Annotated in this window: 96 protein-coding genes, 6 pseudogenes and 1 riboswitch (1 of these 103 running past the window's edge); of the genes and pseudogenes, 56 read left to right on the forward strand and 46 right to left on the reverse strand. The window is 58.4% G+C overall.

Annotated features, from left to right (window positions below; genetic code table 11):
• A pseudogene (locus tag IMX17_RS25480) lies at nucleotides 1–73 on the forward strand (transketolase); the annotation flags it as partial.
• A 50-nt stretch (nucleotides 74–123) separates the two neighbouring features.
• Here the strand turns inward: IMX17_RS25480 and nudK are convergent.
• Nucleotides 124–699 (reverse strand): GDP-mannose pyrophosphatase NudK, encoded by a 576-nt coding sequence (nudK, locus tag IMX17_RS20775; protein WP_033643990.1) that lies wholly within the window; start codon nucleotides 697–699, stop codon nucleotides 124–126.
• Nucleotides 700–1,086: 387 nt separating this feature from the next.
• Between nudK and narQ the strand changes: the two genes are divergently transcribed.
• Nucleotides 1,087–2,763 (forward strand): nitrate/nitrite two-component system sensor histidine kinase NarQ, encoded by a 1,677-nt coding sequence (gene narQ / locus IMX17_RS20780; protein ID WP_046897421.1) that lies wholly within the window; start codon nucleotides 1,087–1,089, stop codon nucleotides 2,761–2,763.
• A 161-nt stretch (nucleotides 2,764–2,924) separates the two neighbouring features.
• Nucleotides 2,925–3,557 (forward strand): response regulator, encoded by a 633-nt coding sequence (locus tag IMX17_RS20785; protein ID WP_074055480.1) that lies wholly within the window; start codon nucleotides 2,925–2,927, stop codon nucleotides 3,555–3,557.
• Between the two features lie 31 nt (nucleotides 3,558–3,588).
• Here the strand turns inward: IMX17_RS20785 and IMX17_RS20790 are convergent, their stop codons facing one another.
• Nucleotides 3,589–3,867 carry a helix-turn-helix domain-containing protein gene (locus IMX17_RS20790; RefSeq protein ID WP_004941750.1) on the reverse strand — a complete coding sequence of 93 codons (279 nt, stop codon included), beginning with the start codon at nucleotides 3,865–3,867 and terminating at the stop codon, nucleotides 3,589–3,591.
• Nucleotides 3,868–4,159: 292 nt separating this feature from the next.
• Here IMX17_RS20790 and acrD point away from each other — a divergent pair, with 292 nt between their 5' ends.
• On the forward strand, nucleotides 4,160–7,294 hold the full coding sequence (acrD, locus tag IMX17_RS20795) for a multidrug efflux RND transporter permease AcrD (protein ID WP_033643993.1): 3,135 nt from the start codon (nucleotides 4,160–4,162) through the stop codon (nucleotides 7,292–7,294).
• 124 nt (nucleotides 7,295–7,418) lie between these two features.
• Here acrD and ypfM read toward each other — a convergent pair whose 3' ends face one another.
• The gene (gene ypfM, locus IMX17_RS20800; protein ID WP_100396732.1) at nucleotides 7,419–7,478 is read right to left on the reverse strand and encodes a protein YpfM; all 60 of its coding nucleotides are present in this window, start codon (nucleotides 7,476–7,478) and stop codon (nucleotides 7,419–7,421) included.
• 216 nt (nucleotides 7,479–7,694) lie between these two features.
• On the opposite strand from ypfM, the gene IMX17_RS20805 reads away from it, so the two are divergent.
• The 7 genes from IMX17_RS20805 to IMX17_RS20835 all read left to right on the forward strand — a co-directional run bounded on the left by IMX17_RS20805 (nucleotide 7,695) and on the right by IMX17_RS20835 (nucleotide 12,505).
• Entirely contained in the window at nucleotides 7,695–8,174 is a 480-nt protein-coding gene (locus tag IMX17_RS20805; RefSeq protein ID WP_046897419.1) for a tetratricopeptide repeat protein, read from the forward strand.
• A gap of 9 nt (nucleotides 8,175–8,183) precedes the next feature.
• Complete coding sequence (locus IMX17_RS20810) at nucleotides 8,184–8,615, forward strand: GNAT family N-acetyltransferase (RefSeq protein WP_046897418.1); 432 nt, start codon at nucleotides 8,184–8,186, stop codon at nucleotides 8,613–8,615.
• A gap of 727 nt (nucleotides 8,616–9,342) precedes the next feature.
• Complete coding sequence (locus IMX17_RS20815) at nucleotides 9,343–9,894, forward strand: LuxR C-terminal-related transcriptional regulator (RefSeq protein WP_046897417.1); 552 nt, start codon at nucleotides 9,343–9,345, stop codon at nucleotides 9,892–9,894.
• Between the two features lie 241 nt (nucleotides 9,895–10,135).
• Entirely contained in the window at nucleotides 10,136–10,522 is a 387-nt protein-coding gene (locus IMX17_RS20820; protein WP_193550181.1) for an ArsC family reductase, read from the forward strand.
• Nucleotides 10,519–11,646 carry a succinyl-diaminopimelate desuccinylase gene (gene dapE, locus IMX17_RS20825; protein ID WP_033651525.1) on the forward strand — a complete coding sequence of 376 codons (1,128 nt, stop codon included), beginning with the start codon at nucleotides 10,519–10,521 and terminating at the stop codon, nucleotides 11,644–11,646. The genes IMX17_RS20820 and dapE overlap by 4 nt, the downstream gene beginning before the upstream one ends.
• Nucleotides 11,643–12,317, forward strand: coding sequence for a M15 family metallopeptidase (locus tag IMX17_RS20830; RefSeq protein ID WP_046897416.1), 675 nt, complete (start codon nucleotides 11,643–11,645; stop codon nucleotides 12,315–12,317). The genes dapE and IMX17_RS20830 overlap by 4 nt, the downstream gene beginning before the upstream one ends.
• A gap of 2 nt (nucleotides 12,318–12,319) precedes the next feature.
• On the forward strand, nucleotides 12,320–12,505 hold the full coding sequence (locus tag IMX17_RS20835) for a YpfN family protein (protein ID WP_004941720.1): 186 nt from the start codon (nucleotides 12,320–12,322) through the stop codon (nucleotides 12,503–12,505).
• 30 nt (nucleotides 12,506–12,535) lie between these two features.
• On the opposite strand, the gene ypfH is transcribed toward IMX17_RS20835, so the two are convergent.
• The 6 genes from ypfH to dapA all read right to left on the reverse strand — a co-directional run bounded on the left by ypfH (nucleotide 12,536) and on the right by dapA (nucleotide 19,328).
• Nucleotides 12,536–13,225: an esterase gene (ypfH, locus tag IMX17_RS20840; RefSeq protein ID WP_046897415.1), complete on the reverse strand. Its 690-nt coding sequence runs from the start codon at nucleotides 13,223–13,225 to the stop codon at nucleotides 12,536–12,538.
• A 120-nt stretch (nucleotides 13,226–13,345) separates the two neighbouring features.
• Nucleotides 13,346–15,358, reverse strand: a complete 2,013-nt coding sequence (locus IMX17_RS20845) for a tRNA(Met) cytidine acetyltransferase TmcA (protein WP_193550182.1) — start codon at nucleotides 15,356–15,358, stop codon at nucleotides 13,346–13,348.
• Between the two features lie 56 nt (nucleotides 15,359–15,414).
• The gene (locus IMX17_RS20850; protein WP_033632407.1) at nucleotides 15,415–16,284 is read right to left on the reverse strand and encodes a neutral zinc metallopeptidase; all 870 of its coding nucleotides are present in this window, start codon (nucleotides 16,282–16,284) and stop codon (nucleotides 15,415–15,417) included.
• Between the two features lie 209 nt (nucleotides 16,285–16,493).
• Complete coding sequence (gene purC, locus IMX17_RS20855; RefSeq protein ID WP_033644003.1) at nucleotides 16,494–17,207, reverse strand: phosphoribosylaminoimidazolesuccinocarboxamide synthase; 714 nt, start codon at nucleotides 17,205–17,207, stop codon at nucleotides 16,494–16,496.
• 170 nt (nucleotides 17,208–17,377) lie between these two features.
• Nucleotides 17,378–18,430 (reverse strand): outer membrane protein assembly factor BamC, encoded by a 1,053-nt coding sequence (gene bamC, locus IMX17_RS20860; protein ID WP_033644004.1) that lies wholly within the window; start codon nucleotides 18,428–18,430, stop codon nucleotides 17,378–17,380.
• Nucleotides 18,431–18,446: 16 nt separating this feature from the next.
• A complete protein-coding gene (gene dapA / locus IMX17_RS20865; RefSeq protein ID WP_033644005.1) occupies nucleotides 18,447–19,328 on the reverse strand; it encodes a 4-hydroxy-tetrahydrodipicolinate synthase in 882 nt (293 codons plus the stop codon).
• A 110-nt stretch (nucleotides 19,329–19,438) separates the two neighbouring features.
• Between dapA and IMX17_RS20870 the strand changes: the two genes are divergently transcribed.
• Nucleotides 19,439–20,044, forward strand: coding sequence for a glycine cleavage system transcriptional repressor (locus IMX17_RS20870; protein ID WP_369795937.1), 606 nt, complete (start codon nucleotides 19,439–19,441; stop codon nucleotides 20,042–20,044).
• A gap of 2 nt (nucleotides 20,045–20,046) precedes the next feature.
• On the forward strand, nucleotides 20,047–20,511 hold the full coding sequence (gene bcp / locus IMX17_RS20875) for a thioredoxin-dependent thiol peroxidase (RefSeq protein WP_033635500.1): 465 nt from the start codon (nucleotides 20,047–20,049) through the stop codon (nucleotides 20,509–20,511).
• A 43-nt stretch (nucleotides 20,512–20,554) separates the two neighbouring features.
• Here bcp and IMX17_RS20880 read toward each other — a convergent pair whose 3' ends face one another.
• Nucleotides 20,555–21,631, reverse strand: coding sequence for an AI-2E family transporter (locus IMX17_RS20880; protein WP_033644006.1), 1,077 nt, complete (start codon nucleotides 21,629–21,631; stop codon nucleotides 20,555–20,557).
• 779 nt (nucleotides 21,632–22,410) lie between these two features.
• On the opposite strand from IMX17_RS20880, the gene IMX17_RS20885 reads away from it, so the two are divergent.
• A complete protein-coding gene (locus tag IMX17_RS20885) occupies nucleotides 22,411–22,701 on the forward strand; it encodes a hypothetical protein (RefSeq protein WP_227414659.1) in 291 nt (96 codons plus the stop codon).
• A gap of 30 nt (nucleotides 22,702–22,731) precedes the next feature.
• A complete protein-coding gene (locus IMX17_RS20890; protein ID WP_046897411.1) occupies nucleotides 22,732–23,184 on the forward strand; it encodes a GNAT family N-acetyltransferase in 453 nt (150 codons plus the stop codon).
• A 2-nt stretch (nucleotides 23,185–23,186) separates the two neighbouring features.
• On the opposite strand, the gene IMX17_RS20895 is transcribed toward IMX17_RS20890, so the two are convergent.
• On the reverse strand, nucleotides 23,187–23,804 hold the full coding sequence (locus IMX17_RS20895) for a LysE family translocator (protein WP_033651530.1): 618 nt from the start codon (nucleotides 23,802–23,804) through the stop codon (nucleotides 23,187–23,189).
• A 194-nt stretch (nucleotides 23,805–23,998) separates the two neighbouring features.
• Between IMX17_RS20895 and IMX17_RS20900 the strand changes: the two genes are divergently transcribed.
• The gene (locus tag IMX17_RS20900; protein WP_004941672.1) at nucleotides 23,999–24,460 is read left to right on the forward strand and encodes an Lrp/AsnC family transcriptional regulator; all 462 of its coding nucleotides are present in this window, start codon (nucleotides 23,999–24,001) and stop codon (nucleotides 24,458–24,460) included.
• Between the two features lie 33 nt (nucleotides 24,461–24,493).
• Here IMX17_RS20900 and IMX17_RS20905 read toward each other — a convergent pair whose 3' ends face one another.
• Nucleotides 24,494–25,702 (reverse strand): NAD(P)/FAD-dependent oxidoreductase, encoded by a 1,209-nt coding sequence (locus IMX17_RS20905; protein WP_182265507.1) that lies wholly within the window; start codon nucleotides 25,700–25,702, stop codon nucleotides 24,494–24,496.
• Between the two features lie 160 nt (nucleotides 25,703–25,862).
• Nucleotides 25,863–26,402 (reverse strand): Rrf2 family transcriptional regulator, encoded by a 540-nt coding sequence (locus IMX17_RS20910; protein WP_033644016.1) that lies wholly within the window; start codon nucleotides 26,400–26,402, stop codon nucleotides 25,863–25,865.
• 340 nt (nucleotides 26,403–26,742) lie between these two features.
• On the opposite strand from IMX17_RS20910, the gene IMX17_RS20915 reads away from it, so the two are divergent.
• The 4 genes from IMX17_RS20915 to IMX17_RS20930 all read left to right on the forward strand — a co-directional run bounded on the left by IMX17_RS20915 (nucleotide 26,743) and on the right by IMX17_RS20930 (nucleotide 29,570).
• Nucleotides 26,743–28,212 carry a M48 family metallopeptidase gene (locus tag IMX17_RS20915; RefSeq protein WP_033651532.1) on the forward strand — a complete coding sequence of 490 codons (1,470 nt, stop codon included), beginning with the start codon at nucleotides 26,743–26,745 and terminating at the stop codon, nucleotides 28,210–28,212.
• 20 nt (nucleotides 28,213–28,232) lie between these two features.
• The gene (gene arsC, locus IMX17_RS20920) at nucleotides 28,233–28,586 is read left to right on the forward strand and encodes an arsenate reductase (glutaredoxin) (RefSeq protein ID WP_033644018.1); all 354 of its coding nucleotides are present in this window, start codon (nucleotides 28,233–28,235) and stop codon (nucleotides 28,584–28,586) included.
• 200 nt (nucleotides 28,587–28,786) lie between these two features.
• Nucleotides 28,787–29,017, forward strand: a complete 231-nt coding sequence (locus tag IMX17_RS20925; protein WP_033644019.1) for a hypothetical protein — start codon at nucleotides 28,787–28,789, stop codon at nucleotides 29,015–29,017.
• Nucleotides 29,018–29,030: 13 nt separating this feature from the next.
• Nucleotides 29,031–29,570, forward strand: coding sequence for an AlpA family transcriptional regulator (locus tag IMX17_RS20930; RefSeq protein WP_046897409.1), 540 nt, complete (start codon nucleotides 29,031–29,033; stop codon nucleotides 29,568–29,570).
• A 13-nt stretch (nucleotides 29,571–29,583) separates the two neighbouring features.
• Here the strand turns inward: IMX17_RS20930 and hda are convergent, their stop codons facing one another.
• A complete protein-coding gene (gene hda / locus IMX17_RS20935; RefSeq protein ID WP_025159568.1) occupies nucleotides 29,584–30,285 on the reverse strand; it encodes a DnaA inactivator Hda in 702 nt (233 codons plus the stop codon).
• 272 nt (nucleotides 30,286–30,557) lie between these two features.
• Between hda and IMX17_RS20940 the strand changes: the two genes are divergently transcribed.
• A complete protein-coding gene (locus IMX17_RS20940) occupies nucleotides 30,558–31,073 on the forward strand; it encodes a hypothetical protein (RefSeq protein WP_016926729.1) in 516 nt (171 codons plus the stop codon).
• 33 nt (nucleotides 31,074–31,106) lie between these two features.
• Nucleotides 31,107–31,355, forward strand: a complete 249-nt coding sequence (locus IMX17_RS20945; RefSeq protein ID WP_016926728.1) for a GlsB/YeaQ/YmgE family stress response membrane protein — start codon at nucleotides 31,107–31,109, stop codon at nucleotides 31,353–31,355.
• Between the two features lie 47 nt (nucleotides 31,356–31,402).
• On the opposite strand, the gene uraA is transcribed toward IMX17_RS20945, so the two are convergent.
• On the reverse strand, nucleotides 31,403–32,692 hold the full coding sequence (uraA, locus tag IMX17_RS20950) for a uracil permease (protein WP_004941645.1): 1,290 nt from the start codon (nucleotides 32,690–32,692) through the stop codon (nucleotides 31,403–31,405).
• Between the two features lie 76 nt (nucleotides 32,693–32,768).
• On the reverse strand, nucleotides 32,769–33,395 hold the full coding sequence (gene upp, locus IMX17_RS20955) for a uracil phosphoribosyltransferase (RefSeq protein ID WP_004941642.1): 627 nt from the start codon (nucleotides 33,393–33,395) through the stop codon (nucleotides 32,769–32,771).
• A gap of 255 nt (nucleotides 33,396–33,650) precedes the next feature.
• Between upp and purM the strand changes: the two genes are divergently transcribed.
• The 4 genes from purM (at nucleotide 33,651) to IMX17_RS20975 (ending at nucleotide 36,408) form a co-directional block, all read left to right on the forward strand.
• Entirely contained in the window at nucleotides 33,651–34,688 is a 1,038-nt protein-coding gene (purM, locus tag IMX17_RS20960; RefSeq protein ID WP_033632401.1) for a phosphoribosylformylglycinamidine cyclo-ligase, read from the forward strand.
• Nucleotides 34,688–35,326 (forward strand): phosphoribosylglycinamide formyltransferase, encoded by a 639-nt coding sequence (gene purN / locus IMX17_RS20965; RefSeq protein WP_033644022.1) that lies wholly within the window; start codon nucleotides 34,688–34,690, stop codon nucleotides 35,324–35,326. The genes purM and purN overlap by 1 nt, the downstream gene beginning before the upstream one ends.
• Nucleotides 35,327–35,439: 113 nt before the next feature.
• Entirely contained in the window at nucleotides 35,440–35,991 is a 552-nt protein-coding gene (speG, locus tag IMX17_RS20970; protein WP_033644040.1) for a spermidine N1-acetyltransferase, read from the forward strand.
• A gap of 201 nt (nucleotides 35,992–36,192) precedes the next feature.
• Nucleotides 36,193–36,408: a hypothetical protein gene (locus IMX17_RS20975; protein ID WP_193550183.1), complete on the forward strand. Its 216-nt coding sequence runs from the start codon at nucleotides 36,193–36,195 to the stop codon at nucleotides 36,406–36,408.
• Nucleotides 36,409–36,526: 118 nt separating this feature from the next.
• On the opposite strand, the gene IMX17_RS20980 is transcribed toward IMX17_RS20975, so the two are convergent.
• From IMX17_RS20980 to IMX17_RS21015, 7 genes and pseudogenes are all read right to left on the reverse strand, one after another.
• Nucleotides 36,527–36,793, reverse strand: a complete 267-nt coding sequence (locus IMX17_RS20980) for a hypothetical protein (protein WP_227414660.1) — start codon at nucleotides 36,791–36,793, stop codon at nucleotides 36,527–36,529.
• A gap of 997 nt (nucleotides 36,794–37,790) precedes the next feature.
• A pseudogene (locus tag IMX17_RS25485) lies at nucleotides 37,791–38,148 on the reverse strand (DUF637 domain-containing protein); the annotation flags it as partial.
• A gap of 64 nt (nucleotides 38,149–38,212) precedes the next feature.
• Nucleotides 38,213–38,530, reverse strand: a complete 318-nt coding sequence (locus IMX17_RS20995; RefSeq protein WP_046899185.1) for a hypothetical protein — start codon at nucleotides 38,528–38,530, stop codon at nucleotides 38,213–38,215.
• A pseudogene (locus tag IMX17_RS25490) lies at nucleotides 38,527–39,888 on the reverse strand (DUF637 domain-containing protein); the annotation flags it as partial. The gene IMX17_RS20995 and the pseudogene IMX17_RS25490, both read right to left, overlap by 4 nt.
• A 143-nt stretch (nucleotides 39,889–40,031) precedes the next feature.
• Nucleotides 40,032–40,397 carry an Imm2 family immunity protein gene (gene imm2, locus IMX17_RS21005; protein WP_193550184.1) on the reverse strand — a complete coding sequence of 122 codons (366 nt, stop codon included), beginning with the start codon at nucleotides 40,395–40,397 and terminating at the stop codon, nucleotides 40,032–40,034.
• 11 nt (nucleotides 40,398–40,408) lie between these two features.
• Entirely contained in the window at nucleotides 40,409–46,318 is a 5,910-nt protein-coding gene (locus IMX17_RS21010; RefSeq protein ID WP_193550185.1) for a DUF637 domain-containing protein, read from the reverse strand.
• Nucleotides 46,319–46,379: 61 nt separating this feature from the next.
• Nucleotides 46,380–48,047, reverse strand: a complete 1,668-nt coding sequence (locus tag IMX17_RS21015) for a ShlB/FhaC/HecB family hemolysin secretion/activation protein (RefSeq protein ID WP_193550186.1) — start codon at nucleotides 48,045–48,047, stop codon at nucleotides 46,380–46,382.
• Nucleotides 48,048–48,416: 369 nt separating this feature from the next.
• Here IMX17_RS21015 and IMX17_RS21020 point away from each other — a divergent pair, with 369 nt between their 5' ends.
• Nucleotides 48,417–49,871: an SIR2 family protein gene (locus IMX17_RS21020; RefSeq protein WP_193550187.1), complete on the forward strand. Its 1,455-nt coding sequence runs from the start codon at nucleotides 48,417–48,419 to the stop codon at nucleotides 49,869–49,871.
• Nucleotides 49,868–50,359, forward strand: coding sequence for a TIR domain-containing protein (locus IMX17_RS21025; protein ID WP_193550188.1), 492 nt, complete (start codon nucleotides 49,868–49,870; stop codon nucleotides 50,357–50,359). The genes IMX17_RS21020 and IMX17_RS21025 overlap by 4 nt, the downstream gene beginning before the upstream one ends.
• Before the next feature lie 64 nt (nucleotides 50,360–50,423).
• Here the strand turns inward: IMX17_RS21025 and pstB are convergent, their stop codons facing one another.
• Genes pstB through IMX17_RS21040 form a run of 3 tightly spaced genes read right to left on the reverse strand, consistent with a single transcriptional unit; the run spans nucleotide 50,424 to nucleotide 55,082 of the window.
• Nucleotides 50,424–51,236 carry a phosphate ABC transporter ATP-binding protein PstB gene (gene pstB, locus IMX17_RS21030; RefSeq protein ID WP_004941613.1) on the reverse strand — a complete coding sequence of 271 codons (813 nt, stop codon included), beginning with the start codon at nucleotides 51,234–51,236 and terminating at the stop codon, nucleotides 50,424–50,426.
• Nucleotides 51,237–51,264: 28 nt separating this feature from the next.
• Complete coding sequence (pstA, locus tag IMX17_RS21035; RefSeq protein ID WP_193550189.1) at nucleotides 51,265–52,914, reverse strand: phosphate ABC transporter permease PstA; 1,650 nt, start codon at nucleotides 52,912–52,914, stop codon at nucleotides 51,265–51,267.
• Nucleotides 52,911–55,082, reverse strand: coding sequence for an ABC transporter permease subunit (locus IMX17_RS21040; protein ID WP_193550190.1), 2,172 nt, complete (start codon nucleotides 55,080–55,082; stop codon nucleotides 52,911–52,913). The genes pstA and IMX17_RS21040 overlap by 4 nt, the downstream gene beginning before the upstream one ends.
• Before the next feature lie 396 nt (nucleotides 55,083–55,478).
• Here IMX17_RS21040 and ppk1 point away from each other — a divergent pair, with 396 nt between their 5' ends.
• The 6 genes from ppk1 to IMX17_RS21070 all read left to right on the forward strand — a co-directional run bounded on the left by ppk1 (nucleotide 55,479) and on the right by IMX17_RS21070 (nucleotide 65,067).
• Entirely contained in the window at nucleotides 55,479–57,542 is a 2,064-nt protein-coding gene (gene ppk1, locus IMX17_RS21045) for a polyphosphate kinase 1 (RefSeq protein ID WP_033644044.1), read from the forward strand.
• Nucleotides 57,543–57,552: 10 nt separating this feature from the next.
• On the forward strand, nucleotides 57,553–59,103 hold the full coding sequence (ppx, locus tag IMX17_RS21050) for an exopolyphosphatase (protein WP_033632396.1): 1,551 nt from the start codon (nucleotides 57,553–57,555) through the stop codon (nucleotides 59,101–59,103).
• Between the two features lie 181 nt (nucleotides 59,104–59,284).
• On the forward strand, nucleotides 59,285–59,467 hold the full coding sequence (locus IMX17_RS21055) for a YfgG family protein (RefSeq protein WP_004941600.1): 183 nt from the start codon (nucleotides 59,285–59,287) through the stop codon (nucleotides 59,465–59,467).
• A 103-nt stretch (nucleotides 59,468–59,570) separates the two neighbouring features.
• Entirely contained in the window at nucleotides 59,571–61,004 is a 1,434-nt protein-coding gene (gene mgtE, locus IMX17_RS21060; RefSeq protein WP_015378729.1) for a magnesium transporter, read from the forward strand.
• A 185-nt stretch (nucleotides 61,005–61,189) separates the two neighbouring features.
• Nucleotides 61,190–64,519, forward strand: a complete 3,330-nt coding sequence (locus tag IMX17_RS21065) for a diguanylate cyclase (protein WP_046899193.1) — start codon at nucleotides 61,190–61,192, stop codon at nucleotides 64,517–64,519.
• A gap of 194 nt (nucleotides 64,520–64,713) precedes the next feature.
• Nucleotides 64,714–65,067 (forward strand): DNA-binding protein, encoded by a 354-nt coding sequence (locus IMX17_RS21070; RefSeq protein WP_193550191.1) that lies wholly within the window; start codon nucleotides 64,714–64,716, stop codon nucleotides 65,065–65,067.
• Nucleotides 65,068–65,075: 8 nt separating this feature from the next.
• On the opposite strand, the gene alkA is transcribed toward IMX17_RS21070, so the two are convergent.
• Entirely contained in the window at nucleotides 65,076–66,566 is a 1,491-nt protein-coding gene (alkA, locus tag IMX17_RS21075) for a DNA-3-methyladenine glycosylase 2 (RefSeq protein ID WP_193550192.1), read from the reverse strand.
• Nucleotides 66,567–66,730: 164 nt separating this feature from the next.
• On the opposite strand from alkA, the gene yegD reads away from it, so the two are divergent.
• Nucleotides 66,731–68,083, forward strand: coding sequence for a molecular chaperone (gene yegD, locus IMX17_RS21080; protein WP_182265516.1), 1,353 nt, complete (start codon nucleotides 66,731–66,733; stop codon nucleotides 68,081–68,083).
• 51 nt (nucleotides 68,084–68,134) lie between these two features.
• The gene (locus IMX17_RS21085) at nucleotides 68,135–68,701 is read left to right on the forward strand and encodes a GNAT family N-acetyltransferase (protein WP_033651544.1); all 567 of its coding nucleotides are present in this window, start codon (nucleotides 68,135–68,137) and stop codon (nucleotides 68,699–68,701) included.
• On the opposite strand, the gene IMX17_RS21090 is transcribed toward IMX17_RS21085, so the two are convergent.
• Entirely contained in the window at nucleotides 68,698–69,315 is a 618-nt protein-coding gene (locus tag IMX17_RS21090; protein ID WP_182265517.1) for a pyridoxamine 5'-phosphate oxidase family protein, read from the reverse strand. The genes IMX17_RS21085 and IMX17_RS21090 overlap by 4 nt on opposite strands.
• Before the next feature lie 61 nt (nucleotides 69,316–69,376).
• Nucleotides 69,377–70,330: an aldo/keto reductase gene (locus IMX17_RS21095; protein ID WP_033644056.1), complete on the reverse strand. Its 954-nt coding sequence runs from the start codon at nucleotides 70,328–70,330 to the stop codon at nucleotides 69,377–69,379.
• 269 nt (nucleotides 70,331–70,599) lie between these two features.
• Between IMX17_RS21095 and IMX17_RS21100 the strand changes: the two genes are divergently transcribed.
• From IMX17_RS21100 to baeR, 6 genes and pseudogenes are all read left to right on the forward strand, one after another.
• Complete coding sequence (locus tag IMX17_RS21100) at nucleotides 70,600–71,853, forward strand: MdtA/MuxA family multidrug efflux RND transporter periplasmic adaptor subunit (RefSeq protein ID WP_193550193.1); 1,254 nt, start codon at nucleotides 70,600–70,602, stop codon at nucleotides 71,851–71,853.
• A complete protein-coding gene (locus IMX17_RS21105) occupies nucleotides 71,853–74,972 on the forward strand; it encodes an MdtB/MuxB family multidrug efflux RND transporter permease subunit (protein ID WP_182265520.1) in 3,120 nt (1,039 codons plus the stop codon). The genes IMX17_RS21100 and IMX17_RS21105 overlap by 1 nt, the downstream gene beginning before the upstream one ends.
• Nucleotides 74,969–78,049, forward strand: a pseudogene (gene mdtC, locus IMX17_RS21110) (multidrug efflux RND transporter permease subunit MdtC). The gene IMX17_RS21105 and the pseudogene mdtC overlap by 4 nt, the downstream one beginning before the upstream one ends.
• Nucleotides 78,050–78,059: 10 nt before the next feature.
• A complete protein-coding gene (gene mdtD / locus IMX17_RS21115) occupies nucleotides 78,060–79,490 on the forward strand; it encodes a multidrug transporter subunit MdtD (protein ID WP_046897726.1) in 1,431 nt (476 codons plus the stop codon).
• A complete protein-coding gene (gene baeS, locus IMX17_RS21120; protein WP_046897727.1) occupies nucleotides 79,487–80,869 on the forward strand; it encodes a two-component system sensor histidine kinase BaeS in 1,383 nt (460 codons plus the stop codon). The genes mdtD and baeS overlap by 4 nt, the downstream gene beginning before the upstream one ends.
• Nucleotides 80,869–81,585: a two-component system response regulator BaeR gene (gene baeR, locus IMX17_RS21125; RefSeq protein ID WP_046897728.1), complete on the forward strand. Its 717-nt coding sequence runs from the start codon at nucleotides 80,869–80,871 to the stop codon at nucleotides 81,583–81,585. The genes baeS and baeR overlap by 1 nt, the downstream gene beginning before the upstream one ends.
• Nucleotides 81,586–81,592: 7 nt before the next feature.
• On the opposite strand, the gene IMX17_RS21130 is transcribed toward baeR, so the two are convergent.
• Complete coding sequence (locus tag IMX17_RS21130) at nucleotides 81,593–81,982, reverse strand: type II toxin-antitoxin system VapC family toxin (RefSeq protein ID WP_046897729.1); 390 nt, start codon at nucleotides 81,980–81,982, stop codon at nucleotides 81,593–81,595.
• A 3-nt stretch (nucleotides 81,983–81,985) separates the two neighbouring features.
• Complete coding sequence (locus tag IMX17_RS21135) at nucleotides 81,986–82,249, reverse strand: antitoxin (protein ID WP_019452401.1); 264 nt, start codon at nucleotides 82,247–82,249, stop codon at nucleotides 81,986–81,988.
• A 337-nt stretch (nucleotides 82,250–82,586) separates the two neighbouring features.
• On the opposite strand from IMX17_RS21135, the gene IMX17_RS21140 reads away from it, so the two are divergent.
• Both IMX17_RS21140 and yegQ read left to right on the forward strand, forming a co-directional pair.
• Nucleotides 82,587–82,925: a YegP family protein gene (locus IMX17_RS21140; protein ID WP_033644064.1), complete on the forward strand. Its 339-nt coding sequence runs from the start codon at nucleotides 82,587–82,589 to the stop codon at nucleotides 82,923–82,925.
• A gap of 178 nt (nucleotides 82,926–83,103) precedes the next feature.
• The gene (yegQ, locus tag IMX17_RS21145; RefSeq protein ID WP_046897730.1) at nucleotides 83,104–84,456 is read left to right on the forward strand and encodes a tRNA 5-hydroxyuridine modification protein YegQ; all 1,353 of its coding nucleotides are present in this window, start codon (nucleotides 83,104–83,106) and stop codon (nucleotides 84,454–84,456) included.
• A 216-nt stretch (nucleotides 84,457–84,672) separates the two neighbouring features.
• Here yegQ and IMX17_RS21150 read toward each other — a convergent pair whose 3' ends face one another.
• On the reverse strand, nucleotides 84,673–84,894 hold the full coding sequence (locus IMX17_RS21150; RefSeq protein ID WP_152665227.1) for a hypothetical protein: 222 nt from the start codon (nucleotides 84,892–84,894) through the stop codon (nucleotides 84,673–84,675).
• 29 nt (nucleotides 84,895–84,923) lie between these two features.
• Between IMX17_RS21150 and yegS the strand changes: the two genes are divergently transcribed.
• The 3 genes from yegS to gutQ all read left to right on the forward strand — a co-directional run bounded on the left by yegS (nucleotide 84,924) and on the right by gutQ (nucleotide 88,291).
• Nucleotides 84,924–85,829, forward strand: a complete 906-nt coding sequence (gene yegS / locus IMX17_RS21155) for a lipid kinase YegS (protein WP_046897731.1) — start codon at nucleotides 84,924–84,926, stop codon at nucleotides 85,827–85,829.
• A 260-nt stretch (nucleotides 85,830–86,089) separates the two neighbouring features.
• Nucleotides 86,090–87,139 (forward strand): class I fructose-bisphosphate aldolase, encoded by a 1,050-nt coding sequence (fbaB, locus tag IMX17_RS21160; protein WP_015378749.1) that lies wholly within the window; start codon nucleotides 86,090–86,092, stop codon nucleotides 87,137–87,139.
• Between the two features lie 180 nt (nucleotides 87,140–87,319).
• A complete protein-coding gene (gene gutQ, locus IMX17_RS21165; protein WP_193550194.1) occupies nucleotides 87,320–88,291 on the forward strand; it encodes an arabinose-5-phosphate isomerase GutQ in 972 nt (323 codons plus the stop codon).
• A gap of 39 nt (nucleotides 88,292–88,330) precedes the next feature.
• On the opposite strand, the gene IMX17_RS21170 is transcribed toward gutQ, so the two are convergent.
• The 3 genes from IMX17_RS21170 to thiM all read right to left on the reverse strand — a co-directional run bounded on the left by IMX17_RS21170 (nucleotide 88,331) and on the right by thiM (nucleotide 90,464).
• Nucleotides 88,331–88,789: an inhibitor of vertebrate lysozyme family protein gene (locus IMX17_RS21170; RefSeq protein ID WP_046897733.1), complete on the reverse strand. Its 459-nt coding sequence runs from the start codon at nucleotides 88,787–88,789 to the stop codon at nucleotides 88,331–88,333.
• Nucleotides 88,790–88,872: 83 nt separating this feature from the next.
• Nucleotides 88,873–89,673: a bifunctional hydroxymethylpyrimidine kinase/phosphomethylpyrimidine kinase gene (gene thiD, locus IMX17_RS21175; RefSeq protein ID WP_193550195.1), complete on the reverse strand. Its 801-nt coding sequence runs from the start codon at nucleotides 89,671–89,673 to the stop codon at nucleotides 88,873–88,875.
• Nucleotides 89,673–90,464 carry a hydroxyethylthiazole kinase gene (gene thiM, locus IMX17_RS21180; RefSeq protein WP_094141506.1) on the reverse strand — a complete coding sequence of 264 codons (792 nt, stop codon included), beginning with the start codon at nucleotides 90,462–90,464 and terminating at the stop codon, nucleotides 89,673–89,675. Before thiM ends, thiD begins: the two co-directional genes overlap by 1 nt.
• Nucleotides 90,465–90,499: 35 nt before the next feature.
• Nucleotides 90,500–90,596, reverse strand: a riboswitch (TPP riboswitch).
• A gap of 142 nt (nucleotides 90,597–90,738) precedes the next feature.
• Between thiM and IMX17_RS21185 the strand changes: the two genes are divergently transcribed.
• Nucleotides 90,739–91,164 (forward strand): GNAT family N-acetyltransferase, encoded by a 426-nt coding sequence (locus IMX17_RS21185; protein WP_099816852.1) that lies wholly within the window; start codon nucleotides 90,739–90,741, stop codon nucleotides 91,162–91,164.
• On the opposite strand, the gene IMX17_RS21190 is transcribed toward IMX17_RS21185, so the two are convergent.
• Nucleotides 91,161–92,384, reverse strand: a complete 1,224-nt coding sequence (locus IMX17_RS21190; protein ID WP_182265525.1) for an MFS transporter — start codon at nucleotides 92,382–92,384, stop codon at nucleotides 91,161–91,163. The two genes, IMX17_RS21185 and IMX17_RS21190, sit on opposite strands and share 4 nt — an antisense overlap.
• A gap of 95 nt (nucleotides 92,385–92,479) precedes the next feature.
• On the opposite strand from IMX17_RS21190, the pseudogene IMX17_RS25495 reads away from it, so the two are divergent.
• The 3 genes and pseudogenes from IMX17_RS25495 to rluF all read left to right on the forward strand — a co-directional run.
• Nucleotides 92,480–92,917 (forward strand): annotated as a pseudogene (locus IMX17_RS25495) (winged helix-turn-helix transcriptional regulator); the annotation flags it as partial.
• Nucleotides 92,915–93,760 (forward strand): aminoglycoside adenylyltransferase family protein, encoded by an 846-nt coding sequence (locus tag IMX17_RS21195; RefSeq protein WP_046897866.1) that lies wholly within the window; start codon nucleotides 92,915–92,917, stop codon nucleotides 93,758–93,760. The pseudogene IMX17_RS25495 and the gene IMX17_RS21195, both read left to right, overlap by 3 nt.
• 138 nt (nucleotides 93,761–93,898) lie before the next feature.
• Nucleotides 93,899–94,768 carry a 23S rRNA pseudouridine(2604) synthase RluF gene (gene rluF, locus IMX17_RS21200; RefSeq protein ID WP_046897737.1) on the forward strand — a complete coding sequence of 290 codons (870 nt, stop codon included), beginning with the start codon at nucleotides 93,899–93,901 and terminating at the stop codon, nucleotides 94,766–94,768.
• A gap of 138 nt (nucleotides 94,769–94,906) precedes the next feature.
• Here rluF and IMX17_RS21205 read toward each other — a convergent pair whose 3' ends face one another.
• The gene (locus IMX17_RS21205) at nucleotides 94,907–97,969 is read right to left on the reverse strand and encodes an autotransporter domain-containing protein (protein ID WP_193550196.1); all 3,063 of its coding nucleotides are present in this window, start codon (nucleotides 97,967–97,969) and stop codon (nucleotides 94,907–94,909) included.
• A gap of 195 nt (nucleotides 97,970–98,164) precedes the next feature.
• Nucleotides 98,165–98,479: a hypothetical protein gene (locus tag IMX17_RS21210; protein ID WP_046897739.1), complete on the reverse strand. Its 315-nt coding sequence runs from the start codon at nucleotides 98,477–98,479 to the stop codon at nucleotides 98,165–98,167.
• A 175-nt stretch (nucleotides 98,480–98,654) separates the two neighbouring features.
• On the opposite strand from IMX17_RS21210, the gene IMX17_RS21215 reads away from it, so the two are divergent.
• The 3 genes from IMX17_RS21215 to IMX17_RS21225 all read left to right on the forward strand — a co-directional run bounded on the left by IMX17_RS21215 (nucleotide 98,655) and on the right by IMX17_RS21225 (nucleotide 103,308).
• Complete coding sequence (locus tag IMX17_RS21215) at nucleotides 98,655–99,287, forward strand: response regulator transcription factor (protein WP_046897740.1); 633 nt, start codon at nucleotides 98,655–98,657, stop codon at nucleotides 99,285–99,287.
• The gene (locus tag IMX17_RS21220; RefSeq protein WP_193550197.1) at nucleotides 99,284–101,065 is read left to right on the forward strand and encodes a hybrid sensor histidine kinase/response regulator; all 1,782 of its coding nucleotides are present in this window, start codon (nucleotides 99,284–99,286) and stop codon (nucleotides 101,063–101,065) included. Before IMX17_RS21215 ends, IMX17_RS21220 begins: the two co-directional genes overlap by 4 nt.
• Before the next feature lie 260 nt (nucleotides 101,066–101,325).
• Nucleotides 101,326–103,308, forward strand: a complete 1,983-nt coding sequence (locus IMX17_RS21225; protein WP_193550198.1) for a hypothetical protein — start codon at nucleotides 101,326–101,328, stop codon at nucleotides 103,306–103,308.
• 85 nt (nucleotides 103,309–103,393) lie between these two features.
• Here the strand turns inward: IMX17_RS21225 and IMX17_RS21230 are convergent.
• Nucleotides 103,394–103,626, reverse strand: a pseudogene (locus IMX17_RS21230) (type II toxin-antitoxin system Phd/YefM family antitoxin).
• A 134-nt stretch (nucleotides 103,627–103,760) separates the two neighbouring features.
• On the opposite strand from IMX17_RS21230, the gene IMX17_RS21235 reads away from it, so the two are divergent.
• Nucleotides 103,761–103,991, forward strand: a complete 231-nt coding sequence (locus IMX17_RS21235; RefSeq protein ID WP_193550199.1) for a hypothetical protein — start codon at nucleotides 103,761–103,763, stop codon at nucleotides 103,989–103,991.
• 109 nt (nucleotides 103,992–104,100) lie between these two features.
• Here the strand turns inward: IMX17_RS21235 and IMX17_RS21240 are convergent, their stop codons facing one another.
• From IMX17_RS21240 to IMX17_RS21250, 3 genes are all read right to left on the reverse strand, one after another.
• Nucleotides 104,101–104,295, reverse strand: coding sequence for a hypothetical protein (locus IMX17_RS21240; protein ID WP_127897174.1), 195 nt, complete (start codon nucleotides 104,293–104,295; stop codon nucleotides 104,101–104,103).
• Between the two features lie 159 nt (nucleotides 104,296–104,454).
• The gene (locus tag IMX17_RS21245; protein WP_342160202.1) at nucleotides 104,455–106,569 is read right to left on the reverse strand and encodes a peptidase domain-containing ABC transporter; all 2,115 of its coding nucleotides are present in this window, start codon (nucleotides 106,567–106,569) and stop codon (nucleotides 104,455–104,457) included.
• Entirely contained in the window at nucleotides 106,562–107,839 is a 1,278-nt protein-coding gene (locus IMX17_RS21250) for an HlyD family secretion protein (RefSeq protein WP_033644082.1), read from the reverse strand. Before IMX17_RS21250 ends, IMX17_RS21245 begins: the two co-directional genes overlap by 8 nt.
• A 320-nt stretch (nucleotides 107,840–108,159) precedes the next feature.
• Here IMX17_RS21250 and IMX17_RS21255 point away from each other — a divergent pair, with 320 nt between their 5' ends.
• Nucleotides 108,160–108,477, forward strand: a complete 318-nt coding sequence (locus IMX17_RS21255) for a hypothetical protein (RefSeq protein ID WP_193550200.1) — start codon at nucleotides 108,160–108,162, stop codon at nucleotides 108,475–108,477.
• A gap of 77 nt (nucleotides 108,478–108,554) precedes the next feature.
• On the opposite strand, the gene IMX17_RS21260 is transcribed toward IMX17_RS21255, so the two are convergent.
• The 4 genes from IMX17_RS21260 to guaB form a co-directional block, all read right to left on the reverse strand.
• Complete coding sequence (locus IMX17_RS21260) at nucleotides 108,555–110,180, reverse strand: cholesterol oxidase substrate-binding domain-containing protein (protein WP_033644084.1); 1,626 nt, start codon at nucleotides 110,178–110,180, stop codon at nucleotides 108,555–108,557.
• Between the two features lie 128 nt (nucleotides 110,181–110,308).
• Complete coding sequence (locus tag IMX17_RS21265; RefSeq protein ID WP_033644341.1) at nucleotides 110,309–111,112, reverse strand: helix-turn-helix domain-containing protein; 804 nt, start codon at nucleotides 111,110–111,112, stop codon at nucleotides 110,309–110,311.
• A gap of 1,089 nt (nucleotides 111,113–112,201) precedes the next feature.
• Complete coding sequence (guaA, locus tag IMX17_RS21270) at nucleotides 112,202–113,779, reverse strand: glutamine-hydrolyzing GMP synthase (RefSeq protein ID WP_021504498.1); 1,578 nt, start codon at nucleotides 113,777–113,779, stop codon at nucleotides 112,202–112,204.
• Between the two features lie 103 nt (nucleotides 113,780–113,882).
• Nucleotides 113,883–115,343, reverse strand: partial view of an IMP dehydrogenase gene (gene guaB / locus IMX17_RS21275; RefSeq protein WP_004941460.1) — the 3' portion only. It continues 3 nt past the right edge of the window; 1,461 of the gene's 1,464 nt are visible here — the last part of the coding sequence; the start codon falls outside the window, past its right edge; the stop codon is at nucleotides 113,883–113,885.

Genomic DNA, 115,343 nt, shown 5'->3' on the forward strand with positions numbered 1-115,343 from the left:
GGAGCAGCTGTTCGCCGAGTTCGGCTTCACCGTGGACAACGTGGTGGCCAAGGCGCAGGCGCTGCTGAAGTAAGCCGCCGGGCGCAAGCCGATAAAAAAGCCGGTCATCATGACCGGCTTTTTTTATTCCATCACCCGATGAATCTGCAAATACTGCAGTAGCATGATGGTTTTGCCGTCTTTAATCCGGCCATCGGCGATCATCGCCACCGCGTCGCGAAACGGCAGTTCGATCACCTCAATATCTTCATCTTCAATGCCGCCGCCGGCCGCGCGCCGCTCATCGTCATGGTATTCGGCGATAAAGAAGTGCACGATTTCGGTCACGCCACCCGGCGACATGTAGGCTTCGAAGATTTTCTTCACCTCGCTGACCTGAAAACCGGTCTCCTCCACCGCTTCGCGGCGCGCGCACTGCTCCGGAGAGTCGGCGTCCAGCAAGCCGGCGCAGGCCTCGAGCAGCATGCCGCTCTCGTTGCCATTGACGTAGGTCGGCATGCGGAACTGGTTGGTCAGCACCACCGTGCCCTTGGCGCGGTTATACAGCAAAATGGTGGCGCCGTTGCCGCGATCGTAGACCTCGCGCACCTGTTGCACCGAACCGCCGTTTTTGCGTTTCAGATCGAACGTGTACTTGTGCAGCACATACCAGTTGTCCGACAGCAGCTCTTTCTTCACATTCTCAATTTTCGACGACATAACCCTTTTCCCTTGCGTGACAACGTGAAGATCATACCGCGATTAGGCCGCGCCGCGGCAGACGATTTGCAACAAAAATCACACCGCGCCCCGTCGGACAAGCCGGGACTTAGCATTGCTTAAAATAATGAAAAATAAGTCGCGCTCAGGCACATAAGATTGCATAAAACCCAGTGCGATTCGCCCCCCAAAGACAAATCGTCAGAGGAAACCGGCCCGCCGCTGAAAATCGACGGGCGTTTCGCTATTCATTTGATTACACAACCACAATTGTTCCCGTTTTGTTGACAACTTGATACAAATCGCGGTGCATTTTAGTTGCAAAAGTTATAGTTTTGCTTTCGAATGAAACTGGCGACGCGCCCTACCTGAGAGAAGGATCCTTGATTGCTTGTTAAACGTTCCGTGACCGGCAGCCTGGCCAAAGCGCTGTTCGGCATCGTGATACTGTCGGTGCTCGCCACCGGGTTGGCGTTGACCACCGTCGCCGGCAGCCAGAGCGATGCCGAAGCGATCAATATCGCCGGTTCGCTGCGCATGCAAAGCTACCGGTTGGCCTTCGATCTCGACCAGCAGAGCCCAGAACTGGAGCTGCACCTGCAGCAATACCGGCAGTCATTGCAGGCGCCGGCGCTGCAAAAACTGGCGCGCTTCTACGTACCGGCCGAGGTGCGCAACCATTACCTGGCGCTGCAACAGGCGTGGCAAACGATGGAGCGGCAGATCCGCAACGGGCAAGCGATCGCCTATCGGGCGGAGGTCGCCGGCCACGTCAATCGCGTTGACCATTTCGTGTCCGCCCTGCAGCGCTATTCCGAATTGAAACTGACCCTGGTGGCCGCCGTCAGCGTGCTGGGTTACGCCGCCATCATCGGTCTGGTGCTGTTTTGCATTCGTTTTATGCGTCGCCAGGTGGTCACCCCGCTGCAGCATCTGGTCGACGCCAGCCAGCGCGTGCAACAAGGGGATTTTCGCCACCCGCAGTTGGACGTGACGTTGCCGAACGAGCTCGGCGTGCTATCGCAAACCTTCAGCGCCATGTCGGACGAACTGGCCCGGCTCTATCAGTCGCTGGAGCTGAAGGTACAGGAAAAAACCCAACGTCTGCAGCAGGCCAATGAAACGCTTGAGGTGCTGTATCGCTGCTCGCAGGCGCTGAGCGTGCGCCAGCTCGATCAGCAGGCGTTCGAAAATGTGCTGCGCATCGTGCGCCAAAGCGAACGGCTGCGCTGCATCCAGCTGAACGTAGCGGACGGCCAGGGCCAGTGGCGGCTGAGCGAAGGGGAAGCGGCGCCGACGCAGGCCTGGAACGCACTGCCGATCACCCAGGGCGACAAGCCGCTGGGCGAGTTGCGCTGGCAGCCCGAGGCACACCCGCCGCATCCTCACCTGATGCAGAGCCTGGCCAATATGTTGGGCCGCGGCGTCTACTTCAACCGGGCGCAAAAGCAGCACCAATATCTGCTGTTGATGGAAGAGCGTGCGACCATCGCCCGCGAGCTGCACGATTCGCTGGCGCAGACGCTGTCGTTCCTGCGCATCCAACTGACGCTGCTGCGACGCAGCGCCGCCGATCCGGCGGCGCAGACCATTATCGACGATTTCGATCGCACGCTGGCCGATGCCTATCGCCAGTTGAGAGAGCTGCTGGCCACCTTCCGTCTCAACATTCAGGAGGCGGATCTGAACGCCGCGCTGGAGCAGCTGTTGCAGCCATTAAAAGCGCTAACCCCCGCGCGGATTCAGTTACACTGTCGGCTGTCTTCGCAGGCGCTCAACGCCCAGCAGCAGGTGCACGCACTGCAGATCGTGCGCGAGGCGGTGCTCAATGCCGTCAAGCACGCCGGGGCGGACGAGATTACGGTGTGTTGCGAGGTCAACGCCGCAGGCGACAACGTTTTCAGCATTACCGACGACGGTTGCGGCATCGCCAGTCTGGAGGAACCGGAAGGGCATTATGGTTTGACCATCATGAGCGAACGCGCGGCGCGATTGGGAGGAACGCTGCACATTCAGCGCAGAAGCGGCGGCGGCACGGCGGTTTGCCTGACATTCTCGCCCTGACCTTGCGGCTGTTCATTCTGCGTTACGGTTGCCGCCGGGCGGAAGGCCGTCCGGGGAGGTTTACGGCGCTGATTGCCGCTATTTTTGAAGAGACAGTCCCACTGTGAAGCACGCCGCAGGGCGCGTTTGAGTGGCTTTACTTGCTACAGGGAGCATATTTCATGGTGATGAAGCAATACCGAGTCATGATCGTTGACGATCATCCGTTGATGCGGCGCGGCATCAAACAACTGCTGGGACTGGATGCGCGATTTAGCGTGGTGGCGGAGGCCGGCAACGGCAGCGAGGCGGTTGCGCTGGCGCTGCAGCACGCCCCGGACGTGATCTTGTTGGATCTGAACATGAAGGGCATGTCCGGGCTGGACACGCTGCGGGCCCTGCGCGACGAAGGCGTGGACGCGCGCATCATCGTGCTGACGGTCTCCGACGCGCGCAGCGATCTGTATGCGCTGATCGACGCCGGCGCCGACGGCTACCTGCTGAAAGACAGCGAGCCGGAACTGCTGCTGGAGCACATCGGCGCCGCCGCCGAGGGGCAGAACGTGATCAGCGACGCCATGGCCGACTATTTGCTGGCGCGCGGCGAGCAGCGCGATCCCTTTGCCGCCTTGACCGAACGTGAGCTGGATGTCTTGCAAGAGGTGGCGCGCGGCCTGTCCAACAAACAGGTAGCGGCGCAGCTGCATATCTCTGAAGAAACCGTGAAGGTGCACATCCGCAACATACTGCGCAAATTGGACGTGCGTTCTCGCGTGGCGGCGACGGTGATGTACCTGGAGCATAAAAGCCAATGAACGTCAGCCCCGGCCGCTGCGCCGGGGCAGCTTACTCGATGGCGCTGAGCAGCGCCTGATGGTGCTGGTGCACCCAGCTCTTGTTGAACGGCCCCCAGCTTTCCAGCTGATAGAAACCGTCGTTGTTGCGCACGCCCTGCTGCACGAACTGCAGCTCGACGCCCATGCCGGGCAGCGCCTTCAGCACATCCTGCAACGTGCGGCGCGGCCAACCGGTCAGCGCCATCAACCGCGGCACATTGGGCCGCTCACTGTGGCTGATCAGCCAGCACAAATAAAGCCGACGGGCAAATACCGGGTTAATTCCCATGCCAAGCTCCTGCTGTAAGGTGAGTCCTGTTTATTTCCGGTTCCGTGCGCGCGAAAAAGGCGCGCAAGGCCTTCGACAGTCATAAAAATGTCTTAATCGCGTCTCGTTGTCGGCAAACAAGCGCCAACGCCGTTTTACGCTACCGTTATTTACACTATCTCCTTTTTTTCTCCACGCTTTCCTCGGCTTTCCCGAGTACAGTGCAATAGCGCCGGGATCCCTCCCTGCCGCTGAAATGCATAATTCTGATGCGTTTTAAAGATAGAACAAGTCATAACGAGGTTCGCGCTGCATGGCCAATTTTTTTATTGATCGCCCGATTTTCGCCTGGGTGCTGGCAATTATTCTTTGCCTGACCGGGGCGTTGGCGATTTTTTCTTTACCGGTAGAACAATACCCGAATTTGGCGCCGCCGAACGTGCGCATCAGCGCAACTTATCCAGGCGCTTCGGCGCAAACGCTGGAAAACACCGTCACGCAGATCATTGAACAGAATATGACCGGCCTCGACAACATGATGTATATGTCGTCGCAAAGCACCAATACCGGCCAGGCGACCGTCACGCTGACGTTCGAAGCCGGCACCGACCCCAACGAAGCGATGCAGCAGGTGCAAAACCAGCTGCAGGCGGCGATCAAACGTCTGCCGCAGGCGGTGCAGAATCAGGGGGTCACGGTCTCGAAATCCGGCGATACCACGCTGATGATGGTGGCGTTCGTCTCCACCGACAACAGCATGGACAAGCAGGACATCGCCGATTACATCGTCTCCAACCTGCAGGATCCGCTCAGCCGCATCAACGGCGTCGGCAGCATGGACGTCTACGGCTCGCAGTACGCCATGCGCATCTGGCTCGATCCCAACAAGCTCAACAGCTATCAGCTCACGACCCAGGACGTGGTCAAAGCCATTCAGTCGCAGAACGCCCAGGTGGCGGTCGGCCAGTTGGGCGGCACGCCGTCGGTCGATAAACAGGCGCTGAACGCCACCATCAACGCCCAGTCGCAGCTCCAGACGCCGGAACAGTTCCGCCAGATCACCCTGCGGGTCAATCAGGACGGTTCGCTGGTGACGCTGGGCAACGTCGCCACCGTTGAGTTGGGCGGCGAGAACTACAACTACCTCAGCCGCTACAACGGCATGCAGGCCGCCGGCATGAACATCAAGCTGGCTTCCGGCGCCAACGAACTGCAGACCGACCAGTTGGTGAAGGACAAAATCGCCGAGCTGTCGCAATACTTCCCGCACGGACTGGAAGCCAAAGTGGCCTATGAAACCACCCCGTTCGTCAAAGCCTCGATCAAGGACGTGGTGAAAACGCTGCTGGAGGCCATCCTGCTGGTGTTCCTGGTCATGTACCTGTTCCTGCAGAACTTCCGCGCTACCCTGATCCCCACCATCGCCGTGCCGGTGGTGCTAATGGGCACTTTCGCCATCCTCTCCGCCTGCGGCTTCAGCATCAACACCCTCACCATGTTCGCCATGGTGCTGGCGATCGGCCTGCTGGTGGACGACGCTATCGTGGTAGTGGAGAACGTCGAGCGTGTGATGAGCGAGGAAGGCTTGCCGCCGCGAGAGGCCACGCGCAAATCCATGGGGCAGATCCAGAGTGCGCTGGTCGGTATCGCTCTTGTGCTGTCGGCGGTGTTCGTGCCGATGGCGTTCTTCGGCGGCACCACCGGCGCCATCTATCGCCAGTTCTCCATCACCATCGTCTCCGCCATGGTGCTGTCGGTGCTGGTGGCGATGATCCTGACTCCGGCCCTGTGCGCGACGCTGCTTAAACCGATCGCCAAGGGGCATCATCATGGCAAGCGCGGCTTCTTCGGCTGGTTCAACCGCATGTTCAACCGCAATGCCGATCGCTATGAGCGCGGCGTGGGGCGCATCCTGCACGCCAGCGGCCGCTATATGGTGATTTATCTGCTGCTGCTCGGCGGCATGGCGCTGCTGTTCATCAAGCTGCCGACCTCGTTCCTGCCGCAGGAAGACCGCGGCATCTTCACCGTACAGGTGCAGCTGCCGGCGGGATCGACCCTGCAGCAAACGTCCAAAGTGGTGGAGAAGGTTGAGCAGTACTTCCTCACCGAAGAGAAACAGGACGTGTTGTCGGTGTTCGCCATCATTGGCTCCGGGCCGGGGGGCAACGGCCAAAACGTGGCGCGCCTGTTTGTCCGGCTGAAAGACTGGGACCTGCGCGCCTCGGGCGCCAACAGCTCATTCGACATCATCGATCGCGCGACTCAGGCATTCAGCAAGATTAACGAAGCCCGGGTAATCGCCAGCAGTCCGCCGGCGATCACCGGCCTCGGCAACTCCTCCGGCTTCGATATGGAGTTGGAAGACCACGCTGGCCTCGGCCACGCCAAGCTGATGGCGGCGCGCGATCAATTGCTGCAGCTCGCCGGGCAAAATCCGCTGTTGTCGCGCGTGCGCCACAACGGCCTGGACGACAGCCCGCAGTTGCAAATCGATATCGATCAACGCAAGGCTCAGGCGTTGGGCGTGTCGATCGACGACATCAACAGCACGCTCTCTACCGCCTGGGGCTCGACCTACGTCAATGACTTCGTCGATCGCGGTCGGGTGAAAAAAGTCTACGTGCAGGCTGCGGCGCCGTTCCGCATGCTGCCGGATGACATCAACAAATGGTATGTGCGCAACAGCACGGGCGGCATGGTGCCGTTCTCGGCCTTCGCCAGCTCGCACTGGGAGTATGGTTCGCCACGGCTGGAACGCTATAACGGCAGCTCGGCGCTGGAGATCGTCGGCGAAGCGGCCAACGGCGTCAGCACCGGCACCGCCATGGCGGAAATGGAGAAACTGGTCAGCCAGCTGCCGACCGGCTTCGGTCTGGAATGGACGGCGATGTCCTATCAGGAACGGCTGTCCGGCTCGCAGGCGCCGGCGCTGTACGCCATCTCGCTGCTGGTGGTGTTCCTGTGTCTGGCGGCGTTGTACGAGAGCTGGTCAATTCCGTTCTCGGTGATGCTGGTGGTGCCGCTGGGGGTGATCGGCGCGGTCGCCGCCACCTGGCTGCGCGGCCTGGAGAACGACGTTTATTTCCAGGTCGGCCTGCTGACCATCATTGGGCTGTCGGCGAAAAACGCCATTCTGATCGTCGAGTTCGCCAATGAGCTGAACCAGAAAGGGCAGGATCTGATGTCGGCGACGCTCGACGCGTCGCGCATGCGCCTGCGGCCGATCCTGATGACCTCGCTGGCGTTCATCTTCGGCGTACTGCCGATGGCCACCAGCAGCGGCGCAGGTTCCGGCAGCCAGCATGCGGTCGGCACCGGGGTGATGGGCGGCATGATCTCCGCCACCCTGCTGGCGATCTTCTTCGTGCCGCTGTTCTTCGTGCTGGTTCGCCGCCGCTTCCCCGGTAAAGCGCATCCTGCCGCCACACCGCCCGCCGAAGAGTGATCGGCGACGCATAAAAAAAGCAGCGTCGGATGACCGATGCTGCTTTTTCGAACGAATATTTCGTTCCCACGGTGTTTCAGTTATTTTCCAATGACTCAACCTTGCCATCGGCTTCATCGCTGTGTCAGTTGCCCAACATCTCATCAATGAAGTCTTTCCAGTTTCCTAATTCACGATCAACCATAATACTTTACAACCTCAATTATTTGACGAAGCGGATTCTACGCCTGTTTTTTGACCATGTGAAGGGAAACGGGAACGATGCCGGGCCCGGAAACCGGGGTTAGCGCACATTTTCGTATTTATCTGATCAATGTTCAGTGCGGCTATTCCCTTGTGATATCAATTTCTCCACGATAGCGTGTAAAAGGTATAACAATAAGCCAATGGAGCGCCGATCATGTCCACCTCTTTGTCCGTCTCACAGTTGAAAGCGCAAGGTCATTATCAGGAAGCCACTGCGCTGGCGTTACGGCAACTGGCGGCAGAGCCGGAAGCGGCGATGCTGCATTTTCAGCTGGCCTGCCTGTACGACGTTCAGGGTTTGGAGCGACAGGCGATTCCCTGCTACCTCGCGGCGTTGGGCCGCGATTTACCGCCCGCCCAGCGCCGTGAAGCCTGGCTGGGCCTCGGCAGCACTTACCGCGCCCTCGGGAAATACCCGGCTTCGCTGCGCGCTTTCGACGATGGCCTGGCTGAGTTCCCGCAGGCCAACGAGCTGATGCTGTTTCGCGCCATGACGCTGTACAACCTGGGTGAAGGTAAACGGGCCGTGGCCGATCTGTTGTTGTTGCTGGCGGAAACCTCGTCAGACCCCGACATCCGCGGCTATCAGCGCGCCATTCGGCACTATGCCGCCGATCTCAATCATATTGATTAGAGGAAAACGATGGAAATCATCACCGATATGAACCGCCGCGCCATCGACTGGCGGCGGCTGTGTGAATTGCTGCAGGCCGCCGGGCTAGGCGAACGCGATCCGCATACGCTGCAACGCGTTTACCAACACAGCCAGTTTTGCTATTGGGGGTTTATCGGCGATGAGCTGATCGCCACCGCGCATGCCATCAGTGATTTGACCTCGGTCGCTTACCTGGCCGACGTGGCGATCGATCCGCGCTTTCAGGGGCAGGGATTGGGGCGCCGATTGATGGACCGAGTAATGCAAGATCTGGCGCCGCTCGGCAAGATTTTCATCTATTCGGTGCCGGAAAAACTGTCTTTCTATAAAAAGTACGGTTTTCATGATTTGACCACCGGCATGGTGTTCGCAGAGGGGGATGCTCTGCGGCGTTTGCAACAGGGGGGCTACGTGCGTTAATCGCGCACAACGTTCGGCTGATAAAAATACGGCGGCAAATTCCCCGCAGAATTGCTGCCGCTGTCAGGATCTTTCACCACGGCCGACGATTGCCGTAGCCGACATATTCATCGTTAACGCGATCCAATCCGTCTGCAAGACAAGACGCTATTTCCGAGGTGACCTTATCGAAAATTTCGATCCGGCCTTCTTTCATGCCGTTCCCCCGTATAAATCATCCCCACTTGCACAACGCTCGCAGCTTAAAACATCGCATTTTTTTGATTAAGATTTATCTTTGCCATTAATTTGGCGCGCGCCATGAGATTGTCCCAGCACACTCTTTGAACTGCATTAAAAATAAGCGACGCCCCTCGCTAAAAAACAAGAAAAATCTTAATTATTAATTTATTAACATCCGCTCTTCCACAAGAAATGATCGGTATTAACGATCGAATATTTTATTTTGATAGCCACATTCTATGTTAATTCCTTTTAATAACCGGAGTATTAATAGAGGATTTCTATTCTATCCCTCTTTCTTCACTGGGCAGCTCGATTAAAAACCAAATTTACTCTTTATAAATCATGCTAGTATATGGGGCTTTCCTGCTTGTCCACCGCAGGATAGCGTTCTTACCCTGCGGCGCCCAATAAGTTCAATGTGAAATTATTTAGATTGTTTCTTTTTTTATGTTTTAAGATATCAATCCTCACCGGGAAATAGAAATTAAGGGATTATAATAAAATGAAAATCGATATTTTCAGCGAGTGTGCCTATACCACTATCGGCATCCGGCAGCTCATCAATCAAATCTGGGCGGAGAAACGCGCGCCGGCCGGCTTTAGCCGCAAAAGGGTCTGCTTTATCGATGTCACGATCGCCAATTTTGAAGCGCGCTACCGCGATGAATATGCCAACCCCAATACCTACAAAATAGTCATTATCACCGACTGCCTGCATGACATGGTGATTGTCGACAGCAAGACAATTATATTATCAAACCTTATATCATTGAGCCGCTTCAGCCACCTGATCGGCGACTTATATAAGCGCTACAGCCACTATACCGAGCCGCCGCAACTCTCTCAGCGCGAATCGCATTTTCTCTCGGAATGGTCGACGGGAAAATCGCTGGCCGACATCAGCAATGCCATGAATATCAGAAATAAAACCGCCAATCATTACAAGTCGCGAATAATGAAAAAACTCGGCGCCAGCCGGATAAAACCGCTCTTGCATATTACCCGCGTACGGTGTTTGACCGATCGTTTAAACATAAGGATCAATAAAGAGTAGCCCTCTCACCCTCAGATCCGTCCATACGGCAGAGCCTTTCGCCGGCGCCTTTCAATAGCGTCGTCGGCGAAGGCAGCCGTGTAACCACGTCGCCGGCCTCATCAATCGCACTACGGGCGCATCGTTGCTGGATCTCGTCGCCGCTTTACTGGCATTATCTCTGCTATCGCCGGGCGGCGAGAGGGCCGCTGGCCGCCCCCGCCGCTCAGTATCGACTCGACGAGACAGGTAGCTTTACGCCATGGCAAACAAACCGCAACAGACAACGCTGACGATGTACGGCATCAAAAACTGCGACACCATCAAAAAAGCCCGCCGCTGGCTGGAAGATCAGGGCGTGGCCTATCATTTTCACGACTATCGCGCCGACGGCCTGGACGAACAACGGCTGCGCGGTTTCGTCGCGCAACTGGGATGGGAGCCGCTGCTCAATACCCGCGGCACCACCTGGCGCAAGCTGGATGAAGCGCAGCGCAACGCCTGTGATAACGCCGACGCCGCCATCGCGCTGATGCTGGCGCAGCCGGCGATCATCAAACGCCCGTTGCTGGACGCCGGCAACGGGCGCGCCCTGCTCGGTTTCAACGCCGACGCTTACCAGCAATTTATCGCCGAGGTCACCGTATGACTTGCCCGGTTATCGAACTGGCTCAGCAGCTGATCAAACGCCCTTCCCTCAGCCCAAATGATGAAGGCTGCCAGCAGCTGATGATCGATCGCCTGCAGGCGATCGGTTTCACCGTCGAAGCAATGGACTTCGAAGACACTCAAAACTTCTGGGCCTGGCGCGGCGAAGGGCAAACCCTGGCGTTTGCCGGGCACACCGACGTGGTGCCGACCGGCGATGAAAAACGCTGGGACAACCCGCCGTTTGAACCGGCGATCCGCGACGGCATGCTGTACGGCCGCGGCGCGGCGGACATGAAAGGGTCATTGGCCGCGATGGTGGTGGCGGCGGAACGCTTTGTCGCCGCCAACCCGAATCACCGGGGCCGCCTCGCTTTTCTGATCACTTCAGATGAAGAGGCCAGCGCCACTCACGGCACGGTTAAAGTGGTTGAAGCGCTGATGGCGCGCAACGAACGGCTGGATTACTGCCTGGTCGGCGAGCCGTCCAGCACCGAGCGCGTCGGCGACGTGGTGAAAAATGGCCGTCGCGGCTCGATCACCGCCAACCTGCATATCCATGGCGTACAAGGGCACGTCGCCTACCCGCATCTGGCGGACAATCCGGTGCACCGCGCCATGCCGGCGCTGAATGAACTGGTGGCGATCGAATGGGATCGCGGCAACGAGTTCTTCCCGCCGACCAGCATGCAGATCGCCAACGTGCAGGCCGGCACCGGCAGCAATAACGTGATCCCAGGCGATTTCTACGTGCAGTTCAACTTCCGTTTCAGCACCGAACTGACCGACGCGATGATCAAGCAGCGCGTGGAAGAGCTGCTGGAACGCCATCAGCTGAATTACAGCATCGAGTGGCGTCTGTCCGGCCAGCCGTTCCTCACCTCGCGCGGCGCGCTGGTGGATGCGGTGGTCAACGCCGTCGAGCACTATTCTGAATTGACGCCGCAGCTGTTGACCACCGGCGGCACCTCCGACGGCCGCTTCATCGCGCAGATGGGCGCGCAGGTGGTGGAGCTGGGGCCGGTCAACGCCACCATCCACAAGGTCAATGAATGCGTCAACGCCGCGGATCTGCAGCTGCTGAGCCGCATGTATCAACGCATCATGGAGCAATTGATCGCATGATCAACGCAGAAATGCTCACCGGCCGCTCGACCGAGCACCTGGCGCCGCTGAGCGGCAACCATCGGCTGCAGCCGGAAGCCGTCAACGCGTTCCTGGCGATGCAGCAGGCGGCGCGTGCGGCGGGATTCGATCTCCAGCCCGCCAGCACCTTCCGCGATTTTGACCGGCAGTTGGCTATCTGGAATGGCAAATTCTGCGGCCAGCGGCCAGTATTAGATAAGGACAGTCAACCGATCGACGTCTCGCCGCTGTCCGCCGCCGAGCGCTGTGAGGCGATCCTGCGCTGGTCGGCTCTGCCGGGCGCCAGCCGCCACCACTGGGGCAGCGATCTGGACGTGTACGATCCGTCGCTATTGCCGGAAGGGCAAAAGCTGCAGCTGGAACCGTGGGAATATGAGGAAGGCGGCTACTTTGCGCCCCTTAACCAGTGGCTGACGGCGCATATGGCCGAATTCGGTTTCTACCGCCCCTTCACCGAAGACTGCGGCGGCGTGGCGGTGGAGCCGTGGCATCTGAGCTACCGGCCGCTGGCGCAAGAAGCCGAACACTTGCTGACGCCGGCGCTGTTGCTGGCGGCCTGGCAAGACAAGGAGGTCGCCGGTGCCGAATGGCTCGAACGCCATCTGCCATCGATTTTTTCGCGTTTTATACGCAGTAAAGGAAAGGAGTAGCTATGCAATGGTTAGCTGATTACTGGTGGATTATCCTGCTGGTTCTGGTGGGTATGGTCGTCAGCGGCATCAAGGAACTGCGCCGCGTTGACGTCAAAAGCTATCTGGCCAACAAGCCGGAGATACCGCCGCATCGCGACAACAACGCCCAGTGGGATGACGAAGACGACTGGCCGAAGAAAAAGTGATATCAGGGCGCTCATCGGCGCCCTGAGTTTTTAACGGAAGGCGATCAGCTCGCCGCGCTTGCCGGACAAGGCTTCGTCCCAGTAGCGCTGCGGCACATAGTAATGCAACCTTTCCAGCGCGGCGTTCATCATGCCCTGGTTGATCGCATGCCCAACGTCCTGTTCCACGTCCAGCGTGAAATCGGCGCCGTTGGTCCGCAACGCCTCCGCCGCCGCGTGAGCGTGCTGCACCGCGATCACCGCGTCCTCTTCGCCGTGGATCAAATGCACCACGCTGTCGCCGAACGCCTGCTCAGGCAACTGGGCGAAACGCCCGCTGAACGCCACCACCCGCCCGGCGAGGCGGGTTTCCGCCTTCAACGCCTCCAGTGCCATGATCGCTCCCTGCGAGAACCCCACCAGGGCTGTGCCGGCATAGCCAACGCCGCTCAGCTGCTGCCAATGGCGCACCACGGCCACAAACTGCGGCATTACGTCTGCGATGCGGGCCACGCGGTTCTCTTCGGTCACGTCCTGCACCGAAAACCACTGGCGGCCGGCGCCGTTGCCAAACGCTGCGGGGCCACCGATGCTGACCACCTGCGCCTGGGGAAACTCTTTGGCGAAATAGCGGCCGATCTCCCCCATCGCCACCGGGTTGTCGCCGACACCGTGAAACAGCAAGATCAGCTGCGCCGCCGGGGTCGCCGGGCTTTGGACAACGAAATGCTCATGTTTCATCGATGACTCCTTAATAGTAACCAAACCTGACGCAGCGACAGTTGTCGCCGCACCGCTGACAGCCACTATACGCCGCTGAGAAATCGGGAAAATCGGGTTTTATTGAGCAAGTTCTTCAATTTATTGCAATGACTGCGCCCAGTCGCGCCAGTAGCGGCAGTGCTGCGCATTCAGCTGTTCCAGCGCCTGCGCCGTTTCGTGCCGCCAGTGGCGCAGCAAGGCTTTCTGGCCGCTGACGCCCGCCCGCTCTGCGCACTCCGCGGGAGAGTGCCGCCGCTGCAGATGGCCGCGCAGTGCGGGCAGCGGCAGACTGCTGGCCAACAGCAACCGCTGCAACGCCCCCAGACTGGCCTCCAGCGGCCGATGCGCGAAAGCGAACCCGGCCAGCTCGCGCCAGTCCTCTTCGCCGAGCGACGTATCGCCATCGTCGCCCGGGATCGCCAGCGTAAGCTCGATACGCTGCCGCAGCCAGGGCCAGTCGCGCGCCAGATGCTTGTGCGCCGCGTGCCGCAGCGCCTCTCCTTGCTCGCTCAGGGGCAAGATCGCCATCGCGGTATAGCAGCCGCTGCTGGCCTCCGGTTTGCTGCCGATGCGCACCAGCTCGAAACCGCAGGATTGCCAAAAGCGCCACAGCGGCTCGGTATAGCCGAAGCTGACCGACAGGAAGTCCAGCCCCTGCGCCTGGCGGCGTTGCCGCTCGATCAACTGGCGCGCGATACCCCGCCGCCGCAATGCCGGCAGCGTTGCAATGCGGGTAATGCGCCGAGACCGCAGCGTCGGCGCCCACCATTGGCCACCATGCGCCGCCAACGACTGCGCCACCAGATTGCCGCGTGGCCGACGGCGGCCGGCCCACACGTCGTGCGCCAACTCGGCGCTCAATCCGCCCTCTTCCACCAGCCACACGGCGCCGACCACCTCCAAACCGGCCTGCGCCAGCCCGAAATGCATGCCGGGCGCATCCATCAGCCGGCGTAAATCCAGCGGTGAGGTGCGGTAATGCGCGCTGCTCAGCAGGGCGTAGAAACGCGCCAGCCGCTGCGGATCGGCGCACAGCTCGCGTTGTTCCGCCTGGCTGTAATCGATCGCCTGGCCATCCGCCGGCCAGGCGGGCAGCTCGTTGAACAACAGCGCATTGTCCGTTATCCGTTCCAGCGCATCCCCCTGCGCCCAACGCATCGGCTGCTGCAGGCTCAGCGCCTGATAGGCCGGCAGCCCGGCGCAAAACTTCAGCAGAAAACCGCGGCCGGTGCCTTCATAGCCCTGCACCGTGGTGGTCAGCAACACGCGCGGGAAATAGCCGATCAACTGCTGCAACAGCGGCGCGGGGATCGCCGCCGCCTCATCCACCAGCAGCCACCCCACGGCGCTGACGTCACCTTCCCGGCACTGCGCCAACAAGGCATCGGGCGCCCAAAACTGCGCGCGCCCCTGCGCCCATTCTCCGGCCACCGCCGTGGCGGCGCGGCTCGGCCCGGTGATCCAGCAGATCAGCGGCGACTGCGCCACCAGCATGCCCGCCAGCGTCGATTTGCCGCGGCCGCGGGCGGCGGTCAGCACCCACACGCCGGACTCGGCCTGCAGCAGCGCCGTCAAGATCGCCTGTTGTTCCTCGGTCGGCCGGCCATCGGGCGGCTGCCACCCTTCACGCGCCGGCAGCGCGGCCAGCGTCAGGGGCTCATCCTGCCGCCAGACAGTCACTTCGCTGTCGTCGGTCAGATGCTGCTGCAGATGGCGGATGAAATGCGGGGTGGTGATCGGCTGCGGACAATCGCTCCAGCGCAGGCTGTCGCCGTCCGGCAGCTGAGGCCATTGCCGCCAGGGCGGCGTCAACAGCAGCAGCCAGCTGCCGGCGCGCAGTGCGCCGCACAGCGCCGCCAACGCCTCTACGTCCAGCGAGTGACCGGCATCAAACACCGCGTGCAGCCGCTCCTGCCCCAACAATTGACGCACTGCGCCGCTCGCCAACGTCGCCTGGCCGGGCGGCGGATTTCCCCCTACCCACGGCCAATCGCCCGGCAGCGTCGCCGCCAGCCGCTGCGCCTGTTCGCGGCACCACTCGGGTTCGCCGCTGAGCACCAGCAGGCGCCGGATGCCCTGCCGCCGCATGAGTTGTTGCGCTGCCTGTAGCATAAGGCTGTATCTCAATTCGAAAAAAATGCCGGAGTCAGGCTCCGGCACTTAAGGTGTTAACGGGATGCGAAGGTGTTGCAGGTATTGGGATCGCCGCTGTCGAAGCCCTGTTTAAACCAGGTGTAGCGCTGCTGTGAAGTGCCGTGGGTAAAGCTGTCCGGCACGACGCGCCCCTGGCTCTGTTGCTGCAACCTATCGTCGCCAATCGCCTGTGCGGCATTCAGCGCCGCCTGCAGGTCGCCCTCTTCCAGCATCTGCTGCTTCTCGGCATATTTGCCCCATACGCCGGCAAAGCAGTCCGCCTGCAGCTCCATTTTCACCGACAGGCGGTTCACTTCCGCCTGGCTGGCGCCCTGCTGCATCTGGCGTACCTTCGGCTCGATGCCCAGCAAGTTCTGCACATGGTGGCCGACTTCGTGCGCCACCACATAGGCCTGAGCGAAATCACCGCCGGCGCCCAGCTTGGTCTTCATGTCCTGATAGAAAGACAGATCGATATACACCGTTCTGTCGCCCGGGCAGTAGAACGGCCCCATCGCCGCCTGACCGGTGCCGCAGCTGGTGCGCGTTACGCCGCGATACATCACCAGCTTCGGCGGTTGGTAGGTTTTGCCCATGCGCTGGAAAATCTCTTTCCAGTTATCTTCGGTCGAGGCCAGCACCACCGAAGTGAATTTGGCCAGCTCATCGTCTTTCGGACTGATGTTGGCGCTCTGTTGTTGACCCTGAGGAGCGACATTACCGCCGTTCAACAGCGGCGACAGATCGATGCCGTAATAACCGGCCACCAGCACCACCACCAGAATGACGATGCCGCCCTTGCCACCCACCGGCACGCGGAAACCGCCGCCGCCGCCGCCCAAACCTGAAGACTGCCCGCGACGATCCTCAACATTGTCACTTTCCCGACGCCCTTGCCAACGCATAAATACACTCCAGATATTTCCCCTGCTCGTTGAAGATGCCGCGCGTTGGTAAGCGCAAAGGCAGCTTCAAGCCTGAGTGGGATAGGTTTTAGTCATCTCGCATCCATCATTATAAATGGTCTGCCGCGGAGGAAATGTAGAAATTTTCTGGAAAAATGCAGAACAGCGGGACGATCCGGCCGGATCGCCCCGAATGGCGGAGCCAACGCTTAGTCGAGCTTCACGCCGATGCGGCGCGCCACTTCTTCATAGGCTTCGATCAGGCCGCCCAGGCTTTGACGGAAGCGGTCTTTGTCCATCTTGTCCAGGGTGTTTTTGTCCCACAGACGGCTGCCGTCCGGCGAGAATTCATCGCCCAGCACCACTTCGCCGTTGAACAGGCCGAATTCCAGCTTGAAATCGACCAGGATCAGGCCGGCGTCGTCGAACAGCTTGGTCAATACTTCGTTGGCGCGGTAGCTCAGCTCACGCATGCGCGCCAGATGCTCTTTGCTCACCCAGCCGAAGGTTTCGCAGTAGGATTCGTTGACCATCGGATCGTGCATGGCGTCGTTTTTCAGGAACAGATCGAACAGCGGCGGGTTCAGCACCAGACCTTCTTCGATGCCCAGGCGCTTCACCAGCGAACCGGCGGCGCGGTTGCGGATCACGCATTCCACCGGCACCATATCCAGCTTCTTCACCAGCACTTCGTTGTCGGACAGCAGACGCTCCATCTGGGTCGGGATGCCGGCTTCTTCCAGTTTGCTCATGATGAAATGGTTGAACTTGTTGTTCACCATGCCTTTGCGATCGAACTGCTCAATGCGCTGACCATCCAGTGCTGACGTATCGTTGCGGAACTCCAACACCAACAGATCGGGATTCTCGGTGGTGTAAACGGTTTTTGCCTTTCCGCGATACAGCTCAGCTAGCTTTTGCATCTTACTTACTCCAGTGATGTATCCCCGTTGTCTCCCGAGCGCGGCCCGAAATTAGGGGGTATAGAATTGACCTAATGAATTCTTTGGCGTGCCGGGCACTATTGTGCCAAACCTGCGACGCAAACGATACCGTATAGACAAAACAAAAAGGGGCCGAAGCCCCTTTTTGGTTATTTAACGCTGGTTTTACTGAAGGCAGACTGGAATGCCGCCACCAGTGCGTCGTTTTTCGACTGGGTGAGCGGTTTGCCTTTCGGATCGATGAATTGCAGGCTGGTGCGGTTGTTGAGATCGCCGACCTGCAGCTTGTAATCCCCTTCCGCCAGCTCAGGATCCTTGACGCCCAACGCATCCCAATCGCTGCTGCTCAGGGACTTGTAGGTCACGGCGACGGTGCCCTGCGGACGGCTGCGGTCACCCACTTTCATCCCCAGTTTTTCGAGCGCCGGCGGCAGGCGATCCCACACCACGGTGTACGGGCCGCGCACGACCAACATCGGCAGGCCGGTATCATCGGCGCCGCTCTGCACGTCCAGCGCGCCGAAGCGGCTGGCGGTCTGGCTGCTCGCCAGGTTGTCCTGCTTGTCCAGACCTTCGATCAGGGTGTTGATCATCATGCCGTTGTAACGCTGGATCTCAGACTGATCGGTGACCTGTTCGGTCTTGCCCTGCTGCTGCAGGCCAACGCTTTTCACCACCAGCGCCTGCTGGTAGCCTTGTTGCTGCACGCTGATCTGATAACGGCCTTCGTACTGGTTGTCTTCGTCCAGACGGTTCCACTTCACCCAGTCGGTGGTCAGGGTCTGACCGGCGTCCTGGCGGGAAGCGATCGCGATGTTCTTCGCCTGCAGCAGGCTGACGACGCGCGACCACAGGTTTTGGTTCTGCGGGCTGTTTTCCAGCAGCAGCGTGCCGCTGTCGCCGGCGTATTGCGCGCGAGAACCGCTCAGCAGCGCCAACGGCTGCACCGGCGGACGAATGTCCAGTTGCTTGCCGACGTTGCCTTGCAGCGTCGTGGCGGGCACGTCATAGTTGCCGCTCTGCACCGGCAGGATCATGCCGGACGGCGCGTTCAGCGCCTTGAGCGGAGCCGCGTCGAGGTAAGCCTCGTCGCCGCTGACCTGGCGCTTGTAGCGCTGATCGCTGCTGCAGGCCGCCAGCATCATCACCAAAGAGATGCCCACTACTTTTGCTACCGTCGACTTTTGCAATGAATAAGCCATCAAATTTCCCTTAGAGTTACAGCAAACCGACGCTTTTCAGCGCGCGCTCCACCACCGGGCGGGCGGTTTCGCTCAACGGCGTCATCGGCAGACGCAGCGTATCGGTTGCCATCAATCCCAACGCCTTACAGGCCCACTTCACCGGAATTGGGTTTGCTTCTACAAATAGATCCTGATGCAACGGCATCAAGCGCTGATTTAAGCGGCGCGCTTCGGCGAATTTGCCCTGCGCCGCCAGCGCACAAAGTTCCGCCATCTCGCGCGCAGCCACGTTGGCCGTCACGGAAATCACCCCTTTGCCGCCCAGTTGCATGAAGTCCAACCCGCTGGCGTCGTCGCCGCTCAGCAAAATGAAGTCTTCATCGTCAACCAGCACTTGGATCTGACTAACGCGACTTAAGTTCCCCGTCGCTTCTTTTACAGCAACAATATTCTTGATTTTCGCCAGCCGAGCGATGGTCGGCGGCAGCATGTCGCAGCCGGTGCGCGAAGGCACGTTATACAGGATCTGCGGCAGCTCGGTGCTCTCGGCGATCGCCTTGAAGTGCTGATACAGCCCTTCCTGCGTCGGCTTATTGTAGTACGGCGTCACCGTCAAACAACCCACCACGCCGGTGTTGGCGAAGCGGGTGGTGAGCGCGATGGCTTCGGCGGTAGCGTTGGCGCCGGTGCCGGCGATCACCGGAATGCGGCCGTCGGCCAGCTCCAGCGTCTGCAGCACCACGTCAACGTGCTCGTCATGGGCAAGCGTTGCGGACTCGCCGGTGGTCCCTACGGAAACGATCGCCGCGGTGCCACTGGCTACATGATAATCGATCAATTTTTTCAGGCTCGCGCGATCGACAGCACCTTTGTCGTCCATCGGCGTAACCAGTGCAACAATACTTCCCGTAAACATTGGCCGTCCCCTCCACAAACAAGTCACTCATGGTACTTTTGCTGCCTATCCAAAAGCAAGCGCACAACCGCGTTGTAAGCGCTTGGCAGGCGGTTTTTTTTATGTTTACCATGGTAACCCCATTAAGCACGACAGGAAGCGCCATTTTGCCTCAGTCAGACGAACACTATCTCGTGATTACCGCGCTCGGCGCCGACCGCCCCGGAATCGTCAATACCATCACCCGCCACGTCAGCAGTTGCGGATGCAATATCGAAGATAGCCGTCTGGCCATGCTGGGAGAGGAGTTCACGTTCATCATGCTGCTGTCCGGCAGCTGGAACGCCATCACCCTGATCGAATCCACCCTGCCGCAAAAAGGCGCGGAGCTGGAGCTGCTGATCGTGATGAAGCGCACAAACTCGCATGAAAGGCCGCCGATGCCGGCCACCGTGTGGGTTCAGGTCGAGGTGAAGGACTCGCCGCACATCATCGAACGTTTTACCGATCTGTTCGACTCCAGCCAGATGAATATCGCCGAGCTGGTCTCACGCACGCAGCCGGCGGACGGCGACCTGCCGCCGCAGCTGTATATTCAAATCACCGCCCACAGTTCCGGCGATCGGGACGCCTCAAATATTGAGCAAGCCTTCCATCGCCTATGTACAGAATTGAACGCGCAAGGCAGTATTAGCGTGGTGAACTATCCACAGCATGATGAGAAAGATGGAGAGTAGTGATGAGCCCATTGAAAGCCGGTGACACAGCGCCGAAATTTAGTTTGCCTGACCAGGACGGTGAGGAAATTAATTTGGCCGACTTCCAGGGACAGCGAGTATTGGTTTATTTCTATCCGAAGGCGATGACGCCGGGCTGCACCGTGCAAGCCTGCGGCCTGCGGGACAACATGGACGAATTGAAAAAGGCCGGCGTCGAAGTGCTGGGCATCAGCACCGACAAACCGGAAAAACTGTCGCGCTTCGCTGAAAAGGAGCTGCTCAACTTCACGCTGTTGTCTGATGAAGACCATCAGGTATCGCAACAGTTTGGCGTGTGGGGCGAGAAAACCTTCATGGGCAAGACCTATGACGGCATTCACCGCATCAGCTTCCTGATCGACGCCAAAGGCAAGATTGAAAAAGTGTTTGATGATTTCAAAACCACCAATCACCACGACATCGTTCTGAACTACCTGCAGCAGTAATTCTCACGAAGCGCAGCGGCCTGCTGCGCTTCGTCTCCTTCCGTCAGCCGGCCTTGTCCTCCACCTCGACCCGCAGTTCATCCGGCCAGGCGTGAATCACCGCCTTCACCAGCGTCGCCAGCGGTATGGCGAAAAACACGCCCCAGAAGCCCCACATGCCGCCGAACACAATCACCGACAGGATAATCACCAGCGGATGCAGGTTGACCGCCTCGGAGAACAGGATCGGCACCAACAGGTTGCCGTCCAGCCCCTGCACCACCAGATAGGCGACGATCAGCGTCCAGAAATCGGCGCCGACGCCCCACTGAAACAGCGCCACCACCACCACCGGTATGGTGACCAGCACCGCGCCGATATAGGGGATCAGCACCGAAAAACCTACCAGCACCGCCAACAGCAGCGAGTAGCGCATGTCCAGCACGGCGAACACCAGGTAGGTCGCCACGCCGACAATCACCATCTCCAGCACCTTGCCGCGAATATAGTTGGTGATCTGCTGATTCATCTCGTTCCAGACCTGCCCCGCCAGACCGCGATTGCGCGGCAACACGCGGCGCACCGCGTTCAGCAGCTGCTCTTTGTCTTTCAACAGGAAGAACATCATCATCGGCACCAGGATCAGGTAGATAGCCAGCGTCAACAGGCCGACCAGCGACGCCAGCGAGAATTTCACCACCGATTCACCCATGCCGGACAGCCGGCTGCGCAGATTTTCCGCCATCATGTCGATGATGCCGGCATCCACCAGCGCCGGATAACGCTTCGGCAGCGTCGCGGCAAAGTTATAGAACTGGTTGAGCATGCCCGGCAGATCGCTCATCAGATTGATGCCCTGCTGCCAGGCGGTCGGCGCGACGACGAACACCAGCAGCATGGCGACGCCCGCGAACACCAGCAGCATGATGCTCGCCGCCCAGGTGCGCGAACAGCCGATGCGCTGCAGGCGCGCGGTCGGCCACTCCAGCAGATACGCCAGCACGATGGCGACCAGCAGCGGGGTCAGAATGCCGTGCAGAAAATAGAGAATGAGGAAGCCGGCGACCAGGATCACCAGCAACGCGATAGCCTGTGGATCGGTGAAACGGCGGCGGTACCACTGTAATAGCATCTCCAGCATCAGAGCGGGCTCCTCGAGATTTGACGGGCGGGCATGGCGATTCCTGTGATGGGCCTGATTAAAGCATAGATAGAACGGCGCACGTGGGGGTGTGCAAAGCACTCAGAGTACTCAAAGTTCGCCATACATCAACAGCGATTTGGCTGAATTTATCGCGCGGGCAGGCGATCGGCGCAAAAATCCGCAGACGCCGCGTCAGAGTCGGTGAACGGCCCCGGACGGGGCCGCAGAAGATTACAGCGAGGCACTGATGGAGAGCGGCGAACCGACCGCCAATGCGAACAACAACACACAGCCGATGGCGATCGCCGCCGCCAGATCATTTTTCATTGTCCTGTCCCTTGATGCGTAAACCGATTATCGCCACGAACTCTGTCGGTTCTTTACGTTGAAGGCCTCTGCCGATGCACCCCATTAAAAACCCCCGCCTAAGCGGGGGGAGAAAACGTTCTGGTGCATCAAGTATTACAAGGAGGTCATGAGGGATTGCTAACCCTAAATGACTATTTCAAGCTAGGATTATTCTCAGAGCATGGCAAGCGATCGCGTCGAGGTTCTCCGCACTTTGAGAAAAACCTCATAAAAAAATCCCGCACGGCAGCGGGATGAAGGGATGATAACGTCATAAATTTTTTATGCGGACAATGAGGCGGTATTGTCGTCATTTGGCGACAATACCGCGCCGCTCAGGCGGTCTCAAGGGAAATCTGACCGCCGTAAGGAAATCAGAATTTCGCCAACGCACGCGATCGTGAGCCATTCTGCAGCAACGAAAAGAAATGGGATTTTCGTCAGACCGCCGCCGTGTAAAAACCGGTAACATGGTCGTCATAATCCCAAATGCCGTCGGGGGAGAGATGAACAACAAGCCATTTGAATTTGATGAGGCGATCTGCCAGGCAATTGGGCGCGGCGTATGCGAAGTCGTGAAAATAGGGGATGAAATCAGCGTCTTCTCTCTGCTGGAAGCTATCGAGAGCTTCATCGAGCGGCAGGCGCTCAGCGAAAGTGAAGTCGCGGCGGCGGACGACGCGCTGGATTTAATCACCGGTTTGGTCCACCGCCAGTAGCGATGCGTTAACGAAAAGAAAAGGAATAGCATGACCATACCTTCCCCACTTGTCTGGCGGCGTGCGGACTATCTCGTCAGCACCGATCCCGCCCTGCTGGATCTCGATGCCATCCACGCTTTTCTGACCCGTTCCTCATGGGCCGAGGGAATCGATAAAGAAACCGTCCGCCAGTCCCTCACCCACAGCCTGTGCTTCGGTTTATATCACGAGGCCAGGCAGATCGGTTTCGCCCGGCTGGTCACCGATTACGCCACTTTCGGCTATCTGTGCGACGTGTACGTGCTGGAGACGCATCAAAAAAGCGGGCTGGGTCTGTGGCTGGCGGAATGCTGCCAGGCCCATCCGCTGATGGCGAAGCTGAGGCGAGTCATGCTGGTCACCAGCACCGCCCCCTGGCTCTATGAGAAAGTGGGCTATTCGGCCATCAACCACCCCGACTTTGTCTGGCAGATCGCCCGGCCGGACATCTACCGACGGTAAGGCTATTTCAGCGCCTGCTCGGCCAGCAGCCCGAGCGCGATGACGATCATCGCCGCACCGGAGATGCGCCCCACCCCCTTCGCTGCCTGCGGGCGCGTGCGCAGCACGGACTGTGAACCGAATCCCACCAGCAGATACACCAGGCCGCAGCTGATCAAATGCACGGCGCCCAACGCCAGCATCTGCATCGGCACCGACCACTCGGCCCGGGCGTCGGTAAACTGCGGCAACAGCGCCAGAAACAGCAGAAACACCTTGGGGTTCAGGCCGCTGACGCACACGCCCTTGCCGGCCCAGCGCAGCCAGGAATCGGAACGCTGATCCTCACCGGCGCCCGGCACCGGCGGATGCAGCAGCATATTGAAACCGATCCACAGCAGGTAAGCCGCCCCCAGCAAGGTGAGCGCCGTCAGCGCCAGCGGATTGCCGACCAGCAACGCGCCGACGCCCGCCACCACGATCGCAATCATCAGCAGGTGGCCGAACAACAAACCGGCGACGGCGGGCACCACCACCCGGCCGCGAATGCCCGCCGAGATCACGTAAGCCCAATCCATCCCCGGCGTGATCACCAACAGAATCGACACCGCCCAAAAAGCGGCGAACAGAGCGAGCGTCATGCCGGCGCCCTCTTAAACGCACAGCGCCGCACCGAACAGAGAACCATCGCGTTTTCCTCGTAGAATAAGTACGGCCCCCGCCTGCCGCGGCGGCCGTCAAAACCGTTCAACAGATGGCAAGAATATCCTCAAGGCGTTAAAATGTGCTTTCAATTACTTGCCTGAAATCGGCATAAACGGGGAAATTTTTCCAAATGGACAAGATTGATCGCAAGATTCTTGCTGAATTGCAGGCTGACGGCCGTTTGTCGGTGACCGAGTTGGCCGAGCGGATCGGTTTGAGCGTATCCCCCTGCCACCGCCGGGTGCGGGCATTAGAGGAGTCTGGAGTGATCAGGGGTTACCGCGCCCAGCTCGATCCCGGCAGCCTGGGCTATAACTTTTCCGCCCTGGTGTTCGTCACCATGCGCGAAGGCGATCGCCGCGCCGTCGAAACCTTCGAAAACGCCATGGTGGACATTCCGCAGGTGGTGCAAGCGCAGCGGCTGTTTGGCGATCCCGACTATCTGCTGCACGTTATCGCCCGCGATCTGCCCGCCTTTCAGCAGCTTTACGACGAGAAGCTCTCCGCCCTGCCGGGCGTGCAGCGCCTGAGCTCCACGCTGGTGATGAAAACCGTGGTGCCGGAACGCTCGTTTCTGCCGCTGGGGAAATGACGACGGGAGCGTTGCCGCTCCCGTTTTTATCTTTTAAGGCACAATCACGAAATCCGGATTGGCGACGGCGAACAACGCCTCGCGGTCCGCCGCCGGTGGGTAAATCCACTGCGTGTTAATCTCCTGTTTAATCTTTTTGCCTTCCTGACGGGTAAAGCGCACCTGGCGCTGCCAGCCTTCGGTATACAGCGCGCCCCAGGGGCCAAGATCCAGACAGGTCACATACTTCGGCTGGCTATACGTGTGCGTCGGCAACCCCACCAACTCCGCCGCCGCATTGTGACCGGCGACGCGGCCGAGGCTCATCGCATGCTGGCAGGTCATCAGATTGTGGTTACCGAGATCGTCGGTCGCCGCTTTCACCGTATCGCCGGTCACGAAAATGCCCGCCGCCGCCGGCGCGCGCAGGAAGGCGTCGCCGATCACTCGGCCATTAGCGTCACGTTCGCCGGGGATTTGCTCGGTCAGCGGATGCGCACGCACGCCTGCCGCCAGGATCACCGTGTTGGCGGCGATACGCTCACCGTTCGACAGCATCACCCCCTCGGCATCGATAGCCGAAACGCGCAGGCCGGCTCGCGCTTCCACGCCGCACTCCGCCAGCGCCTGGCGAATCACCGTCCCCGGCTCCGCGCCCATTCCTGCACCCACTTCCGGGGCGCTATCGACGATCACCACGCGCACATTCTCGTTTTGCCCCAGCGCATCGCGCAGCCGCTGCGGCATCTCCGCGGCGCTCTCCAGCCCGGTCAGCCCCGCTCCCACCACCACGGCGGTGTTGCGCGCCGGCGTTGACGGTTTGGCCGCCAGCGCTTTGATATGAGCGCCCAAGCGCTGTGCGCTTTCCAGCGTATCGACGTTGAAACCGTATTCGGCAAAGCCCGGCACCGCAGGCACGGAAAGCCGACTGCCGGTGGCCCACACCAAACGATCGTAGACCAACTCAAGGGGTTCCCCCACCGCCGGCGCCACCCTGAGCGTTTTGGCGGCGGCGTCGATACGTTCCACCGTCCCGGCCAGGTGCCGCGCACCGACGGCGGTGAGCTGCGCGGAAATGTCGGGGTTCATGTTTTCCAGCACCGCTTCATACAGGCGTGGCCGGATGGTGACCGTTGGCGTCGGCGAAATCATCAGCACCTCGATATCGTCATGCTTACCGGCAAGGGTAATGGCGCGCATGGCGGACACGGCGGCCCAAAAACCGGCAAAACCGGAACCGGCAATCACTATTTTCTGCGTCATGGGATGACTCCTTCATACAGGGTTGACCGGGCGACGAGGCTGCCCGCAGTTTTTTCGGATGAACGGCGCCGTTCCGCTCCCGTCGCAGGGTGCAGAAGGACCGCCCGCCCCTTCCGAAGAGGCGGGAAAAAATGTGTTTTGTTTTAAGGAAAGGCGGAATCTAGGTCTTGGCGCGAGCCGTTTTGCCGCTGCGCGCGGTGCGTTCCGTCATGCGCTCGTCGAGCCAGATATTGACCTCGCCGAAGAAGCCCTGTGGCGCCTTGCGGCCAAAACGGGCAGCGACGTCGCCGAGGGTCTGCGCCGCCAGCGCATCGCGCATCGCCTTCTCCGCCTGCAGCATCACCGCATGGATAGCGCATTTGCCGGAGACCGCCCATTCCGGCGGGGAATCATCGAACACCGCACAGCGCCCGCGCACCTCCTGGCAATCGAACAGCGGCTTGTGCCCCTCGATGGCGTCGATAATCTCCAGAAAGCTGATCTCTTTCGCCGGACGGGCCAGCCGGTAACCGCCGCGCACCCCTTCACTGGCGGCGACGATGCCCGCCTTTTCCAGCTTAGGGAAAATCTTGGCCAGAAAGCTGGGGGAGATCCCTTGCAGTTCGGCGAGTTCGCGGCTGCTGAGCGCGCGCTGGTTATCGCCGACCAGCCACAGCAGGCAGTGGATGCCATATTCAACGCTGGTTGTGATGTACGCCATATGTCCGTTTTTGACCGTCAGTAAACCTTCAATAACGCAGACTATATGAGTCTGCGTTTATCTTGTCAATAAAACACAGACTAACTTTATCCGTGTTTTATTGAAGTTCCGTCTCGCTCCAGACGGAGAAAACGCCCTACGAAATGAAAAATAAAACTTTTTTGCCCGATTCGCCCCCGGCTAACGTTTCCTTGTCGCCTGCCGCTGACTATGATGTGATGATTGCCGTCGCGGCGGTTTGTGATCCGCCGCACTTTCACGCGGATCGCGCCGTGGGAATAAAGAACTCTTGTCTGCTGCTGACGTCTTAGAAATGATTATTTAAGGGAAACGCCTGACTATGACCAACCGGTTGACCAAAACCGCATTAGCGGTGCTGTTGCTCGGCACGTTGAACGCCACCGCCCTGGCGCCAGCACAGGCGGAAAGCCAGGACCAGTTGCCGGATATGGGCACCTCCGCCGGCGGCACCCTGAGCATCGGACAAGAGCTGGCGATGGGCGACTTCTACGTGCGCCAACTGCGCGCCAGCGCCCCGCTGATCAACGATCCGCTGCTGAGTCAATACATCAACCAACTGGGCAACCGGCTGGTGGCCAGCGCCTATTCGGTGCGCACGCCGTTCCATTTCTATCTGGTGCGCAACGACGAAATCAACGCCTTCGCCTTCTTCGGCGGCAACGTGGTGCTGCATTCCGCCCTGTTCCGCGTCAGCGACAACGAAAGCCAGCTGGCCTCGGTGCTGGCGCACGAAATCTCGCACGTCACCCAGCGCCACCTGGCGCGCGCAATGGAAGATCAGCAACGCAACGCCCCGTTGACCTGGGTGGGCGCGCTTGGTTCCATCCTGCTGGCGATGGCCAACCCGACCATGGGCATGGCGGCGCTGAGCGGCACCATGGCCGGTACCCAGCAGGGCATGATCAGCTTTACCCAATCGAACGAACAGGAAGCCGATCGCATCGGCATTCAGGTGCTGCAGCGCGCCGGTTTCGATCCGGAAGCGATGCCCGACTTCCTGCAGAAACTCTCGGATCAGTCGCGTTACGCCTCCAAGCCGCCGGAAATGCTGCTGACGCACCCGCTGCCGGACAGCCGTCTCTCCGACGCGCGCAACCGCGCCAACCAGATGCAGAAACACATCGTGCAGTCTTCGCAGGATTACCTGATGGCCAAGGTGCGCGCACTGGGCATGTACAGCTCGGAAGGCTATGGCCTGAATGAAGAGCTGCTCGGCTCGCTCAGCAAGGGGAACGTACGCGAACAGGCGGCCGCCAAATACGGCCGCGCCATCCTGTTCTATGAAGCGAAAAAATACGACGACGCGCGCAATATCATTCAACCGATGCTGGCGCAGGATGCGAAAAACGTCTGGCTGATTGACCTGATGACCGATATCGATCTCGGCCAGAAACGCGCGCCGCAGGCCATCGCCCGCCTGCAGGCGGCCAACGCCGCCCAGAACAACAACCCAGTGCTGCAACTCAACCTGGCCAATGCCTATGTCGAAGGCAACCAGCCGGCGCAGGCGTCGAAGATCCTGAACCGCTACACCTTTGCCCATCCGGACGATCCGAACGGCTGGGATCTGCTGGCGCAGGCCAGCGCCGCTCAGGGGCTGCGCGATGAAGAGCTGTCGGCCCGCGCCGAAAGCCTGGCGCTGAACGGCCGGCTCGATCAGGCTATCGGCCTGCTCAGCAATGCCAGCTCGCTGCAAAAACTCGGCAGCCTGAAACAGGCGCGCTACGATGCGCGCATCGACCAGCTGCGCCAACTGCAACAGCGCTTCCGCCAATACCAGCGCAGCTGATTCAACAAGGAATGAACGCCATGAAAAACGTCACGATTTACCACAACCCGCGCTGCTCCAAGAGCCGTGAAACCCTGGCGCTGCTGGAACAGCACGGCGTCGATCCCAAGGTGGTGCTGTACCTCGAAACGCCCCCTACGGTCGATGAGCTGAAAAAGCTGTTGAAGGAGCTGGGCTTCACATCCGCGCGCGAGCTGATGCGCAAAAAAGAAGATCTGTACAAGGAATTGAAGCTGGCGGACGAAAGCCTGAGCGAAGAGCAGCTGCTGGCGGCGATGACGGCGAACCCGAAACTGATCGAACGCCCGATCGTGGTGAAAGGCAGCAAGGCGCGCATCGGCCGGCCGCCGGAGCAGGTGCTGGAGATTTTGTAATCGTCCGGCAAATCTCTTATTGAATCGCAAAATACCAATAGCCCTGAACAGGGCTATTTTTAATTAGTTGTTATATAAATACTTTTCATCATCACAGTCTTCTTCCGCTGCTATGCTGCGCAAACGCCAAATCTCTCGGTGAAACAGCCGTTGACAATCGTCAACACCCCACCTACCCTGATCGCATCACTGGACGAGCGATGAAAAAACACCCAGACAAGCACATTCAGGCGGCATTAGCTTACGCCCTTTCTCAGGGTTGGCATTTTCGGCCCAGCAAGGGGCACGCATTTGGCCGACTACATTGCGCCTTTGCCGGGCATCAAGAACATATGATGAGCATCTGGAGCACGCCAAAAAACCCAGAGGTACATGCCAAACAGATTCGGCGCAAAGTCGATCACTGCCTGGCGCTGTCGCAGAAAAAATAACCGGAGAATCACCATGACGCTCTATCATTTCTCATTGACGCTGGATGGGGTCACCGCCGATACCACCGGGCTGGAGGATGCATTGTATGCAGCGGGATGCGATGACGCGCTGATCTGTTTCTACGGTAAAGCCGTCTATCTCGAGTTTGATCGAGAAAGCGATAACTTTGCGCACGCGATTTGCAGCGCCATCAGCGATATTGAATCCGCAAATATTGGCGCCAAGGTGATATCGGTGGACTCCAGTCTGGTGGGATTAAGCGATATTGCCGAGCTCACTGAACTGTCGCGTCAGGCAATCGCCATGCTAAAAGACGGGACTCGCGGCCCCGGCGGCTTCCCTTCCCCCATTCAACGGCTCGGCGGCGCCTCACCGCTGTGGCGCTGGGCTGACGTGGCGGCCTGGTTGGCACAGCAGGGGAAAATCGACCCACGGCTTGCAGACAATGCGCAGTGTCTGGAACATATCAATCTCGCTTTGCAACTGCGAAGCGATCGGCAACGCCAGCAGGTTGAGCACTACTGCTCCCTGCTGGAACACGCGGAAAAATAGGCAGATTAGCCCGTTACAGCCCCAGGATCTCTTTAACGAACGGGATGGTGAGCTTGCGTTGGGCGGTGATCGAGGCGCGATCGAGTTGATCGAGGGTCATAAACAGCGTGCGCATCTCGCGATCCAGCCGTTTCAACAGGAAGCGGCCCACGTCTTCCGGCAGCTCGAAGCCGCGCAGTTTGCCGCGCAGCTGCAGCGCCAGCAATTTCTCTTCGTCCGACAGCGGCTGCAACTTGTAGATCTGCCCCCAGTCCAGGCGCGAAGCCAGATCCGGTAAACGCAGGTTCAGCTGACGCGGCGGACGATCCCCGGTGATGAACAAACGGGTGCGGCCGGTTTCCAGGATGCGGTTGTAGAGGTTGAAGATCGCCATCTCCCACTCTTCGTCGCCGGCGATGCATTCGATATTGTCGATGCAGACCAGCGCCAGCTGCTCCATGCCGTCCAACACTTCAGGCACGAAGTAGGCGCGCTTGTCGAGCGGCACATAGCCCACCGCTTCACCTTTCTGCGAAAGCTCGGCGCAGGCCGCATGCAGCAGATGGCTGCGCCCGCCGCCTTCACGCGACCAGAAATAGATATAGCTGCCATGTTCCTGACGGACGGCGGATTGGATCGCGGCTAATAGGGATGGGTTCTCGCCCGGATAAAAACTGGCGAAAGTTTCATCATCGGGAAGATAAAGTGGCAGTGAAAGCTGTGCCGGCGTATTCAGAGAAGCACCTCAACCAAAACTGGCAGAAAAACGTGGGCAGTTTAACACAGAAAACGGGCGCTGTTGAACCGGCAGGATCTTATGCCGCAATAGTGAACAATGCCTAAGCGCCGCTTGATTGGCGGCGGCGCCCGCCGAGGCAAGAATTATCCGATATCATTCCCTAACTCCATGCCTGCTCAGGTTAAATTTGTAATTTAAGTAAAATCTGACCTAGTATAGGTAGGCTAAATGCAATCACCATCAACAAGGTTTCTGCAAGGATATAGACGATGAAAGTATGGAATAAAGTGCTGTTGGCCTCCTTTATCGGGTTGTTGGTTGCCGGCTGTGATGACTCCTCCAAGGTTGACGCCAACCTGGATAAAGCCAAAGACAGCGCCGAGCAGATGAAAGACGCCGCCCAGAAAAAAGCGGACGATCTGACGGACAAAGCGAAAGCGACGGCGGATGAAATCAAAAAAGAGGCCGCCACTCAGGCGGATCAGCTGAAAGACAAAGCTTCGGCGATTAAAGAAGACGCCGCCAAGCAGGCGGACGCCATCACCAACGACGCCAAGGCCAAAGCCGCCGCGATCAAAGACGACGCAGGCAAACAGAGCCAGCAGTTGGTGGATCAGGCCAAGGCCATCAAAAACGACGCCATCAACGGCGCCAACGATCTGACCGAGCAGGCCAAGGCGAAGACCGAAGCCATCAAGAACAGCGCCGAAAACAAAGCGCAAGAGTTGAAACAAGAGACCGATGCGGCGGTGAACGGCAATACTCAGCCGGCCACCCAGCAGTAAGCTATTCTCAGCCACCAAAGAAAGGAGCAGTAAATGGGGATTATTTCCTGGATTATCTTCGGCCTGATCGCCGGTATTTTGGCTAAGTGGATCATGCCCGGCAAAGACGGCGGCGGCTTTATTCTGACCGTCGTGCTGGGGATCATCGGCGCCGTGGTCGGCGGCTATATCAGCACCTTCTTCGGCTACGGCAAAGTTGACGGCTTCAACTTCGGCAGCTTCGTGGTGGCGGTTATCGGCGCCATCGTGGTGCTGTTCGTGTACCGCAAAATTCGCAGCTAAGGCGAATGCCATAAGTCAAAAGGGCAGCCCCTGGGCTGCCCTTTTCGTTACTTCTGCTCCGCCGGTTCGTCCGGCGCGTCAAGCACCTCTTCTTCCTTGCGGAACAGGCTGATGACCTTGAACAGCAGGCTCAAGCCAATGCCGACGATGGTCGCCAGCGCCATGCCTTTCAGCTCCGCCGCGCCGATGTGCACCTTGGCGCCGCTCACGCCGATGATCAGGATCACCGAGGTCAAAATCAGGTTCTGCGCTTTGTTGTAATCCACTTTGGATTCGATCAGCACGCGAATGCCCGAAGCGCCGATCACACCGTACAGCAGCAGCGAAACGCCGCCCATCACCGGCACCGGCACCGCCTGGATCGCCGCCGCCAGCTTACCGATGCAGGACAACAGGATCGCCAGCACCGCCGCTCCGCCGATCACCCAGGTGCTGTAGACCTTGGTGATGGCCATCACGCCGATGTTCTCGCCGTAGGTGGTGTTCGGCGTGGAGCCAAAGAAGCCGGAGAATACCGTCGAGATGCCGTTGGCGAACATCGAGCGGTGCAGGCCAGGATCGCGGATCAGGTCTTTTTTCACGATGTTGGCGGTCACCACTAGGTGGCCGACGTGCTCGGCGATCACCACCAGCGCCGCCGGCAGAATGGTGAAGATGGCGAACCACTCAAAGCGCGGGGTGTAGAAGGTCGGCAGCGCGAACCAGTGCGCCTCGCGGATCGGGGTCAAATCCACCACGCCCATGAAGAACGACAGCGCATAGCCCACCAGCACGCCGATCAGGATCGGGATAATCGCCAGGAAGCCGCGGAACAGTACTGAACCGAGCACCGTGACCGCCAGCGTCACCAGCGAAATGGTGATGGTGGTCGAGTCGGCGCTGGCGCCTTCCGCCGGCAGCAGCCCCGCCATATTGGCCGCCACGCCCGCCAACTCCAGGCCGATAACGGCGACGATCGCCCCCATCGCCGCCGGCGGGAACATCACGTCCAGCCAGCCGGTGCCGGCCTTTTTCACGATCAGCGCCACCAGGCAGAACAGCACGCCGCACATGATGAAACCGCCCAACGCCACTTCATAACCGAGCGGCAACAGCAGCAGCACCGGCGAGATAAACGCGAAGCTGGAACCGAGGTAGGCCGGGATCTTGCCTTTACAGATGAACAGATACAGCAGCGTGCCGATGCCGTTGAACAACAGTACGGTCGCCGGGTTGATCTTGAACAGGATAGGCACCAGCACGGTGGCGCCGAACATGGCGAACAGGTGCTGGAAGCTGAGCGGAATGGTCTGGAGCAGCGGCGGGCGCTCGCTGACGCCGATGGCGCGACGGGTCATGTGTGCTTTTCCTCGGTTTATTGGTTTTATAGGTTTTAGTCAAAAAAAAGCCGACTCGTTAAGTCGGCTCAAATGTTTACTTGGTACCAAATATCTTGTCGCCCGCATCGCCCAAGCCAGGCACGATATAGCCCTTGTCGTTCAGACACTGATCGATGGAGGCAGTGTACAGCTCAACGTCCGGATGCGCTTTCTCCAGCGCGGCGATGCCTTCCGGCGCCGCGACCAGAACCAGCACCTTGATGCTGTGGCAGCCGGCTTTCTTCAGCAGATCGATAGTGGCGATCATCGAACCGCCGGTGGCCAGCATCGGGTCGACGACCAGCGCCATGCGCTCTTCGATGTTGGAAACCAGTTTCTGGAAGTACGGCACCGGCTCCAGGGTTTCTTCGTCGCGGTATACGCCCACCACGCTGATGCGCGCGCTCGGCACGTGCTCCAGCACCCCTTCCATCATGCCCAGACCTGCGCGCAGGATTGGCACGACGGTAATCTTTTTCCCTTTGATCTGATCCACTTCAACTGGCCCGCACCAGCCTTCGATGGTGACTTTTTCCGTCTCCAGATCGGCGGTCGCTTCATAGGTCAGTAAACTACCCACTTCTGAGGCCAGCTCACGGAAGCGTTTGGTGCTGATGTCATTTTCGCGCATCAGGCCAAGCTTGTGTTTTACCAGCGGGTGTTTCACCTCAACGATCTTCATCATTTTTCTCCTATTAAGGTGGTTGCGGCCAAAAAAATCGCGGGATTATACCTCCTTTTTTTCGCCGCGCCACCCACAATAGCCCGATCGGGATCAACAAAAGTTTGAATATCAGTATAGATGACGAAAAAGCGGAGCCGGTTCACAAGCCGCTCGCAAACGTTTGCCTGCGCTGTTAGAATTGCCGCGCCTTATTCCGGAATCAACATCGGAAGCACAGTTTTCAAACCGCAAATCGTCGTGGGGAATCGCGCAGTGACCGACAAAACCTCTCTCAGCTATAAAGACGCAGGTGTCGATATCGATGCAGGCAACGCATTGGTAGATCGCATCAAAGGTGTAGTTAAACAGACCCGTCGCCCGGAAGTGATGGGCGGTCTGGGCGGGTTTGGCGCCCTGTGTGCGTTGCCGCAGAAATACCGCGAGCCGGTGCTGGTTTCCGGTACCGACGGCGTGGGCACCAAGCTGCGTCTGGCGATGGATCTGAAACGCCACGACACCATCGGCATCGATCTGGTGGCGATGTGCGTCAACGATCTGGTGGTTCAGGGCGCCGAGCCGCTGTTCTTCCTCGACTACTACGCCACCGGCAAGCTGGACGTAGACACTGCGGCCAGCGTGATCACCGGCATCGCCGAGGGCTGCAAACAGTCCGGCTGTGCGCTGGTGGGCGGCGAAACCGCTGAAATGCCGGGCATGTACCACGGCGAAGACTACGACGTGGCCGGTTTCTGCGTCGGCGTGGTCGAAAAATCCGAGATCATCGACGGCAGCAAAGTGCAGTCCGGCGATGCGCTGATCGCCCTGGGCGCTTCTGGCCCGCACTCCAACGGCTACTCGCTGGTGCGCAAAATCCTGGAAGTGAGCAACACCGATCCGACCGCCACTCAGCTGGAAGGCAAACCGCTGGCCGACCACCTGCTGGCGCCGACCAAGATTTACGTGAAGTCCGTGCTGGAGCTGATCGAGAAGGCTGACGTACACGCCATCGCTCACCTCACCGGCGGCGGCTTCTGGGAAAATATTCCACGCGTGCTGCCGGAAGGCATGCAGGCGGTGATCGACGAAGCCAGCTGGCAGTGGCCGGCGGTGTTCACCTGGCTGCAGCAGGCCGGCAACGTCAGCCGTCATGAAATGTACCGCACCTTCAACTGCGGCGTAGGCATGGTCATCGCCCTGCCGGAAGCCGAAGTGGAAACGGCCATCGCGCTGCTGACCGCGGCAGGTGAAAAAGCGTGGAAAATCGGTAAACTGACCGCCTCTTCCGACGAACAACAAGTGGTCATCAACTGATGAAAAAGATCGTGGTGTTGGTCTCCGGCCAGGGGAGCAATCTCCAGGCGCTGATTGACGCCTGCCAGCAGGGCCGCATCGCCGCCGAGATCGTGGCGGTGTTCAGCAACAAGGCGCAGGCTTACGGCCTGCAGCGCGCCGAAGCGGCGGGCATCGCCGCCCAGGCGCTGGATGCCAAGGCCTACGCCGATCGCACGGCGTTCGACGCCGCATTGGCGGACGCCATCGACCAGTACCAGCCCGATCTGGTGGTGCTGGCCGGCTACATGCGCATCCTCAGCCCGCAGTTCGTGCAGCGTTATGCCGGCCGCATGCTGAACATCCACCCTTCCCTGCTGCCGAAATACCCGGGGCTGCATACGCATCGTCAGGCCATCGACAACGGCGACAGCGAACACGGCACCTCGGTGCACTTCGTGACCGAACAGCTCGACGGCGGCCCGGTGATTTTACAGGCCAAGGTGCCGATTTTCGCTGACGATGAAGAGGATGACGTGGTTGAACGGGTGCAAACCCAGGAACACACGATCTATCCGCTGGTGGTGAGCTGGTTCGTCGACGGCCGCCTGGCGATGCGCGATGGCGCCGCCTGGCTGGACGGCGAACGTCTGCCGGCACAAGGCCACGCTGCCGACTGATGCGCGCAGCCTGAACCTTGCCTAAACGGCGCCCACGCGGCGCCGTTTTTTTTCGCCTTCATCCATTCTGTGAAGTTATACTTTGCACAATTTCACGGCACAGAGGAGCCCACATGTCCAGCACTGCCAGCGTCAGGTTACGCCCATTGGAACGGGACGATCTGTCGTTCGTCCACCAGATGGACAACAACGCCAGCGTTATGCGCTATTGGTTTGAAGAACCCTACGAAGCCTTTGTCGAGCTTTCCGATCTCTACGACAAACACATCCACGATCAGAGCGAACGCCGCTTTATCATCGAGCACGAAGGCGCCAAGGTCGGCCTGGTGGAACTGGTGGAGATCGATCACATCCACCGCCGCGCAGAATTCCAGATCATCATCGATCCCGCCCACCAGGGCAAAGGCTACGCCAGCACCGCCGCCCGCCTGGCGATGGACTACGGCTTCTCGGTGCTGAACCTGTACAAGCTGTACCTGATCGTCGACAAGGAGAACCCGAAGGCGATCCACATCTACAGCAAGCTGGGCTTTAACGTGGAAGGCGAGCTGATCGACGAGTTCTTCGTCAACGGCGAATACCGCACCGTGCTGCGCATGTGCATCTTCCAGCCGCAATATCTGGCGAAGTTCAAAACGCCGGGCGATAAGCCGCTGGTGAAGTGACGGCTAGCGAGAAAAAGAGAAAACCCGCGCTGGCGGGTTTTTTATTGGGAAATAAGTGGCTAGTATTAAGGCATGTTATTTTATCGTCAGGAAATAGCCTGATGAATACGAAAGTAAATAATATTCCTCAAGATAATTAATCGAAAAATAATTAATAGTGATAGTAAGAGTTACCCTCTGCCTCTACAAAGGAAAAATGCCATGACAACCGTCTCAAACCTGCTGCTTTTTATCGGCCTGGCGATGCTCGCCATCGCCGCCGGCCTGAATACCTATAGCGGCTACGCGCCTGCAGATCCCAATAGTACCCCGCTGTTTTCCCCGCTCTGGTGGACGCGCTGGTTCCCGCTCTATGCCTCGGGGGCTGCGTTGCTGTTGGTGGGGCTGGTGCTGCGGGTTTCGGGGCGGGAACGATAAAAAACAGAAACGGCTCCGAAGAGCCGTTTCCATACGTGGGTCAGCAGCCACCATAAACGCTATTATGAGCCTATTTATGATACATAGCACGTCGCTGAAATAGGAGTGAAGCCATATCCTAACTTATTGCCTTGATAATATTCTGTACGATAGGTTTGACAGCTGCTGTCAATTTTTCATTGTCAATAGTGAAGATCAAAAGTTCAATATCACTTTCCGCATCAAGTAGCAACTGTCGTAACCATTTTTCCTCTATCGCTACAATACTGTTACCTGCGTTATCTATTTCTGATTGAACTTCAGACACAGATAGTTTTCCCTCTAAAAAGGCCACACAGGAAGACCTAAGTTTTTTCATTACATCGGGATAAATCCACTCACTCATTTTTCACTCCTACGAAGGATTGTGATTATGATGTTACCATTGTTTTCAGTAACCACACCAATGTCACCAGCCCGATAAATTGTCCTTTGAATACCATTGGATATGCTTGTTTCAGTAACACCTGTTTTAATTACATGTTCAACTATATTTGGAGAAATGGTTTTTCCAGGTCCAATGGTTCCTGCTGGGGAACCTAAGCTTGTTGGTTGCATTCTGTCAACGGCATGTTGAGAGTAAAGACGATCACCTATACGTGCGTATTGACGTCCATCAACTGTTTTTTTCGGATAATTTTGCCAAGAGTCCCACGGAAGTTTCGTCTCACTTTTTGGCATGCGATCTAGAGCAATTAATGTGTTTTTCTCGGCAGCTTTAGAAGTAGCTTTAAGCGTGTTACTAGTTATTTTTACACCCAGCTTACCTGCGCCGGCGGCCCCAGCAAACAACCCTAGCCCAGCCATCGTCAGTTTACCGAACTCCAGACCTGCACCAAAAGCGCCATCCACGCCGGCATGTTCGTACTTCGTCTTGAATGTCTCGACCCGCCCCAAGTATTCCTGTTTCACACTTTCGCCAATAATCGAGAAGCGTTCATCGTTCTTTATCAGAGCTATTAATGCATCCGCTGCCTCGCGTGGATTGCTGGCCACGGCGACTAAACCATCCACCGTATCGCTGATTTCAACCGGGATGCCCGAGACTACACCCGCCGCAAAGGCGCCATCCTGGGTATGGCTCGTTATTCCCCAGTTCGCCAACACCACCGCTTTATCAAGCGGCGATTTCGCGGCCGCCAAATCCTTCTCCATCAATTCTTGTTGTTTGTGGCTGAGATAGTTGTACCGGAACGCATTCTCACCTCCGGTGGCGCCGCTATAAGCACCATCAGACTTGCCAGTGAAGACTGCGCCTGCGGCTGCGCCAAGCACTCGTGCCATCTGCGCCTGCTGTTCCGATTTCTTCTGCCACTCCTCCGGCTTGATGATATTGTCGCCCAATATCACCCCGGCCAGCTCCGCCGCCAGCGCCCCTGCCGCCGCACCCTTGGCATTGCCTTTGCCGATTTCTGCGGCCACGCCCGCCAGAACGGCATGGCTTACGGCCCGGCCCGGTATATCGAGAACCTGACCGTTATCCCCAATCAGATTGGCGCCCTCGGCCTGAACCTGGCTACCGATGTTCGCCAGCAGCGCATTGGTCAGGTTGCCCTTGAAGCTGCCGCCATTGATGGCGGTATTCAGGCTGGAGCTGATGACCGATTGCCCGGCCACCCGCTGCGCCACCTTGCTCCAGTCGCCGTTGCTCAGCTGCGGCAGTTTGACGTTGTTTGGATTGAGCGGTTTGCCCGCCGCGTCCTATCGGCGTTTATATGGAATACAACATCAAGAGAAAACGGCTCCGAAGAGCCGTTTTTTTAGGCTAGTCTAAATCCTCAGGAAAATCTTGTTGAATAGACCCTTCAGCCTTCAAGATAGCCACAAAATTTCTATAATTCCCCTCATCTCTCTCTATCAGACCATCAAGTAATTCATCGCCTATCAAGGAATGATGAAAAATGCCGTCGGAGAAAAAAACAGATCTCCACGATATTTCAGGGTCGACTACGGTAACTTCTTCGCTTCTATACGCAATAAGTGCACCGTATCGAGGAGGTAAACCATAAAAATACTTATTGCCACCTATTACATAGAAGGCAAAAACGTCAATTATGGTTCCTCTTCTAGTTTTAATCCTCATTTTTTCTTGCCTCCTTTAATGGACGGACCGGGCTGCAAATCATTATGTTTTGGTGAGTCAAATTTCATGTCGTATGCCTTGCCAGTATATTTATTATACTGGTAGTGAATAACAATATTGTTGCCATCTGGAAGTTCATGTAAAGCCTGCATTTTTTGGAAGCCCGCTGTAGTAGAAAATTTGGGATCTTTATTTAGCTTCAACTCCATACCTTTTTCAGGATTTTGCTTCACCAAATTCCACAACACCTGTTCATTCAAATCGCGAGGGGCGGTTGCCTGGTGAGCTTTCGCGGTAGAGATACCCTCAGCATTTCTTATTATTGTCTGCTGCTCTCGTGTGAGTCCCAGCGTCGTCAGGTCTTTTACCGTTGTTTTTTCTAATGCCTTGATACTATTCGTTGTGATCTTAACACCCAGCTTACCTGCGCCGGCGGCCCCAGCAAACAGCCCTAGCCCAGCCATCGTCAGTTTACCAAATTCCAGACCTGCACCAAAAGCGCCATCCACGCCTGCATGTTCATACTTCGTCTTGAATGTCTCGACCCGCCCCAAGTATTCCTGTTTCACACTTTCGCCAATAATCGAGAAGCGTTCATCGTTCTTTATCAGAGCTATTAATGCATCCGCGGCCTCGCGTGGATTGCTGGCCACGGCGACTAAACCATCCACCGTATCGCTGATTTCAACCGGGATGCCCGAGACTACACCCGCCGCAAAGGCGCCATCCTGGGTGTGGCTCGTTATTCCCCAGTTCGCCAACACCACCGCTTTATCAAGCGGCGATTTCGCGGCCGCCAAATCCTTCTCCATCAATTCTTGTTGTTTGTGGCTGAGATAGTTATATCGGAACGCATTCTCACCACCGGTGGCACCGCTGTAAGCACCATCAGACTTGCCGGTGAAGACTGCGCCTGCGGCTGCGCCCAGTACTCGTGCCATCTGCGCCTGCTGTTCCGATTTCTTCTGCCACTCCTCTGGCTTGATGATATTGTCGCCCAATATCACCCCGGCTAGCTCCGCCGCCAACGCCCCGGCAGCAGCCCCTTTACCGTCGCCGCGCCCGATTTCCGCGGCGATGCCCGCCACAACCGCATGGCTGACTGACTTCCCGGCCGCGCCCAGGACTTCGCCGTTATTCCCAATCAGATTGGCGCCCTCGGCCTGAACCTGGCTACCGATGTTCGCCAGCAGCGCATTGGTCAGGTTGTCTTTGAAGCTGCCGCCATTGATGGCGGTATTCAGGCGAGAGCTGATGACCGATTGCCCGGCCACTCGCTGCGCCACCTTGCTCCAGTCACCGTTGCTCAGCTGCGGCAGTTTGACGTTGTTTGGATTGAGCGGTTTGCCCGCCGCGTCCTATCGGCGTTTATATGGGATACAACATCAAGAGAAAACGGCTCTGAAGAGCCGTTTCTGTGTGCGGGTTAGATCCAATCTTCATAGCCGCTGTCATGGATCCAGACGATAGACAAAACACATCAATCTACACGAGCATCCTTTTATTCAGGCTTATCGATCAAGCCAAGCAATCGAAGATCGTTTAAAATTTCGTTTTTGTCATCTTCAGTTACATCCTTAAGCATTTCGAATAAATCATTTTCGGATAAAATTTTTAATATGATATCTATGTGGAACTTTACTGTTTGATCACTACATCTACCAGCCATATAGATGAGCGTCACTAGCTCAAGCATGAGGCATTCTATTGGTTCTTCAAACGAACCTTCTAATGACTCATACGCAAACGCCTGATCAGATGTATCACAAACCCCATGGTTATCCCCATCTTTCAATAGGTCAATTATCTCCCTGCAATAAACGTAACTTGAATGGGCAAAGCTACTTCTTATCTCATCATAACTCATCACACTCATTGTTATTTACCTCTTCCCGGAATCAAACGCACTCCGTTATTGTCCAAAACGTCAATTTTCACCCCAGGGTACCTACTCTCGAATTGTTTAACAACGCCCAAGCAACTGTCGCAGGCAGGTTTTTCGGTAAAAATAGTAACAGAACCTTTAGCAGAATAATTACTTCCTAATTTATCAGCTAAGTTATCCAATATTTTATATTCAGAGTCTATACGTCTTGGTACTGGTCTACCATCATCAGTAAGCAAAGTCTCATATTTGAAATTTTCTTTTCCCTTTCCAACAAAACCTTTCCCTTCAACATTTATGAGATTGTGACCCGCAAGTGTTTTTGGCATTCCAGATATATCAATATTGGCCACGGCAACGTTGCCACCACGTTTCCAGTCTGATGGTAGACCAGCCCTCAGTTCTGTAACCTGGTTTTTGAATGCCGCAGTCTGCTGAACCGTCTTCTCATTGACCAGATACCCTTTCCAGGCGCTGGTTGGCCCTACCAGTTTGGATGACAGGTACTGGTTGCCGACGCTCGCTTTGCCCATACCGGCAAATGTGCTGGCAATAGAGACCGCCATCACCGAGGCATTCACCCAGTCCGGCGACCAACCGGTCAACTTGCTGATTTGTTCTATCTGCTGGTTGCGTGCAAACAGCTGGCCGTCGGTTATCTGGTCGCCCAAATCATACGTGAATAACTTTTCGCTGTCATAACCGGCAAACGCCGGATAGTTGCCGAAGCGCTGGCGCTCTTTTTGTACCCAGTAGTTGGCAATGAGGCCGTCTTCATCCCGCGTTGACGGGTACTTATTCATCAGGGCTTCAAACTGCTTGCGTTCGTCTGAGTTCAACGCCTCTTGCGTGGTGCAAGCTACTTTTCGGCATGAAGCCGCCATCAGACGCGCTTCTTTTTCCTTGTCGCCCTTAGCCAACGCTTTAATCGCGTTGAGTTCTTCCTGGTGCAGCTGTCGATTGAAGCGTTCGACAAATTCCCCCGCATTTGCACCGCTGGTGGCGCCTGCGGCTTTGGCGGTTACGATGGCCCCTGCAAAGGCGCCCGCTACGCGGCTGATTTGAGCCTGACGCTCCTGCCAACCTTCACTTCTGACCAAATTATCATTGATGATCACCCCGGCCAGCTCCGCCGCCAGCGCCCCTGCCGCCGCGCCTTTGGCATTGCCCTTGCCGATTTCTGCGGCCACGCCCGCCAGAACGGCATGGCTTACGGCCCGGCCCGGTATATCGAGAACCTGACCGTTATCCCCGATCAGATTGGCGCCCTCGGCCTGAACCTGGCTACCGATGTTCGCCAGCAGCGCATTGGTCAGGTTGTCCTTGAAGCTGCCGCCATTGATGGCGGTATTCAGGCTGGAGCTGATGACCGATTGCCCGGCCACCCGCTGCGCCACCTTGCTCCAGTCGCCGTTGCTCAGCTGCGGCAGTTTGACGTTATTTGGATTGAGCGGTTTGCCCGCCGCGTCCTTGCTCCAGCCCATCGCGCTGTCGAAGCCGTTGAGCGCACCGCCTACCGCCATCGCCGTGGCGGTCGCCTTGACGTTTTCATTGCTGCCCAGCGCCTGCAGGGTTTTCGACAGGTTGCCCTGGTTCTCCACCAGCGCCACCGCCGCCTGAGAGGCCAGCGAAGACATCCCGGCGGTGACTGCGCCGCTGGTTACCGCCCCACCGCCCACGGCGCCGGAAACGCTGGAGGCTGCCGTAGCCGCCAGTGAACTGCCTGCGGTCACCGCCGCGGCTGCGATGGCGATCACCGCCGCCACCGCCGGGTTCAAGTGCTGGCTCTTGTAATCCCAGCTGTCGTAGGCGTCTTTGACCTTGCTCCACTGCACGTCGTTGCGCTTGTTCAGATCTTTGACCCAGGTGGTACCCGGCGTATTGCCCAGCGCGTCGATGGCGCTTTGCAGCGCCTGGCCGTTTTTCACCTTCACATCGGCGCTGACGCCCTTGGCGGCTTCCACGGTCAGGGCGCCACCGGTATGAATGCTCGGCAACACCCACTTATTGTCTTCGTAGCCTTTATTGGCCTGCTTGATAAAGAAGCCTTTCGAATTGCTGACGGTCTGTTCGAAAGAGGTGTTTTTCACCGCGCGGAAGTTAACCTGACCACGGGAGCTGGTCAGGCGCGCGTTTTGCCCGGCGGCGATTTTGCTGGCTTCATAGGTGCTGTCGTCGCGGCTCATCAGCGTGATATTGCCGGCGGCGGTAAACTCGGTAACCTTGTTGGTCACGTCGTGGCGGGTCTGCTTAACCTCGGTTTTCTTGCCCCACCATTTGCGCTTGGTTTCCTTTTTTTCGTAATGGCTGGACTCCTCCATCGCCTGGGCGTAGAGATAGCCCCCCTTGGCGGCGATATCCATATTGCCGGCGCGCATGGCTTCAGCCTGGTTGTGAGCGTCGACCTGAGCTTTTTGCTTAGCCTCATCCGCCCCTTTACTTATCGCCTCATTGCGGGCGGTTGCCAGACGTGATTGTGCGCCATCGCGGTCTTGGGTGGCCTGAGAGAGGCGCTGTTGTGCATCATTGAGGGCGGATTGTTCGGCATTGATTTCATTGGGGAGCGCATTCGCTCGCTTCTCCTTTTCCAATAAATCATGGGTAATGCCGATACCTTCGGCTGCGATGGCAGCACTTTGTTGCCATAAACCCCAGTCGTTTATTTCCATTAGCTTGCCGTGCTTGGCTGTAAACTCTTGAGATTTCTTGATTACCTCCGCTTGTCTTTGTTTTAGCGAGTTAATGTCACGCTGCAGCGTAGTTAACTCATTGCTTTTACCGTGCTTCGCTTGTTCAGCGCGACTCTTATCCTGCTGCGCCTGATTAATGCGCTGCTGCGCATTTTGAAGTTGCTGCTCGGCAACGGCGATGCGGCTGCCCCAATCAGTCACCGCTACCGGCGGTTTCCAGTTTGCCCCCAACCCTTTCACTACCAGTTTGGTCGCCTGGAACAGAATGCTGCCGCCGGAAATCACCGTCATCAGGCCACCGGCATTCAGCTCGGTCCCTTGCTGGGTGCGAGTTTCGGTAAATTCGTTGCCACCTTCTCGGTAAGTGTGGTTTTGCACCGCCTCGAAGCGCATATCGCCGCCGGAGGTTAGCGTCATGTTAGCGCCGGAAGTCAACCTGGCACCGTAAGTCAGCAGTTGATTGTTCGCCGCCGCGGTCAGGTTTTTCCCGGCGCTGAGGGTAGTGACCACATGGCGATCGTCTTTGTTGTTGTCGTTGGCAGCATCAATGGCGGAATAGGCGACATTCGATAACCATAGATTCTGCCCGGCCAGCAGCGTGATATTACCGTTGGCGGAGAGCGCGCCGCCCTGGGTGCCGATGTCGCGGGCCGAATTAATCAGCAGGTTGCCGCCGGCGTGTACCCGGCTGCCCAGTTCTGGCGTGCGAGAAGAGGGAAACAGGCGACTAAATTGTCCCCCCAATTCGCGATAGTTCAGATCGGCATTATGGCCGGCCAACAGCGTGACATCTTTGCCTGCTTTAATGTGCGTCCCGCGCAGCGCCAGATAACCGCCGCTGTTGAGCAGCACTGAACCACTGGCGTTCAACTGTCCGGCATTCAGCAGTTGGTTGAACTGCGTTTGTCGTTGTTCAGGAGATAAATTCTGCGCTAAACGATCGTTATTCAACGCCTCATCATTTCTGACAATCGAAACAGTGCCGTTCGCCGTCATGGCAATATTTTGGCTTTGCGGCGCGAAGTGCGTGTTACGTAGATAAATGCCTTGCCCGGCATTTAAGGTTAAGTCCCCGGCAGCATTCAATTGGCTCAGCCAGCGGGCACCATCGACGCCGAAATAGCGCGGGCTAGGTACAGTGTGCACTTTGACGTTGCCGTTGCGGCTGGTCAAAGTGACATTATGTCCTTTCAGATAGCTTTGACGGGCATCCAACTCATTCACTGCTGCAACGTTCAGATTCTTGCCCGCAGTCAGCTCAGCTGCGTCGGTGTAAAACAGATCGTCGGCAACCACAGTCAGGTCGTTACGCGCGTTTATTTTATCGGTACTGATGACGCGTCCCGCATGCAGCACAATATTGTGAGCTGCCAGCGAGTCAGGCCGCCCCGAAGCCACCACTTCACTAAGCTGATTTCCCGCCGGCGTCGAAGTTTTAATTTCTATCTGGTTTTTAAAATCCGCGACCAAACTGCCGCCGGCCAACATGGCTGAGGAAGGATAGCCAGAAGCCGACCAGCTCTTTTGCCCACCTTTTTTGACATAAATGACATATTCCGGGATCGACGATTTCTGATCCTGCCATTTATGTCCCAAAACAACTTTAGGATTCGGCACCTTCGGTTCGAACAGTGCATAGTCGTTCATGTCTCCCGTCATTTCACTGCGCACGCCCAGATTATTGCCGTTTAAAATCAGGTCGTTAGTCGCTTTTATTGTGCTGACGTGGTTCCAAAATTCCGACGCATTAATGTAGGCATTCTTCCCTGAAATGATTTCTGCGGGACGGCTGTCGGCCACTACGGTAAAACGCACGCGCTCACTGTTGACCCAAGGCGTTTTTTTGAAATCAACATGTCCCAACCAGGTGAAATTTTTATCTTCAAAGTCCGCCAAATAATCAAAAAATTGGTAATCGAATTGCCCCTCGTACACACCATCAGCCAACCAACGATCGATATCCTTGTTGTCCTTCGGCGTATTGGTGGAGGAAATGGCGAACTGCTGGCGAACATTGTTCAAACTCTCCGTGCGTATCACCAAGTCGCCGCTGTTGGTCAGGATTTTCGCCGAACGGTTCTCGACGGATTTAGCCTTGTTGCCCTGCGCATCCTTTTGGATCCACATATTTTTATTGGCGTGCAGCTTGGCGTTTTCCCCCGCATTACGGATGTGGTCGCCGAATATGCGCATATCGCCGCTGGTGCTGGTTTGCCCGTCATTCACCAGCGTCGTTGTCGCCAACGTGGCGTTGCCGTCCGCCTGTACGATAGCGCCCGGCGTAATGTGCAATCCCTTAGCGCTGACATTGAAGTCCCCCTTGCTGTGCGTGGTGCCGTTAAGCACAAGGTTACCGTTAACGCTCAGCGTAATATCCCGCTGTTTGCTGGTGAGGTCTTTCAGGTTCACCCCCACCCCATCCTCATTGGCCACCAGGCGGATTTTGTTGGCGTACATGCCGCCCAGCGCCTTGGTATCCACGGCCAGTTGAGGCTTAGCGCCTTCACCGGCGATCGGTTTGATGCTGCCGTCCTTGAAGCTGATGCGGTTGGCGCCCTGGGTCAGCGACAGATTTTGCGCATTGATTTTGCCGTTCAGCTCGGTGGCGCGGCTGATGATATCGACGTAGTCTGCGCCGCTGCCGTCCAACCCTTTACCGCCGATGGTGACACCGCCTTTTTTCACCTCCAGCGCTTCCAGAGCACCCTGCTTGTCGAACTGCGGTTTGCCGGTGGTCAACGTCACGCCCGGGGCATTGATAAAGCCGCAGCCGTCGCAGGTGATGCCATTCGGGTTGGCGATCATCACGTTGGCCTTGTTGCCGAATACCTCGAGCTTGCCCTGCAGCTCGGAACGACTGCCGCCGATCACCTCATTAATGATCAACTCCGCCGGTTTTCCCTTCAGGTAGGTGTTGCCCTGCGCGTTGTAGATCTCCACGCCCAGCTGCGTTTTGCCGCCGTGCGTGGCGTTATTCAACACGGCGCCCTGTGGCCCAACGTTGAAATCTTTATAGGTGTTGTGCGAGATGCCCGCACCGTTCGGCGTGGCGATATTCACCACCGGTACGTCGCCCGGCTTGATAACCACCTGCGTATTGCCGTTGGCGGCGGTGATACCGGCGGCGAACGCCGGGTGCAACGGCTGGAAAGCCGTCAGGTAGATCAGCAAATAGCTGGCGCCCCGCGCCAACGGAGGGTTGAGCTTATCCATATTCATTCCTTCGAAAGGATGTTGTTTTGAACGCCGAGGGCGTTCCTGCTGTGTGCTGGCGTTATAACGTGATGGTGGCTTGCCAGTAGGCCACCCAACGATCCGGTTGCAGGCTGTCTGGGTGCGTCAGCGGTTTACCGACGGTGACCGCCTGATTAAACCAACGGCCGCTTAGCGTGGCGCCCAGCGCCGCACCGACGACGCTGCCGCCGTCTATCTGCCCGGCGCGCCCCTGCAGCCAGCCGGCGTCTAACGCGCCGGTCAAAGAGAGCTCCCCCAGTCCCGGCAAGGTCTGCCATTGCCAGTTGAGTTCATTACGCCAGTAGGCGCCGCGATTACCGGTCAGGTACTGCTCTTTAAAGCCGCGCACCGAGTATTGCCCGCCGATGGAAATGCGCTCGCCGGCATACAGGTTGTCTGCGCTGGTTTGCCCGTAGGCCGAGGTCAGGTAGTAAAGAGAGGGGGCGAGCGGATAGAAATAACTGGCGCTGAGGCCAAGCTTACGGAACTCGCTGCGCGGCGCCCCGTTTCGCTGCGGATCGTCGGCGGTGGCGCCCAGCATGCGCAGCCCACGGCTTATCGTTGGGTTCAGCGTCATATAGCCGCCGCCCGCGACCGCACTGTAATTGAGGCCCAGGCTGGCGATGCTGAGCGTCGGGCTGCTGACGCTCAACCGTTCCCCCGCCAGCTTATTTTCCGTGGTGCGCCGCGCCAGCCCGATATCGATGGCCAGCTTACGTTTGCCATCCCGCAGCAACGTGCGGTTCGCGCCCAAACGCTGGGTCTGGTTGTTGCCCTGATAACGGTAAGCGGCACCGTTGAACGGCACCTGCTGGAAAAAATCGTTCCAGGCGTACTGATAGCTGAACAGCCAATAGCCATAGGGGAAGGTGACGCTGCCGTTCAGGCTGCGGCTGCGATGATGCGGGCTGAAATCGTTATTGCGCGCTGCGGAAAGCGACCATTGATCCGCAAGACGCAGCGGATTATCCAGCGAGAAGGCGGCGTTCATCTGTCCGGTGCCGGTGCTTTTCTGGCCGCTGTTATCCGCGCCGAAAGAAAAAGAAACCGGCGCGCGCGTGGCGCCACGCAGCAAAACCACGTTGGAAAAGCCGGGTTGCTCGCCAGGTTGGATATCGATAGTCACCTGTTGCGAGGGCAGGCGGTTGAGCTGCTCCATGCCCTGCTCGATATCGCGCAGATTCAATACGCCACCAACCAGACCGGGGAACGCCATCTTCAACGCCGGCGTCTGCTCACCGTTTTGCGTGATGGACTCGATTCGCCCCTCGCTGGCGCTGACGGTCAACACGCCGCGGGAGATATCCTGCTCCTGCAGCCAGGCCTGTGAGGTGACATAGCCGCGTTGCAAATAAGCATTGGTGGTTTCGCGCACCAGACGGTTGATGTGCTCCAGCGTCAGGCAGCGCCCCTGATACGGGCGCGCCAGGCTTTCTTTCACCGACCAGGAAAGATGCTCGGCGCCCTCAAAAACAATCTGCCGCACCGGCTGGCAAACCGCTCCTGCGGCGGCCGGCACAGGCAGCGGTAACGCCGGTAATTCAACGTTATTCTGCAGCGCCTCACGCTGTTGCTGGGCCTGTTCCAGCAACGTTTTCTGCTGTTGGGTAATGCTGTCGCGATCGGCAGGGCTGGTGATTTCCGCGCACCACGCCGAGCTGCAAAACGCCAAAAGCACAGGCCAAACCCTCGGCTTCCATGCACACATTTAAATACATCCATTTACGTTAACTTACATACCTTAGCGAAGTATATACATTTTATGTCGCCAATCAATGATAATGAGAATTATTTCTGTTTGATCTAAATCACAACGCGGAAAAAATGCGCATATGCCACAGCTACTGCAGCTTATTACCCAGAGCGCATTTAATTAATATTAAAATTAAAAAACCGAATAATAAAAACAAATAAATTCAATATAAAAATAACACGCTCAATATCGACAAAAACAAACAAGCAGAGTTTACAAAGTTAATTCACCCTTTTATCTTGGTAGTTATGCTTTAATAATTAATACATAAAAAACATAGTTATTAGTTAACCAATAAAGAAAAACAATATCGGGGATAGCCTCATGTTTAACCGTGATATAGAACTGTTTATTCGTGATTACGTTAATGATATTAAAGCTGGCAGCGCCGCACTGTTCGCCGGCGCCGGGCTGTCTATCCCCGCCGGTTTCGTTAGCTGGAAAGAGCTTATCGGCGATATCGCTTATGAACTGGGGCTGGATATCGAAAAAGAGAGCGATCTTATTTCCCTGGCGCAGTATCACCTCAATGAAAAAGGCAACAGACATAAGATAAATCAAAAAATAATTACAGAATTCGCTGAGCAAGCAGAAGAAACAGAAAACCACCGAATTATCGCCAGATTACCGATAGCGTCACTTTGGACCACTAACTACGACGACCTGATTGAAAAAACCTATGCCCGTTATAATCGCGTCTGCGACGTCAAAACCACACCAGAAAGCCTGACCAATAACATTCACAAACGTGATGTTGTTTTATATAAAATGCATGGTGACTATAGAAATCCCAACCAGGCGATTATCACCCGCGAACAATACGAGACTTACTCCCGCACACACCTTCCCTTTATCAACATGCTGATGGCGGAACTGACCGCTAAAACGTTTCTGTTTATCGGTTTCAGCTTCGAAGATCCCAATCTGCAGTATGTGTTGAGCCGCCTCTATGCACAGTATGCCGAAGGGAAAAGAAATCACTATTGCATTATGCGGCGCGTTCAGCTCGGCGACAGCGGCAGTGAAGATCAGGCGTCCTGTGACTACAACAGCCGTAAACAAAGCTTGATGATCAACGATCTGCGCCGTTACGGCATTCAAACGCTGCTGGTGGATGACTATCGGCAAATCACCGACCTGCTGTATGCCATCGAAACGCAGTTTAAGAAAAGCACGGTGTTTATCTCCGGCAGCGCCGACAACTACCATCCTTATGCCCGTGAAGAATCCATCCAGTTCATACATCGTCTGGCGCGCCTGCTTATCCGCAAACAGTACCGCATCGTCAACGGCTTCGGCTGGGGCGTAGGCACGGCGGTGATCAACGGCGCCTTGGAAGCCATTTACGACAGCCAGGGAAAAATCAGCGAAAGCCAGCTGGTGCTGCGTCCTTTCCCCCAATTCGCCAGCGGCGGCATTACCCTACCGGCACTTTGGCACGAATACCGTCAGAACATGATTTCGCTCAGCGGCATCGCAATCTTTTTGTTCGGCAACAAACGTAACGCCGAGGACGAATACGTGCTGGCCGACGGTTTACTGCAAGAGTTCCAGATCGCCACGGAACAAGGCTGCGTCTGCATACCTATCGGTTGTACCGGCAGCGCATCCGCCGAGATCTACCGAAAAATCAAGGAGGAGATGAAAGAAACCCTCTACCACCGCCACCCCGCCGCCATGAATCTGCTGGATCAGCTTAACGAACCGGGCAGCCTGGCGGAGAAGAAAAAATGCCTGTTGGCTCTTATCGATATCATTACTAAGGATAACCCCCGATGACCAGAAAATGTTTTTACAGTTTCCATTATGAGCCGGACAACTGGCGCGCCTCTCAGGTACGCGAAATGGGCACGCTGGAAGGTAACCGGCCAGCCACGGATAACGATTGGGAGGAAGTGAAAAAAGGCGGTGACGCCGCCATCGCCGCTTGGATCAAAAGCCAGTTGGACAATCGCAGCTGCGCCGTGATTCTCGCCGGTAAAGATACCGCTAATCGCAAATGGATTAATTTCGAAATCTGCGAGGCCTGGAAAAAAGGCATGGGCGTGCTGGTGGTGTATATCCATAACCTGAAAGACAGCGCCGGCGACCAAACAGAGAAAGGTAAAAACCCGTTGGATCACATCAAGCTGGGTGACACAAAGCTCTCCGCGATCGCCAAAGCCTATGATCCGCCTTACCTGACCAGCACCAATGTCTATAACCACATCAAAGAAAATCTGGCTGAGTGGGTAGAAGAAGCGATCCGCATCCGCGCAAATTACTGATGCCCCTGATAGACGAAAGGCTGCACAGTTGTGCAGCCTTTCGTTTGTTCATAGTCCAAACGCCTCACCCATACCGCCCGGTAATATAATCCTCGGTGCGGCGTTGGCGCGGCGAGGTAAAAATCGCGTCGGTATCGTTGTATTCCACCAGCCGCCCCTGATGAATAAAGGCGGTGTAGTCGGAGACGCGCGCCGCCTGCTGCATGTTGTGCGTCACCAGCACCACGCTATAGCGCTGCTTGAGTGCGGAAATCAGCTCTTCGATGGTCAGCGTGGAGATCGGATCCAACGCCGAGGTCGGCTCGTCGAGCAGCAACACTTCCGGCTCGATGGCGATAGCGCGCGCGATCACCAGGCGCTGCTGCTGGCCGCTGGACAAGCGGAACGCGTTTTCGCGCAGCCGGTCCTTCACCTCATGCCACAGCGCGGCGGCGCGCAGCGAACGCTCCACCGCCTCATCCAGCAAACGCCGGTCGCGCACGCCCTGCAGCCGCAGGCCGTACACCACATTTTCATAGATCGATTTCGGGAACGGGTTCGGCCGCTGGAACACCATGCCCACCCGCCGCCGCAGCGCCGCCACGTCGATCTGCGCGCCGGAGATCGCCGCGCCGTTCAGCTGCAGTTCGCCCTCGATGCGGCAGTTGTCCACCAGATCGTTCATGCGGTTGAAACAGCGCAGCAGCGTCGATTTGCCGCAGCCCGAGGGGCCGATCAAAGCCGTCACCCGGTGCTTCGGGATACGCAGCGAAATATCGTGCAGCACCTGTTTGTCGCCATAAAACAGGTTCAGGCCGTTGACCGCCAGCGCGGTCTGTTCATCGTCGAGATGCTGGACATCCAGCCGGGGCAAACTGCCTGGCGTCATCAAACCCATTACGCACTCCCCAAAAATAGCGTCATTGTTACTGCGACCATGCTCGGTACCGCTCCCTCAACGAATGGCGGATACCCATCGCCGCCAGATTCAAACTCACCACGATCGTCACCAGCAGGAAGGCGGTGGCGAACACCAGCGGCCGCGCCGCCTCTACGCTCGGGCTCTGGAATGCCATATCGTAGATCTGGAAGCTCAAATGCATGAACTTCCGCTCCAGGTGCAGATACGGGAAAATCTCGTCTACCGGCAGCACCGGCACCGATTTCACGACCCCCACCAGCATCAGCGGCGCGGTCTCCCCGGCGGCGCGCGCCACCGCCAGGATCAGGCCGGTCATCATCGCCGGCGCCGCCATCGGCAGCACGATGCGCCACAGCGTCTCGGCCCGGCTGGCGCCCAGCGCCATCGAGCCCTGCCGCAGCGAGGCGGGAATGCGCGACAGCCCTTCCTCGGTGGCGACGATCACTACCGGCAGCGTCAGCAGCGCCAGCGTCAGCGCCGCCCACAGCACGCCGGGCGTGCCGAAGGTCGGGTTGGGCAAGGACTCAGGATAGAACAGCTGATCGAGCGTGCCGCCTATCATATAGACGAAGAAGCCGAGGCCGAATACGCCATAGACGATCGAGGGCACGCCAGCCAGGTTGACCACCGCGATGCGGATCACCCGCGTCAGCAGATTGTTGCCGGCATATTCGTGCAGATATACCGCCGCAATTACGCCAAACGGCATCACCACGATCGACATCAGGATCACCATCAACACCGTGCCGAAAATGGCCGGGAACACCCCGCCTTCGGTATTCGCTTCACGCGGGCTGTCGGTGAGGAACTTCTTCACCTGCTCGCCCCAGTGTGCCAGCTTCTCGGTGGTGTTCATGGCGTTCGGGTACCAGGCATCGCGCACCTGGCTGAGCGGAATGGTCAACGTCTGCCCGTGCATGTCGCGCAGCAGCAACGCATCGCGCTGGCGATCGCGGTTCAGCCCCGCCAGACGTTCGGACAACAGCTGATACTGCCGCTGCAGCTCCAGCCGTTCGGCCTTGATGGCGTCCTGTGCGCGGGCGTCCAGCTTATCGTCGCGCTGCAGGCGCTTTTCCCGCAGCCGCAGCGCGTCAAACTGCTGATTGATGCGCGCCATGCCGCGGAATTGAATGTCGTGCGCCTGGCGCGAGAGCGCGGCGATTTGCGGCAGGCGCTGCTGCAACGCCTGCCCCAGATTGCGGCCAGTCAGCGGTTGCCCATCTTCCAGCAGCCCCGCCAGATAACCGTAGGCGGTGCCGTGGCTGTCGCGTTCCAGCACCAGCAGGCTGCGCGGCGTGCTTTGGCTGCGGATATCGCTGGCCAGCAAGGTGCGGAAATCCTGCCCCTCGCGCTCGCGGTTGCCGACCTTAATCAGATAACGTTCGACGTTCTGCGCCTCGCCCGGCGGCGTGACGCCCGCCTCGGCCAGCTGGCGCCGGGAAATGCTTTGTTGCTGGTACAACTCGCCGATCACCGTCACCGGCCCGGCACCGTTCTGATTCAGTTCGAACTGATAAACCGGGCTCGGCCAGAAATAGCGCATCCCCTGCCCGGCCAGCAGCAACAGAATGCCGATCAGCGCCAGCAGGCTGACGGCGACCGAACCAGCGGTCAGCCATACCCACGGTGACCCGCTCTTCACCCAGTTTTTCATGGCGCCTCCTGATTCGGCGTGTAGCGCTTGCGCAGCCGCAGGCGCACCGCCTCCGCCAGCGTGTTGAACACGAAGGTGAAGACAAACAGCACCAGCGCAGTCAGGAACAGCACGCGGTAATGGCTGCTGCCGGAGACCGCCTCCGGCATTTCGATGGCGATATTGGCCGCCAGCGCGCGCAGCCCCTGGAACAGGCTGCCGTCAATAATCGGCGTGTTGCCGGTGGCCATCAGCACGATCATGGTTTCTCCCACCGCGCGGCCAAAGCCGATCATCAGCGCGGAGAAAATGCCGGCGCTGGCGGATGGCAGCACCACCTTGATCACCGTCTGCCATTGGGTGGCGCCCAGCGCCAAAGAGCCCTGGCTCAGGGTGGCCGGTACGCTGAACAGCGCATCCTCCGCCAGCGAGAAGATGATCGGCACCAGCGCGAACCCCATCGCCACGCCCACCACCAGCGCATTGCGCTGATCATAATTATCCCCCAGCCAGAAATGCAGCGGCTCACCGAACAGCGCCACCTCCAGCCACGGCCCCAGGCTGAACGCCAGCCACACCGTCAACGCCAGCAGCGGCAACAGCAACAGCAGATCGACGCCCGGCCGGCAGCGCGGCATAAAACGATGGGTCAACGCGCCGAACAGCAGCACCGCCGCCGCCAGCAGCAGCGGCAACGCCAGCACCGCCAACAGATACTGCTCGATGATCGGCGCCAGCCAGATGCCGGCCACCAGCCCGATCACCACCGTCGGCAGCGCGCCCATCACTTCGATAGCCGGTTTGATCACTCGCCGTAGCCCCGGCGTCATAAAGTAAGCGGTATAGATGGCGCCGGCCAAGGCCAGCGGGATGGCGAACAGCATCGCGTAAGCCGCCGCCTTGAAGGTGCCGAAGATCACCGGCATCAGGCTGAATTTAGGTTGGTAGCTGTCTTCGCCGGAAGTGGACTGCCAGACATAGGCCGGCTGCGGGTAGTTCTCGTACCACACCTTGCCCCACAGCGAACGCCAGGTGACGTCCGGATACGGGTTGTCGAGCGCATAGCGCTGCCAGCCCTGCGCGCTCTCCAGCAGCAGGCCATCGCCGCGCGGCGCGAACGCCATTTGCCGCACCTCGGCGCCCAAACGGGTATTCAACAGCGGCTGCGGTTGAATGGTAGAGAATAGCGAGAAGCCGCCATCAGGCCGCAGGGTGGCGAACACCCGGCGATAAGGTTCAGCCACCGTCAGCTCCTGCCCGTCGGCGCCGTGGTCGAAATGCTGTACCGGCGTCAGGCGCCAGCGCTGCTCTTTTTCCACCTCGAACCACTCGCGCAGGTTGCCGTCGGCGCCCTTGATCAGCAGCGCGCTGCCGCCGGGCAGCGCCGTCATCTGGTACGGGGCGTGTTCGCCCAAGGTGCGCGTTTCACGCAGCTGCAGCTGCGCGCCGTCGATCTGGTAACGCGCCAGCCGGTTGCCCGCCAGCAGGTAAAGCTGGCGGCCATCCGGCGTCAGCACCAACTGCTCTGCGTCGTGTTCCAGCGGACGTTCGCTGAACTGCGGCGGCCGATCCGGGCTGAAACGGCCGAACACCAGCCGCCGATCGTCGGTCACCCCGGCCAGCAGGTACTGCCCGCGATGCGCATCCGCCAGCGACAACAGCTTCAGCGGCTTGCGCTGCGGATCCAGCGCCAGCGGCGGTTGCCCGAGCGGGAACAGCCACTGCGGCCGGCCGTTTTCCGCCGTGGCGAAATCCGCGCGCGCCACCACCAACCGGCCGTCGGCCTGCGCCAGCGCAAACAGATCGCGCTCGCCGGCGGCCTGCGCGAGCAGCACCGGTTTGGCCAGCAGCGTTTGCTGCGCCAGCGGTGTCTGAGCCTGGCCGCTCGGCGCCGGCGACAGACGATAAAATTGCCCCGCGCCCTGCGCATCGATGCGATAACCGACGTGCTGCTGCACGTCCATGCCCAACGCCAGCGCCGGGGAAGACGCCGCAATCGGCAGTGGCTGAGCCTGCCCAACCGAGGCCGGTTTGAACAGCGGCAGCACCGCAAACAGCAGATAAACGAAGATCAGCATCAACGTCATCAGCACCATCAGCCCGCAGGCGGTCACTGCCGCCTGCACGCCGCGGTCGATGCGCCCGCGCAGGCGATCTCGGGGATGTTGATTTGCCGTCGTCTGTGTCATGTGTCTCGCTGTCGCTGATGTAATCGGGCTTACGCCGTAAGATAACCGGGCATCTTATGTCAGTTTTATGACGTTTGCATGACAAAGTTACCCGAATCAACCCAGGTTTTTTACACTGCAAAAAGACAATATGAATTTGATATATTGCTGAAAAATGACCATAAACACGCTTTATAACGCCAAGAATAAGCCTGCTAACCGTCATTTCATGCTGATCGTTTCACTGCCGGGCATCCCACCGTGGGGAAAATTTCTTGCCGGCGAAAAACGCCGCGCGCCAACGCAATGGATATGTTGGACTTTCCTGTCAATCTCTCGCAATAATGATGAAGGACACTAGAGCGGCATCCGGGCGCTGCGTCCCGGATCCTATTCTAAAATTGAACTGGAGTGGCAATGGGTCAGGAAAAGCTCTACATCGAAAAAGAACTAAGCTGGTTATCCTTTAATGAACGCGTGTTGCAGGAAGCCGCAGATAAGAGCAATCCCCTGATTGAACGAATGCGTTTTCTGGGCATTTACTCCAACAACCTCGACGAGTTCTATAAAGTCCGCTTCGCCGATCTCAAACGCCGCATCCTGATCAGCGAAGAGCAGGGCTCCGCCGGCGCCTCGCGCCACCTGCTGAAAAAGATCCAGGCCAAGGTGCTGAAAACCGATCAGGAATTCGACGGCCTGTACAACGATCTGCTGCTGGAAATGGCGCGCAACCAGATCTTCCTGATCAACGAACGCCAGGTGTCCGAAAACCAGCAAATCTGGCTACGCCAGTATTTCAAACAGCATCTGCGCCAGCACATCACGCCGATCCTGATCAACCACGACACCAATCTGGTGCAGTTCCTGAAAGACGATTACACCTATCTGGCGGTGGAAATTATCCGCGGCGCGCGCACCGACTATGCGCTGCTGGAAATCCCGTCGGACAAAGTGCCGCGCTTCGTCAATCTGCCGCCGGAAGCGCCGCGCCGCCGCAAGCCGATGATCCTGCTGGACAACATTCTGCGTTACTGCCTGGATGAGATTTTCAAAGGCTTCTTCGACTACGACGCGCTCAACGCCTATTCGATGAAGATGACCCGCGACGCCGAGTACGATCTGGTGACCGAAATGGAATCCAGCCTGCTGGAACTGATGTCCTCCAGCCTGAAACAGCGCCTCACCGCCGAACCGGTGCGCTTCGTTTATCAGCGCGACATGCCGAACGAAATGGTGGAGCTGCTGCGCGGCAAGCTGGGCATCTCCAACTACGATTCGGTGATCGCCGGCGGCCGCTATCACAACTTTAAAGACTTCATCAGCTTCCCGAACGTCGGCAAGGCCAATCTGGTCAACAAGCCGCTGCCGCGCCTGCGCCACATCTGGTTCGACGGTTTCCGCAACGGTTTCGACGCCATTCGCGAAAAAGACGTGCTGCTCTACTACCCGTACCACACCTTCGAGCACGTGCTGGAGCTGCTGCGCCAGGCGTCGTTCGATCCAAGCGTGCTGGCGATCAAAATCAACATCTACCGCGTGGCGAAAGACTCGCGCATCATCGAATCGATGATCCATGCCGCACACAACGGCAAAAAGGTCACGGTGGTGGTCGAGCTGCAGGCGCGCTTCGACGAAGAGGCCAACATTCACTGGGCGAAGCGCCTGACCGAAGCCGGCGTACACGTGATCTTCTCGGCGCCGGGGCTGAAAATCCACGCCAAGCTGTTCCTGATTTCGCGCCGTGAAGGCGATGAAATTGTGCGCTATGCTCATATCGGCACCGGCAACTTTAACGAAAAAACCGCGCGCATCTATACCGACTATTCGCTGCTGACCGCCGACTCGCGCATCACCAACGAAGTGCGCCGGGTGTTCAACTTTATCGAGAACCCCTACCGGCCGGTCACCTTCGACAACCTGATGGTGTCGCCGCAGAACTCGCGCCTGAAGCTGTATGAGCTGATCGACAACGAAATCGCCAACGCCCAGGCCGGGGAACAGGCCGGCATTATGTTGAAAATAAATAATCTGGTGGATAAAGGGCTGGTAGATCGGTTATATACCGCGTCCGGCGCCGGCGTGAAGATCCGCCTGCTGGTGCGGGGCATGTGTTCCCTGATTCCCAACCTGCCGGGGATCAGCGACAATATTCAGGTGATCAGCATCGTCGATCGCTTTTTGGAACACGATCGGGTTTACGTTTTCGACAACAAAGGTGACAAACGGGTGTATCTGTCCTCCGCCGACTGGATGACCCGCAACATAGATTACCGTATCGAAGTGGCGGTATCGCTGCTGGATCCGGCGCTGAAACAGCGCGTTCTGGACATTCTGGAGATCCTGTTCAGCGATACGGTCAAGGCCCGTTATGTGGATAAAGAACTGAGCAACCAGTACGTGCCACGCGGCAACCGCCGCAAAGTGCGCGCCCAGGTGGCTATTTACGAGTATTTAAAAGCTCTGGAACAACCAGGACAGTAGGCCAGCAACTATGCCGCTAAAAAACACTGCAACGAACAAACCGCAGGAAATCGCCGCCATCGACCTTGGGTCGAACAGTTTCCACATGGTGATCGCCCGCGTCGTCAACGGCGCCTTACAGGTATTGGGCCGTTTAAAACAGCGGGTGCACCTCGCCGACGGATTGGACAGCAACAACGTACTCAGTGAAGAGGCGATAGAACGCGGCCTGGCCTGCCTGGCGCTGTTTGCCGAACGGCTGCAGGGCTTCCCGGCGGATAACGTCACCATTGTCGGGACCCACACCCTGCGCCAGGCGGTGAACGCCGAAGTGTTCCTCAAGCGCGCCGCCAAAGTGATCCCCTACCCGATCGAAATCATCGCCGGCCAGGAAGAAGCGCGCCTGATCTTCATGGGCGTGGAGCACACTCAACCGGAGAAAGGCCGCAAGCTGGTGATCGACATCGGCGGCGGCTCGACCGAGCTGGTGATCGGCGAAGACTTCGAGCCGCTGCTGGCGGAAAGCCGCCGCATGGGCTGCGTCAGCTTCGCCCAGCTGTTCTTCCCCGGCGGCGAGATCAGCAAAAACAACTTCCGCCGCGCGCGGCTGGCGGCGGCGCAGAAACTGGAAACGCTGGCCTGGCAGTACCGCATTCAGGGCTGGCAGTACGCGCTGGGCGCCTCGGGCACCATCAAGGCCGCCCACGAAGTGCTGGTGGCAATGGGCGAAAAAGACGGTCTGATCACCCTCGAACGCCTGGAAATGCTCGCCGAACAGGTGCTGCAGTTCAAAAGCTTCAGCTCACTGAGCCTGCCGGGGCTGTCGGAAGATCGCCAATCGGTGTTCGTGCCGGGGCTGGCTATCCTGTGCGGCGTGTTCGATGCGCTGGCGATCCGCGATCTGCGCCTGTCTGACGGCGCGCTGCGCGAAGGCGTGCTGTATGAAATGGAAGGCCGCTTCCGCCACCAGGACATCCGCAGCCGCACCGCCAAAAGCCTGGCCGATCACTACAACATCGACCGCGAACAGGCCAAGCGGGTGCTGGAAACCACCGAACTGCTCTATTCGCAGTGGATGGCGCAAAACACCAAGCTGGTGCATCCGCAATTGGAAGCCCTGCTTAAATGGGCCGCCATGCTGCACGAAGTGGGGCTGAGCATCAACCACAGCGGCATGCATCGCCATTCGGCCTACATTCTGCAAAACTCCAACCTGCCTGGCTTTAACCAGGAACAGCAGCTGCTGTTGGCGGCGTTGGTGCGTTTCCACCGCAAGGCGATCAAGCTGGAAGAGCTGCCGCGCCTCAACCTGTTCAAAAAGAAACACTACCTGCCGCTGATCCAGCTGCTGCGTCTGAGCACCCTGCTCAATAACCAGCGCCAGTCGACCACCACGCCGGAAACGCTGCGCCTGACCACCGACGACAACCACTGGACGCTGCGCTTCCCGGCCGGCTACCTGGCGCAAAACAACCTGGTGCAGCTGGACTTCGAGCGCGAGCAGGCCTACTGGAATGACGTCGTCGGCTGGAAGCTGCTGATCGACGAAGAAGGCTCGCAAGACGAACAGCGCTCCGCCTGATCCCCCGCCCCCTGCCAGCCAGGGGGTTTTTCTTTCCGCCCTCGCTCCGCCAACCTAAACGAAACCCTAATACGGCGCGCCGCTCGCCGGAAAAAAATGGACAACTTTTGTCATCAGCGCCTAAAATCCGGTTACAAATTCTCGAGCGAATAACACAGGACACCGGCATACCGGGTGATATATGCGCAAGAAAACCACCGGACAGATGACGAAGATAGTGTTGTTTATCAGCTTTATCATTTTAGTCGGCCGACTGCTGTACGCCGCCGTGGTGGCGGTGCCTCATCATCAGGAAAAAAAGCAGGCCGCTGCGCAAAACGCCGCCGAAGTCAGCGCGCCGCAACAGGACGCCTCCTCTGAATAACCGCCGCGCCCCGTCCGTTTCATAAAAATGACTCCGGCACTCGCTATGCTCTATCTTTTAATGAGCCTGCGTCAGGAACGCCGAGCGCCCGTTAAGGAACACCATGTCAGCCGCAACCCATAACGTCAAAAAAGTCGCTGAACACCGCCAGCGCATTCTCACTCTGTTGTTGAACAATAAGGAATTGGTCGACGGCATTCTCGGCCGGCCAGGGGATGAACACGCCCTCAGCCAAAGCGAACTGCTGAACCAAACGGCGGAAATTACCGGCCTGCTTGACGACATGCACGCCGCCGACCTGGCGGACCTGCTGGAAGCGCTGCCGCAGGACGAACGCATGGCGCTGTGGCGGCTGGTGGGCAACAGCAAGCGCGGCCAGACGCTGGTGGAAGTCGCCGAACCGGTGTGGGACAGCCTGATCGAAGAAATGAGCGATAAAGACCTGCTCAAAGCGATCAAAACGCTGGACGTGGACGAACAGGCCTATCTGGCGCAATACCTGCCGCGTAACCTGATGGGCCGGTTGCTGACCTCGCTGGAGCCGGAGCAGCGCGCTCAGGTGCGCGAGATGAGTCAGTACGCCAAAGACAGCGTCGGTTGGATGATGGATTTCGAACTGGTGACGGTGCGGCCGGACGTCACGCTCGGCGCGGTGCACCGTTTTTTGCGCATGCGCAAAACCATTCCCGACGCGACCGATAAACTGTTCGTCACCGATCGCAAAAACACCCTGCTGGGCGAACTGCCGCTCACCGCGGTGCTGCTGAACGACCCGGAAATCCCGGTACGCGAAGTGATGGACAGCGACCCCGCCACCTTTCAGCCTGAGGACAAGGCCGATGAAGCGGCCGGCGCGTTCGAACGTTATGACCTGATCAGCGCCCCGGTGGTTGACGCCAAAGGTAAACTGATGGGCCGTCTGACCATCGAAGAGATCGTCGACGCCGTCAACGAAGAGAGCGACACCAACCTGCGCCGCATGGGTGGTTTAAGCCCGGAAGAAGACGTGTTCGCCCCGGTCAGCAAAGCGGTCAAAACCCGCTGGGCCTGGCTGGCGATCAACCTTTGCACCGCGTTCGTCGCCTCGCGGGTGATCGGCCTGTTCGAGCACACCATTTCCCAGCTAGTGGCGCTGGCGGCGCTGATGCCGATCGTCGCCGGCATCGGCGGCAACACCGGCAACCAGACCATCACCATGATCGTGCGCGCGCTGGCGCTGCACCAGATTGAAGTCGGCAACATCTCGCGCCTGATGCTCAGAGAGCTGGGCGTCGCCATCATCAACGGCGTGGTGTGGGGCGGCATCATGGGCGTGATCACCTGGCTGCTGTACGGCGACGCGGCGATGGGCGGCGTGATGACGCTGGCGATGCTGCTCAACCTGCTGCTGGCGGCGCTGATGGGCGTGGTGATCCCGATGACCATGCTCAAACTGGGCCGCGATCCGGCGGTCGGCTCGAGTGTGCTCATCACCGCGCTGACCGATACCGGCGGCTTCTTCATCTTCCTCGGCCTCGCCACCCTGTTCCTGCTGTAAGACGCTCAAAGCCGGCCCCGCGCCGGCTTTTTCGTCATTCTGTCGCCGGGTTTGCGCTAACGCAGTAAAGTCGGCCCTCCCGGTAGGTTTTCCTCCCGCACTGTACTACCCTTTTTCAATAAATCATCTTGATTCATCCACGTCATGAATCCAATCACAGGCAGAGGTCATCGGTAAGGATGTCTATGGATATCAGCGCGCCGAACGCGTTCGGCACACACAAAGGCGTTATGCTGACACATTCCCTGTTCGTGGCGCTGGCGACATTTTTGCTCGCCTTGCTGAGCCTGTCGTTATCCAGTGAGGCTCATCACTTCACGCCGCTGTGGTTCCCGACCGCCGCCGCGATCGCCGTGTTGTATCGCCATCCTCCGCGTCATTGGGGTTTGCCGCTGCTGGCCAGCGGCACAGGCATCGTACTCGCCAGCTTCCTGCTGTTCGGCCTCAGCGCCATTCCGGTCAAGCTGGCCGCCATCAACCTGCTGGAAGCGGCAGTGTGCGCTCTGCTGCTGCGCCGCACGCTGCCGGCGATCGATCCGCTGAGCGATCTGGGCTGTTGGCTGCGCTTCGTGGTCTGTGCGGTGATCTTCACCCCGCTGTTCAGCGCGCTGCTGGCCGCCGGACTGACCCCCACGCCGGACCTGACGTTTTGGCAATCGTTCGGCACCTGGTTCATCTCTGAGGCGATAGGGGTGCTGTCGCTGGCGCCGCTCGGGCTCACCTATCACCGCCGCCTGTTGGCCGGGCTGAATCCGTATCCGCTGCTGTTGACCCTGATGGGCTCGCTGGCCTTCAGCTATCTGGCGCTGACGCATCTGCCCTTCCCCTTTACCTTCGTCATCCTGCCGCTGCTGTGGGCGGCTATCGCGCTGTCACGCTTCGAAACCTTCACCGTCTGTTTCTGCACTCTCCTGCTGATCACCGTCCTGCTGTCGCTGGGCCTGCTGCGCCTTCAGTCTTCCCAGCACACTTTCCTGGGCGAACTCGGCCTCTATCTGCCGATGTTGCTGATCCTGATCCCGGCGCACGCCATGGCGATGGTGATGCACACCTTCCGGGTGGAAAAACAACATATCGTCGAGAGCGAAAGCCGCTTTCGCAGCGCGCTGGAGTATTCCGCCATCGGCATGGCGCTGGTGTCGCCGGAAGGCAAATGGCTGCAGGTTAACCAGGCGCTGTGCAAGCTGCTCGGCTATCCGCCCGAAAGACTTTATCGCCTGACCTTTCAAGAGATCACCCACCCGGACGATCTGAACGCCGACCTGACCCAACTGCACGAACTGCTCGACGGCCATATCAGCAGCTACACCATGGAGAAACGCTATATCCGCAGCGACGGCCAGACGGTCTGGGCGCTGCTGGCGGTCTCGCTGGTGCGCGACGGCGAAGGCCGGCCGTTGTACTTCATCTCTCAGGTGGAGGACATCAGCGACCTTAAGCGCAGCGAGGCGGAGAACAATCGGTTGGTGGAGCGCATCACGCTGGCCAACCAGGTGGGCGGCGTCGGCATCTGGGAATGGGTGATGAGCCAGGAAAACTTCACCTGGGATCAGCGCATGTTCGAACTCTACGATCTCACCCCCGACCAAACGCCGACGCTGGCGTTGTGGCGCACCCTGCTGGTGCCGGAAGATCGCGAGCGCACCGATCGCGAGCTGGCCGAGATCCTGGCGCAGCCACGGCCATTCATCATGGAGTTTCGCATCACTACGCGCAGCGGCAAAGTGCGCCATATCCGCGGCCAGGGCAACGTGATCCTCGACGATCAGGGCCGGCCGCTGCGCCTGATCGGCACCAATATCGACATGACCGAGCTCAAGAGCCTCGCCGAGGCGCTGCACGAAGAGAAAGAGCGCCTGCACATCACCCTCGACGCCATCGGCGAAGGGGTGATCTCCACCGACAGCCACCTGCGCATCACCTTTATGAATCCGGTGGCGGAACAGATGTGCGGCTGGCCGCTCGAATTGGCGATCGGTATGCCCGTCGCCGGCGTGGTGCGCCTGACCAACGGCAAAGACGGCCCGGAAATCGAAAACCTCACGCAATACCCACGGCAATGGCCGGCGGATTATGCGCTGGTGCTGCACAGCCGCGACGGGCGTTATTTCGACGTACAGCAGTCGGTCTCACCGCTGAAAACCCTCGACGGGGAAACCATGGGTGCGGTGATGGTGCTGCAGGACGTCACCGCCTCGCGCGAACTGATGAAAAAACTCAGCTACAGCGCCTCGCACGATGCGCTGACCGGATTGCCGAACCGCACCCGCTTCGAGAAACAGCTGAAAGCGGCGATCGTCGCCGGCGGGGAACCGTCGTCGCCGCATTCGCTGGTGTTCCTCGATCTGGATCGGTTCAAGGCGGTGAACGACACCGCCGGCCATGCGGCGGGCGATGCCCTGCTGCGGGACATCGCCCAGCTGATGCGGCATCAGCTGCGCCATAGCGACTGCCTGGCCCGGCTGGGCGGCGACGAGTTCGGTCTGATCCTGTACGACTGCCGGCTGGAACAGGCCAAATCGCTGGTGCAGCAAGTGGTTAATCAAATCAGCCAGCACCCGTTCTACTGGGAAGGGAAGATTTACCGCGTCGGCGCCAGCGCCGGCATCACGCGCATCAGCGCCGACGCCAAAAGCAGCGAACTGCTGGCGCAGGCCGATATCGCCTGCTACACCGCCAAGCACCAGGGGCGCGGCCAGGTTTATCTGTACGAAACGCGGCAGAAACAGCTGCTGGAGCGGCAGCACGAGGTGCTGAGCCTGCAGGAAGTGCAGACGATCATCAGCGAGGGGCAACTGCGGCTGTTGACTCACGCGGTCGCGCCGCCGGCGACGCCGCTGTCGGCCGCGTTTCACCAGGTGAAGCTGCAGGTGATGGCGCCGGACGAGCGCCCGCTGTCGCACGAGGCGTTCATCGCCGCCGCGCAGCTGTACGGCCTGATGCCGGACATCGACCGCTGGACGGCGGCGCAACTGCTGGTGAAATATGCCGACGACATCAAACGCAAAGGGCTGTCGCTCGCGCTGCCGCTGGCCATCGACAGCCTGCTGAGCGCCGACTTCCAGCGCGACCTGACGGAAACGGTGCGCGCTTCCTCGCTGCCGCCGCAGGCGCTGCTGTTCAGCGTCGATGAGGCCGCGATACTGGAGCACGCCGCGCAGTGTCGGGTATTTCTCCGCGAACTGCAGCAGCAGGGCTGCCGGCTGATCGTCAACGGCTTCGGGCATAACATCAATGCGTTCGATGAGCTCAGCGACCAGAGGATCGACATCATTCGCATCGATGAACGCTTTATCACCAACGTGCACTGCAACCAGATGGACGAGCTGATGGTCTCGATGCTCAACGGCGCGGCGCATCGCATTAAAGCGCAGACCTTCGCCGGGCCGGCTCACCAGCCGGTGACGCTGCAGGCGCTGCGCGACATCGGCGTCGATCTGGCGGACGGCGACCAGGTGGCGCTGGAGCAGCCGCTGGCGGTGTTGCTCAGCGACGGCTATTTCGGCATCCGTTAACCCTCTCCCCCTCTCAGGCGCCGTCTCCCGGGCGGCGCTTCGCATCTCGTTCGTTACATGATATTAACCAAGACAAGATTAGTGATATAAATAACCCCTGAAGCTTAAACGATTAAGTAAGATGAAATACCCATGCGAACATCGACGTATCCGTTGATTTTCCTCGACAGGTGATGGCTCAGAGACAAGGGACTATGGAAAAGAAATGGTTTTCCGCCAGGGAACTGATGGGTAAGGCGGGGTTGCCCTCAACCCCGCAAGGGGTCAATTTGATGGCCCGGCGCGAAGGCTGGGTCAGTCGCCGCCGCAGCGGCGTACAGGGCAAAGCGCTGGAATACCATATCGACAGTCTGCCGTTCGGCGCGCGCAGCCTGTCGGCGTTGCGCGAAACCGACCATCCGGATTACGACGTCAAACGTCAGGATCCGGTACGGGTCTGGATCGAGTATTACTATCACCTGACGCCGGCCGAACGGGAAAAGCTGCTGGCGTTCCTGATGCGTGAAGGCATGAGCCGCCTGCTGCAGCTGATCGACACCCCTCGCTAGCTCTACGTTCAACTCTCCCCTTTCGGTGCCCAGCCGTCGTTGTGCCACAGATGCAGCGTGGCGTAAGAGCGCCACGGGCGCCAACGTTCAGCGTAGCGTTCTATCTGGCGCGGCGTCATGCCGGGAAAACGCTGTTTGATCAGGTAATCGCCGGCCAGGAACACGTCCGGCCACGACCAGGCGCGCATCGCGATATAGCTGGCGGTCCAGCTGCCGATACCCGGCAGCGCGGTCAGCGCCTTGATGCCCTGTTCGATATCCAGCACGTTGTCGAGCTGCAGCCGCCCTTCGCCCAGCGCGCGGGCGATCTCGATCAGCGCCGCCGCGCGCTTCAGCTGCACCCCGAGCGGGCGCAGTTCTTCGGGCTGCAGCTGCGCCACCCGTTCTGCTGTGGGGAAAACGTGGGTGATGCCCTCATGCGGCGTCGCCAGCGCTTCGCCCCAGCGTTCGGCCATCCGCCCGGCGAAGGTCGCCGCCATTTTCACGCTGACCAACTGCCCCAGCACCGCACGCGCCGCCTGCTCGAAACTGTTCACGCAGCCCGGCAGGCGCAGCCCCGGCGCATCGGCCGCCAGCGAGCCCAGCGCCTCATTAATGCGATCCGGCGCGGCGTCCAGATCAAACAGCAGGCGCACCCGGCGCAATACCTCCGTCGTCACCAAACTGAGCGTCGGCGCAATCTCGACCCGAACCCGATTGCGCGCCTCTTCCGGCTGCACGCTGAGCCAGCCGCGGTGTTCCGTGCCGCCCTGGCTGACGGCGATCGAGCGCAGGTAGCGGCGCCCCTCGACCCGCTCCACGCCCTGCACGGCGCGCGCCTGCAAGAAATTCAGCATGCGTTCCCAGTCATAGGGCGGCCGATAGCCCAGGTGAAACACCAACCCGCTGGCGGCGGCCCGTTCACCGCGCGCACCGCCGCTGCGCAGCGCCGACGGGATCAGGCGGTAACGCGTCTTGAACAGCTCGTTGAAACGCCGCAGGCTGCCGAAACCGGCGGCGAACGCCACCTCGCTGAGCGGCAGATCGGTGTCCGCCAGCAGGCGCTTGGCCTGCAGCAACCGGTGCGACTGCGCGTAATCGATCGGCGAGGCGCCAAACTGTTCGGCGAAGATGCGCCGCAGATGGCGATCGGAAATGCCCAGCCGCGCCGCCAGCGCTTCGCAGCTGTGTTCGGACAGATACCCCTGCTCGATGAGCTGCACCGCCACCTGGGCATAGCGGTTGCCCAGGTCGATCAGCGCCAGGCCGGGCGCCAGTTCCGGTCGGCATTTGAGGCAGGGGCGAAACCCTGCCAGTTCAGCCGCCGCCGCGCTCGGATAAAAGGTGCAATTTTCCAGCTTCGGCGTGCGGGCGCTGCACACCGGGCGACAATAGATGCCGGTGGAAGAGACGCCGACGAAAAAACGGCCGTCGAATTTGCGGTCACGCGCGCGCAGCGCGTCGTACAACGCTTGCTGTTGAGTATTCATGGCAACGCTCGGGTTCGGTTTTTTCTGCATTATGGGACTCGGCTAGCGCGCTGACGTGCGGAATTCGGACATTAAGTTAAGCACGCCGCCGCCGCGCCCGCTAAATTTTTCGACACTCGCGCATTGGCGCATTGCCCGCCGGCCCCGTCTCGGGTAAAGTCGCCCCCCTTCATTGGCATGGGGACAAAAAAGAGATGTTTATTGGATTCGATTACGGGACCGCCAACTGTTCCGTTGCAGTGATGCGCGACCACGGCCCCGAGCTGTTGACGCTGGAAAACAACGCGCCCTATCTGCCTTCGATGCTGTGCGCGCCGACCCGCGAAGCGGTGAGCGAATGCCTGCACCGCCATTGGCAGATCCCGACCGGCAGCGAAGAAAACCAGCAGCTGCTGCGCCGCGCCATCAGTTACAACCGCGAAGAAGACATTCCGGTCAACGGCAACAGCGTGCTGTTCGGCCTGCAGGCGCTGGCGCACTATATGGAAGATCCCGAAGAGGTGTACTTCGTGCGCTCGCCGAAGTCCTTCCTCGGCGCCAACGGCCTGAAACCACAGCAGATCGCGCTGTTCGAAGACCTGGTGTGCGCCATGATGTTCCACATCAAACGCCAGGCGGAAAATGTGCTGCAAACCGGCATCGATCAGGCGGTGATCGGCCGGCCGATCAACTTCCAGGGCATCGGCGGCGACGAAGCCAACCGGCAGGCGCAGGGCATTCTGCAGCGCGCCGCCGAACGCGCCGGTTTCAAGGACATTGAGTTCCAGTTCGAGCCGGTGGCGGCGGGGCTGGACTTCGAAGCGACGCTGAGCGAAGAGCAAACCGTGCTGGTGGTGGACATCGGCGGCGGCACCACCGACTGCTCGGTGCTGCTGATGGGGCCGCAGTGGCGCAACCGCGCCGATCGCCAGCAGAGCCTGCTGGGCCACAGCGGCTGCCGGGTCGGCGGTAACGATCTGGACATCATGCTGGCCTTCAAACAGCTGATGCCGCTGTTCGGCCTGGGCGGCGAAACCGCGAAAGGCATCGCCCTGCCGGCGCTGCCTTACTGGAACGCGGTGGCGACCAACGACGTGCCGGCGCAAAACGATTTCTACAGCGCCGCCAACGGCCGCGTGCTGCGCGATCTGATCCTCGACGCGGCGGAGCCGGAAAAGGTCAAGCGCCTGCTGAAAGTGTACCAGCAGCGCCTGAGCTACCGATTGGTGCGGGCGGCCGAAGAGAGTAAGATCGCCCTGTCCGGCCAAACGGCCATCAGCGCGCCGCTCAATTTCGTGCAGGCCGATCTGGCGGAGAACATCAGCCAGGATCAGCTCGCCGACGCCATCTCGCAGCCGTTGATGCGCATTCAGGAGCAGGTCAGCGCCGCGCTGGCCAGCAGCCAGACCGCGCCGCAGGTGATCTACCTGACCGGCGGCAGCGCGCGTTCGCCGCTGCTGCGCGCCGCGTTGCAACAGCAACTGCCGGGCATTCCGATCGTCGGCGGCAACGACTTCGGCTCGGTCACCGCCGGGCTGGCGCGCTGGGCGCAAACGCTGTTCCGTTGACCGCCCACGGGCGCGGCTCGCCGCGCCCTTGTTCATTGGAGACTATGCATCATGTCGACCATCCTTACCCTCGACAGCGCCAGGCTGCGGCTGCGCCCCTGGCGCGACGACGACCTGCCGGCCTTCGCCGCGCTCAACGCCGATCCGCAGGTCATGCGCTATTTCCCGGCGACGATGACGGCCGAGGAAAGCCGCGCGCAGGCCGAACGCATCCGCGCCTTCCTGCAACAGCACGGCTGGGGGCTGTGGGCGGTGGAAGTGAAAAGCGGCGCGCCTTTTATCGGTTTTGTCGGGCTGGCGCGGCCGGGCGACGACCTGCCTTGCTCCCCCTGCGTGGAGATTGGCTGGCGGCTGGCGGCGGCCCACTGGGGCAACGGCTACGCCGCTGAGGCGGCGCGCGCCGCGCTGGCGTGCGCCTTCGACACGCTGCATTTGCCGGAAGTGGTGTCCTTCACCGCCGAAGATAACCAGCCGTCGCGCCGGGTGATGACGCGCATCGGTATGCGCTTCGACGGCGAAACCTTCCTGCACCCGCGTCTGCCGGCGGGCCATCCGCTGCAAAAGCACGTCTTGTACCGGCTGAATCGACAAACGTGGCGCGAACGCCACGGCGATTAATACAGCGTATCCTTCAGCCGCTGCGGCAGCACGCTGTCGTACTCCTCACCGTCGAAGTGCGTTTGGCTCACCGCGGCCAAAATATGGCCGGGGCTGGGCAGCGCCGAACGCGCGAGGCGGCTGGCCTCTTCCCATAACCCCGAACGCAAGATCGCCCGGCTGCACTGAAAGAACACCGCCTCCACCCGAATGCGCAGCACCGAACGCGGCAGCTGGTTGCGGTGGGCGAAGCGCTGCAACACCGCCGGCGCCACCACGATCTCCGCCCGCCCGTTAATCCGCAGCGTTTCGCCGATGCCGGGGATCAGCAGCAGCAGCGCCACCCGGTTGTCGTGCAGGATATTGCGCAGACTGTCGATGCGGTTATTGCCGCGCCGATCCGGCAACAGCAGGGTTTTCTCGTCTTCGATATGAATGAAACCGGCCGGATCGCCGCGCGGCGAGACGTCCATGCCGTCCGGCCCGACCGTCGAGAGGGCAGCGAACGGCGCCGCCTCGATAAACGGACGGTAAGCCGGGTGGATGTAGCTGACTTCTTTAAAAACCGAGGGCGCGGCGGGCTTGCCGTACAGCTGTTCCAGCGCCGCGAGGTCGTTGATGATATCGCCAGACATTGCAGTTTCCTGAATGAGTCATATTGACCCCTTCAGCATAGAGCAAAATCGCCGGCGGCTCTTACTCGGCGCTGGCGTGGTTCAGCGTCTGAATGTCGTCCGCATCCAGCGTCAGTCGCGTGGCGCTGACCAACTCATCCAGCTGCGACAACGAGGTAGCGCTGACGATCGGCGCGGTGATGCTCGGACGCGCGATCAGCCAGGCCAGCGAGACCTGCGCCGCAGAGACGCCGTGTTTGCCCGCCACCTGATCCAGCGCCGCCAGGATGCGGAAACCGCGCGGGTTCAGGTAGCGTTCGACGATGCGATCGCCGCGCTGACTTTTGCCCTCATCCGCTTTGCTGCGGTATTTGCCGGTCAGAAAGCCGCTGGCCAGCGCGAAGAAGTTGATCACCCCGAGGCCATGGCGCTGCGCCACCCCCTCCAGCTCGGCTTCATACCCTTCGCGCGCATACAGATTGTATTCCGGCTGCAGGGTTTCGTAGCGAGCCAATCCGTTGCTCTCGCTCACCCGCAGCGCTTCTTCCAGGCGATCCGCCTGATAGTTGGAGGCGCCGATCGCCCGCACCTTGCCGGCCTTGATCAGCGCATCGAACGCCGCCAGCGTCTCTTCCAGCGGCGTATCGCGGTCATCGTCGTGCGACTGGTAGAGATCGATATAATCGGTTTGCAGACGGCGCAGCGAATCTTCCACCGCCTGCTGAATATAGCGCGGCGACAGCCCCTGTTTGCCTTCGCCCATCGGTTTGCCTACCTTGGTGGCGATGATCACCTGGTCGCGCTTGCCGCTCTTCTTCAACCATTCGCCGATGACGGTTTCCGATTCGCCGCCTCGGTTGCCCGGCGCCCAGCTGGAATAAACGTCGGCGGTATCGATAAAGTTGAGCTGATTGTCCACCAGCGCATCCAGCAGGCTGAACGAGGTCGCTTGATCCGCCGTCCAGCCGAACACGTTGCCGCCAAAGGTCAACGCCGGCACCTGAATGCCTGAGCGGCCCAATTCTCTGTTGCTCATCATCTGCTCCTGTGGGAAAAGATTCGCGGGTTAATTATTAGCGCCAACCAGGATAGAACGCTAAAACGGATTGGCTATAAGCTGAAACCAATCACTTATAAACATAGCACGCTCAAATCACCCACTTATTAGGACAATGCTGACGGTTCCTCCATATTTCCTTCATTTTTATGCCGTCCCCGCTGGCTAAACTAGTATCCTGTAAGGAGTGTCATTTTTGTGGCAATGAGTGCCCGCACCCCTGCCTTTTGGAGAGAATTTTCGCCGCCATGAATGCAAAACCCCAACGCCGTTCCCTGATGCCGCGCCTGCTGGTTGCGGCCATCCTGGTCATCGCCGCCGTCTTCGCCTGGCGTTATTTTAACGCCGCTCAACCGCCGGCCGGCACGGCCCCGGGCGCGCAGCAGGCCGGCGGCACAGCGGGGGCCGGTCGCGCGGCGGGCGGGCGGCGCGGCGCGCCGATGTCGCCGGTGCAGGCCGCGACGGCCACGCAACAGACGGTGCCGCGTTATCTTTCCGGCTTGGGCACCGCCACCGCCGCCAATACCGTCACCGTCACCAGCCGGGTCGACGGCCAACTGATGGCGATCCACTTTACCGAAGGCCAGCAGGTCAAAGCCGGCGATCTGCTGGCAGAAATCGATCCCCGGCCATTCCAAGTGCAACTGACCCAGGCGCAGGGGCAGTTGGCGAAAGATCAGGCCACGCTGGCCAACGCCCGGCGCGATCTGGCGCGCTACCAGCAATTGGTGAAAACCAATCTGGTTTCCCGTCAAGAGCTGGATACGCAGGCCTCGCTGGTGCAGCAAACCGAAGGCGCGATCAAGGCCGATCAGGGCGCGGTCGACAGCGCCAAACTGCAGATCACCTACAGCCGCATCACTGCGCCAATCGACGGCCGCGTCGGGTTGAAACTGGTCGACGTCGGCAATTACGTCACCAGCGGCAGCACCACCGGTTTGGTGGTGATCACGCAGACGCACCCGATCGACGTGGTGTTCACGCTGCCCGAAGGCAACATCGCCGATCTGCTCAAGGCGCAAAAAGCCGGGCCGGTGAGCGTCGAAGTCTGGGATCGCACCAACCAGAACAAGCTCACGACCGGTTCGCTGCTGAGCCTGGACAACCAAATTGATACCGCCACCGGCACCATCAAGCTGAAAGCGCGCTTCGCCAACGAAGACGACGCGCTGTTCCCCAACCAGTTCGTCAACGCGCGGCTGCAGGTGGATACCCTGCACGATGCGGTGGTGATCCCGACCGCCGCGCTGCAGATGGGCAACGAAGGCAACTTCGTCTGGACGCTCAGCGAAGACAACAAGGTCAGCAAACACCGGGTCACCGCCGGCGTGCAGGACAGCCGGCAGGTGGTGATCAGCGCCGGCCTCAACGCCGGCGATCGGGTGGTGACCGACGGCATCGATCGCCTGACCGAAGGCATGCAGGTGGAAGTGCTGGCGCCGAGCGACGCGCCTGCGGCGTCAAAAGCCAAGCGCGAACCTGACGTTCAGAGGAAGTCCTGATGCAGGTGATGCCACCGACCCGCGGCGGCGGCCCTTCCCGCCTGTTTATCCTGCGCCCGGTCGCCACCACCCTGCTGATGGTGGCGATACTGCTGGCGGGGATCATCGGCTATCGCGCGCTGCCGGTTTCCGCGTTGCCGGAAGTGGACTACCCGACCATCCAGGTGGTGACGCTGTACCCCGGCGCCAGCCCGGACGTGGTCACCTCCGCCATTACCGCGCCGCTGGAACGCCAGTTCGGCCAGATGTCCGGCCTGAAGCAAATGGCGTCGCAAAGCTCCGGCGGCGCCTCGGTGGTGACGCTGCAATTCCAGCTGGCGCTGCCGCTCGACGTCGCGGAGCAGGAAGTGCAGGCGGCGATCAACGCCGCCACCAACCTATTGCCGAACGATCTGCCCTACCCGCCGATTTACAGCAAGGTTAACCCGGCCGATCCGCCGATCCTGACGCTGGCCGTCACCTCCACCGCCATGCCGATGACGCAGGTGGAAGACATGGTGGAGACGCGCGTGGCGCAGAAAATCTCTCAGGTGACCGGCGTCGGCCTGGTGACCCTGGCCGGCGGCCAACGCCCGGCGGTGCGTGTAAAATTGAACGCCGCGGCGGTCGCCGCCTATGGCCTGAACAGCGAAACCATCCGCACCGCCATCAGCAACGCCAACGTCAACTCGGCGAAAGGCAGCCTGGACGGCCCGACCCGCTCGGTCACCCTGTCCGCCAACGACCAAATGAAATCCGCCGACGACTATCGCCAGCTGATCGTCGCCTATCAGAACGGCGCGGCGATCCGCCTGCAGGATATCGCCACCATCGAACAAGGGGCGGAAAATACCCGACTGGCAGCCTGGGCCAACCAGCAGCAGGCGATCGTGCTGAACATCCAACGTCAGCCCGGCGTCAACGTCATCACCACCGCCGACAGCATCCGCGAAATGCTGCCGACGCTGATTAAAAGCCTGCCCAAGTCGGTCGATGTCAAGGTGCTGACCGATCGCACCACCACCATCCGCGCCTCGGTCAGCGACGTGCAGTTCGAGCTGCTGCTCGCAGTCGCACTGGTGGTGATGGTGATCTACGTGTTCCTGCGCAACGTGCCGGCGACCATTATCCCCAGCGTGGCGGTGCCGCTGTCGCTGGTCGGCACCTTCGCCGCCATGTACTTCCTCGGCTTCTCCATCAACAACCTGACGCTGATGGCATTAACCATCGCCACCGGTTTCGTGGTGGATGACGCCATCGTGGTGATCGAGAACATCTCGCGCTACATCGAGAAAGGGGAAAAACCGCTCGACGCCGCGCTGAAAGGGGCCGGCGAGATCGGCTTCACCATCATCTCGCTGACCTTCTCGCTGGTGGCGGTGCTGATCCCGCTGCTGTTCATGGGCGACATCGTCGGCCGCCTGTTCCGCGAGTTCGCCGTGACGCTGGCGGTGGCGATTTTGATCTCCGCCGTGGTATCGCTGACGCTGACGCCGATGATGTGCGCCCGCATGCTCAGCCACGAATCGCTGCGCAAGCAGAACCGCTTCTCCGCCGCCTCTGAGCGCTTTTTCGAGCGCGTGATCGCGCGATACGGCCAGTGGCTGAAAACGGTGCTTAACCACCCCTGGCTGACGCTCGGCGTGGCCGTGGGCACCCTGGCGCTGACGGTGTTGCTGTACCTGCTGATCCCGAAAGGCTTCTTCCCGGTGCAGGACAACGGCATCATTCAGGGCACGCTGGAGGCGCCGCAGAGCGTTTCGTTCAGCAACATGGCCGAGCGCCAGCAGCAGGTCGCGGCGCAGATCCTCAAAGATCCAGCGGTGGAAAGCCTGACCTCGTTCGTCGGCGTCGACGGCAGCAACGCCACGCTCAACAGCGGCCGGCTGCAGATCAACCTGAAACCGCTGAGCGAACGCAGCGACCGCATTCCGGCGGTCATCAGCCGGTTGCAGCAGCAAACGGCGCAGTTCCCCGGCGTGAAGCTGTACCTGCAGCCGGTGCAGGATCTGACCATCGATACCCAGGTCAGCCGCACCCAGTACCAGTTCACCCTGCAGGCGATGTCGCTGGACGATCTGAGCCTGTGGGTGCCGCAGCTGATGGATGAGCTGAAGCGCACCCCGCAGCTGGCGGACGTCACCAGCGATTGGCAGGATCAGGGGCTGGTCGCCTACGTCAACGTCGATCGCGATTCGGCCTCGCGCCTCGGCGTCACCATGAGCGACGTGGACAATGCGTTGTACAACGCCTTCGGCCAACGTCTGATCTCCACCATCTACACCCAGGCCAATCAATACCGGGTGGTGTTGGAGCACGACGTCAGCGCGACGCCGGGGCTGGCGGCGCTCAATGAGATCCGTCTGAGCGGCAAGGACGGCGCCGTGGTGCCGTTGAGCGCCATCGCCAAAATCGAAGAACGGTTCGGCCCGCTGTCGGTCAACCACCTCGACCAATTCCCGTCGGCCACCGTCTCGTTCAACGTCGCCGCCGGCTACTCGCTCGGCGAAGCGGTGGACGCGGTCACCCAGGCGGAAAAAAATCTCGCCATGCCGAAAGACATCACCACCCAATTCCAGGGCGCGACGCTGGCCTTCCAGGCGGCGCTCGGCAGCACGCTGTGGCTGATTTTGGCGGCGGTAGTGGCGATGTATATCGTGCTGGGCGTGCTGTATGAAAGCTTCATTCATCCGGTGACCATCCTCTCCACCCTGCCGACCGCCGGGGTCGGCGCGCTGCTGGCGCTGATGCTGGCCGGCAGCGAACTGGACGTGATCGCCATCATCGGCATCATCCTGCTGATCGGCATCGTGAAGAAGAACGCCATCATGATGATCGACTTCGCGCTGGCGGCGGAACGCGAACAGGGCTTATCGCCGCGCGACGCCATTTATCAGGCCTGCCTGCTGCGTTTCCGGCCGATCCTGATGACCACGCTGGCGGCCTTGCTCGGCGCGCTGCCGCTGATGCTCAGCACCGGCGTCGGCGCGGAGCTGCGGCATCCGCTCGGCGTCTGTATGGTCGGCGGCCTGATCATGAGCCAGATCCTGACGCTGTTCACCACGCCGGTGATCTACCTGCTGTTTGACAAACTGGCGCGCAACACGCATCGCCAGCCGGATACGCAGGAGCTGCCGTGAAATTCTTCGTCCTGTTCATTCACCGGCCAGTGGCCACCACCCTGCTGACGCTGGCCATCGCCATCAGCGGCACGATCGGTTTTCGCCTGCTGCCGGTGTCGCCGCTGCCGCAGGTGGATTTTCCGGTGATTTCGATCAGTGCGTCGCTGCCGGGCGCCTCGCCGGAAACCATGGCCTCCTCGGTGGCGACGCCGCTGGAGCGCGCGCTGGGCCGCATCGCCGGGGTTAATGAAATGACCTCGATGAGCTCGCTCGGCAGCACCCGGGTGATTTTGCAGTTCGATCTCAGCCGCGACATCAACGGCGCCGCACGCGACGTGCAGGCGGCGATTAACGCCGCGCAAAGCCTGTTGCCGACCGGCATGCCGAGCCGCCCCAGCTATCGCAAGGTCAACCCTTCCGACGCGCCGATCATGATCCTGACGCTGACGTCGGACACCTACAGCCAGGGGCAGCTTTACGACTTCGCGTCCACCCAGCTGGCGCAGAAGATCAGCCAGACCGAAGGCGTCGGCGACGTTTCCGTGGGCGGCAGCTCGCTGCCGGCGGTGCGGGTGGAGTTGAACCCTTCGGCGCTGTTCAATCAGGGCGTTTCGCTGGATGCCGTGCGGCAGGCCATCGCCAACGCCAACGTGCGCCGCCCGCAGGGCGCCGTCGAAAACCCGCAGCAACGTTGGCAAATCCAGGCCAACGACGCGCTGAAAACCGCCGACGCCTACCGCCCGCTGATCGTTCATTACAACAACGGTTCGGCGGTGCGGCTCGGCGACGTGGCCGAGGTCAAAGATTCGGTGCAGGACGTGCGCAACGCCGGGATGACCGACGCCAAGCCGGCGATCGTTCTGGCCATCAGCCGCGCGCCGGACGCCAACATCATCGAAACCGTCGATCGCATTCGCGCCGAGCTGCCCGCCTTGCAGGCGAATATCCCGGCCTCGATTCAACTCAACGTCGCGCAGGATCGCTCGCCGACCATTCGCGCTTCGCTGGCCGAGGTCGAACAGTCGCTGGCGATCGCCATCGGGCTGGTGATCCTGGTGGTGTTCATCTTCCTGCGCTCCGGCCGCGCCACGCTGATCCCAGCGGTCGCCGTGCCGGTGTCGCTGGTAGGCTCGTTCGCCGCCATGTACCTGTGCGGCTTCAGCCTCAACAACCTGTCGCTGATGGCGCTGACCATCGCCACCGGCTTTGTGGTGGACGACGCCATCGTGGTGCTGGAAAACATTTCCCGCCACGTCGAGGCCGGCATGAAACCGATCAACGCCGCGCTGCTGGGCGCGCGGGAGGTCGGTTTCACCGTGCTGTCGATGAGCGTGTCGCTGGTGGCGGTGTTTATCCCGCTGCTGCTGATGGCGGGCCTGCCGGGCCGGCTGTTCCGCGAATTCGCCGTCACCCTGTCGGTGTCGATCGGGCTGTCGCTGATCGTCTCGCTGACGCTCACGCCGATGATGTGCGCCTATCTGCTGCGCCACCAGCCGGCGCGTTCGCAGCGGCGCGCGCGCGGCTTCGGCAAAATGCTGCTGGCGCTGCAGCAGGGTTACGGACGCTCGCTGAACTGGGTGCTTGGCCACTCGCGCTGGGTGCTGGCGGTGTTCCTCGCCACCATTGCGCTCAACGTCTGGCTGTATATCAGCATCCCGAAAACCTTCTTCCCCGAACAGGATACCGGCCGCCTGATGGGCTTTATCCAGGCCGATCAGAGCATCTCGTTCCAGGCGATGCGCGGCAAACTGGAAGATTTCATGAAAATCGTGCGCGAAGATCCGGACGTGGAAAACGTCACCGGCTTTACCGGCGGCTCGCGCACCAACAGCGGCTCGATGTTCATCTCACTGAAACCGCTGTCGGTGCGCAGCGACGATGCGCAGAAAGTGATCGCCCGCCTGCGCGCTCGCCTGGCCAAAGAACCGGGCGCCAGCCTGTTCTTGATGGCGGTGCAGGATATCCGCGTCGGCGGCCGCCAGGCCAACGCCAGCTACCAATATACGCTGCTGGCGGATGACCTCGCCGCGCTGCGCGAATAGGAACCGAAGATCCGCGCCGCGCTGGCGGCATTGCCTGAGCTGGCGGACGTCAACTCGGATCAGCAGGATAAAGGCTCGGAGATGGATCTGGTCTACGATCGCGAGACCATGGCGCGCCTCGGCATTTCGGTGTCCGACGCCAACAACCTGTTGAACAACGCCTTCGGCCAGCGACAGATTTCGACCATCTATCAACCGCTCAACCAATACAAGGTGGTGATGGAAGTGGCGCCGCCTTACACTCAGGACGTCAGCTCGCTGGACAAGATGTTCATCATCAACAACGAAGGCAAGGCGATACCGCTCTCCTACTTCGCCAGTTGGCGACCGGCCAACGCGCCGCTGTCGGTCAACCATCAGGGGCTGTCCGCCGCCTCGACCATCTCCTTTAACCTGCCGGACGGCGGCAGCCTGTCGGACGCCACCGCCGCTGTCGAGCGCACTATGACTCAGCTCGGCGTGCCGTCCACGGTGCGCGGCGCCTTCGCCGGCACCGCCCAGGTGTTCCAGGACACCCTGAAGTCGCAGCTGATCCTGATCCTGGCGGCGATCGCCACGGTGTATATCGTGCTCGGCGTGCTGTACGAGAGCTATATCCATCCGCTGACCATCCTCTCCACTCTGCCTTCCGCGGGCGTGGGGGCGCTGTTGGCGCTCGAGCTGTTCGGCGCGCCGTTCAGCCTGATCGCGCTGATCGGCATCATGCTGTTGATTGGCATCGTGAAGAAAAACGCCATCATGATGGTCGACTTCGCGCTCGAGGCGCAGCGCAACGGCGGCATCAGCGCCCGCGAGGCGATTTTCCAGGCCAGCCTGCTGCGCTTCCGGCCGATCCTGATGACCACGCTGGCGGCGCTGTTCGGCGCGCTGCCGCTGGTGCTGACCAGCGGCGACGGCGCGGAGCTGCGCCAGCCGCTCGGTATCACCATCGCCGGCGGTCTGGTGATGAGCCAGCTGCTGACGCTGTACACCACGCCGGTGGTCTATCTTTACTTCGACCGGCTGCAGGCGAAGTTTCGCCGCAACAAGCAGCTGGCCCCGCTGCCGCACTAATGGCCGACCGATGCTGATGAAACACACCGCCACGGTACGTTGGCAACTCTGGATAGTGGCGTTCGGCTTTTTTATGCAGACGCTGGATACCACTATCGTCAATACCGCCCTGCCCTCAATGGCCGCCAGCCTGGGGGAGAACCCGCTGCGCATGCAGTCGGTGATCGTCGCCTATGTGCTGACGGTGGCGGTGACGCTGCCGGCCAGCGGCTGGCTGGCGGACAAGGTCGGCGTACAGCGGGTGTTTTTCAGCGCCATCGTGCTGTTTACCCTCGGCTCCCTCCTCTGCGCCCGCTCGGCAACCCTGAACGAGCTGATCGCCTCGCGCGTGCTTCAGGGCGTCGGCGGCGCGATGATGGTGCCGGTCGGCCGCCTGACGGTGATGAAGATCGTACCGCGCGAGCAGTACATGGCGGCGATGACCTTCGTGACGCTGCCGGGCCAGATCGGCCCGCTGATGGGGCCGGCGCTGGGTGGCTTCCTGGTGCAATACGCCAGCTGGCACTGGATTTTCCTGATCAATATTCCGGTGGGCATCGTGGGCGCCATCGCCACGCTGCTGCTGATGCCCAACTACCAAATGCAGACCCGCCGTTTCGACCTCAGCGGCTTTTTCCTGCTGGCGATCGGCATGGCGTCGCTGACGCTGGCGCTCGACGGCCATAAAGGCATGGGTCTGACCGGCGGCGCCATCGCCGGCCTGGTGGCGCTGGGCGCGGCGGCGTTGTTGGGGTATGTTTGGCATGCCTACGGCAATAGCCACGCCCTGTTCTCACTGCGGCTGCTGCGCACCCCGACCTACAAGATCGGGCTGCTGGCCAGTCTGCTGGGGCGCATCGGCAGCGGCATGCTGCCGTTCATGACGCCGCTGTTTCTGCAGGTGGGCATGGGCTTCACGCCGTTCCACGCCGGGCTGATGATGATCCCGATGATCATCGGCAGCATGGGCATGAAGCGCATCGTAGTGCAGGTGGTCAACCGCTTCGGCTATCGCAACGTGCTGGTGGCAGCCACGCTGCTGCTGGCGCTGGTCAGCCTGAGTTTCCTGCTGGCGGCGATGCTCGGCTGGCTGTGGCTGCTGCCGGTGATACTGTTCTTCCAGGGGATGGTCAACGCATTGCGCTTCTCGGCGATGAATACCCTGACGCTGAAAGACCTGCCGGACCGGCTGGCCAGCAGCGGCAACAGCCTGTTGTCGATGGTCATGCAGCTGTCGATGAGCCTCGGCGTCAGCGTCGCCGGCATCTTGATCGGCAGCTTCGCCCATCACCAGGCGGTGGCCGACAGCCCGGCCATCCACAGCGCATTTATTTACAGCTACTGCTGTATGGCGTTGATTATCGCCCTGCCCGCGCTGGCCTTCGCGCGCGTGCCGGCGGATAGCGCGCCTAACCGCACGCTGGCCAAAGAGCCGGGCACCGGCTCAACGAGGTTGCAATGAAGATAGGCATTACCGGGAAACTGTTCCTGGCCATTTTCGCTACCTGCATGCTGGTGTTGATCACCATGCATTGGGGGGTGCGCGTCAGCTTTGAACGCGGCTTTATCGATTACATCAAGCACAGCAACGAGCAGCGCATCAACATGCTGAGCGAAGCGCTGGAGGAGCAGTACAGTCGCCACGGCAACTGGATATTCCTGCGCAACAACGATCAGGTTATCTACCAAATCATGCGTTCGTTCGAACAGAACAGCGACAGCAGCCACAACCTGCCGCCCAAGGGCTGGCGCACCCAGTTTTGGGTGGTGGACAGCCAGTTCAACCGGCTAGTGGGCCACTCCGGGCCGGTGCCGAAAGAAGGGCCGCGCCACCCAATCCGCTATAACAACGAGATCGTCGGCTGGGTGATCACTACCCCGGTCGAACGCCTGACGCGCAACACCGATATCAACTTCGATCGCCAGCAGCGGCGCACCAGCTGGATTATCGTCGCGCTCTCCACCCTGCTGGCGGCGGCGGTGACCTGGCTGCTGTCGCGCGGCATGCTGGCGCCGGTCAAACGCCTGGTGGCGGGCACCCATCGCCTGGCGGCGGGCGACTTCACCACCCGCGTGACGGTCAGTAGCCAGGATGAACTGGGCAGGCTGGCGCACGACTTCAACCAGTTGGCCACCTCGCTGGAGAAAAATGAACAGATGCGCCGCGCCTTTATGGCCGACGTGTCGCACGAACTGCGCACGCCGCTGGCGGTGCTGCGCGGCGAGCTGGAGGCGCTGCAGGACGGCGTGCGCCAGCCGACGCCCGCGTCGCTCAGCTCGCTGCAGGCCGAGGTGTCCACCCTGACCAAACTGGTCGACGACCTGCACCAGCTTTCGCTCTCCGATCTCGGCGCGCTGGCCTATCGCAAATCGTCGGTGGACTGCGTGCATCTGCTGCAGATCGCCGTCGCCGCCTTCCGCGAGCGCTTTCGCGCCAAGGGGCTGGAGATCGTCACCCATCTGCCGCCCCATGCGCCGCTGTTCGGCGATCCCGATCGCCTGAATCAGCTGTTCAATAACCTGTTGGAAAACAGCCTGCGCTACACCGATGCCGGCGGCCGGCTGGAAATCAGCGCCGAGCTGCAGCCGGGGCGGCTGTCCCTCTGCTGGCAGGACAGCGCGCCAGGCATCAGCGATCAGCAACTGACGCGCATTTTCGAACGTTTCTACCGGGCGGAAGGCTCGCGTAACCGCGCCAGCGGCGGTTCCGGATTGGGGCTGGCGATCTGCCACAACATCGTGGAAGCGCACGATGGGAAAATCCGCGCCGAGCATTCGCCTTTAGGCGGCGTGCGCATTACAGTAGAATTTGCAACCCCGATAAAAAATAAGGCGCCCTGATGGACATTCAGAATCACCCCGTGCAGATCATGATTGTTGAAGATGAGCCCAAGCTGGGCCAGCTGCTGGTGGATTATCTGCAGGCGGCGGGCTACGCCACCCGTTGGCTGACCAACGGCAATGAAGTGGTGCCGACCGTGCACCAGCATCCGCCGGCGCTGATCTTGCTCGATCTGATGCTGCCGGGCGCCGATGGGCTGACGGTGTGCCGCGAGCTGCGCCGCTTCAGCGACGTGCCTATCGTGATGGTGACGGCGAAAATCGAAGAGATTGACCGCCTGTTGGGGCTGGAGATCGGCGCCGACGATTACATCTGCAAACCCTACAGCCCGCGCGAGGTGGTGGCGCGGGTGAAAACCATCCTGCGCCGCAGCTATCGGCCGCAGGATAATGCGCGGGAAGATGACCTGCTGCACATCGATGAACCGCGTTTCCAGGCCAGTTATCAGGGGCAGCTGCTGGATCTGACGCCGGCGGAGTTCCGCCTGCTGAAGACGTTGGCCAGCCAGCCGGGCAACGTGTTTTCGCGCGAGCAGCTGCTGAACAACCTGTATGACGACTATCGGGTGGTCACCGACCGCACCATCGACAGCCACATCAAAAACCTGCGGCGCAAGCTGGAGCTGATCGACGGGCAAAAATCCTTTATCCGCTCGGTATACGGCGTCGGTTACCGCTGGGAAGCCGAGCCCTGCCGGCTGGTGAATGGGGTTTAGGGGGAAATCAGTGCGTCCAGTCCTCAACCGCCAATCCGGGCACCATGGCGAATGCGCGATCGTTGGTCACCAGCGTCGCGCCACGGCTCTGCGCATGAGCGGCGATCAGTTGATCCATCGCGCCCATGATTTTCCCCTTTCTCTCCATGTTTGCCCGCATTTCACCGTAACAGCGGGCAGCTTCGCTATCCCATGCATAGACTGTCACCGCGGCAAGAAAGGCCTCGACCATGCTTTGCAACGCCTTGTTCCGCCGTTTAGCGACACCGTAAAGCAGTTCCGCCTCCGTGACGCTGGAAATACATACGGCAGAAGGCGGGAGCTTTTCCATGACGTTAAGCACCTGCGGATGCTGCCGAAACAAGTGGCTGACGGTGTTGGTATCAAACATGTACATCGCCTATTCGTCCTCTGAGAATGGATCGCGGTCTGCAACCCCTTGCTGACGATCTTCCGCGCCAAGAAACTCTTGCGGCACCGGCGTTTGGGCGATAATGCTCAGCAGCGGTGCCCAGCTGTCCGGCTTTGCTGGATATTTGGATAAAATCACGTTGCCCTCCCTATCGCGACGGATATAGACACGATCCGTATCAAATTCAAATTCCACCGGTAACCTCACCGCCTGATTTCTGCCGTTTTTAAACAGCTTTGCGATTCTTTCCATCTCGACACCCCCACAGCTGGCATAGGCCAAAGCATATGCCTGTAGCGTGTCGATGCCAAGATATATCGCTCATTTTTCATCCACATTGACGAAACGGCCAAACAGTAACGCACAGTCTCACGGGTTGAAACCCTGCTCCCCTCATTATGCGGTGCACTGCGCAATCACCGCCCCTCTCTTAGCTTCCCGTGCGGCGCCGGGCTCACCGAATAAAAACTCCGCGCCGGCGCAAAAAAATTGCGCATTTTTTCGACTAAGCTGCTGTGAGGTTTAGCCACCGATTTTCAAGCGATTGGCTACACTTACATCACGAATCGGAACCTACAGGAGAAGAACCATGGCAATCGGTCATTACGAGCTGAAAAAAGCAAAGAACGGACAGTACCACTTCAACCTGAAAGCCAGTAACGGCGAGATCATTCTGGCCAGCGAGATGTACGCCAGCAAAGCGTCGGCGGAGAACGGCATCGCCTCGGTGCAGACCAATTCGCCGCATGAAGCGCAGTTTGAACTGAAGCACAGCACCAGCAACCAGCCCTACTTTGTGCTGAAGGCCAAGAACCATCAGGTGATCGGCGTCAGCGAAATGTACAGCTCCGAAAGCGCAGCCAAAAACGGTATCCAGTCGGTGATTAAAAACGGCCCGACCACCGATATTCGCGATTTGAGCGCCTGATCCCCCGTTTCGCCCGCGCGGTGGCCGCCATCGCGCGTTTTCCGTTTGACCGGGATCAATCTCCCTTGAACAAATCCGGTTAACTGCTGATTTTTTGCCGCGCCGCGGCTACAATCCCCCGCTTTTACTGCGCCATCAGGTGGCGTGGTGCTGACCTGAAATCAGACCGAGACACACTATGTTTACACCAGAACTTCTCTCCCCGGCCGGCACGCTGAAAAACATGCGTTACGCCTTCGCCTACGGCGCCGATGCGGTTTACGCCGGCCAGCCGCGCTACAGCCTGCGGGTGCGCAACAACGAGTTCAACCACGAGAATCTGGCGCAGGGCATCAACGAAGCGCACGCGCTGGGCAAAAAATTCTACGTGGTGGTCAACATCGCCCCGCACAACGCCAAGCTGAAAACCTTCCTGCGCGATCTGAAACCGGTGGTCGATATGGGCCCGGATGCGCTGATCATGTCCGATCCTGGCCTGATAATGATGGTGCGCGAAGCCTTCCCGCAGATGGACATCCACCTGTCGGTGCAGGCCAACGCCGTTAACTGGGCGACGGTGAAGTTCTGGAAACAAATGGGCCTGACCCGCGTGATCCTGTCGCGCGAACTGTCGCTGGAAGAGATCGCCGAGATCCGCGCCGAAGTGCCGGACATGGAGCTGGAGATCTTCGTCCACGGCGCGCTGTGCATGGCCTACTCCGGCCGCTGCCTGCTGTCCGGCTACATCAACAAGCGCGATCCCAACCAGGGCACCTGCACCAACGCCTGCCGTTGGCAGTACAAGGCGGAAGAAGGCAAAGAGGACGACACCGGCAATATCGTGCACCTGCACGAGCCGATCCCGGTGCAGACCGTCGAGCCGACGCTGGGCATCGGCGCGCCGACCGACAAGGTGTTCATGCTGTCTGAGGCGCAAAAGCCAGGCGAATATATGAGCGCCTTCGAGGATGAACACGGCACCTACATCATGAACTCCAAGGATCTGCGCGCCATCCAGCACGTAGAGCGTCTGACGCAGCTCGGCGTGCATTCGTTGAAGATCGAAGGGCGCACCAAGTCCTTCTACTACTGCGCGCGCACCGCCCAGGTCTACCGCCGCGCCATCGATGACGCCGTTGCCGGCAAACCGTTCGATCCTACCCTGCTCACCACGCTGGAAGGCCTGGCGCACCGCGGCTATACCGAAGGCTTCCTGCGCCGCCACGTGCACGAAGCGCAGCAGAACTACGAATACGGCTCTTCGCTCTCCGAGCGCCAGCAGTTCGTCGGCGAGTTCACCGGCGTGCGCCGCGAAGGCTGGGCGGAAGTCGACGTGAAGAATAAATTTTCACTCGGCGACAGCGTCGAGATGATGACGCCGGGCGGCAACGTGCTGTTCACTCTCGAAAGCATGCAAAATAAGAAAGGCGAGCCGATTGAGGTCGCGCCGGGCAACGGCCATATCGTTTATTTGCCGATCCCGCAGGATATCGATCTCAATTATGCTTTGCTGATCCGCAATTTGGCGGAAGAAAATAGCGCCGGAGCCTAACAATGAATCGCCGTCATTCGGCGGCGATTTTTAGCAAATATTAGAATTGGATCACATCAATGAGCGCGCAGCTTGGTTACTATCACGCTGCTAAAAACGAACAACGAAAATATTTGCATAGCAATACTAGGAACCACCTCCTTAGCCGGCCCAATCTCCCTTGGGCTGGCTTTTTCTTTATGGACCCGCCATTGCCGCCGGCGCGCCTATTTTTCATTACGTTTTCCCGTTATCCATTTTAATAAAAATAATAACGCCACATCGATATATAAATAACGCTATAGCGATTAATCCTGCCGCCATTAAAATTTCGCTTATTGTCAGGTTAAATTCAGATAAATTCGCATCGTCTTCATATTCACGGCGCAATGGGAAATAACCGGAATTAGCTGAATATTCTGATGGCTTGGCGACCCTGGCTGGTTTATCTTGGGGCATTATTGGTTTTCCGCCGGAGGAGCTCGGCAATGCCTCAACACTCACATGCACCAGCACTGCTTATCATCAACGGCAAGGGCGCCGGCAACGAAGAGCTGCGCCAGGCCGTCAACCGGCTGCGCGAAGAGCAGATAACGCTGCACGTGCGCGTCACCTGGGAACACGGTGACGCCGCGCGCTACGTCGCCGAAGCCGCTCGGCTCGGTGTCGGCACCGTCGTCGCCGGCGGCGGTGACGGCACCATCAACGAAGTGGCCGCCGCGCTGGCGCAACTGCCGGCGCAAGGTCGGCCGGCGCTGGGCATTTTGCCGCTCGGCACCGCCAACGACTTCGCCATGGCCTGCAACATTCCCCTCTCGCCCGAGCAGGCGCTGCAGCTGGCGATCAAGGGCCGCTCGGTGCCTATCGATCTGGCCAAGGTCAACGGCGAGCGCTACTTCATCAACATGGCCACCGGCGGCTTCGGCACCCGTATCACCACTGAAACGCCGGAGAAGCTGAAGGCGGCGTTGGGCGGCGTGTCCTACTTCGTTCACGGCTTGTTGCGCATGGATACGCTGCAGGCCGACCGCTGTGAAATCCGCGGGCCGGACTTCCACTGGGCCGGCGAAGCGCTGGTGATCGGCATCGGCAACGGCAAACAGGCCGGCGGCGGCCAGGAACTGTGCCCCAACGCGCTGATTAACGACGGGCAGTTGCAGCTGCGCCTGCTGATCGCCGATGAACTGCTGCCGGCGCTGGTGGCCGCCCTGTTCAACGACGAAGAGAGCAACAGCATCCTCAGCGCCGCGCTGCCGTGGCTGGAGATCGACGCGCCGCATGAGATGACCTTCAACCTCGACGGCGAGCCGCTCAAAGGCCGCCATTTCCGCATCGAAGTGGTGCCGCAGGCCATCGAATGCCGCCTGCCGCCGAACTGCGCCCTGCTGGGCTAATCCGGTTCTGCGCCCGCTCGCCGCTCGGAACGCCAAGGCTGGCGAGATCGAACAATCAATCACTTAATGCGCCGGGGGCGATCGTCCCCGCGTATTTGGCCACGCCAATGGCATTTCCTCTCAATCGCATCTATTGTTTGTCCTTGCCGGATCAAGTTCGGTAGCATCGCTTTACAGCTTCAATCACCGCTTTTTTACTGCGCCGGTGGTCAAAAACCCTGCATTGCCGGTGTATGAAGAAGCTTAATCGGGAGTGAATCATGACTGATATTGTGCAGTTGCTAGGAAAGGAAGCGGAAGATCTGCTGCAACACCGCTGTACCACTATCCCCGCCGAGAATCTCTACCTGCCGGGCGCCGATTTCGTCGACCGCGTAATGATCGATAACAACCGCCCCAACAGCGTGCTGCGTTCGATGCAAACCCTGTTCAACCACGGCCGCCTGGGCGGCACCGGTTACCTGTCGATCCTGCCGGTCGATCAGGGTATCGAGCACTCCGCCGCCGCCTCGTTCGCCGCCAACCCGCTGTATTTCGATCCGAAGAACATCGTCGAGCTGGCGATTGAAGCCGGCTGTAACTGCGTCGCCTCCACCTACGGCGTGCTGGCGTCGGTATCGCGCCGCTACGCGCATAAAATTCCGTTCCTGGTCAAACTCAACCACAACGAAACGCTGAGCTACCCGACCCAGTACGACCAGACTCTGTACGCCAGCGTCGAGCAGGCGTTCAACATGGGCGCGGTGGCGGTCGGCGCCACCATTTACTTCGGCTCCGAGCAGTCGCGCCGCCAGATCGAAGAGATCTCGATCGCCTTCGAGCGCGCGCATGAGCTGGGCATGGTCACGGTGCTGTGGGCCTATCTGCGCAACCCGGCGTTCAACAAGGACGGCGTGGACTACCACTCCAGCGCCGATCTGACCGGCCAGGCCAACCACATCGCCGCCACCATCGGCGCCGACATCGTCAAACAGAAAATGGCCGAAAACAACGGCGGTTACCGCGCGGTGAAATTCGGCTATACCGACGATCGCGTCTACACCAAGCTGACCACCGATCACCCGATCGATCTGGTGCGCTACCAGCTGGCCAACTGCTACATGGGCCGCGCCGGGCTGATCAACTCAGGCGGCGCCGCCGGTGAGAACGATCTGCAAGAATCGGTGCGCACCGCGGTGATCAACAAACGCGCCGGCGGCATGGGCCTGATCCTGGGGCGCAAGGCGTTCAAGAAATCGATGAAAGACGGCGTAGCGCTGATCAACGCCGTGCAAGACGCCTATCTGGACAAGAAGGTCACCATCGCCTGATGTGACGGACCGCCTGTCCCAAAGCCCGGTTCGCCGGGCTTTTTTGTGCCTTCAAACGTGACCGCTCTCAGGGATTTAACGCAACAAACGGCGCCGCGTTTAGTGCCTCCCTCTAATGCATGATACTTTCACCAGACAAAACATCGCCTTTATGTATCACTAATCTGACCGGAGACCCCGATGAGTAACGCCAACGCCCTGCTCGCCTTCGCCCGCGAAACGCTGGAGATCGAGTTGACCGAAGCGCAGCGCCTGCTGGCGCGCCTGGATGACAATTTCGTCTGCGCCTGCGAGCTGCTGCTGAACTGCCGCGGCAAAGCGGTGATTTCCGGCATCGGCAAGTCCGGCCATATCGGCAAAAAAATCGCCGCGTCGCTGGCCAGCACCGGCACACCGTCGTTCTTCGTTCATCCGGCGGAGGCGCTGCACGGCGATCTCGGCATGATCGGCGCCGACGACGTGGTGGTGTTCATCTCCTACTCCGGCCGCGCCAAAGAGCTGGACCTGATCCTGCCGCTGCTGGCGGAGAACGGCATTCCGGTGATCGCCATCACCGGCGGCAAAGAATCGCCGCTGGCGCAGGGCGCGGCCTGCGTGCTGGATATCGGCGTCGAGCGCGAAGCCTGCCCGATGGGGCTGGCGCCCACCTCCAGCGCGGTCAACACCCTGATGATGGGCGACGCTCTGGCGATGGCGCTGATGCGCCAGCGCGGTTTCAACGCGGAAGACTTCGCCCGTTCGCACCCGGGCGGCAGCCTGGGGGCGCGCCTGCTGAACCGCGTGCATCACCTGATGCGCACCGGCGATCGCCTGCCGCGCGTGAGCGAAAGCGCCAACGTGATGGAAGCGATGCTGGAGCTGAGCCGCACCGGGCTGGGGTTAGTGGCGGTGTGCGACGCGCAGCAGCGGGTAGTGGGCGTATTTACCGACGGCGACCTGCGCCGCTGGCTGGTGAAGGGCAACAACCTGCAGGATCCGCTCAGCCCGGCGATCACCCGCCCCGGCTATCGGCTGCCGGAGCAGTGGCGTGCCGGCGAAGCGCTGGAAGCGCTGCACGAACAGCACATCAGCGCGGCCCCGGTGGTCAACATGGACGGCGTGCTGGTGGGGGCGCTCAATCTGCACGATCTGCATCAGGCCGGCATCGGCTGATCAACGCCGGGGGCGGCATCGTCAGCGCCCCCGGTCAGATCATTTCCAGTCGGGATTGTTCTCGAACTGCTGCTTAAGCAGTGCCTTCATGTCGTCATCCGGCTTGCCGAGCCACTGGTACCTGGCATACTTCTTCGGATGATCGACGGCTTCCGGCCGATCTTCCACTTCCACCCGCACGCCCCAGGCCTGGGATTTATCCGCGCTGAACGCCACGATCAAAAAGTTGTTGCCGCAGTCGTGCGGTTTGCACAGATTGCCGACCAGATACTCTTTGCCCTTCCAGCTCAGGTTTTGCGCCGGTGTAGAGGTGCCAACGCCCTTGCGCGCCCAGCCCGGCATCCGCGCCTGGCCTTTAACCATGTTTTGCCAGCTGGCCTGATACCCCGGCTGCTGAATCAAATCCGATGTGGTGACGATCTGCTGAGCGAAGCTGCCCGCGCTGAAGCTGAGCAGTGCGCCGAAGAGGGCGCAACGCAGCGCCTGGTGTCCCGTCATAGTCCTTCTCCCTAGGTTAAATCAGATTTCGCCCGTAAACCGGGCCTGAACTAGTCAGACCACGGTGGCGGCAAAAAGTTGACTCACCACCAGGCGTGAAAATGATGCACCGGCCCAATGCCGTGCCCCACTTCCAGCGTGTCCGCCTGTTGCAGCGCATTTTGCAGGTAGCCCTTGGCGGCGGCCACCGTGGCCGCCCAGTCGGCATGGCGCGGGCGCAACGCCGCCAGCGCGGCCGAGAGCGTGCAACCGGTGCCGTGGGTGTGGCGGGTGGCGACGCGCGGCGCGGTAAAGCGCTGCTCGCCTTCGGCGGTAAACAGCCAGTCCGGGCTCTCGCTTTCGCTCAGGTGGCCGCCCTTCATCAGCACCGCCCGGCAGCCCATCGCCAGCAGCGCCCGCCCCTGCTCGCGCATCTGCGCTTCATCTTCCGCCGGCGCGCACGCCAGCAGCGCCGCCGCTTCCGGCAGGTTCGGCGTAATGATCGACACCAGCGGCAACAGCTCGCGCCGGATAGACTCTACCGCCTCCGGCGCCAACAGCGGATCGCCGCTTTTCGCCAGCATCACGGTGTCCAGCACCACGAACTCCGGCCGGTAATGGCGCAGCCGTTCGGCCACCGCCTGCACGATGTCGGCGTTGGCCAGCATGCCGATCTTGACGCTGTCGATGCGCACGTCGCTGAACACCGAGTCCAGCTGCGCGGCGACGAACGCCGGATCGATGTAATACACCGACTGCACGCCGCGGGTATTTTGCGCCACCAGCGCGGTGATCACCGAGGTGCCGTAGGCGCCAAGCGCCGAGAAGGCCTTCAAATCGGCCTGAATGCCGGCGCCGCCGCTGGGATCGGTGCCGGCGATGGTCAGGGCGTTAATGCGTTTCATCACAGATCCTCCCCGCGCAGTTGATACAGCGCATCGAGGAACGCCGGCGTAAAGCTGCCCGGCCCGGCGGCCTGCCTGGCCGCCAGGCCACCGCAGTGGGACATCACCCGGCAGGCGGTCGCCACGTTGTCCAGGCGATCGCCCGGCAGGGCGCAAAACGCCGCCACCACCGCCGACAGCGCACAGCCGGTGCCCACCACCCGCGTCATCAGCGGGGAGCCGCCTTCAATCGCCCAATCGCGTTGGCCGTCGGTGACGTAATCCACCGCGCCGGTGACCGCCACCACCGCGCCGCTGCGCCGCGCCAACTCACGCGCGGCGGGCAATGCCGCCAGCGAGTCGTCGCCGCTGTCCACGCCGCGGCCGCTGGCCAGCAACCCGCTGAGCGCCATGATTTCCGAGGCGTTGCCGCGTATCGCCGCCGGTTGCTCGTCCAGCAGCTGTTTGGCGAAGGCGGTGCGGTAGGAGAGCGCGCCGACCGCCACCGGATCCAGCGTCCAGGGCTTGCCGGCCCGATTGGCGGCGGCCACCGCCGCCCGCATCGATTCGGCGCGCAGCGCGTTGAGGGTACCGACATTGATCAGCAGGCCGTCGGCCAGCGCGCTGAACTGCGCCGCCTCTTGCGGCTCCACCACCATCGCCGGGGAGGCGCCGAGCGCCAATAGCACGTTGGCGGTCAGCGACTGCACCACTTCGTTGGTCAGGCAGTGGATCAGCGGAGGCCGCTGTTGGAATTGGGTCAGGCAGGCCGCGGCGCGGGCGCCGGGTAGTGCATCAGGTCGAGCGATCATATTCCTCCCAACCGGCGTTCAAGAAGGCGGCGCCGGTTGAGCGGCCGTGACTTCCCTACGCTGGCATTATCCAGATCAGGTAATACGGGTATTTCTCAGCCTTCACGCGGAAGGGCACCCCGAGTCATGAAAATCAATAGGTTGTGATCAACGTTGCGTTAATCCCTGCAGGGGATCATGCCAGCGGCGGCGCGGACAAACAAGCGATTAAATTGGCCCAGCGGGCATACGCCGCGCAATGCGCTATAGTGAGCACAAACCACCGGGAGATGCCATGCAGATAAGACCCTACCAAGAGACCGATCGCCCCTTCCTGCGCACGCTGTACCTGGCGTCGCGCAAGGCGGCGTTCGGCTGGCGCGATACCTCAAACTATCAGTTGGAAGATTTCGACGGCGCGACGCTGGGCGAAGCGATTTGGGTGGCGGAAGACGGCGGCACGCTGCTGGGATTTGTCTCCGTCTACCGCGAAGATAACTTCATTCATAACCTGTATGTCGATCCCCATCAGCCGCCGCGCGGCGTCGGCAGTGCGCTGTTGCAGGCGGCGCAAGCCACCTTCACCGCCACCGGTTCGCTGAAATGCCTGGTGAAAAATGAAAAAGCGCTGGCGTTTTACCGCAAGCACGGCTGGCGCATCATCTCCACCGGCAACGACGGCGAAGAAGATTATTACCTGATGCACTCACCGGCCCGCTAGTCCTTACCCGCCGCATCCGGCATCCCGCGCAGCGTCAGCCGCCAAAACAGCAACGCGCTCAGACTGACGCCCGCCCCCAGCCAGCAGACGCCGCTCCAGCCCGCCCAGGCGTACATATGGGTGCCGGCAAAGGCGCCCAGCCCGCTGCCGACGGCGTAAAACAGCATGTAGCAGGCCACCAGCCGGCTGTGCGACTGCGGGTGCGCGCTGAAAATCATGTTCTGGTTCAGTACATGGATAGCCTGGCCCGCCAGATCCAGCAGCACGATGCCCGCCACCAGCCAAACCAGGCCGCTGCCGAGCAAACCGAGCGGCAGCCAGGCCAGCGTCAACAGCAGCAGACACGCGCCGCTGGCCGTCTGCCCCAGCCCGCGATCCGCCAGATGCCCGGCGTGCACCGCCGCCAGCGCGCCCACCGCGCCCACCAGGCCGAACGCTCCCACCGCGGCATGGGTGAAGTTGAACGGCGGCCGGCTCAGCGGCAACACCAGCGAACTCCAAAAGAGGCTGAAAGCGCCGAACATCAGCAGCGCCAGCATGCCGCGAATTTGCAGCGTGCGGTCATGCAGCAACAGGTTCAACATTGAACCCAGCAGCGCGGGATAACTCAGCGTGCTGGGCGTGGTGCGCGGCGCAGGCAGCAGGCGCGACAGGATCGGCAGCAATACCAGCGTCACTCCGGCGGAGAAGAAATATACCGTGCGCCAGCCGCCGACGTCCGCCAGCGCGCCGGACAAGGTGCGCGCCAGCAGCAACCCCAGCACCACCCCGCCCTGCGCCGCGCCGACTACCCGCCCGCGCTCCTGCGGCGCCGCCAGGGCGGCGGCGAACGCGATCAGGCCCTGCGTCATGGCGGTGCCAAGTAGCCCCACCAGCAACATCCCCGCCAGCAGCCAGGGCGCGCTGGGCGCCCAGCCCACCAGCAGCAGCGCGGCGATCAGCCCTAGCTGTTGCCCCGCCAGCAATCGATGCCGGTTCAGCCGATCCCCCAACGGCACCACCAACAGCAGCGCCAGCGCGCAGCCCAACTGAGTCACGGCGATCACCATGCCGACCGCCGCCAGGCTGATGGAAAAATCACGGGCGATGGCGTCTAACAGCGGCTGCGCATAGTAAACGTTGGCCACGCTAAAGGCGCTGGCGGCGGCCAACAGCAGCACCAGGGCGGCCGGCAGGCGCCCCAATGCCGCACAGGGAGGATCCAGCAGTTTGTCGCTCATCGCACACCTCAATATGGTTTCATTATTAAACCCAATGAACTTTAGGTGCAGAGGTTTTATAATGCAACCAGAATGTGCAGCTGGAGATAACCGCCGTGAAACGTAAGAGCCTGGAAGACGCGCCCTGCCCGGTGGCGCGCACGCTGGATGTGATTGGCGACTGGTGGTCGCTGCTGATCGTGCGCGACGCCTTCGACGGCGTCACCCGTTTCAGCGAATTTCAAAAAGGGCTGGGGATGGCGAAGAACATTCTTGCCACCCGGCTGCGCGCCCTGGTGTCGCACGGCGTGCTGGAGATCGTGCCCGCCGCGGACGGCAGCGCCTATCTGGAATATGTGCTGACCGAGAAAGGCCGCGCGCTGTTTCCGGTGATCGTCGGCCTGCGCCAATGGGGGGAAGATCATCTGTTCGCCGAGGGAGAGGCGCACTCAACGCTGGTGGAAAGCGACAGCGGCCGCCCCGTCCCGCGCCTGACGCCGATCGGCAGCGCCGGGCAGACGCTCACCCCGCTGAACACCCGGGTGGTGAAGGTGGGGGAACGGTTTGAACCGTCGTTTAACAGCCCCCAATTCGCTGAAAAAACGTCTCCATGCGAAATCGCCGCACAGATCGACGCCGCATGCAACGTGCTGACAGAGCAACTCGGCGAGACACTCTTGGGCATCCATCTGTATGGATCCGCTGTCGATGGCGGTCTTAAACCCAACAGCGATATCGACCTATTGGTCGCCGTCAGTAAGCCGTTGATGTCAACCACTCGGGCCGCCCTCATGAAAGCTTTGCTGACCGTGTCGGCTCCGCCAGGTGCTGACGGCATTTATCGTCCGCTGGAAGTCACCGTGCTGGTACAGACCGACATCAAACCCTGGCGCTATCCGCCACGACGTGAGTTACAGTTTGGTGAGTGGCTGCGCGAAGAGTTGCAGGCGGACATCGTCTCCCCCGCCACCTTGGATCCTGATGTAGCGATTCTGCTTACCAAAGCCCGGCAGCATCATCGACATCTGTTCGGCGCCTCCTTTGAACTCCTGTATGACAGCGTCCCTCGCAACGATTTCATCACCGCGCTCACCGATACCCTGAGCCAATGGAACGAACCTGAGGACTGGCATGGCGACGAATGCAACATTGTGCTGGCGCTGGCGCGCATCTGGTTCAGCGCGGCGACCGGTCGGATCGCCCCCAAAGAGGTGGCCGCCGAATGGCTGCTGGAACGCTTGCCATCTGAACACCGGCCGATACTCAGCACCGCGCAGCGAGTTTATCTCGGACAAGCAATAGATGATCTGCCTCAGCATCAGCAGCCGTTGGCGGCATTCATCGGCTATGCCAAAACGACGATCGCAAGTCTATTGACGACAACAGCCTCGCAATAAGACGCAGGCCTGTCGACACCACTTATCGTCTGCACTTATTGATGCAGGGGCGAATTTTGTTCATGGCCGCCGCCCCCTGCATGATTCGCTTCGCAGCGCCATCCGGGTAATGTATAGTCCGCGTTTTACGGAGATCCCATGCTGACCAACTCATCCATTCGTCTGAACAAATACATTAGCGAGAGCGGTATCTGCTCACGCCGCGACGCCGATCGATACATCGAACAGGGCAACGTTTTCATCAACGGTAAACGCGCCACCGTTGGCGCCCAGGTATTTGCCGGCGATGTGGTGAAGGTTAACGGTCAGCTGATCGAACCGCGCAATGAAGAAGATCTGGTGCTGATTGCGCTGAACAAACCGGTCGGCATCGTCACCACCACCGAAGACGGCGAGCGCGACAACATCACCGACTTCGTCAACCACAGCAAGCGCATCTTCCCGATCGGCCGTTTGGACAAGGATTCGCAGGGGCTGATCTTTCTGACCAACCACGGTGACCTGGTCAACAAGATCCTGCGAGCCGGCAACAATCACGAGAAAGAGTATCTGGTGACGGTCAACAAGCCAGTGACCGACGAGTTTATTCGCGGCATGGGCGCCGGCGTGCCGATGCTTGGCACCGTGACCAAAAAGTGCAAGGTGAAGAAAGAGGCGCCGTTCGTGTTCCGCATCACGCTGGTGCAGGGGCTGAACCGCCAGATCCGCCGCATGTGCGAACACTTCGGCTATGAGGTCACCAAGCTGGAACGCACGCGCATCATGAACGTCAGCCTGAAAGGCTTGCCGCTGGGCGAATGGCGCGATCTGACCGATGACGAGCTGATCGAACTGTTCAAGCTGATTGAAGGCTCTTCGTCCGAGGCTAAACCGACGAAGAAAGCCCCGGCCAAATCTACCCCGGCGAAAAAACCGAGCGCCGGCGGCCCGAAAAGCGCCGACAAAGCCGTTGCGCCGGCCGGCCGCAAGCGCTTTACCCAGCCGGGGCGCAAGAAAAAAGGGCGTTAAACGTCCTTCCCCACTCAGCCCGCCGTTGCGCGGGCTTTTTTATCGTGAAAGTCAGCCACAGGCCGCCACTGAGTTCTCACCATAAAAAAGGCCCGCATCAAGCGGGCCTGCAAGTACCAGAGAAGTCTGGAGGAAAAATCAGAACGACCAGCGCAGGTTGGCGTTGACCGAATTGACGCGGGTATCGGCGCCGAATTGCCCCTGATAGCCGACATCCAACGTCGCAGCGCGCGACAGCTTCACGCTCACACCGATATCGCCCACCATCACGTTGTCATCCACGGCCTGGCCCTGAGTGACGAACGCGTCGCTGCCGGCAAACGCCATGCGCGATGAGGTGTTCTTATCGCCGTAGGCATGTTGCCAACCGAGCGAGCCGTAAAGGCTGACGTTCTTCGGCAGTTCGGTCACGCCGCGCACCCCGAGCGTGGAGTAGAAGGTGTCCATCGTTTCATTGCGCACGCTCAGCGCCGCCGCGCCACCCGACTCCTGGAAGCTGTCGGTATGCAGGCGGATGTAGCTCAGGTTGATGAACGGTTCGACGTTCATCTCCGGCTGGCCGAAACGGTAACCCGCTTCGGTGAACGCCAGCAGCGAGTTCGCGTCATAATCCGACTTCAGCCGATCCGAGAAGCCGCTGAAATCGACGTTGCGCTTGCCTTCAATCTTGTGCCAGGTGTAACCCAGCGCGCCGCGCAGCGAGAACGCATCCTGCTGCCCGGCCGCATACAGGCCGAGGTGGTAGTTGTCGGTATCGGCCTTGGAGCGGCGGCTGTCGACGTCATAATCGCCGCGGCTGTAGCCGAAGTAGCCGCCGATGCGCACGTTATGATCGGTCAGCTTGCGATCCGCCCCCAACAGGAAGCCGGTGGTGTTGCCATCCAACTTGCCCACGTTGCCGTTGCCGCTGTTTCTGCCCCAGGAGCTGAAGGTTTGCCCCCAAACGCCGCTGTTTTGCGCCTGCGCCGGTTGCACCAGCGACATCGCCAACGGCGGTATAGGCAGACTGTCGTTGTCGAACAGGCGCAGCATGCGCTGGTTCAGCACGTTGAACAGCTGGGTGCTGCCGGCGATCAGGTTAGACTGCATCGACGGATAGACTTCGCCGGACAGCTGATTGAACGCCTCGCGCGCTTCCGGCGCGCTCAGCAGCAGCAGCGAGTTGTACAGCGCCAGCGAAGGGCCGCGCTGTGCCAGCGTCGAGAGCGCGCCGGCGGTATTCCATTGGTTGCCGCTCTCGGCCACCGTTTGGAAAATGCCCGGCTTGCCGCTGCCTGGATTCTCGCCCCCCGGATTTTCCCCGCCTGGGTTTTCTCCGCCCGGATTTTCCCCGCCTGGGTTTTCTCCGCCCGGATTCTCGCCCCCTGGATTCTCGCCGCCCGGATTCTCACCGCCTGGATTTTCACCACCCGGATTCTCGCCGCCTGGGTTTTCTCCGCCCGTGTCTTTCTGCGCAATGGTCAGATCCACGGCGTTGGCGCTGTGCTTCAACGCCACATCGAGGAAGGCAGACTTGGAGACCGCCGACGCGAACTGGCCGTCAATGCCGCCGTCCGAGGTCAGAATGCGGTAGCTTTGGCCGGTTTTATAGCTGGTTTGCGGATCCAGCGCCGTCACCTGCACCTTGGCCCGATCGCTGATGGTGGTTTTGCCCGCCACCAGCAGTTGATCGCTGCGGCCGTCGCCGGCGATATCGACGTCATAGAAGGATTCGCCGATAAAGTTCAGGTAGCGTTTCAGCGTCAGCGTGCCGATATTGCCGTCACCGGGCGAGATATGGCCGCCGGACTGGATCTCGGTCTGGCCCAGCGTGCCGTTGCCGCCCAGCGTGCCGCCGGCCTTGATCGACGCGGCGCTGCTGTAGCCCAGCCCGTTATTGACGTCGGTACCCGCCGTCGCGTTAAGGATCAGCGTGCCGCCGTTCTCGGCGCCGAGGGTTTGGATCTCGAAGATGTCGTCTTCTTTCTGGGTATTGATGTCGCTGGCGATGATGAGCTTGCCGCCGCGCGCGGTGACGTTCGCCTGCAGCTCAGAGAGATCGCCGTTCAGCGTCGTGTGCCCGGCGCTGTTGATCACCTCCCCTTCGCCGCTCATCTTGTTGCTGAAAACGTAATTGCCGTCGGTATGGTTAAAGTACACATAGCTGCGGAACAATCCGCCCCGCAGGGCGATCGCCGTCTGAGCATCGATGGCGCCAGCGGCGCCCGCCGCGCCGAGCGTCGGTTCGGTCAACCCGGTGCCGGTGTCCATATTGCCGCGGCTACCGATGATCAGCGCGCCGCGGTTCGAGCCGGAACCGGTCTTGCCCAGCACCACTTCGTTGCCGCCAGCGGAGAATGTCCCGCCATCCATGACCGCCAACACCCCGTTGCCGTAATCGCCGACGTTGACGCTGCTGCCGCTGGTAAAGCGTGAGCCGTTGCCGGCGATCGTCAGCTCGGCGGTTTTACGCGCGCCCGAGACGCCCGCCACCTGAATATTACCGACGTTAACCGCAGCGCCGTTCAGCACGTCCAGATCGCCGTAGAGCGTGAGCGCACGGCCGACGTTCCACTGGGAATTGGCCCCCGTGACCGTGGCTTTCGGGCTCAGCGTATCGGTCTCACCCGGGCCGCTGCCATTGCCGATGCGCGCGTCAAAGGCGGTGTTCAGCACCGCGCCGTCTTCAATCGCCAGCGTGGATCGGGCCCCCAGATCGGTGCCAACGCTGAGAAAATTGCTGGTGACGCGCGAACCGGCGCCGGTGGCGATCAGGTGGCTGTCATAGCCACGGGTGGTGCCGACCACGATCTCTTTCGCGCTGGCCAGCGCACCGTCTTCAACCCGCAAAGTGCCCCGCCCCAGATTCAGGCCGCCGCGCAGCACGTACTGATCGTTCACCGCGTTCAGCTCGGCGTTCGGCCCGCGGACCGTGACTACGCTGTCATGAATTTGGCCGTTGAACATCCGGCCGATATTGATGTTATAGGCGCTGATCTTGCCATTCTCGATCAGCAGGTTGCCGCTTTGGTTACGGCCGACGTAAACGTCCCCGGTGTAGGCCAATGATTCGGTAATTTTTGAGTCGCCGTCAAAAATGGCATCGTCTGCGCGAGCGATATCGGCGGGCGCCAGCATCAACAGCGGCGCGGAAAATAGAGCGAGGTAAAGTTTGGAAAGCGGTGTTTTAACCGCTAAAGAATGCGATGTCGTGTCATTCACGGGCTATCTCCGTACTCGTTAGCGTGATGTCGCGGAATGTATTGTTATAAGAAAACTCAATGCGCTAGAGGAGGTATGAGGCGTTATTCCGCGCACGCAGGTTTATTGATCGTCGAAGCAAAAGCTTATTGCCCCCCGGCGCTGGCGCTCCGACGATGGAAAACCAGGAAGCGGCAATACCGCCTCCACAGCGAATTATTTATGGGTGACTACCGGTGTACAGGTCGGCGCGCTCAGCGACGGCGCGGAGCCTAAAATTCCCGGCATCATCAGCGATGAACAATCGAAAATTCGGCCTTTTTCCGTGGTGGCGCGATAAGAAAGTTTTTGGCCGCCCAGCGCATCCGGCTGTGCGCCATTGACATTGGTCACGGTAATTTCGTCCGATGAGCCCAGGCCCAGCATTTTAGCGGTTTCCGCCTGCAGCAGCGGAATGGCCTGATCGGTTTTCAGGGTGGAACAACCGGCTAGCATCATCACAACGGTTAAAGCGATAAGTGGTTTCTTCATAAATTATCCTTTATAACCAATCAGTTGAATTTATTGATTGGCTTTATGTTTTCTCTTATCCAAATCCTCGAATAATATATTTCCCTTTCCTAAACGAAAAAACCCTCCTAAAGTAGGGAGGGTTGATAATAATTCATCAGACCTATCTGATATTTGAAGGCGAAAGGAGAATCCTTTGGGGCAGGATTATGCGTTGGTTGTTGATGACCATCCATTGGTAGCAAGCGGCATCGCTAATTTTCTCAGCACGCATTGCCGATTCAAACAGGCGCATGTGGTGACTACAGAAGAGAATTGCTACCGTCATATTAGGGAAAACGGCCCGCCGCGTTTACTGGTGATCGATTTTTGGCTCTCTTCCGGTACGGCGTTGAAATTACTCAAGGAAGTCAAACAGCTTTATCCCCAGGTGCGAATACTGGTGGTGAGCGGCGACGAGAATAACGATATCTGGCAGAAAGTGCACACTGCCGGCGGGCATGGGTTTGTATTAAAAAACGAACCTCCTGAATTATTCGCCAAGGCGGTCTTTGCACTGAACGATAATCAGGAATGGTTTCCTGAGGGGAATGAATTCGCCGTTAAAAGCAACCAAGAGCATTTAAAAAAATTTAATTTAACCCCGCGACAAATTGACGTATTAAATATGATGATGCGCGGCCTGCCCAATAAAAGGATCGCCGCGCAGCTGTCTATTTCCGAACCCACCGTCAAAGAACACATCAGCAATATTTTGAAAAAAATCGGCGTCAACAGCCGGGTGGAAGCCATTACGCTGTTGCACGGCAAACGGGAGCCGTCGCAATGAGGTTTTTCCAGAATTTACAAAATGATGGCATCTCGCCACGCGCGCAGATCCGCCTGCTGGACAACACCTTCATGCGATTGGTGTTCAGCTTTACCGCCGTACCTTTCGTCGGCATCCCTTTCGCCATCTGGATTTATTTGCTGGGGGATGAGCTTGGCCCAACCATCGCCTGGATCATGGTTTACCTGCTATGCGCCGTGGCGATCAGAATATGGCATCGGCGCTACCTGCGCGAGGCCAAAGAAAATGATGAAGACACCGTGCTGCGCCGCTGGCTGCCGCGCATTAATAAGGTGGCCTTTATTCACGGGCTGGGGATCTCCTCACTCTATTTAATTACCCCGCAGACCCATAACTTTGACTTTTTCCTGCTGCTCAATATCAGCATCGCTGCGATCGTCGCCGCCAACGCAACGCATCTGACGCCCGTCATCAGCACCTTTACGCGTTTTTTCTTCGCCTCCTGGGGGCTGCTGAACCTCGGCATCATCTGGCGGCTGGAAGACGTGATGTTCATCGTGCTGATGCTGAACTTGCTGTACGGCTTCGCCATTTATCGCCACGCGTTAACCTCACATGCGTTCTTTATTCAGCAAGCGCTGCTCGAAGAACAAAGTTCGCGCCTGGCGGAGCAGTTCCGCCAGGCCAAAGAAGAGGCGGAACAGGCGCTGTTGGACAAGAACCAGTTCCTGACCACCGCCAGCCACGATCTGCGCCAACCGGTGCACGCCATGGGTTTTCTGATCGAAGCCATCATCCACAAAAACCGGGACGACAGCCTGACGCCGCAGCTGCTGGATCTGCAGCAGAGCGTGCGTTCGGTGCATCTGATGTTCAATTCGCTGCTTGATCTCAGCAAGATCGAATCCGGCAACGTGCGCACCGCCGCCACCCATGTGGATATCGGCGCCCTGCTCGACTCAGTGATCACTCTGTTCCGCGAAGAGGCCAACAGCCGCTCGCTGGCGCTGCGCACCTGGCGACCCAAGCGGCGCATCAGCGTGATGGGCGATCCGCTGCTGGTGCGGCAATCGCTGATCAATCTGATCCAAAACGCCCTGCGCTACACGCAACGGGGAGGCGTACTGATCGCCATCCGCCCGCGCGGCGCCGAGTGCCTGGTGGAAGTGTGGGATACCGGCGTAGGCATCGCCGACGAAGAGAAAAGCAAAATCTTCTCCCCTTACTACCGCCCCGAGCTGGCGTGGAAGATAGACAGCGCCGGGCACGGGCTGGGGTTGGCGGTGGTAGCGCGCTGCGCCAAGCTGATGAAGGTGAAGTACGGCATGCACTCCGTCGAAGGCAAAGGCTCGCGCTTCTGGATGCGCTTTGCGCAATACCTCGGCGAAGACAAAGCGCCGGAGATCGCGGCGACGTACGACAACACCGCCACGCCCACCCGCTACGCGCCGCTGCGGGGATCCTGCCTGGTGGTGGACGACGATCCTTTGGTGACCTCCGCCTGGGAAAGCCTGATGAGCACCTGGGGCATCACCGTGCGCTGCGCGGCCTCCGCCGAGGAAGCCTTCGCCATCGTCGACGACGGCTTTACGCCGTTCGCCGTGCTGTGCGATCAACGCCTGCGCTCCGGCGAGAGCGGTTTCGACATCCTCAAAGCGTTGTTCGAACGCCTGCCGGACGTGAGCGGCGCCATGGTCAGCGGCGAGTTCAACTCGCAAGTTCTGCAAGAGGCCGAGCAGGAAGGCTATCTGGTGCTGCGCAAGCCGCTGGAACCGGCCAGGCTGCATGCGCTGTTGACGCAGTGGGGGGCTGGTTAAGGGTGTTTGGCACCTCCTGAAACACTGCATGCAGACTAATAATATAAAGATTTTATTTCATACCTCCTTTATCAATAGATTATAGTGATATTAAATAAACACATCAGATATGGTTTCAAAAAAAATAATAACAAATGAACACTATAATCATTGACATTTGTAAGTAGGTAGAAAAATGATAGCTTAGGTCAAATAATCATTTTACTTGCAATCTCTGACTGAGCCACGGAAAGACTACCAGATTAAAATGGCGGGAAATTATGAGAAATATCAACTCAATAATAATGAGACTAGCTAAACGAGCTGAAAAGTTACAAACAGAGCATCTGATCAAGTCCTTCGTTGATGTTGGCCCTACATATACATTACTTTCAAGCACAGATAATCAAATAATGTTTGGGCGCAGAGGGACGGGGAAAACACACTTCTTAGCAGTACTTAACAATGAAATATCTAATCGCGGAATTATCAGCGTACCTATTGACATGCGATTAATAGGCTCAACAGGAGGGATATTTTCAGATCAAAACATCCCCTTAAGCGAAAGGGCAACGAGACTGCTTTCAGATACTTTGTGTAGTATTCACGAGGTTATTCTAGATTATATATTTGAAAACGAAATAGATAAAACAACAGAGATAGCGGAATTATTAAACAACTTTCTTGAGCAAGCAACCGCATTGAACATAGAAGGTACATCGGAAGAGGAAATTGGCTCATCAAATAACATATCAAATAATTTATCAATTAAATCAAATGCATCATTGAAAAGTATTTCCTCAGGAATAGAAATCACAAAAAACACTGCCATAGGGAGTTCAGAAAGAATAAAAACCACAGGAAAAAGAACTTTAAGAATTCATTTTAACTCAATAACAAAAAAACTTAACGACATTGTTTCAATGTTGCCTCAGAAGGAACTTTGGATATTAATTGATGAATGGTCAGAGATTCCTTTAGACCTTCAACCTTACCTTGCTGAGCTTTTAAGAAGAATATTATACCCAATTCCTAACATTACTGTAAAAATTGCAGCTATTGCCCATAGATGCAACTTCATGGAAGTAGATATGAATACTGGTGCTAGCATTGGTATAGAATTAGGCTCAGATGCTTCATCTGTGATAAATTTAGATGAGTACATGGTGTTTGATAATGATAGCGATGCAGCCAAAAATTTCTTTAAAAACCTACTTCATCGCCATGTTTGCGCTATCGATAAAAACTCAATTTGCGATCGAGAGCCTAACCTATTTATAAATGATGTATTTACTCAAACCTCGGCTTTTGACGAATATGTAAGAGCAGTTGAAGGTGTTCCAAGAGATGCCATAAATATTATTTCATTAGCTGCGCAGACTGCTTTAGCAAACAAAATATCTATTTTCCATATCCGTAACTCCGCCCAAAAATGGTTTCAGGTCAACAAGCACGCAGCCCTTAATAGTAGGCCAGAAGCCGTGTCGCTACTCGACAGAATAATAAACGAAGTTATTGGGCATAGAAAATCTAGGGGTTTCCTAATTAGCAATGAAAAGAATCATAAACTGATAGATTATCTATATGATATGAGAGTAATTCACGTTCTTAGGCAAGGTGTTTCTGCAAAAAATGCTGTCGGTAAAAAGTATACGTTATACACCCTCGACTATGGCTGCTATGTTGAGCTAATGTCCTCTAAGAATGCACCTCTGGGACTTATTATTGAATCAGATGAGAACGATGAGTTGCAGTATATAGAAGTTCCAAAATCTGATTATAGATCAGTAAGAAATTCGATATTAGATCTGGAGGAAGATAATGGTCAACTTAGGCTAAATCTTTTTACATCAACGGAGCACCTTCAATTGCCAAACCATCAAAACAAAACAAAAAAATCAGTTGAAAGATCTATTGATAAAAACCTTATAAATGCAATTCCAGAAAACATTGGCACACTAAAGATATATGGAACTATATACATACCAATAATATTGGTTTCTTTAGTTCTAAGGAAAGCAAAAGGGTTCAAGAAAAGCAATGCATCCGAATTAACAAAAATAATTAATGAGCATATGGCGATTAATGTTAATAGACCAAAAATATCTGCGAACAATATGTCTAGAGAATTAAGAAAGGATAGTATCCTGAAACTATCTTGGCTTAATTATCATGAGAATGGAAGGCAACCACTATTCTCTCTAAATGAAAAATGGAGTGAATCCTGGGAGGAGTACTTTAATAATTCAGCACCCATAATTTGAATCTTCACATAAAGACGTTTAGGGGGTTTTAATTAAGAAATCTATAATTGAAAAAGGAAGCCCCTTAACGTTGAGTGTCCTACGTTTAATCCGTAAGCCCATCCAACAGCTGTTCCTTTGAGAACACGCACCCTTCCGCTTTATCCTTCTCTGACAGCGTCAGCAATTTCAGCAGAGCAATGGCGTTCTCTCGCTCCTGCTGCTGCTCATAGGATTCTATCACGTAGGCGGGAACCCCATTTTGCGTGACCAGGATAGGTTCAGAAAGATCGAGCGTGGCCGCGTTTTTTTAACGTAGCTGATGGTCTCTACTTTCATCGTGCCCCCAGGCGCTATCAATCATATTAAGGTCTGAATGTAGTCTATATTTAGACCAAAAGCAATAATCTGCTTCAAACCTCATGATTGAAGCGAGGCAGAAAATAGCATAGCCATATAAAGTAAAATCCTCTGTGAAAACAAAAGATGGTATAGGCAAGCGAGACGAATCCGCCCTATCTACCAGCGCCCCCTTTTCGTCATCAGTTACCCTGACCTTATTCGAACGCCTGCCGGACGTGAGCGGCGCCATGGTCAGCGGCGAGTTCAACTCGCAAGTTCTGCAAGAGGCCGAGCAAGAAGGCTATCTGGTGCTGCGCAAGCCGCTGGAACCGGCCAGGCTGCATGCGCTGTTGACGCAGTAGGGGGCGGGTTAACTGCGTCGATGGCGCACGTTATCCGCCAGCAATAAGGCAGGCTCAATGCATACAACATTAAGCCTGCCGCATTTTACGTGGCGTTATCTAAATACGATTAATCGCATTTAGGCGGTTCTGGTTTGCAAACCGGCGGCTCAGGTTTACATACCGGCGGTTTTGGCGTGCAACCGCCCCAGGCATTATTCCACGCGTTTCCCCAGCTGTTAACAACCTTGCCGATAATAGCCAGACCCAGGCCAATCGTTGCGCCGTTCACCTGCTGAACTTCTGTTGAATTTAATTCTCTCATTTTTCATCTCCATTCACTAAAAAGAATCAATTAATAAAGACTGCTTTTTATGAACCGTCGGTTCACGCTTTAGGTATAAGACGCTCAATAAATTAACTCAATAACGAAAATCTTAATTAAAGATGAAATAAATATAAAATTTTATATTTCATCAAGCAATTACGTTATTGCATTTACAGGTTGCAATGTAATTACCCGATCTGCCGATGCAATCGTCGATGGCCGATGAGCAATGATAACGCGGGTCATTTTCAACGAGGATATGGCTTCGTTCACCCTTTTTTCATTGTCCAGATCCAAATGACTGGTGGCTTCGTCCATAAACAGAATGCTGGGCCTTCGATATAACGCGCGGGCGATAAGAACCCGCTGTTTTTGCCCGCCGGAAAGGCTGCCCCCCAATTCGCCCACCAACGTTTCATATCCCATCGGCATTTTCATAATATCGTCGTGAATATTGCAATGCTTGGCGCATTCAACGATAAATTCCGTATCGGGATGAGCATCAAAACTGCATATGTTCTCGGCAATTGAACCGGCAAGCAGTTTATCTTCTTGCAATACACATGCGATACACTCCCGGTAATTATTAATGCCGATATCATGAATGTTAATGCCGTTGATAAACAAACGCCCTTCCGTCGGTTCCAACAGCCCGCACATCAGCTTCATCAACGTGGTTTTGCCAACGCCTGAAGGCCCGACGATCGCCACGCTTTCTCCCGCCGCGATCTGCAGGCTGAGCCCGGGGATCACTGGGCGCGAAAGGCTGTCATATTGATAAAGCAGATCGCGCACTTCAAAAGTCACCGCCTCGTTGGGATTGCATATCTTGCGATAGGGCTTTTCTTCCTCTGTCGTAGAAAGCACGATGTCCGCCAGCCTTTCATTATGCAAATTCAGCATTCGCAGCCGAATGACCATATCGATAAGATTTGACGCGCGATCGGAGAATTGCCCCCGATAGGCATTAAAAGCGACAAACATGCCTAATGTCATTTGACTGTCGATCACTAAAGACGCGCCCAACCACAAGATAACGATTTGATCGCAGGCCGCAAGAAATGCATTCACGCCGCCAAAGAACATATCGAGCTTCGTCACCCGAATATTGGCGTTTGCCGTATCGATATTTAAATTTAACCAGAACTGCGAACGCGTTCCCGCCAACCCCAACGACTTCAGCGTCGCGATGCTGTACAATGTCTCCATAAAATGTGAGCTGGCTTTCGCCGACTTCACCAATTGCTCCTCGGACGCTTGCCGATAATAGCGATAGGTCGAAAGGCGCAGCAGAACATATAAGACCGTAAAGCCGGAGGCTACCCACACCAGCCAGCCGCCGTACATGAACATCATGATAAATACGCCGACCGACATGATGCCATCAATGATGCTGGAAACGATACTGGTGGTAAACGTGGTGCGAATAGCGTCCAACGAGCCAAAGCGCGATTGAATATCACCCAGCTTGCGCTTTTCAAAATAGGCAAGCGGGAGCTTCATCAGATGATCAAACAGCCCTGATTTCCACTGTATATCGATCAGCGCGCCCATCACGATGGAGATCCACGAGCGAAACATCGAAACGCAGGTGCGGAACAAGATAAAAAACAGTAAACCGACGCAAATAATGACCAATAAATTATGGTCGCCGGCCTGGATGACGTGGTCCATCACCAACTGAGTCCCGACGGGCATCAGCAGGTTGACGGCCTCAATGACCAGCGACAGAGCGAAAATTTTTACCAGCGCGCTTTTAAGACCGGTGACATTGCTGAGCAGTTTTCTAAAGTGCAGGCGATTTTTCTGCACCACAGGCGTGAATTCACTGCTTGGCCATACCTCTAAAGCGATTCCGGTAAAATGAAGGGAAAACTCCTGCAGGCCGATAACCCGACGGCCAAATGCCGGATCGTGCAGGATTATCCGCCCACCGCGAATGTTGACCAGGACCACAAAGTGATTCATATCCCAGTGCAATATGCAGGGCCTTTTCACCTGGCGAATCTCATCCAGGTTCAAGGATAAAGCCCGCGTTTTCAAATTGAGATTCTCGGCGATCGCGATCAGCGAGCTCAGGGTGGCGCCGCGGGCCGAGATATCAAACTTCTGGCGCATCGACAGCATATCGATGTGCATGCCGTAATAGCCGCATACCATCGCTAAACTAGCCAGCCCGCATTCGGCGGCCTCCGTTTGCAAGACCTGCGGCACTTTTCTTCTGAGCGACAGGTTCAGCTTGCCAACGATATTCTCATAAACTTTATTCACGAAGTGGCCCCGACACACTGTTTTTCATGTCATAAAATGGCGCGAACATCCATTGGTAGATGGGTCTTTTCTCCAGGAAAAGCGTGGCTTGCGCCTTCATGCCGCTTGAAAGGTTCAGCTTCTTTCCCTGATAGCCGAACTGCGTGTTATCGATAGCCACCAGCACTTTGTAGTACGACTCAACCAGTTCAGCCGATTGTCGAGTTGGCGAACTGCTGTAAGTGGACATTTCCTGAATCGATGCGGGAACATAAGCGATGCTTTCGATCACGCCGGGAAACTGACCAAATTTTTCATACGGGAAGGCGTCATAGCGAACGTTGATGTGATCACCTCGGCTCACGTAAGGCACGCTGCTGTTGGGCAACCATAAAACCAAATAATAGATGGCATGATTACTGGGGATTAATTGCGCCAGGCTGTCCCCCGTATTGACCATTTGCCCAGGCGTCACGCTGAGCGATTCAACGCGCCCGTCCGCCGGCGCATTGACAATCAACGAGCCGCTGGCGTCCGCTTCGGCCAGCTGCCGCAGGAGATCATTACGCTGAAATTGATATTGCGAGATTTGATTATCGAAATCGGACGCTCTTGTCGCGAGATCGCTATTCAGGTTAGTTATCTGCAAAGACTCTTGAATGCTTTGGTTATAGAGACTGTGGAACGTGCTCTGCTGCTGATAGTAGAGGTAAACCTGGTTATTCAGCTGATCCCGATTAATGAGTCCCTTACTGCGATACTCATCGTAATTTTTCATGGTTTCGCGCATGAAGTTAACGCCGTTGCGTGAATTCTCGACCATCTGTTTGGACTGGCTGTGCGCCAGTTTATATTGGTCAATCTGCGCTTGCAGATTGACCAGGGTCGTTTTCTTGTTCGCCTCCAATTTGGCGATGATGCTATCGACCTGCGCCAGTTGATTTTCTATCGCCTGCCGCGTGCTTGCGCTGACGGTGCCGGAATCCGTCACCCTGCTGACGTCTATCTGATAAAGATGCTGCCCTTTTTTTACCTGATCGCCCACATTGACAAAGCGTTGTGCAATGAATCCCTGCTGAGTAGCAAATATGTTGACCGATCTTGGCAGCGTCGTGACCTCTCCGCCCACGCTGATACGCCGGGTATAACCGCCATAGGTCACGAAAATGATCAGCACAGAGACGAATGAAAGTGATATGCCCGCGATGACCCAGGCCGGCAACCCTGCAATTAACAATGCTTTTCCTGCCCATTTAGAACGACTGTGCGATAAGGCCTCTTCCCTAAACAAATCCTGACCTCTCCATATATAGCGACACCGTTTATTTTTATCTTATCCATAGCCCAATACGGCGCTTATTTAGATTTAATCTTTGTTGGCAAAACCCACAAGTAATAATAATCTTAAAAAATCACAAAACTGCTGAAACATCACAAAAAGTGCGACCCTAATATTAGCGACGGCGTTATGAGTTGCATATTTCAACGCCGACCTCTTTAATCTAAGCGTATTCTCATCAAGCCGTCATTCACAGAGGCTGCGAGAATTAAGCGGCGAAACGCTTTACGTTTCGTTCCTGAGGTATAGGGATAAAGTTGAAAGGATTTACTATGAAAGAGCTAAATACTGCAGAGATCGAAATCGTTTCTGGTGCAGGGATTATTTCCGATACGGCAAGCTTTGTATCAGGATTTGCCGGCGATGTTATCATTGATACCGTAAAATTGGCCAATGATGCGCTTAATACCCGACTGATCTCTTCCGTAGGCCAAGGGTTCAACGCGATCGGTTTTGGCTTGAACGCCGTTCATAATGTCGCGGACTCGCTTGGCTATGCGGCATTTAAAAGCGTTGCAGCCGTAGGCTCCCTGCTGGGCGGGGATGCAAGCCGTATCGAATATCATTACGAGAAAGAATGGGGTGCTTGAAAACAAGCGGCTCCCTCTGAAAGGTTAATGATGCTAACCACCTGCCCAATCAGGTGGTTATTTCAATTACGCACTCACTAACTCTTCTGTTTGAAAACCGCTTTGGTCAATGGAGAAGAGAACACGTTGTGCGGATCGTACTTATTCAGCACGTTGCAGGCATGATTCCAACTGTCATTGTTCCCTGCCCCGGCATTAAAGCTGCGCGGAATGTTTTCTTCGAGTACGGTTTTATCCTGCCACGCTGCCTGTGACGTATAACCCCAGCCTTTACTCCACTCTACGCGAACCGTCGCATAGTCGCCCGCATAGTGGCTAAAAATCCATTTTTCCATTTCACTGTAGAATTTATTGGCATCCGGCGTATCGGGCATGGTCAGAATATCCAACCAGATCGCGACATCCCATTCCGGATGGGATTCAACGGGACGAATAGCCGAAAGATCGGGAGCAATGGCATTAGCCACCGCACTCTCTTTTGCACTGTCCAATCCGGTGACGCGAATTTCAATCGGGCCATTCATCGGAAATGAATTCTTGCGCTGGTAATCGGCCACCATGTCTTCATATTTTTTCGTGAAATCGTGCAATACGTTTTGAATATTGCTCCGCTTCGTGATTATCGCGTAACCATTGGCCGTCACGCGCAGCGTTGTCGGCTTCACATACAACAGCAGATCCTTGCTCCACCCCCACAGATCCGCCGACACGGTGGCCCCTAAACCAATACTGACCAACTCCATCTGCGCCTTGCCGAGTGTCGGGGTCAGCTCCGGATGGCCATTATTGATTTTTTTAATGATATCGGAAATTTTAACCGGCAAATTATCCGAGAACGGATAGTTAAACGGACCATTAACCGGTTTTGACACTTTTGGGAAGCTGTCTTCTTGCTTCCACACTTTCAGCCATGGTTTTTCCGTGAACGGGAACCAGATGACTTCAACGCGCCCGCACAGATCCAAGAAATGGCTGAAGGTATTTTTTGTCGTGCTCGCAGTGGAAAAAAGATCCGCCGCGGTGACATTAACATAACTTTGACAGCGTAAACGCCGGTTGCGCGGCACCTGCAGCGTCACTTCGCTGATAAAAGCCCGGCCGACATGCACCAGGAATGCCGAGCTCTCCGCATTATCACGCGTAAACTCCTTTAATTCATACTTCGACCGCGCCTGATCCCAGACGACAGCTTTTAGCGACACCACGCTATTGCTCACGGAACCAAAGCTGGCAAACTCAGCCAGAGGCTCATCTTTTGCCGGGATGCAGGTTCCATGGCCGCCGATGGCGAGCACGCCGCCCAGGGTCAGATCGCCAGGCGCCGGCGTCGCGTAAAAGCCGAGTTTCTTTTTTTCTAATTCAGTGAGCAAAGCCTGCATTGTCACCCCCGTTTGCGCGGTGACGTATCCATGCTCTCCCACTTTATTGATTGAGATGTTTTTGAATTTCCTGGTGAGGTCGATCAGCACGACATTGCTGTTATCCTCCCCGTTTGCAATAACGAGCGGGGACCAGTTGTGCTTGATGCCAACCGGACGCACGCAATATTTATTCTCATGCGCCCAGTTAATTACGGCCAAGAGCTCATCCGTATTTTGTGGATAGCAGGTCAGAATATGATTGCCGGAGATTTCTTTTGACCAATTAACAAAATTGACATACTCATAGCCCACAGGGAACGTGTTCAAACTAGAACTAGTCATAACTGACTTCCTTTTAAAATTAAAACCGATAGAGATAAAAACGGCAACAGCCCGAGCGCTAATTAATCACCCTGATAAGCACCTCCTTTTCCTTGGGATAATCCCTCTTTTTTACTGCCCGAATAACGTCAAGACTTGCCAATATAAATCAACACCTTGACGTTAATTTCCGCGTATTGAAAATTCTTTTCTTTATGCAACTCAATTAAAAAGCCGTTTCTTATTCGCACGCCAAGCAAAGGAAGATAGGCGTCATAGATGCTGTCAAAAAAAACCAGGTATTCGTTCAATCTGCCATTAAACTCGAACAATAAGTACTGCCCTCTTATCAACGTCAGATTGCGTGTCTCGTAGTACCCTTTGCTGAGCGTTACTTCCCAACCGGATGAAGCCAACTTTACCGTGCGCATTGACGTATCGGTATTTTTCCCTGTGCGGCTGCCGTATTTCTGTCGTTCCTCTCCTCCAGAGCTGGAAGCATTCATCGAATGATAGAGAAAAAACTTATATCCCTTAAGCAGATATATGTTCTTGGGCATTTCGATAAAATGATAGGCTGACGGATTTTGTATTAAAAAGGGAGGGAGATGTTTGGAAAAGTCCCATTCCTGGCTCGTTCTAAAGTCCTTTGGGCTTTCGCCGAAAAAGCGTTGAAAGGCGCGGCTAAAAGCCTGCTGGGAGCTAAAGCCGATAGCAGTAGCCACTTCCAATACTTTTAAATCAGACTGTTTGAGCATGACGGCAGACTTGCTCAGACGCCTATTTCTGATATACGTCGCTATTTTCATTCCCGTATAACGCTGAAACATTCTTTGCAAGTGCCATTTCGAATAACCAGACAAATCCGATAACTTTTCTATCGAGAGATCATGCTGTATATTCATCTCGATCAAATTAACTAGCTCGACCACGATACTATGCTGGTAACTCATAATGACATCCATGCCCTAACAAAACCCACCCTCAGACAACCTGCTCATTGGGCTTTTATCCATTAAAATGAAAAACAAAGCGCTGCCGCAATCATGCAATTAGGATTAGAATGTGAAAAACGATGAACCTTTCATAGTTGATTGACAAAGAGATTCTTCTTTTTGGGTAGACACCCTCCTTGTGACGTTATTGGTATAATTCTTATAAAGCTTTTCCCTGGTGAAGGCTTTTCCTGTCTCTTTCATCTTGACCAATATCCACCCTGACGTTGTGCAACTAAGCAGTCAAAAGAAAGCATATCCTGGCATCCGTTGATAAATCGTTTGCCTCCCTCTCGGCGGTGCATTTTAATACCCTTACATTTAGAGTAGCCTATGTAGATAGCTTAGAAAATATCAAATGCCAGATAATTACACAGTTCGCACTTTATGTTACGACAATAATTAAAAGATAATAAAAATCATATAATTAGAATTTCAATCCCAAGCAATGAATGCCGATAAAACGTAGGGCTCGCCCTTGAGAAGGGTTATTAAAAACAATGAAACCGCTGATTTCCCCAATAAAAACAGAAAGAAAGATTTATAAAATAAGAAATAGACTAATTCACCGCATCCTTCTGATATATTTATTCGTCAGACCAAGTCTTTAAGAAAAATCCCATAAAAGGGCGCGCGGAGTCCTTTAATTTTCGCAGAGAATTAATTAGCTACGCCATCGCCCGATGCCGATGAGTCGACGCGCCTCAATACGGCAATTCATTTTAATACCGCGGCCCGGCGGATACGGTGAATAAAGCCCCGTTATCCGACGATATCATCGCGCCGGCAACGTGCGCGTGGTTGCAGAATACCGTTCTGCGGATTGGCGCAAAGCCGAGATGGAAACGCCGCGTCTCAGGAAATGAGCCGTAAGCAAAGCGCAGGGGGCTGTCCTCTCCGTTCGCCCCTCTCTCAATCACGGCCTCCTTTCGGCTCGGAAGCCGTCTACGGCATAGGGCGCCAAACATCGGGCATAAAAAACCCGCCGTTAAGCGGGTTTGGTTCTCATGTGCGGTTCACTGACGCCAGCCTACGCCGGACGCGGGATTACTCCCACTCGATCGTCGCCGGCGGCTTGCCGCTGATGTCGTACACCACGCGGGAGATGCCGTCCACTTCGTTGATGATGCGGTTGGAGACGCGGCCGAGGAAGTCATACGGCAGATGCGCCCAGTGCGCGGTCATGAAGTCGATGGTTTCCACCGCACGCAGGGAGACCACCCAGTCGTATTTGCGGCCGTCGCCCATCACGCCGACCGAGCGCACCGGCAGGAACACGGTGAACGCCTGGCTGACTTTGTTGTACAGATCGGCTTTGTGCAGCTCTTCGATGAAGATGGCGTCGGCGCGGCGCAGCAGATCGCAGTACTCTTTCTTCACTTCACCCAGCACGCGCACGCCCAGACCCGGGCCCGGGAACGGGTGACGGTACAGCATGTCGTACGGCAGGCCCAGTTCCAGGCCAATCTTGCGCACTTCATCTTTGAACAGCTCTTTCAGCGGCTCGACCAGGCCCAGCTTCATCTCTTTCGGCAGGCCGCCCACGTTGTGGTGCGACTTGATCACGTGCGCTTTACCGGTGGCGGAAGCGGCGGATTCAATTACGTCCGGATAGATGGTGCCCTGCGCCAGCCATTTCACCTGCTCTTGCTTGCAGGCTTCTTCGTCGAACACTTCAACGAACACGCGGCCGATGATTTTACGCTTGGCTTCCGGCTCGTCGACGCCCGCCAGCGCGGTCAGGAAGCGGTTTTCCGCCTCGACGTGCACGATGTTCAGGCCGAAGTGGTCGCCGAACATTTCCATCACCTGCTTGGCTTCGTTCAGGCGCAGCAGGCCGTTATCGACGAACACGCAGGTCAGACGCTTGCCGATGGCGCGGTGCAGCAGCATCGCGGTGACGGAGGAGTCAACGCCGCCGGACAGACCGAGGATCACGTGGTCCTCACCCACCTGCTCGCGGATGCGCTCAACCGCATCTTCGATGATGGTGGCCGGCGTCCAAAGGGCCTCACACTGGCAGATGTCCAGTACGAAGCGCTCGAGCATGCGCTGGCCCTGACGGGTGTGGGTCACTTCCGGGTGGAACTGCACGCCGTAGAAGCGTTTTTCTTCGTTGGCCATAATGGCGAACGGGCAGGTATCGGTGCTGGCGACGGTCACGAAGTCGGACGGGATCGCGGTCACTTTGTCGCCGTGGCTCATCCACACGTCCAGCAGCGGTTTGCCGGCCGGGCTGATGGCGTCTTCGATGTCGCGCAGCAGCGCGCTCTCGTTGACGATTTCCACCTGCGCGTAGCCGAACTCGCGTTCGTTGGAGCCCTGCACATGGCCACCCAGCTGCATCGCCATGGTCTGCATGCCGTAGCACACGCCCAGCACCGGCACGCCGGCGTTGAACACGTAGTCAGGGGCGCGCGGGCTGCCGGCTTCGGTGGTGCTTTCCGGGCCGCCGGACAGGATGATGCCGCTTGGGTTGAATTCGCGGATCTGCTCTTCGCTAACGTCCCAGGCCCACAGTTCGCAGTAAACGCCGATTTCGCGCACGCGGCGGGCGACCAGTTGGGTGTATTGCGAACCGAAGTCCAGTATGAGGATGCGATGCTTATGGATATTTTGTGTCATGTGAGGCGAATTCCAGCAACAAGAGAAAAAGAGCGAAAATGTATGTTTTCGGGATGGGGCTTAGCGCCCCACCCCGGCCTCTCACTCAGGAGAGGTTAAGGCATCAGCCCATGCGGTAGTTCGGCGACTCTTTGGTGATGGTCACGTCGTGCACGTGGCTTTCCTGAATACCGGCGCCGCTGATGCGCACGAACTCCGCCTTGGTGCGCAGATCGTCGATGGTGGCGCAGCCGGTCAGGCCCATGCAGGAGCGCAGGCCGCCCATCTGCTGGTGCACGATGGCTTTCAGCATGCCTTTATAGGCCACGCGGCCTTCGATACCTTCCGGCACCAGTTTGTCGGCGGCGTTATCGGTCTGGAAGTAACGGTCGGAAGAGCCTTTGGACATCGCGCCCAGCGAGCCCATGCCGCGGTAAGATTTGAACGAACGGCCCTGATACAGCTCGATTTCGCCCGGAGATTCTTCGGTGCCCGCCAGCATGGAGCCGACCATCACGCAAGAGGCGCCCGCGGCGATCGCTTTGGCGATATCGCCGGAGAAGCGAATGCCGCCGTCGGCGATAACCGGAATGCCGGTGCCTTCCAGCGCTTCCACCGCGTCGGCGATGGCGGTGATCTGCGGTACGCCCACGCCGGTCACGATACGGGTAGTACAGATAGAGCCAGGGCCGATACCCACTTTCACCGCGCTCACGCCGGCTTCAGCCAGCGCTTTGGCGCCCGCCGCGGTCGCGACGTTGCCGCCGACGATCTGCAGATCAGGGTATTTGGCGCGGGTTTCGCGGATGCGCTGCAACACGCCTTCGGAGTGGCCGTGCGAGGAGTCGATCAGCAAGACGTCAACGCCCGCCGCCACCAGCGCGTCAACGCGCTCTTCGTTGCCGGCGCCGGCGCCGACCGCCGCGCCCACGCGCAGACGGCCGTGCTCGTCTTTACAGGCGTTCGGCTTACGTTCCGCTTTTTGGAAGTCTTTAACGGTGATCATGCCCAGCAGATGGAAGCTGTCGTCCACCACCAGCGCTTTTTCTACGCGCTTTTCGTGCATCTTCTGCAGCACCACGTCGCGCGCTTCACCTTCTTTCACGGTAACCAAGCGATCTTTCGGCGTCATCACCGCGGTGACCGGCTGAGTCAGATCGGTCACGAAGCGCACGTCGCGGCCGGTGATGATGCCGACCAGCTCGTTGTCTTCGGTGACGACCGGATAACCGGCGAAGCCGTTGCGCGCGGTCAGCTCTTTCACTTCCTGCAGCGTGGTGGCCGGGGTAACGGTCTGCGGGTCGGTGACTACGCCGCTTTCATGTTTTTTCACGCGGCTGACTTCTTCAGCCTGGCGCTCGATGGACATGTTTTTGTGGATGAAGCCCAGGCCGCCTTCCTGCGCCAGCGCGATGGCCAGGCCGGATTCGGTAACGGTATCCATGGCTGCGGACAGCATAGGGATGTTCAGGCGGATGGTTTTGGTCAGTTGAGTGCCGAGCTCTGCGGTGTTAGGCAGAACCGTGGAGTGGGCTGGAACCAGGAGGACGTCGTCAAACGTCAGAGCTTCTTTAGCGATACGTAG

The sequence above is a fragment of the Serratia sp. X3 genome, from assembly GCF_014982455.1.
GTDB classification, from domain to species: domain Bacteria; phylum Pseudomonadota; class Gammaproteobacteria; order Enterobacterales; family Enterobacteriaceae; genus Serratia; species Serratia ureilytica.

What these genes read in the sequence shown, in the direction of transcription:
- IMX17_RS21055 (WP_004941600.1), top strand. Translation starts at nt 59,285, where the DNA reads ATGCGCAAGAAAACCACCGGACAGATGACGAAGATAGTGTTGTTTATC.
- IMX17_RS20890 (WP_046897411.1), top strand. Translation starts at nt 22,732, where the DNA reads ATGACCATACCTTCCCCACTTGTCTGGCGGCGTGCGGACTATCTCGTC.
- IMX17_RS20810 (WP_046897418.1), top strand. Translation starts at nt 8,184, where the DNA reads ATGGAAATCATCACCGATATGAACCGCCGCGCCATCGACTGGCGGCGG.
- IMX17_RS21260 (WP_033644084.1), bottom strand. Translation starts at nt 110,180, where the DNA reads ATGACTAGTTCTAGTTTGAACACGTTCCCTGTGGGCTATGAGTATGTC.
- ppk1 (WP_033644044.1), top strand. Translation starts at nt 55,479, where the DNA reads ATGGGTCAGGAAAAGCTCTACATCGAAAAAGAACTAAGCTGGTTATCC.
- IMX17_RS21225 (WP_193550198.1), top strand. Translation starts at nt 101,326, where the DNA reads ATGAGAAATATCAACTCAATAATAATGAGACTAGCTAAACGAGCTGAA.
- IMX17_RS21015 (WP_193550186.1), bottom strand. Translation starts at nt 48,047, where the DNA reads ATGTGTGCATGGAAGCCGAGGGTTTGGCCTGTGCTTTTGGCGTTTTGC.
- IMX17_RS20995 (WP_046899185.1), bottom strand. Translation starts at nt 38,530, where the DNA reads ATGAGGATTAAAACTAGAAGAGGAACCATAATTGACGTTTTTGCCTTC.
- yegS (WP_046897731.1), top strand. Translation starts at nt 84,924, where the DNA reads ATGCCTCAACACTCACATGCACCAGCACTGCTTATCATCAACGGCAAG.
- IMX17_RS20975 (WP_193550183.1), top strand. Translation starts at nt 36,193, where the DNA reads ATGACAACCGTCTCAAACCTGCTGCTTTTTATCGGCCTGGCGATGCTC.
- IMX17_RS20895 (WP_033651530.1), bottom strand. Translation starts at nt 23,804, where the DNA reads ATGACGCTCGCTCTGTTCGCCGCTTTTTGGGCGGTGTCGATTCTGTTG.
- IMX17_RS20915 (WP_033651532.1), top strand. Translation starts at nt 26,743, where the DNA reads ATGACCAACCGGTTGACCAAAACCGCATTAGCGGTGCTGTTGCTCGGC.
- arsC (WP_033644018.1), top strand. Translation starts at nt 28,233, where the DNA reads ATGAAAAACGTCACGATTTACCACAACCCGCGCTGCTCCAAGAGCCGT.
- ypfH (WP_046897415.1), bottom strand. Translation starts at nt 13,225, where the DNA reads ATGAAACATGAGCATTTCGTTGTCCAAAGCCCGGCGACCCCGGCGGCG.
- IMX17_RS20980 (WP_227414660.1), bottom strand. Translation starts at nt 36,793, where the DNA reads ATGAGTGAGTGGATTTATCCCGATGTAATGAAAAAACTTAGGTCTTCC.
- IMX17_RS20925 (WP_033644019.1), top strand. Translation starts at nt 28,787, where the DNA reads ATGAAAAAACACCCAGACAAGCACATTCAGGCGGCATTAGCTTACGCC.
- baeR (WP_046897728.1), top strand. Translation starts at nt 80,869, where the DNA reads ATGGACATTCAGAATCACCCCGTGCAGATCATGATTGTTGAAGATGAG.
- IMX17_RS21255 (WP_193550200.1), top strand. Translation starts at nt 108,160, where the DNA reads ATGAAAGAGCTAAATACTGCAGAGATCGAAATCGTTTCTGGTGCAGGG.
- IMX17_RS20910 (WP_033644016.1), bottom strand. Translation starts at nt 26,402, where the DNA reads ATGGCGTACATCACAACCAGCGTTGAATATGGCATCCACTGCCTGCTG.
- IMX17_RS21095 (WP_033644056.1), bottom strand. Translation starts at nt 70,330, where the DNA reads ATGAGCAACAGAGAATTGGGCCGCTCAGGCATTCAGGTGCCGGCGTTG.
- IMX17_RS21065 (WP_046899193.1), top strand. Translation starts at nt 61,190, where the DNA reads ATGGATATCAGCGCGCCGAACGCGTTCGGCACACACAAAGGCGTTATG.
- mdtD (WP_046897726.1), top strand. Translation starts at nt 78,060, where the DNA reads ATGCTGATGAAACACACCGCCACGGTACGTTGGCAACTCTGGATAGTG.
- IMX17_RS21140 (WP_033644064.1), top strand. Translation starts at nt 82,587, where the DNA reads ATGGCAATCGGTCATTACGAGCTGAAAAAAGCAAAGAACGGACAGTAC.
- dapE (WP_033651525.1), top strand. Translation starts at nt 10,519, where the DNA reads ATGACTTGCCCGGTTATCGAACTGGCTCAGCAGCTGATCAAACGCCCT.
- pstA (WP_193550189.1), bottom strand. Translation starts at nt 52,914, where the DNA reads ATGAAAAACTGGGTGAAGAGCGGGTCACCGTGGGTATGGCTGACCGCT.
- IMX17_RS21135 (WP_019452401.1), bottom strand. Translation starts at nt 82,249, where the DNA reads ATGGAAAGAATCGCAAAGCTGTTTAAAAACGGCAGAAATCAGGCGGTG.
- speG (WP_033644040.1), top strand. Translation starts at nt 35,440, where the DNA reads ATGTCCAGCACTGCCAGCGTCAGGTTACGCCCATTGGAACGGGACGAT.
- ppx (WP_033632396.1), top strand. Translation starts at nt 57,553, where the DNA reads ATGCCGCTAAAAAACACTGCAACGAACAAACCGCAGGAAATCGCCGCC.
- IMX17_RS20785 (WP_074055480.1), top strand. Translation starts at nt 2,925, where the DNA reads ATGGTGATGAAGCAATACCGAGTCATGATCGTTGACGATCATCCGTTG.
- bamC (WP_033644004.1), bottom strand. Translation starts at nt 18,430, where the DNA reads ATGGCTTATTCATTGCAAAAGTCGACGGTAGCAAAAGTAGTGGGCATC.
- imm2 (WP_193550184.1), bottom strand. Translation starts at nt 40,397, where the DNA reads ATGAGTTATGATGAGATAAGAAGTAGCTTTGCCCATTCAAGTTACGTT.
- IMX17_RS21265 (WP_033644341.1), bottom strand. Translation starts at nt 111,112, where the DNA reads ATGAGTTACCAGCATAGTATCGTGGTCGAGCTAGTTAATTTGATCGAG.
- IMX17_RS20900 (WP_004941672.1), top strand. Translation starts at nt 23,999, where the DNA reads ATGGACAAGATTGATCGCAAGATTCTTGCTGAATTGCAGGCTGACGGC.
- IMX17_RS21105 (WP_182265520.1), top strand. Translation starts at nt 71,853, where the DNA reads ATGCAGGTGATGCCACCGACCCGCGGCGGCGGCCCTTCCCGCCTGTTT.
- IMX17_RS20850 (WP_033632407.1), bottom strand. Translation starts at nt 16,284, where the DNA reads ATGCGTTGGCAAGGGCGTCGGGAAAGTGACAATGTTGAGGATCGTCGC.
- IMX17_RS20880 (WP_033644006.1), bottom strand. Translation starts at nt 21,631, where the DNA reads ATGCTGGAGATGCTATTACAGTGGTACCGCCGCCGTTTCACCGATCCA.
- yegQ (WP_046897730.1), top strand. Translation starts at nt 83,104, where the DNA reads ATGTTTACACCAGAACTTCTCTCCCCGGCCGGCACGCTGAAAAACATG.
- IMX17_RS21085 (WP_033651544.1), top strand. Translation starts at nt 68,135, where the DNA reads ATGTCGACCATCCTTACCCTCGACAGCGCCAGGCTGCGGCTGCGCCCC.
- acrD (WP_033643993.1), top strand. Translation starts at nt 4,160, where the DNA reads ATGGCCAATTTTTTTATTGATCGCCCGATTTTCGCCTGGGTGCTGGCA.
- IMX17_RS20885 (WP_227414659.1), top strand. Translation starts at nt 22,411, where the DNA reads ATGGGATTTTCGTCAGACCGCCGCCGTGTAAAAACCGGTAACATGGTC.
- IMX17_RS21100 (WP_193550193.1), top strand. Translation starts at nt 70,600, where the DNA reads ATGAATGCAAAACCCCAACGCCGTTCCCTGATGCCGCGCCTGCTGGTT.
- IMX17_RS20845 (WP_193550182.1), bottom strand. Translation starts at nt 15,358, where the DNA reads ATGCTACAGGCAGCGCAACAACTCATGCGGCGGCAGGGCATCCGGCGC.
- dapA (WP_033644005.1), bottom strand. Translation starts at nt 19,328, where the DNA reads ATGTTTACGGGAAGTATTGTTGCACTGGTTACGCCGATGGACGACAAA.
- IMX17_RS21210 (WP_046897739.1), bottom strand. Translation starts at nt 98,479, where the DNA reads ATGAAGAAACCACTTATCGCTTTAACCGTTGTGATGATGCTAGCCGGT.
- IMX17_RS20830 (WP_046897416.1), top strand. Translation starts at nt 11,643, where the DNA reads ATGATCAACGCAGAAATGCTCACCGGCCGCTCGACCGAGCACCTGGCG.
- upp (WP_004941642.1), bottom strand. Translation starts at nt 33,395, where the DNA reads ATGAAGATCGTTGAGGTGAAACACCCGCTGGTAAAACACAAGCTTGGC.
- IMX17_RS20815 (WP_046897417.1), top strand. Translation starts at nt 9,343, where the DNA reads ATGAAAATCGATATTTTCAGCGAGTGTGCCTATACCACTATCGGCATC.
- IMX17_RS21240 (WP_127897174.1), bottom strand. Translation starts at nt 104,295, where the DNA reads ATGAGAGAATTAAATTCAACAGAAGTTCAGCAGGTGAACGGCGCAACG.
- yegD (WP_182265516.1), top strand. Translation starts at nt 66,731, where the DNA reads ATGTTTATTGGATTCGATTACGGGACCGCCAACTGTTCCGTTGCAGTG.
- pstB (WP_004941613.1), bottom strand. Translation starts at nt 51,236, where the DNA reads ATGGGTTTGATGACGCCAGGCAGTTTGCCCCGGCTGGATGTCCAGCAT.
- rluF (WP_046897737.1), top strand. Translation starts at nt 93,899, where the DNA reads ATGCTGACCAACTCATCCATTCGTCTGAACAAATACATTAGCGAGAGC.
- guaA (WP_021504498.1), bottom strand. Translation starts at nt 113,779, where the DNA reads ATGACACAAAATATCCATAAGCATCGCATCCTCATACTGGACTTCGGT.
- bcp (WP_033635500.1), top strand. Translation starts at nt 20,047, where the DNA reads ATGAGCCCATTGAAAGCCGGTGACACAGCGCCGAAATTTAGTTTGCCT.
- IMX17_RS20790 (WP_004941750.1), bottom strand. Translation starts at nt 3,867, where the DNA reads ATGGGAATTAACCCGGTATTTGCCCGTCGGCTTTATTTGTGCTGGCTG.
- IMX17_RS21220 (WP_193550197.1), top strand. Translation starts at nt 99,284, where the DNA reads ATGAGGTTTTTCCAGAATTTACAAAATGATGGCATCTCGCCACGCGCG.
- IMX17_RS21190 (WP_182265525.1), bottom strand. Translation starts at nt 92,384, where the DNA reads ATGAGCGACAAACTGCTGGATCCTCCCTGTGCGGCATTGGGGCGCCTG.
- alkA (WP_193550192.1), bottom strand. Translation starts at nt 66,566, where the DNA reads ATGCAGAAAAAACCGAACCCGAGCGTTGCCATGAATACTCAACAGCAA.
- thiD (WP_193550195.1), bottom strand. Translation starts at nt 89,673, where the DNA reads ATGAAACGCATTAACGCCCTGACCATCGCCGGCACCGATCCCAGCGGC.
- fbaB (WP_015378749.1), top strand. Translation starts at nt 86,090, where the DNA reads ATGACTGATATTGTGCAGTTGCTAGGAAAGGAAGCGGAAGATCTGCTG.
- IMX17_RS20870 (WP_369795937.1), top strand. Translation starts at nt 19,439, where the DNA reads ATGGTAACCCCATTAAGCACGACAGGAAGCGCCATTTTGCCTCAGTCA.
- purC (WP_033644003.1), bottom strand. Translation starts at nt 17,207, where the DNA reads ATGCAAAAGCTAGCTGAGCTGTATCGCGGAAAGGCAAAAACCGTTTAC.
- uraA (WP_004941645.1), bottom strand. Translation starts at nt 32,692, where the DNA reads ATGACCCGTCGCGCCATCGGCGTCAGCGAGCGCCCGCCGCTGCTCCAG.
- IMX17_RS21090 (WP_182265517.1), bottom strand. Translation starts at nt 69,315, where the DNA reads ATGTCTGGCGATATCATCAACGACCTCGCGGCGCTGGAACAGCTGTAC.
- IMX17_RS20835 (WP_004941720.1), top strand. Translation starts at nt 12,320, where the DNA reads ATGCAATGGTTAGCTGATTACTGGTGGATTATCCTGCTGGTTCTGGTG.
- IMX17_RS21070 (WP_193550191.1), top strand. Translation starts at nt 64,714, where the DNA reads ATGGAAAAGAAATGGTTTTCCGCCAGGGAACTGATGGGTAAGGCGGGG.
- purN (WP_033644022.1), top strand. Translation starts at nt 34,688, where the DNA reads ATGAAAAAGATCGTGGTGTTGGTCTCCGGCCAGGGGAGCAATCTCCAG.
- mgtE (WP_015378729.1), top strand. Translation starts at nt 59,571, where the DNA reads ATGTCAGCCGCAACCCATAACGTCAAAAAAGTCGCTGAACACCGCCAG.
- IMX17_RS21170 (WP_046897733.1), bottom strand. Translation starts at nt 88,789, where the DNA reads ATGACGGGACACCAGGCGCTGCGTTGCGCCCTCTTCGGCGCACTGCTC.
- IMX17_RS20905 (WP_182265507.1), bottom strand. Translation starts at nt 25,702, where the DNA reads ATGACGCAGAAAATAGTGATTGCCGGTTCCGGTTTTGCCGGTTTTTGG.
- IMX17_RS21010 (WP_193550185.1), bottom strand. Translation starts at nt 46,318, where the DNA reads ATGGATAAGCTCAACCCTCCGTTGGCGCGGGGCGCCAGCTATTTGCTG.
- IMX17_RS21025 (WP_193550188.1), top strand. Translation starts at nt 49,868, where the DNA reads ATGACCAGAAAATGTTTTTACAGTTTCCATTATGAGCCGGACAACTGG.
- IMX17_RS20930 (WP_046897409.1), top strand. Translation starts at nt 29,031, where the DNA reads ATGACGCTCTATCATTTCTCATTGACGCTGGATGGGGTCACCGCCGAT.
- gutQ (WP_193550194.1), top strand. Translation starts at nt 87,320, where the DNA reads ATGAGTAACGCCAACGCCCTGCTCGCCTTCGCCCGCGAAACGCTGGAG.
- IMX17_RS21130 (WP_046897729.1), bottom strand. Translation starts at nt 81,982, where the DNA reads ATGTACATGTTTGATACCAACACCGTCAGCCACTTGTTTCGGCAGCAT.
- nudK (WP_033643990.1), bottom strand. Translation starts at nt 699, where the DNA reads ATGTCGTCGAAAATTGAGAATGTGAAGAAAGAGCTGCTGTCGGACAAC.
- thiM (WP_094141506.1), bottom strand. Translation starts at nt 90,464, where the DNA reads ATGATCGCTCGACCTGATGCACTACCCGGCGCCCGCGCCGCGGCCTGC.
- IMX17_RS21040 (WP_193550190.1), bottom strand. Translation starts at nt 55,082, where the DNA reads ATGACACAGACGACGGCAAATCAACATCCCCGAGATCGCCTGCGCGGG.
- IMX17_RS21150 (WP_152665227.1), bottom strand. Translation starts at nt 84,894, where the DNA reads ATGCCCCAAGATAAACCAGCCAGGGTCGCCAAGCCATCAGAATATTCA.
- IMX17_RS21020 (WP_193550187.1), top strand. Translation starts at nt 48,417, where the DNA reads ATGTTTAACCGTGATATAGAACTGTTTATTCGTGATTACGTTAATGAT.
- IMX17_RS21185 (WP_099816852.1), top strand. Translation starts at nt 90,739, where the DNA reads ATGCAGATAAGACCCTACCAAGAGACCGATCGCCCCTTCCTGCGCACG.
- IMX17_RS20805 (WP_046897419.1), top strand. Translation starts at nt 7,695, where the DNA reads ATGTCCACCTCTTTGTCCGTCTCACAGTTGAAAGCGCAAGGTCATTAT.
- IMX17_RS20940 (WP_016926729.1), top strand. Translation starts at nt 30,558, where the DNA reads ATGAAAGTATGGAATAAAGTGCTGTTGGCCTCCTTTATCGGGTTGTTG.
- baeS (WP_046897727.1), top strand. Translation starts at nt 79,487, where the DNA reads ATGAAGATAGGCATTACCGGGAAACTGTTCCTGGCCATTTTCGCTACC.
- IMX17_RS20820 (WP_193550181.1), top strand. Translation starts at nt 10,136, where the DNA reads ATGGCAAACAAACCGCAACAGACAACGCTGACGATGTACGGCATCAAA.
- IMX17_RS20945 (WP_016926728.1), top strand. Translation starts at nt 31,107, where the DNA reads ATGGGGATTATTTCCTGGATTATCTTCGGCCTGATCGCCGGTATTTTG.